Here is a 112815-nt window from a genome sequence, read left to right on the forward strand (position 1 = left end):
GGAACCATAAGCCGCCGTTACCTAAATAACGGATATGTACCCCAACCCCCTAACCCCCCCCCACACCCTCAAACAAACATTTTGGTTATTAATAAATAGCTTCTTATTCCTTAACGAATATATACCCGGTGCCTATACTGACCCACAACGTTAAACGCTGCAGGAGGGCACACCCATGCACAGCGAGTCGATTCGTTATCTGATCGTGCCGGGCTGGCAAGGATCGCCAGAAGATCATTGGCAAAGTCATTGGCAGAACAGCCTGCCCAACAGCGCACGCGTGGAGCAAGCCGACTGGCTCACCCCGCGCCGCGAAGACTGGGTGGCCGCACTGGCCGAAGCCATCGCCGCCGACAGCACCCCGGTGATTTTGATTGCCCACAGCCTGGGCTGCATCACCGTCGCCCATTGGGCCGCCACCGCACCCGTGCAGTTCCTGCGTCAGGTACGAGGCGCCTTGCTGGTGGCCCCGGCCGATGTCGAACGCCCTGCCTGCGCTCCCGCCCTGCGTAACTTCGCGCCAATCCCCAACCATCTGCTGCCGTTCCCAAGCCAGGTTGTCAGCTCCGATAACGACAGCGCCGTCAGCGCCACCCGAGCCCTGGAACTGGCGCGTAACTGGGGCGCCGAAGCGGGGATTCTCGCGGGGGCCGGGCATATCAATGTGAAGTCCGGCCATCAACGCTGGGAACAGGGTTTCGCCTACCTCTATCGCCTGCAAAATCGCCTGGAACATCATTCCCGGCGCCGTGCATAAAATTTTTTAAACGCCCCTTCCCCTTCGTGGATGGGGCGGGAGTCTGCCATGAGCCTGCATGAAACCTTCGGTCAGCCCCTGCTGACTTTCCCCGACGCCGAAAAAAGCCCCCTGAGCATTCGTGCCAAGGCGCTGGTGTTTGTCGACCCGCGTTCGCGGCAACTGCGCGAAGACCTCGAAAACCTCGCCCCCCGTGCCTTGCCTGTGTTGATTCGGGGGGAAACCGGCAGCGGCAAGGAATTGCTCGCCCGGCATATCCACCGGGGCAGTGACCGCACCGGCCTGTTTGTCTCGGTCAATTGCGGCGCCATCAGCCCGACTTATGCCGACGCCGAATTGTTCGGCTATGCCGCAGGCAGCCACAGCGGCGCGGTCAGCAGCCGCGCCGGCTGGTTTGGCTCGGCCAACGGCGGGACCTTGTACCTGGATGAGATCGGCGACCTGCCGTTGCCGATCCAGGTCAAGCTGCTGGCGGCGCTGGAAAACCACGAAGTGATCCGCGTCGGCGCTCATCAGCCAAGTCCGGTGGATGTGCGTCTGGTGGCGGCCACCAGCATTGACCTCGCCCAGGCCGTGGCGGCCGGCAAGTTTCACGAGCGCTTGTTCCATTACCTCAGCGAAGGCCAGTTGGAGTTGCCGGCACTGCGGGAGCGGGTGGGGGACATCCTGTCACTGGCCGAATATTTCCTCGGCATCTACAGCCAGCGCCTCGACCTGCCGGTGCCACTGATCAGCGACGAAGCCCAGCGCGTGCTTGAGCATCACAGCTGGCCGGGCAACACGCGGGAGTTGGAGAACGTGATTCACTTTGCCCTGCTGGTCAGCAGTGGCGACGAGATTTTGCCGGAGCATTTGAACCTGCCGCTGCCTTCGGTGGCGCAGATCGAGCACCAGGCGCGGCAGATTCTCAGCAGCGGTACCGACGCTGAACGTGATGCGTTGAAGCGTCTACTGAAAGGGTTGGCGTCTGTATGAGCAAAATGGAATATCAAAGTGAATAAAAAGTATTGTTCTGGAATAAAAAACCTCGGTATTGTCCGCTTCACGCCGCGATAGCACTTCGCTGGCACTCAACTAAAAGCGGCCGTCCCAGACGACCCGGATTTTCGATAAGGACACTGCATGAAAAAGGTTCTGTTGTTTACCGCACTGGCGGCTGCCCTGACTGCAAGCTTCGCCCAGGCCAACGAGAAACTGGTGGTAGCCGCTACCCCGATCCCGCACGCCGAGATCCTTGAGCTGGTCAAGCCGACCCTGGCCAAAGAAGGCGTGGACCTGGAAATCAAAGTCTTCACCGACTACGTACAGCCGAACGTACAGGTGGCCGAGAAGCGTCTGGACGCCAACTACTTCCAGACCCTGCCGTACCTGGAAAACTTCAACAAGGGTAAAGGCACCAACCTGGTGACCGTGGTCGGTGTGCACGTTGAACCCTTCGGTGGTTACTCGAAAAAGATCAAAAACATCTCTGAGCTGAAAGATGGCGCCACCGTGGCCATCCCGAACGAAGGCAGCAACTCCGGCCGTGCCCTGCTGCTGCTGCAAAAGGCTGGCGTGATCACCCTGAAAGATCCAACCAACGCCCTGGCCACGCCGAAAGACATCGCCAGCAACCCGAAACACCTGAAGTTCAAAGAGCTGGAATCGGCCCTGCTGCCACGGGTGCTGGACCAGGTTGACCTGGACCTGATCAACACCAACTACGCCCTGGAAGCCGGCCTGAACCCGGCCAAGGACGCACTGATCATTGAAGACGCCAAGTCGCCGTACGTGAACTTCCTGGTTGCCCGCCCGGACAACAAGGACAGCGACGCGATCCAGAAGCTGGCCAAAGCCCTGACCAGCCCGGAAGTGAAAGCTTTCATCGAGAAGAAATACAACGGCGCGGTCGTGCCGGCGTTCTGATCGAGCCCCAAAACCTCCTTCAAGGTTTAAACGCCGACGGCTTCTACAGCGTCGGCGTTTTTTATCGTTGGAATACAATCGAAATGTGGGAGCGGGCTTGCTCGCGAATGCGGTGGGTCAGCCAACACATCTGCTGACTGATACACCGCATTCGCGAGCAAGCCCGCTCCCACATTGGGTAATGCGTCAGCTCAGATATTTCGGCTGTTAATGGCCCTGCGCAGCGCCACCAGCCACTTCACCAGTTCCTGCGGATCAATCGGTTTTGCCTCCTTCATCGCTCATTCCCTCGTGTGTTGGTTGGCCGCCAGTCTGGCCACGCGCTGCCTATCCCTGAAGTGCAGCACCGATAAAAAGACCTTTCCTACTTCCCCCGGAACAGTAGCTGTCATCCGCCGGTACCGCGAATCCGCCGGTTATCTATTTGGGTGATATCAATATGCTATTTCGGTATTTAAATTTTGCTTTTTATACCTTTAAAGTCGGCGCTACTCAGCGTTACCCACGCTGAACCGGACCGCACCAACGCCGCATTACCCCTGTGGCGTCAGGGATTTCAGATGACCTTCGATTACGCATTTATCCTCAGCACACTGCCGGCGTTTCTCAAGGCTGTGGGCGTGACCTTGCAAGTCGGCCTGATCGCTATCGGCACCTCGTTAGTGGTGGCCCTGATCAACGCTGCGCTGCTGGTATTTCGCACGCCCTACGTGTGGCGCCTGGTGGCGCTGTACGTCGAACTGGCGCGCAACACACCGCTGCTGATCCAACTGTTTTTCGTCTACTTCGCGTTGCCGGCCCTGGGCTTGAACATCTCCGGATTCTGGGCGGCGATCATCACCATGACCTTTCTCGGCGGCGCCTACCTCACGGAAGTGCTGCGCGCCGGGGTCGAGGCGGTGCCGCTGGCACAGATCGAATCGGGCAAGTCCATCGGCCTGTCCCACTGGCAACTGCTGCGCCATGTGATCCTGCCCCAGGCCGGGATCCTCAGCCTGCCGGCGCTGTTTGCGAATTTTATTTTCCTGCTCAAGGAAACCACCATCGTGTCGGCGGTGGCGGTGCCGGAAATTCTCTACACCACCAAAAGCTACATCGCCCTCTATTACAAAACCTACGAAATGCTCGCCGTGCTGACGCTGATCTGCGTGCTGTTGTTCCTGCCGCTGTCGCTGCTGCTCAGCCGCCTTGAAAGGAGGCTCCAGCATGGCCAGTTCGGGTCTTGAATTACTTTGGGTGTCGTTGCCGCAACTGGGCAAGGGCGCTGCGCAAACCCTGTCGATCTCATTCCTGAGCATTGCCTTCAGTACCGTCGGCGGCGTGTTGTATGGCGTGCTGCGCACACTGAATTCAAAAGCGATCAACCTGGTGCTGCGGATTTACCTGGAGCTGTTCCGCGCGATCCCGGTGCTGGTGTGGCTGTATTTGCTGTTCTTCGGCCTGCCGATTTTCTTTGGCCTGAGCATTCCGAGCTTCTGGTGCGCGGTGTTGGTGTTGTCGCTGTGGGGCGCCAGTGAAGTCGGTGAAGTGGTGCGCGGTGCCTTGCATTCGTTGCCCCGTGGCCAGCGTGAAGCCGGCCTGTCGATTGGCCTGTCGGACCCGCAACTGTACGGCTACGTGTTGCTGCCCCAGGCCCTGAAACGCATGACCCCGCCGACCATCAACGTCTACACCCGCCTCATCAAGACCAGTTCCCTGGCGGTGCTGATCGGTGTGGTGGACGTGATCAAGGTCGGCCAGCAAATCATCGAGCGCACCTACGAGTCGGTGTTGATCTACGGCGCGCTGTTCCTGTTTTTCTTCTTTATCTGCTACCCGTTGTCGGCCGCCTCCAAGGTGCTGGAACGGCGCTGGGCCCAAGCATGAGCGCATTGATCGAGTTCCAGGGTTTCAATAAATACTTCGGCGACCAGCAGGTGCTCAAGGGCATCGACCTGAGTGTGCAAAGCGGCGAAGTGGTGGTGATCCTCGGCCCCAGCGGCTGCGGCAAAAGTACTTTGCTGCGGTGCCTCAATGGGCTGGAAGTGGCCCACAGTGGCAGCCTGCGTTTTGCCGGCAAGGAGCTGCTGGACAAGGCCACCGACTGGCGCCAGGTGCGCCAGGACGTGGGCATGGTGTTCCAGAGTTATCACCTGTTCCCGCACATGAGCGTGCTCGACAACATTTTGCTCGGCCCGCTGAAAGTGCAAAAACGCGAGCCCCGTGAAGCCCGGGCCCAGGCTGAAAAACTGCTGGAACGGGTGGGCCTGTCGGACAAGCGCGACGCTTACCCGCGCCAGCTTTCGGGCGGCCAGCAACAACGCATCGCCATCGTCCGCTCGTTGTGCATGAACCCGCAGGTCATGCTGTTTGACGAAGTCACCGCTGCCCTCGATCCGGAAATGGTCAAGGAAGTACTGGAAGTGATCCAGGGCCTGGCCCGGGACGGCATGACCCTGCTGATCGTCACCCATGAAATGGCCTTCGCCCGCGCCGTCGCCGACCGCGTGGTGTTCATGGAGGCCGGCCGCATCCTCGAACAAAACACCCCCGAGGCATTCTTTACGAACCCGCAAACCGCACGCGCGCAGCAGTTCCTGGAGAAGTTCTCCTTTGTTTCAACACTGCCCAAAAGAACCAAGGAACTGGAGCTGTCATGAAAACTGCCAAGTTGTTATTCCCCCTGTTCGGCCTCGCTTTGCTGGCCGGCTGCAACAAATCCGAAGAGCCCGCCAAGACGGCCGCTGCGGCCACCCCGGCCCCGGCTGCGGTGAGCTACATCGACAAGATCAAGGCACGGGACAAGCTGATCGTCGGCGTATTCACCGACAAGCCGCCGTTTGGTTTCGTGGATGAGTCCGGCCGTTATGTCGGCTTCGATACCGACATCGGCCGCCGTTTCGCCAAGGACCTGCTGGGCGACGAGAACAAGGTTGAATTCGTCGCCGTAGAGCCGGCGAGCCGCATTCCGTTCCTGCAAAGTGACAAGGTCGACCTGATCCTCGCCAACATGACGGTGACGCCGGAGCGCAAGGAAGCGGTGGACTTCACCAACCCAAACCTGAAAGTCGCGGTGCAGGCCCTGGTGCCGCAGGACAGCTCGGTGAAAAGCCTGGACGACCTGGCGACCCGCACCACCATCGTCACCACCGGCACAACCGCAGATATCTGGCTGACCAAGAACCACCCGGACTGGAAACTGCTGAAGTTCGAGAAAAACTCCGAGTCGCTGCAAGCGTTGTCGGCGGGCCGTGGTGATGCGTATGCCCAGGACAACCTGGTGTTGTTCAGCTGGGCCAAGCAGAACCCGGGCTACCGTGTGCTGGAGCAGAAACTGGGGGATGAAGCGCCGATTGCGCCGGCGGTGAAGAAGGGCAACATCGAACTGCGGGATTGGGTGAATGCCGAGCTGGCCAGGCTGGGCGAGGAGAAATATCTGCTCAAACTGTATGACCAGTATGTTCGCAAGGAACTGAGCGATGACACCAAGCCTGAGAGTGTGATTGTTGAAGGCGGGAAGTGGCAGGGTTGACCCGTCAGTGATCGTTCCCACGCTCCGCGTGGGAATGCCGCCTTGTACGCTGCGCGTCTGCTGTTGGGACGCGGAGCGTCCCGTTATGCATTCCCACGCAGAGCGTGGGAACGATCATCAGCTGGGCCAATGCCACGCCGGCTCATCCAGCACCCGCTGCCCCACCACCTGCGTCTGTCCCATCACCTTTTCCAGCACGATCGAATTACACCCTTCATCCTGCTGCAACGCCGCAATCAAGCGGCTGGCATGGGACACCACCCACACCTGGCACTGCTGCGACACCTGGATGATCAGCCGCGCCAATGCCGGCAACAGGTCCGGGTGCAAACTGGTTTCCGGCTCGTTCAACACCATCATCGTCGGTGGCCTTGGCGTCAACAGCGCCGCCACCAGCAGCAAATAGCGCAAGGTCCCGTCCGACAGCTCCGCTGCCGACAACGGCCGCAGCAACCCTTCCTGATAAAACTCAATGGCAAAACGGCCGCCCTGCAACGGCTCGATATTCAACCGCGCGCCGGGAAACGCGTCGCTGATTGCACGCTGCAAGGCGTCCGGATCGCCAATCTCGCGAATGGTCTGCAACGCCGCCGCCAGATCCCGACCATCGTGATGCAACACCGGCGTGCGTGTACCCAGTTGCGGCTGGCGCACTGGTGCATCGACATCGCTACGAAAGTGATCATAAAAGCGCCAGCCACGAATGCTTTCACGCAGCAGCAACACTTCCGGCGAACCCCGCAGGCTGCCGACCTGATCGAACAGGCTGTGGTAGTTCGGCGTGTGCTGGGCCAGTACATCCCAGGCCCGGCCTTCGCGAGCGCGCACCATCGGGCCGGAGCGCTGTACCAGCAGGCTCGCTGGGCGGTACACATGGCCGGCCCAGATGCATTCTTTCTTGATCTCCGGATCGAGGGAAAAATAGGACTCGCCCGGCTCCGGCAACCCCAGGGAAATCGCATAGCTGAAATCCTCCCCGGCGAACCCCAGGCGCAAACGCTTGGCGCCCTGGCGCACGATGGGTTCCACCGCGACTTCACCACTGAGCATGCGCCGGCTGATGTTTTCCGGCCCGGCCCAGAAGGTCGAATCCAGCCCACCCTCGCGGGCCAGTGCGTTGATCACACCGCCTTGGGCCGTCTCCGCCAGCAGCCGCAGGGCGCGGTACAGGTTGGACTTGCCGCTGCCATTGGGGCCGGTGATCAGGTTCAGCCGATCCAGCGGCACCACCAATTTGTTGATCGAGCGGTAATTGGCCACCGCGAGGGTTTTGAGCATGAGAAAAATTATCGGTTTGGGAACCATTGGAGTATGGGATTCTCCATGCAGATAAGGAACCCTGTTCTAAGCTCACAGTCGCATAGACACTGGCACGGCGGCATCACGCAAAAGGAGCCTGCATGGGCGGTCCCAACTCCACATTTATTATCCTCGGCCTTGGCCTTCTGGCGCTGTTGAGCGGTTGCGGCCAGGAAAAAGCCGAACCCAAGGAACATTCCCGAGTGTTTGTGCAGACCGTGAAGTCCACCGACTTTGCCGCCGCCGTGACCTTGACCGGCGATATCCAGGCCCGGGTGCAGACCGATCTGTCGTTCCGCGTCGGCGGCAAAATCATCCAGCGTATGGTGGATGTCGGTGACCGCGTCAGCGCCAAGCAAGTGCTGGCCAAGCTCGACCCGAAAGATTTGCAGACCAACCTCGACTCCGCCCAGGCCCAGGTGGTCGCCGAACAGGCGCGGGTCAAACAGACTGCCGCCGCGTTTGTGCGCCAGGAAAAACTCCTGCCCAAGGGCTACACCAGCCGCAGCGAATACGACTCCGCCCAGGCCGCGCTGCGCAGCAGTCAAAGCGCGCTGACTGCCGCCCAGGCGCAGTTGGCCAATGCCCGTGAGCAGTTGGGCTACACCTCGCTGATCGCCGACGCGCCGGGCATCATCACCGCGCGCCAGGCCGAGGTCGGCCAGGTAGTACAGGCCACCGTACCGATCTTCAGCCTGGCCCGGAATGGCGAGCGCGACGCGGTGTTCAACGTCTATGAGTCACTGCTGGTGGAGCCACCACCTGATAAACCGATCACCGTCAGCCTGCTGGACAATCCGCAGATCACCGCCGTGGGCAAGGTTCGCGAAGTAACCCCGGCCGTGGCCGCCAATACCGGCACGGTGCAAGTCAAAATCGCCCTCGACGCACTGCCCCAGGGCATGCAACTGGGCTCGGTGGTCAGCGCCACCGCCAACGGGCCGGCCAAGGCCAGCATTGAATTGCCGTGGGCCGCATTGACCAAAGACATCAGCGAACCAGCGGTATGGTTGGTGGACGCTGATGGCAAGGCGCAACTGCACAAGGTCACGGTCGCGCGCTATCTGACCGGCAAGGTCATCATCAGCGACGGCCTCAAGGGCGGCGAAAAAGTCGTGGTGGCCGGCGGGCAATTGCTGCACCCCGGCATGATCGTGGAAATCGCCCAGCCGCCGGATCAGGCCCAGGCCCAAGGAGTGCAGCCATGAAGCGGCTGACGTGTGTGCTCGCCGCCAGCCTGCTGTTGATGGCGTGTTCCAAGGAAGAGCCGACGCCGGAGCCGGTGCGCCCGGTGCTGTCGATTGAAGTGAAGTCCGAGGATCAGGAAAACCTCGGCCGCTTCGCCGGTACCATCCAGGCCCGTTATGAAAGCAACCTGGGGTTCCGTGTGCCGGGGCGCATTGCCCGGCGCGCTGTGGATGTGGGGGCTGAAGTGGAGCAGGGCGCTTTGCTGGCCGTGCTCGACCCCACTGATCAACAGAACCAGTTGCGCGCTGCCCAAGGCGATTTGGCCCGGGTCCAGGCGCAGTGGATCAACGCCCAGGCGAATGCCCGTCGCCAGCAGGAACTGTTCAACCGCGGCGTCGGCGCCCAGGCCCAACTGGATGTGGCCCAGACCGACCTGAAAACCACCCAGGCCTCCCTCGACCAAGCCAAGGCCTCGGTCAACCAGGCCAAGGATCAGCTCAACTACGCCGAACTGCGCACCGACCACGGGGGCATCGTCACCGCCTGGAATGCCGAGGCCGGCCAGGTGGTCAGCGCCGGGCAGCAAGTGGTGACCCTGGCGCGACCGGACATCAAGGAAGCCGTCATCGATTTGCCCGCCGGCCTCGCCGAACGCCTGCCGCCGGACGTGGTGTTCCTGGTCGCCGGGCAGATGGACCCCGCCGTCAGCACCACCGCCACCGTGCGCGAGATTGAACCCCAGGCCCAGAGCGCCACCCGCACCCGTCGCGCCCGCCTGACCCTGGCCGAAACGCCGCCCGCGTTTCGCCTCGGCACCGCTATCAGCGTTACCCTCAGTTCAGCCATCGCTCCACGCATCGAGCTGCCCCTCACTGCCTTGCAGGAAGCCGACGGCAAGACCCGCATCTGGGTGATCGACACCCAAAGCCAGACCGTACAACCCCGTGACGTCACCATCGTCAGCCGTGACGCCGACAGCGCCTTGCTCAACGCTGGCGTCAAACCCGGCGAGCGCGTGGTGACTGCCGGCGTGAACAGCCTGAAGCCCGGGCAAAAAGTCAAAATCGACGAGGACAGCCCGCGATGAAAGGGAGCTTCAACTTATCCGACTGGGCCCTCAAGCATCAGTCCTTCGTCTGGTACTTGATGTTCGTCGCGCTGCTGATGGGCGTGTTTTCGTACATGAACCTCGGCCGCGAAGAAGACCCTTCATTCACCATCAAGACCATGGTGATCCAGACCCGCTGGCCCGGTGCGACCCAGGAAGAAACCCTGAAGCAGGTCACCGACCGCATCGAGAAAAAACTCGAAGAGCTGGACTCCCTCGACTACGTGAAGAGCTACACCCGGCCCGGTGAGTCCACGGTGTTTGTGTTCCTCAAGGACACCACCAGCGCCAAGGCGATCCCGGAGATCTGGTATCAGGTCCGCAAGAAGATCGACGATATCCGTGGCAGCTTCCCCCAAGGCTTGCAGGGGCCGGCGTTCAACGACGAGTTCGGAGACGTGTTCGGCTCGGTGTATGCGTTCACCGCCGATGGCCTGTCGATGCGCCAGTTGCGCGACTACGTCGAGCAAGCACGCGCCGAGATTCGTTCGGTGCCGGGGCTGGGCAAGGTCGAGATGATCGGCCAGCAGGACGAAGTGATTTACCTGAATTTCTCCACCCGCAAACTCGCGGCCCTGGGGATTGATCAGCGCCAGGTGGTGCAGAGCCTGCAATCGCAGAACGCGGTGACCCCGGCCGGGGTGATCGAGGCGGGGCCGGAGCGGATTTCGGTGCGTACCTCCGGGCAGTTCGCCTCGGAGAAGGACCTGGCCAACGTCAATCTGCGGCTCAATGACCGTTTCTATCGGCTGGCTGACGTGGCGGAAATCACCCGTGGCTATGTCGACCCGTCGACGCCGATGTTCCGTTTCAACGGCAAGCCGGCGATTGGCTTGGCCATCGCCATGCAGAAGGGCGGCAACATCCAGGACTTCGGCAAGGCCCTGCACAAACGCATGGACGAGCTGACCGCCGACCTGCCGGTGGGTGTGGGCGTGCACAAGGTTTCCGATCAGGCAGAAGTGGTGGAAGAGGCCGTCGGCGGCTTTACCAGCGCACTGTTCGAGGCCGTGATCATCGTGCTGGTGGTGAGCTTTATCAGCCTCGGCGTGCGCGCGGGGTTGGTGGTGGCGTGCTCGATTCCATTGGTGCTGGCGCTGGTGTTCGTGTTCATGGAATACAGCGGCATCACCATGCAGCGGGTGTCACTGGGCGCGTTGATCATTGCCCTCGGCCTGTTGGTGGACGACGCGATGATCACCGTGGAGATGATGATCACGCGCCTGGAAAAAGGCGAAACCAAGGAGCAGGCGGCAACCTTCGCCTACACCTCCACGGCATTCCCGATGTTGACCGGCACACTGGTGACCGTCGCCGGTTTTGTGCCGATTGGGCTTAACGCGAGCTCGGCGGGCGAGTACACCTTCACCTTGTTCGCGGTGATTGCCGTGGCGATGCTGGTGTCGTGGGTGGTCGCGGTGTTGTTCGCGCCGGTGCTCGGGGTGCACATCCTCAGCAGCAAGGTAAAACCCCATAACGCCGAGCCTGGCCGTGTGGGGCGGGCGTTCAATGGCGGCATGCTGTGGGCCATGCGCAATCGCTGGTGGGCCATCGGCATCACCGTGCTGTTGTTTGTGGCGTCGGTGTTTTCCATGCAGTTTGTGCAGAACCAGTTTTTCCCGTCCTCGGACCGCCCGGAAATTCTCGTCGACCTCAACCTGCCGCAAAACGCCTCGATCAACGAGACCCGCAAGGCCGTCGACCGTCTTGAGGCGATCATCAAGGACGACCCGGACATTGCTCGCTGGAGCACCTATATCGGCCAGGGCGCGATCCGTTTCTACCTGCCGCTGGACCAGCAGTTGGAGAACCCGTACTACGCGCAACTGGTGATCGTCAGCAAGGGCCTGGAAGAGCGCGGCGCGTTGATCGCGCGCCTGCAAAAACACCTGCGGGAAGATTTTGTCGGCGTCGGCAGCTTCGTCCAGCCGCTGGAAATGGGGCCCCCGGTGGGGCGTCCGATCCAGTACCGGGTGTCTGGCAAGGACATCGATCAGGTGCGTAAACACGCCATCGAACTGGCGACCATGCTCGATAAAAACACCCACATGGGCGAGATCATCTACGACTGGAACGAGCCGGGCAAAGTCCTGCGGGTGGACATCGCCCAGGACAAGGCGCGGCAACTGGGGCTGTCGTCGGAAGACGTGGCGCAGTTGATGAACAGCGTGGTCAGCGGTGCGTCGGTGACCCAGGTGCATGACGACATCTACCTGATCAACGTGGTCGGCCGCGCCGAAGACGCCGAACGGGGTACGCCGGAAACCTTGCAGAACCTGCAGATTGTCACGCCCAACGGCACCTCGATTCCGCTGCTGGCGTTCGCCACTGTGCGTTATGAGCTGGAACAGCCGTTGGTGTGGCGTCGCGACCGCAAACCGACCATCACCATCAAGGCGGCGGTGCGCGACGACATACAGCCCACCGACCTGGTGAAACAGCTCAAGCCGGACATCGACAAGTTCAGTGCTGGGTTGCCGGTGGGCTACAAGGTCGCCACTGGCGGCACCGTGGAAGAAAGCGGCAAGGCCCAGGGCCCGATCGCCAAGGTGGTGCCGCTGATGCTGTTCTTGATGGCGACTTTCCTGATGATCCAGCTGCACAGCGTGCAGAAGATGTTCCTGGTGGCCAGCGTCGCACCGTTGGGGCTGATTGGCGTGGTGTTGGCGCTGATTCCCACGGGCACGCCCATGGGCTTTGTGGCGATCCTGGGGATCCTCGCGTTGATCGGCATCATCATCCGTAACTCGGTGATCCTGGTGACCCAGATCGACGCCTACGAGCGCGACGGGTACACGCCGTGGGATGCGGTGGTGGAAGCCACCGAACACCGGCGTCGGCCGATCCTGTTGACGGCGGCAGCGGCCAGCCTGGGCATGATCCCCATTGCCCGGGAAGTGTTCTGGGGGCCGATGGCCTACGCGATGATCGGTGGGATCATCATCGCCACCTTGCTGACGCTGCTGTTCCTGCCGGCGCTGTACGTGGCCTGGTACAAGATTCGCGAGCCGAAGAAAGAAAACGCCTGACAGCCACTGCGATGACATTCCTACACGGACGTGGGAATGTTCCCTGAAACATTTTTTGCCCTTGGCGCCCGGTCAATTGTTTTACCCTCCGGGCCTGATCCTTTTGCCAAGGCCTGCCCCATGCGTTGTTTCCTGCTGGTTTGTACCTTGTTGCTGTCGCCCGTGGCCCTTGCCGGCACGGTGTTGGAGAACGCCCTGTGGCGCGTTGAGCTCGACCCGGCGACCCTCGCGATCCACGTTATCCCCAGCGAAAAAACCGCCGTGCAGGCTTCAAGCGGCGTCCCTGCGCACCGGGTCAACCAGCTCTCCCAAAGCGCCAGCCAGGCCAGTTGGCAATGGGATGAGGGCGCTTATCGACTGAGCGCCACCCTCGATCAACGGGATCTTGCCCTGACGATCACCGCCCGTGATGCCGGTGAGTTGGCGATCCTGCGCCAACCCGCCAGCGCCATGGGCAAGGGCCTGATCTGGCCCCTGGCCGAAGGGCATTATGTGCCGGCGGGCAATGCGGTATGGAAGGACTTCCTGCTGGAGCAGGGCGACGTCAACACCACCCAGGACCTCAGTTTGCCGCTGTGGGGCGTGGACCACGGCGCGTTCACCCTCAACTGGCTGATGACCAATCCTTACAACAACCGTTTGCACTGGCAGGCCGACGGTAAAGGGCTGGCGATGTCCGCCTTCCATGAATTCACCACGCTGGACCCCGCCGCGCCGATGACCGTGCTGTTGCACCTGGGCGAAAGCGACCCGCTGGCCGGCGCCAAGCGTTATCACCAATGGCTGGTGGAGCAGGGGCTTTTTGAACCGTTGGCAGACAAGTTGCGGCAAACCCCGGAAGCGGAAAAGCTGCTGGGCGCCAGCCATATCTACCTGTGGGGCAATGACCTGCTGAGCCTGGGTGATGTGCGTGATTGGCCGCAGTTGCTCAAACTGCTGCGCAGCGGCAAAGGCTTGGCGGCGGAGTTGAATGGTTTGCTGGACAAAGAGGCTGCGCAGGTTCGACAGGTCAAGCAACCGTATGAGCAGGCTGTCCTGCTGCGCGGCCTGAACGCGGCGATCAACAAAAAAGCCCGGCAGGGCTGGCAGCCCTCCACCGAGCCGGACATGACCCAACTCGCTGGCGGCTATGGCGCGCTGCGCCGCGAATTGGCCGTGGCCTTTGCCGGTGCCTTGAGCACAACGCCCGAGACCTGGGGCAACACCTTGTCGGTCACCAATGCATTGAAAGGCGCGGGCTTCAAACGCCTCTTGGTGACCCAGGGCGAAGGCTGGGAAGGTGGGCTCTGGCATCCTGAAGCAGTGAAGGCCGGGGTCGACGCCGGTTACTTGATGGCGCCCTACGACTCTTATGAAACGGCACTGTCTGCCACTGAAAACCCCGACTGGATCACCGCGCACCTGGGCAGCAAGGCCTACGGCGAGTGCGCGATCGTGTTGAAGGGCGGCCAGTTGAAGACCGGCTTCCAAAAGTCCGGCCACTACACCGACCCGCGCTGCGTGCGCCCATTGCTGGAGGCGCGGATCAAGGCGGTGCAGGCCAAGTCCGGGTTCAACGCCTGGTTCCTCGACGCCTATGCCACCAGCATGCTGTTCGACAGCTACCGCACGGGCGCGAGCATGACCCAGGCACAAAACGCCGAAGGCAATATCGACGCAGCCCGCTGGATCAATACCGCGCTCAAGTTGCCGACAGGTTCCGAGGACGGCAACGCGATCACCGCCCAAGGCATCCTGTTTGCCCACGGCATGCAAACGCCGGTGCTGGGCTGGGGTGATAGGGAGATGACCCAGGACAAGCAGTCGCCCCATTACGTCGGGGCCTGGTACCCGCCGGAGCAGCCGGCAGTGTTCTTTAAATCCGTACCGTTGAAGGAGCCGTTTCGCACGGTCTACTTTGACCCGACGATGCGCCTGCCGCTGTATCAGGCGGTGTTCCACGGCTCGGTGATCACCACCCATCATTGGCTGTTCGACAGCCTGAAACTGAGCAACGTGCGAGCCGAGAACGAGCTGACGCAACTGCTCTACAACGTGCCGCCGCTGTATCACCTGAGTGCGGCGACGGTGAAGCAGCGCTTGCCGTTGATTCAGCGCCAGGACGCGTTCTTCCGTCCGTTGCATGAGCGGTTGGCGACTCAGGCGATGACCGATTTTCGCTGGCTGACGGCAGATAAACAGGTGCAGCAGACCACCTTTGCCGATGGGACGCGGTTGGTGGCGGATTTTGCTGAGGGGCGTATTACGGCTTTTGTGCCTGGCGCCCAGGCTGTGGTGTATCAGGTAGATTAGAGGTGGCTGTGAGTCCATCGCAGGCAAGCCAGCTCCCACATTTGACCGGGTTGTCAGGGCTTGCACCGATCAACGGTGGGAGCTGGCTTGCCTGCGATGAGGCTGGTTCAGGCAATGCAGCTCTAAACCTTCTTCCACACACTCGCCAGCCACGGCTGCTGTTCCCGAGGCAACCCAGCGGGCCGGTAGTAATGCTCCAACTCCACAAACCCCGCCGCCGTCAACAGCTCCTGCCAGGCTCGCAAGTCGTGATATGAGCCATACCGCGGCCCGTTCCAACCCTCCTGGTTTTCACCCCGAGGGTTTGAGCTGAACAACACACCACCGACCTTCAGCGCCCCATGCAACTGCCCGAGAATGCGCGGCAACTCCTGCTTGGGAATATGAAACAGCACCGCGTTGGCGAAGATCCCGTCGAAACGCGCGGCGGGCAAATCCAGCTTCAGGAAGTCCTGCTGCAGCACTTCACAACCGCTGTCTTCCCGGGCCATCTGTGCAAAGCGCTCCGAACCATCGAGCCCCACCGCGATATGGCCCATGCGGGTAAACGTCTGCAAATCCCGCCCCGGCCCGCAGCCAAAATCCAGTACGGTAAACGGCGCGTCGCCCTGGATATGCCGCAGCAGCGCATCAATGTTCTGGCTCACATCGTGATCGCGGGTGCCTTCACGGAAATCCTCGGCCACTTTGTTGTAGTGGCCGAGGGTGGTGGAGGTGATCTGGTCGAGGTCGTCGGGGGCGAGTTTCATGGCGGGCAATACCGGGCGCTGAGAGGGCCCGACTATACCTCACCTCTTGTTCAGAACCCTGGCCAACCGATCGCCGCCCAACTGAATCACCGCCACCAGAATCACCAGGAGCACAATCACCGTGAGCATGATCTGGGTATCAAAGCGCTGATAGCCATAGCGGTAGGCAATATCCCCCAGCCCGCCGGCACCAATTGCCCCGGCCATGGCCGAGGAGTTGATCATCGTCACCAGGGTAATCGTGAACCCGCCGACAATCCCCGGCAGCGCCTCCGGCAGCAGCACGTGCCAGACGATATGCCAGCGTCGGCAGCCCATGGCCTGTGCGGCCTCGATCAAGCCGTGATCGACCTCGCGCAGGCTGACCTCGGCGATCCGCGCAAAGAACGGCGTGGCGGCGATGGTCAACGGCACTATCGCGGCCCACACGCCATAGGTGGTGCCGACGATCAGCCGGGTGAACGGGATCAGCGCCACCATCAGAATCAGGAACGGAATCGAGCGGAACAGGTTAACGAACGCCCCCAGCACCCGGTTCAAGGCGGGCGCTTGATAGATGCCGCCTTTGTCGCTGGTCACCAGGAACACCGCCAGCGGAATCCCCACCAGCAGCGCAATCAACGACGACACACCCACCATCAACAGCGTGTCGATGGCGCCCTGCAATAAACGATCAAACCACATAGCCCAGCACCTCCACCTGTTGTGCCCAGCGCCCGGCGCGGGTGCGCAGTTCTTCGGCGGTCAGGGCCGAGCCGCTCACCGCCAGCAGCAATTGCCCCAAGGCATGCCCCTGGATGCGCTCCACGCCGCCTTGCAGCAAACGCACACGCCCGCCGAGGGCGCTGAACAGCGCGGCCAGGTCGGGCTCGTCTTCGGCACTCCCGGTCAGTTGCAAGCGCAGCACCACGGCAGCGTCCCTGGATGCCGGAGTGGCCTGCAAGCGGCTTTGCAACTCTTCCGGCAGGCCATGTTGCAGCGGGGCCAGCAGGGTTTTGCTGACGTCATGTTGCGGGTTGCCAAACACTTCCCACACCGGGCCTTGCTCCACCACGTGGCCGTGTTCCAGCACCACGACGCGGTCGCAGATTTCGCGAATCACGGCCATTTCGTGGGTGATCAACACGATGGTCAGGCCCAGGCGCTTGTTGATCTCCCGCAGCAGGCCGAGGATGGATTGGGTGGTCTCCGGGTCGAGCGCCGAAGTGGCTTCATCGCACAACAGAATCTGTGGGTCATGCACCAGCGAACGGGCAATGCCCACCCGCTGTTTCTGCCCGCCGGACAGCTGCGCCGGATAGGCCTTGTGCTTGTCCTGCAAACCCACCAATTCCAGCAGCTCGCGCACCTTCTTCTCGCGCTGCTCTTTGGGCACGCCCGCGACTTTCAGCGGCAATTCGACGTTCTGCCACACGGTCTTGGCCGACATCAGGTTGAAGTGCTGGAAGATCATGCCGATGCGTCGACGCAGGGCGACCAGGCGGTCTTCGTCGAAATCGCCGATGTCTACCTGATCAATCAGCACCCGGCCGCTGCTCGGTTGTTCCAGGCGGTTAATGGTGCGGATCAGCGACGACTTGCCGGCGCCGCTGCGGCCGATGATGCCGAAGACTTCACCGCGCTGGATTGCCAGGTCGATGCCTTGCAACGCAGGCACTGATTGACCGTCATAGGTCTTGCCGAGGTTGATGAATCGCACGTGGGCATGGTTCAGCGCCGGATGCAGCTCGGTCTGCTGCGCGTCCAGGTGCGGTGGTTGCGTCTCGCGTCGTTGTGCTGTAGCGGCGCTCATATTCAGCCTTCCCAGCCGACTTGGTAGAGCTTGCCAAGGGATTTATCCAGGGCGGCGCGTACCACCGGCGAGTGCTGGTAGATGTCGATGAACTTGATCAGGCGCGGGTCGGTTTTGCTTTTCGGCTGGATCACGAACTGGATTACGTATTCCTTGTGGTCGATGCCGTCGAACAGCAAGGCCGACTCAGGATCGAAGGTCTTGGACAGGCGGATATACGCCGGGTAGCCCTGCACCAGGTCGGCGTCGTCATAGGCGCGCACCAGTTGCACGGCTTCCACTTGCAGGATCTTGATCTTCTTCGGGTTGGTGACGATGTCTTCTTCGGTGGCCTTGTAGCCCACGCCTGGCTTGAGGGTGATCAAGCCCGCCTTGGCCAGCAATTGCAGGCCGCGACCGCTGTTGATCGGATCGTTGGCAATCGCGACCGTTGCGCCTTGAGGCAGGTCGTTGAAGTTCTTGTACTTCTTCGAATACAGGCCAACGTTGTTGATGATCCCCGGGGCGAACGGCACCAGGTCAAACCCGGCGGCGGCCTTGGCGTTTTCCAGGAACGGGATGTGCTGGAAGTAGTTCACGTCGATATCGCCCGCTGCCAGGCTGACGTTGGGTGCAATCCAGTCGGTGAACTCCACCAGTTCGACTTTCAAACCCTGTTTGCCGGCCTCTTCGACAGCGGCTTCCAGGGGAATGGCGAAGGCGGCGGTGGTGCCGACTTTCAAGGGAGCGTCAGCGGCGAATACCGCCGAGCTGAAGAGCCCGAGGGCGAGGGCCAGTGCTTTGACTGGGTGGCTGAGCAATGTTTTTTTCATCGTGGATTTCCAGTCATAAGGTGTGAGTGCAAACAACTCGGTCAACTGTGGGAGCTGGCTTGCCTGCGATAGCGGTGGGTCAGCGACATTTCTTCAACTGACACTCCGCAATCGCAGGCAAGCCAGCTCCCACCTTTTGGTTCAGTGTCGGTAGGTGGAACCGGTGTGTTGTTCGGGCAGGTGCGCGGAGCGGTGGAACACTTTTTCCCGCAACGTCCCGGTGTCATACGCGGTCTTGTACGAGCCCCGGCGCTGCAGTTCCGGCACCACCAGTTCGATAAAGTCGACGTAGCTTTCCGGGGTGACGATGCGCGTCAGGTTGAAGCCGTCCAGGCCGGTTTCGCTGATCCATGATTCAAGTTCATCCGCCACCTGTGCCGGCGAGCCCACCAGGGTGATGTAGCGGCCGCCGAGGGCGTGTTGTTCCAGTAATTTGCGCCGGGTCCAGTCGTTGTTTTGCAGGTTCTTGGTTGCGGACTGGATGGCGTTGCTCTTCACGTACTGGATCGGCTCATCGATTTCGTATTGGGAAAAATCAATCGCGGTAGACGCCGAGAAATGCGCCACGCCGGCTTCCGCGCTGGCGTAGCTCAGGTACTCGGCGTGCTTGGCCCACGCGGCTTCTTCGGTGGCGCCGACAATCACGTTCAGCCCCATGAACACCTTGATGTCCTCCGGGTTGCGCCCGGCTTCCACGGCGCTGGCGCGCACCTTGTCCACCTGGATTTTGGTCGAGGCCTTGTTCTGCCCGCTGATGAATACGCACTCGGCGTGGCGCCCGGCGAACAGCAAGCCCCGGTCGGAGCTGCCCGCCTGGAACAGCACCGGCGTGCGCTGCGGCGACGGCTCGCACAGGTGATAGCCCTCCACCTGATAGAACTCGCCTTTGTGTTCGACCTTGTGCACCTTCTCCGGCTGGGCATACACCCGCGCTTGCGGATCGTTGATCACCGCGTCGTTTTCCCAACTGCCTTCCCAGAGTTTGTAGAGCACTTCCAGGTATTCGTCGGCCTGGTCATAGCGCCGGTCATGCTCGACCTGCTCGGTCAGGCCCATGGCCTTGGCGGCGCTGTCGAGGTAGCCGGTGACGATGTTCCAGCCCACCCGGCCACGGCTCAGGTGGTCGAGGGTCGACATGCGCCGGGCGAACAGATACGGCGGTTCATAGGTGAGGTTGGCGGTCAGGCCGAAGCCGAGGTTTTTGGTCACCGCCGCCATGGCCGAGACCAGCAGCAACGGGTCGTTGACCGGCAGCTGGATCGACTCTTTGAGCGGCACATCCACCGAATTCTGGTAGACGTCGTACACGCCGACGATGTCGGCGATGAACAGTCCGTCGAACAGCCCGCGCTCCAGCAGCTGTGCCAGTTCGGTCCAGTATTCGAGGGTCTTGTACTGGGTCGAGTTGTCCCGTGGATGGGTCCACAGGCCATGGTTGATGTGCCCGATGCAGTTCATGTTGAAGGCATTGAGCAGGATCTTTTTCTTTGCCATCAGATAGTCCCCCGCAGTGGCGGGTTTTCATCGTTGAGGTAGTAATTGCCCACAGCAAAGTACTTCCAGCGCACCGGGTCGTGCAGGGTGTGCACCCGGGCGTTGCGCCAGTGGCGGTCCAGGCCGTGTTCGGCGAGGGTGGCCTGGCTGCCGGCGAGTTCGAACAGGGTGCTGCCAGCGGCCAGGGCAATCTCGGTGCTGAGGGCGCGCACTTCGGCGACCGCGATGGATGCGGCGGCGACGGTGTCGGCATTGCTGTCGGCCTGGGCGCGGTCGAGGAACTCACCGGAGCGCTCCAGCAGTGCTTCGGTGGCGTGCAGGCGGATGCTCAGGTGGCCGAAGCTTTTCAGGGTCAGCGGGTCTTCGGTGGCCTTGTCGCTGGTGGCGTCGATCCACGGCCGGGTCTTGGTGCGCACGAAGTGCAGCGCATCTTCATAGGCTGCGCGGGCGATGCCGGTGTCGATGGCGGCGTGAAGGATCTGCGCCAGCGGGCCGACAGTGGTCGGGCGTTCGAAGGCGCTCTGGAACGGGATCACGTCCTGGGCCGCGACCCACACGTTATCGAACACCACCGAACCGCTGCCGGTGGTGCGCTGGCCGAAGCCGCTCCAGTCATCGATCACGCTCAGGCCCTCGCTGTCACGGGTGACAAAGGCCAGTTGCTGCACGCCGTTTTCGTCCACCACAGAAGTAGGAATACGTTGGGCGTAGATCGCGCCGGTCGAGTAGAACTTGCGACCGGTGATACGGAAACCGTCACCGTCGCGGGTGATTTTCGTGAGGCGGTCGTGGGCGGTCTTGGTGCCCAATTCGGCCAGGGCATTGCCGAAGCGCTGGCCGGCGAGCACTTCGGCGTACAGGCGTTTTTGCTGCGCCGGGCTGCCATTTACCCGCAGTACTTCGAGGGCATAAAAGTGGTTCTGCGGGATCTGCCCCAAGGACGCATCCGCCTGGGCAATCAGTGCCGTGACCTTGGCCAGGGTCACGTTGGAAACGCCGGCACCGCCGAACGCCTTGGGCACGCTGATGCCCCACAGGCCGGAGCGGGAAAACACGTCCAGTTCAGGCAGGGGCAAGCGGCGTTCGCGGTCACGCAAGGCGCTGTCGCGGCGGAAGTCTTCGGCCAGGTCGCTGGCGACAATGAGGGCTTGTTCATCGCTGGTAATAACCGCGACGTGATGAGAAAGAGTCATAGGTTTCTCCAGAGGTCTGGTCGTTAAATCCAGGAATGCCGGGCCGGCAAAGTGCCGTTCAGGTGATAGGCGCCCACCGCGTGATACTTCCAGCGCACCGGGTCGTGCAGGGTGTGCACCCGGGCGTTGCGCCAGTGGCGGTCGAGGTTGAATTCGGCGAGGGTCGCGCGGCTGCCGGCCAGTTCGAACAGCTTTTCGCTGGCAAGCAAGGCAATCTCGGTGGTCAGCACCTTGGCTTCAGCCACGGCAATCGAGGCGCGTGCGGCGGACTGCGGGGTGATCGGCGCGGCACTGACTTGATCCAGTACCTGGCCGGCCTTGCGCAGCAGCGCTTCAGCGGCATGCAGTTCGATCTTCAGCTTGCCGATATCGGCGATCACATACAGGTCATCGCTGGCCCGCTCGACCTTGGCGTCGATCCACGGCCGGGAGCGTTCGCGTACAAAGCTGATGGTGTCTTCGAGAGCACCACGGGCGATGCCGGCGTCGATGGCCGCCTGGATCAATTGCGAAACGGCGCCCTGGATACCCGGGGTTTCGCCGAGGCGCCAGGTCTCCACCACCAGTTCGGCGTCCACCGCCACCTGATCCAGCAGTACCGTGCCGCTGGCCGTGGTGCGTTGGCCAAAGCCTGACCAGTCATCGACGATACGCAGGCCTTCGGTGCCACGGCGCACGAACGCCATGACGACTTTGCCTTCATCGTTCAACGCCTTGACCGCCACCCAATGGGCGAACAGCGCGCCGGTGGAATAAAACTTCTGGCCACTGATGACGTAGCCGTCACCCTCGGCGGTGAGGCGTGCCTTGAGGTCCAGGGTGTTTTTGGTGCCACGTTCCGGGCCGCCGTTGCCGATGCGCCAGCCGTCCAGCACGCTCTGGAACAGCTGCTTTTTCTGGCGCTCGCTGGCCGCACCTTGCAGCACGTGCAGGATGCCGAAATGGTTCTGCGGGATTTGCCCCAGCGCCGGGTCGGCCGCGCTGATGATCGCGAACACTTCGGCCAGGGTCACGAAGGACACTTGCGGGCCGCCGTACTCACGGGGAATGGAAATACTGCCCAGGCCGCTGCGGGTGAAGTGTTCGAGTTCAGCCCAAGGCAGTTTGCGTTGCTGATCGCGCTTGGCCGCTTGCAGGCGCGCAGCCTGTGCCAGCTCATGAGCCGCGCTGAGGGCCTCGGCGTCGTTGCGCAGCACCTTGGCGGGCAACAACAGCGGGGCGACGTCCAGATCACTCTGGGGGGGTGTTTGTGCCAAGTTAGACATCAGCGCCGCTCCTTGGCTGCACGCAATGCCCTGGCGTTACGCACCGGGGTAATTTTGACCATACCTACCTCACATCCGTTGAAAAGATAAAAAATCAGGAATGTCCGGTGGTCCGGTGCATATACCCTAAGCGTGTTAAATTTTTTAATAAACTAACTTTTAGGAATATGCATAGAAGGTCTGTCACCCGGGCTCACAGGGCGAACCGGGGCGGCGGGGTTGGTAGACCAGCGCAGGCCTGGCGGGGCTGGTCGGGGCCTTGGGCGCGTACGTGGCGATGCGCAGGGTGCGGGCGGGGGCCCAGCGTGAATTATTGCCGACCCGGTCGAGAATGCAGTAAGTGACTTCGAGGCGATGGTCGTCCCCGGCTTCGACGATGACCGCCGATGGCACCCACACCTGCACGGCCTTGCCGACATCGCTGGCCTGGATTTTTGGCAGGTCCAGGCGTACGTCACCCCAGCGCAGCGTGATTTCGTCGTCGGTCGCCATGTTCAGGTACGGCTCGATGGTGAGGGGCACGCCTCGGCGAATCTGGCTGCTGTTGACGCCATGGCGGCGGATGGTTGCGGGCAGGCTGACGGCGGCCAGGTTCTGGTTTTCGTCAATGCTCAGCGCGCAGGGCTGGCCGCCGGGGTAATCAGTCTTGATCTGCACCCGGGTGGTGGCCGAACGCGCCGGGCCGCGTCCGACTTGCATGACCCGGTAGTGAATTCGCGCCGGGCCGTTTTGCACAAAACTTTCCGGTACCCGCAGGCAGGTGGACATGCCGATTTTGCCGGCAGTGACACGCCGTGAGGCGGCAAAGCAGTTGTTCCAGAACAGCTCGATCAGGTCGCCCTCGTCCATGCCGCAGTAAGGCGCGATATCGACTTGCAGGTTTGTCGCGGCGAGGGCATTGATGCCTTCTCGATTGGCCTGGGGCAAGGTCGGGGCAGTGAGCAGCGCCTGGGTGGAAATACGCTTCATAAATAATCTCCTTGGTGCAGCCAGCAGCAATCGTTCCGGACATCAGGCGCTGGCAGGCGACGTAGTCCGAAAGAAACGATTTAATAAAAAACCAGAATGGATCCAATCCTCTGGGCGTTAGATAAGAGGCTTGGTTAGTTGGCGTCAAGAGGCTGGGCGGGGCAAACAGGGGGTTATGGAATATTCAGAAGGGTCTTACTGGAGGGGCACTTGAAGTGAGTGTTTCAAGGTGAGTTTTACCCAATGAATAAAGGGCGATTCCCAAAAAACTCAAAAAAAAGAGTTGCCTTTCGGCAACTCTATAAAGCGAAGTTTCTTACACTTGATAGGCGCAAGTTAGTTGTTGATGAACTTGCTGAGAAACTGCCGGGTACGTTCTTCTTTCGGGTTGGCAAACAGCGCCTTTGCATCGCCTTGCTCAACAATTACACCCTTGTCGAAGAAGATCACGCGATTGGCAACATCCCGGGCAAAACTCATCTCGTGGGTCACGATCACCATGGTGCGGTTTTCTTCCGCGAGGCTGCGAATGGTCGCCAGTACTTCGCCTACCAGTTCCGGGTCCAGGGCCGAGGTAGGCTCATCGAACAGGATCACCTCCGGCTCCATCGCCAAGGCCCGTGCAATCGCTACCCGTTGCTGCTGCCCACCGGACAGGCGCCGTGGGTAGGCGTCTTCCTTGCCCGCCAGGCCGACCCTGGCCAACAGCTTGCGACCGAGGGCGTCCGCGGCGCCCCGGGGCATCTTCTTGACCACGATCGGGCCTTCGATGACGTTCTCCAGGGCGGTGCGGTGGGGGAACAGGTTGAAGTTCTGGAACACAAAACCCACGTGCTGGCGCAGGCGCCGCACCAGGCCTTGCTGTTGATTGAGCGGGCGGCTGCTGTCGATCTCGATGTCACCGACCTTGATCCGGCCACTGGTAGGTTCTTCGAGGAAATTCAGGCAGCGCAGGAAGGTGGTCTTGCCGGAACCGCTGGGGCCGATGATGGCGACGACTTCGCCTTCCTTGACCTCAAGGTCGATCCCGTTAAGCACCACCTGACCCTTGAATTGTTTGGTCAGTTTTTCAACCACGATCATGCTTCAAGACTCCAGGTCATGCCGGTTGACTCGTGCTTCCAGGCGGTTTTGCACGTGCGCCAGAACGCTGGCAAGAATCCAGTAGATCAAGGCGGCGGACAGATACATGGTGAAAATTTCGAAGGTACGGGCCGAGACCAATTGCGCCTGGCGGAACAGTTCCGGCACCTGGATGGTGGCGGCCAGGGCGGTGTCCTTGACCAGGGAAATAAAGCTGTTGCCCAGCGGCGGCAAGGCCGTGCGCATGGCCTGCGGCAGGATGGCCCGGCGCAGGGTCTGCGCACGGGTCATGCCGATACTGGCCGCAGCTTCCCACTGGCCGCGCTCGATGGAACCGATGGCGGCACGCAGGATTTCACAGGCATAAGCGGCCATGTTCAGCGAGAAGCCGATCATGGCTGCCGGGATCGGATCCAGCTCGATGCCCACTTGCGGCAAGCCGTAGTAGATCAGGAACAGCTGTACCAGCAAGGGCGTGCCGCGAAAGAACGACACGTAGACGCGGGCGGTCCAGCTCAACAGCTTGAAGCGCGACAGGCGCATCAAGGCCAGGCCGAAGCCCAGCAGCAAGCCGAAAAACATCCCGCCAAGGCTAAGAATTACCGTGAAATACGCGCCCTTGAGCAGAAAGGGCGCGGAGTCCAGCGCGAGTTGGAAACCTGCTTCCATTATTGAGTAACGTCAGCGTTGAAGTACTTCTCGGACAGCTTCTTCAAGGTACCGTCGGCGCGCAGTTCGTCGAGGGCCTTGTTCACGGCGGCCAGCAGTTCAGGCTCGCCTTTGCGCAGGGCAATACCGGCTTCCTGACGGGAGAAAGCAGCACCGGCAGCGGCGGTGTCCTTGGCTTTCTTGGCGTATTCCAGCGCCGCCAGGCGGTCGATCAGAATCGCGTCGACACGGCCGATGCGCAGGTCCTGGAACTTGGTTGGGTCATCGTTATAGGTTTTGACGATGGCTTTCGGTTGGTTTTCCTTGAGCCATTGTTCGTAGTTGGTGCCCAGGCCCACACCGATCTTCTTGCCGGCCAGGTCGTCGGCGGTCTTGATGGTGTCGACGTTTTTCGCCAGGGTCAGCGCCTGGATACCGGAGACGGTATACGGCTTGGAGAAATCGTACTTTTCCTTGCGCGCGTCGGAGATCGTCACCTGGTTGACGACCGCGTCCAGGCGCTTGGATTCCAGGGCGGCGAGGATGCCGTCCCACGGCGTGGCTTGCAGCTTGACCTTGACGCCGAGTTTCTGGGCCAGCGCTTCAGACAACTCCACCTCGAAACCGCTGAGCTTGCCGCTTTCGTCGACGAAGCTGAACGGCGGGTAGGTGCCTTCCAGGCCAATCTTGATTTCGCCGGCTTTCTTGATGTTGTCCAACTGCTCGCCGGCCACTGCCTGACCGAGCCACCCGGCGCCAAGCGCCAGCCCCAACGTACCAACCAGTAACGTGCGACGGAATACGGAAATAGTCATGAAGAGCCCCTGTGTTTTTTATGTTGAGCGATGCAGGTGACGCGGTAGTCGTATCCTGCCTTAAAAGCGCGGTGTGTGGGAGCCGGGCTTGCCCGCGATTGCATCAACTCGGTGTTTTGGATCTGCCCAGTCATGCGTATCGCCATCAAGCTCGCCTACGGCGCGACTATAAAGCCGGTTTTTAAGACTTGAAAATAATATAAAATCAGATTGATATTTCTTTATGGAATATCAAAAGCTCGAATCATAAGCAAACAACGCCGGTGCGCCACCCGTGTGCAGGAAGATGATCGGCCCCTCTTCAAAGCGCTGCCGGCCAATGCCATCCAGCAGCCCGGCCATGGCTTTGCCCGTGTAGACCGGGTCCAGCAGCAGGCCTTCCTGGCTCGCCACCAGCTTGATCGCCGCCAGCGTGCCGGCACTCGGCTCGCCATAACGGGGCGCGAAGTACTCGTCCCACAGGATCACCTTGAACGCGTCCGGCACCGGCACGCCGAGCAATTCGGCGGTGCGTTCGGCCAGGCTTTGCACCTTGGGGCGCTGGGCTTCGTCGGTGCGTGAGACCGTGACGCCAATCACTTGCAGGTCCGGCAGTACTTCGGCCAGCGCCAGTGCCAGCCCGCTGTGGGTGCCGGCGCTGCCGGAGGCCAGGACCACGGTGGAGAACGGGATGCCGCTGGCTTCAATCTGCCCGGCCAGCTCCAGCCCGGCGCGCACATAACCCAGGGCGCCGAGGGCGTTGGAGCCGCCGATGGGCACCAGGTACGGCTTCTTGCCGTTACTGCGCAGGCGGTCGGCGAGGGCGTTGAGCTGGTCGTCGACGTTGTCCAGGTTCTCTACCAGCTCGACCTTGGCGTCGAACAGTTCCAGCAACAGGCGATTGCCGTTGGCCAGGTAGTTGGGGTCTTCGGTGCCTGTCGGGTTTTCCAGCAGGGCGACGCAGCCCAAGCCCAGCTTGGCGGCCAGTGCGGCGGTTTGACGTACATGGTTGGACTGGATCGCGCCAGCGGTCACCAGGGTGTCGGCACCTTGGGCCAGGGCATCGGCGGCGAGGTATTCGAGTTTGCGCAGCTTGTTGCCGCCCATCGCCAGTGGTGTGGTGTCGTCGCGTTTGACGTAGACGTCACGCCCCAGCCAGGCCGACAGCCGCTCGAGTTTTTCCAGGGCAGTGGCGCCGCCCAGCAGTTCCAGACGGTTAAAGCGGTCGAGCTGTTGTTTGATCATGGCTACGCACGGGTGGTCAGAGATGCTGGGACTATAGGCAGGCACTTTTGCGTCGGCAACCGCCAATCGCTTAAGTCGACGGGTTATTAGCATTGCACTATTGGTTCTTAAGGACGCTCAGGTGCCTTGCCGTAAAGTGGTGGGCATTTCGTCAGGAGTGAAGACCGTGAGTGAGCGTTCCAGTCATTGGCAATTACAGACCATCGTCAGCCAGCTGCGCAGCGCCCGGGACCAGTGGCGTACCCGCAATGGCCGGGTCAGCGGCGAGCAGGGCGGGCGCGAGCTGCCTTCACGGGAAGCCGTGGCGCAGATTCTCGAGGCGTTGTGCGGTGCGCTGTTCCCCATGCGTCTGGGGCCGGTGGACCTGCGTGAAGAAAGTGAAGACTTCTACGTCGGCCATACCCTGGATGTGGCGCTGAACGCGTTGCTCGCCCAGGCGCGGCTGGAGCTGCGGTATGCCGCACGCCAAGGCGGCCAGGATGACAGCGAGGTAGACGCCCACGCCATCCACCTGATCCAGGATTTCGCCCTGGCATTGCCAGCCTTGCGCAGCCTGCTGGACACCGACGTACTTGCCGCCTATCACGGCGACCCGGCGGCGCGCAGTGTGGATGAAGTGCTGTTGTGCTACCCGGGGATTCTGGCGGTGATTCACCATCGCCTGGCGCACCACCTGTATCGGGCGGGCTTGCCGTTGCTGGCGCGGATCAGTGCGGAAATCGCGCACTCGGCGACCGGGATTGATATCCACCCGGGCGCGCAGATCGGCCCGAGCTTCTTTATCGACCATGGGACAGGTGTGGTGATTGGCGAGACCGCGATCATCGGCGAACGGGTGCGCATTTATCAGGCCGTCACCCTGGGCGCCAAGCGCTTCCCGGCGGATGAAGATGGGCAGTTGCAGAAGGGCCATCCGCGGCATCCGATTGTCGAGGATGATGTGGTGATCTACGCCGGGGCGACGATTCTGGGGCGGATTACGATTGGCAAGGGTTCGACCATTGGCGGCAACGTGTGGCTGACGCGGAGCGTGCCGGCGGGGGCGAATCTGACCCAGGCGAATTTGCAGCATGATGATGGGACGCAGAAGTAGCACCCCTCTCTCAAGATCACACAGATCAAATGTGGGAGCGGGCTTGCTCGCGAATGCGGTGTATCAGTCTCCAGAAGTGTTGGCTGACACGCCGCATTCGCGAGCAAGCCCGCTCCCACATGTTGTCTGCATTTCAAATTCGAGCCGCATTACCCAAATTCGAGCCGTATTTCCCTCAGCCATCGCTGAACGTTTCGTCATCCCCATACGTCATACCTTTCCTTGAGCTAGTGTAGGAAAAACCTACCACTCGGCCCTGCGATTAGTCCTCAAACCCCTATCCATGTTTAACTTGACTGTTCGTTCAAGTTAAATCGGTGGTTCGCTGCCCGCTCACAACAGGAGGCTTACCTTTGCTGAGTCCGTTTTTCACAGCCACATCCCACACCCTTGAGGTGCGCCCTTCATGAGTGCATCGTCCACACCTTCCAGCGGTCTGGTCCGCATGAACCCGCCGGTGTTTTACTTCGCCGCGAGCTTCATCTTGCTGTTCGGCCTGACGGTCATCGCAATTCCCGAACAAGCCGGCGCCTGGCTGCTGGCCGCACAAAACTGGGCGGCCAACACGGTCGGCTGGTACTACATGCTGGCGATGACCCTGTATCTGGTCTTCGTGGTGGTCACCGCGTTATCGGGCTACGGCAAGATCAAACTCGGTGCCGACCACGACGAGCCCGAATTCAGTTACCTGTCCTGGGCGGGCATGCTGTTCGCCGCCGGGATCAGCATCACGCTGTTTTTCTTCTGCGTTTCAGAACCGCTGACGCACCTGGTGCAACCGCCCCAGGGCGAAGCCCTGAACGGTGACGCGGCGCGCCAGGCCATGCAGATTCTGTTTCTGCATTGGGGCCTGCATGGCTGGGGCGTGTTCGCCTTCGTCGGCATGGCCCTGGCGTATTTCGCCTATCGGCACAACCTGCCGCTGGCGTTGCGTTCGGCGCTGTACCCGCTGATCGGCAAGCGCATCAACGGCCCCATCGGTTATGCCGTGGACGGCTTTGGCATCATCGCCACGGTGTTCGGCCTCGGTGCCGACATGGGCTTTGGCGTGTTGCACCTCAACTCCGGGCTCGATTACCTGTTCGGCGTGGCCCACACCCAGTGGATCCAGGTCGGCCTCATCACCTTGATGATGGGCGCGGCGATCCTGGTGGCGGTCTCCGGCGTCGACAAGGGCGTGCGAGTGATGTCCGACATCAACATGCTGCTGGCCTGCGCGCTGCTGCTGTTCGTGTTGTTCGCCGGGCCCACCCAGCACTTGCTCAACACCCTGATCCAGAACATCGGCGACTACCTCGGCGCCTTGCCGACCAAGAGTTTCGACCTCTACGCCTACGACAAACCCAGCGACTGGCTGGGCGGCTGGACCGTGTTCTATTGGGCCTGGTGGATCGCATGGTCGCCGTTCGTGGGCCTGTTCATCGCGCGTATTTCCCGCGGCCGCACCATCCGTGAGTTCGTGTTCGGCGTGCTGTTGATCCCGCTGGGCTTCACCCTGGCGTGGATGTCGATCTTCGGCAACAGCGCCATCGACCAGGTGCTCAACCACGGCCTCACGGCACTGGGTCAGTCGGCCATCGATGATCCGTCGATGAGCCTCTACCTGCTGCTGGAAACCTACCCGTGGAGCAAGACGGTGATCGCGGTCACGGTGTTCATCAGCTTCGTGTTCTTCGTCACCTCGGCTGACTCCGGCACCGTGGTGCTCTCGACCTTGTCGGCCAAAGGCGGCAACGCCGATGAAGACGGGCCGAAGTGGCTGCGGGTGTTCTGGGGCGCGATGACCGCGTTGGTAACCAGCGCGCTGCTGTTTGCCGGCAGCATCGATTCGCTCAAGTCTGCCGTGGTCCTGACCTCGCTGCCGTTCTCGATGATCTTGCTGCTGATGATGTGGGGGCTGCACAAGGCGTTCTACCTTGAGTCGCAGAAGCAGATTGCGCAGATGCATTCCCTTGCCCCGGTATCGGGCTCACGCAAGGGCACGGGCGGTTGGCGCCAGCGCCTGAGCCAGGCGGTGCATTTCCCGTCACGGGATGAGGTGTACCGTTTCCTCGAGACCACGGTGCGCCCGGCCATCGAAGAAGTGACGGCGGTGTTTGTCGAAAAAGGCCTCAACGTCGTTACCCAGCCTGACCCGGCCAACGACAGCGTCAGCCTGGAAATCGGCCATGGCGAGCAGCACCCGTTCGTGTACCAGGTGCAGATGCGCGGCTATTTCACGCCGTCATTCGCCCGGGGCGGCATGGGTTCCAAGCAGCTCAACAACCGCCGCTATTACCGGGCGGAAGTGCACCTGAGTGAGGGCAGCCAGGACTACGACCTGGTGGGCTACACCAAGGAGCAGATCATCAACGACATCCTCGACCAGTACGAACGGCATATGCAGTTCCTGCACCTGGTTCGCTAAACGAAAAGGCCCTGTTCAATACCTAGAACAGGGCCTTTTTTTTGCTTCTCGTCTCTCTTCCATACCCCTCCACCATTGGCACGCTGAAGCGCTCGCCAACGCCCGTAAAGCCCCCTGCTTGAGGGGTTCCTTAAATTTAATTTCATCCGGGTAAAGGGTGTTTTGACTCCGAACTGTCACATGGCCATCGCCTAATTGTGTGAAGCGTTTGACGCTTTCATTTCAGAACAGTGACGGAGACCGGTACCAATGAAGACGTTATTGAGCCCCATGGTGGGTGCCGCCATGGCGAGCTTTATGCTGTCCGCCCACGCCGATTTTATCGATGACAGCCACGCCGACGTGACCTTGCTCAACCGCTACCTCAACCAGCAGGGGCGGGATGTGGTGAACAGCAATAACAAGGCCCACAGCATCCGTGATTGGGGCCAGGGTTTTGAGTTCAACTTCAAATCCGGCTACACCGAAGGCCCGGTGGGCTTTGGCCTGGACTTGCAGGCGTTCTACGGTTTGAAACTGGATTCCGGTGGCGACCTCAATGACAAGGATCACCAGGGTCGCTACCCCGGCAGCATGTTCCCGCTGGATAACGGCAAGTCCGCTGACCAGTTCGGCGTGCTCAGCCCGACCTTCAAGATGCGTTTCGCCCAGGATGAATTGCGCGTCGGTACGCTCTACGGCAACAACCCGGTACTGGCCAACACCGACGGCCGCTTGTACCAGCAGACCAACACGGGCGTGCAGTTGGTTTCCAAGGACTTGACCGACTTCACCTTCACCGCCGGTGACATCCTCAAGACCAAGATCCGCAACGAAACCGGCGACCAAGGCATGATCACCGCCGGCGGCACCAAAGAGAGTGATCGCTTCCTCTACGGCGGCGCGGACTACAAAGGTTTGCCGGACACCACCGTCAGCCTGTGGTACTCCAACCTCGAGGATTACTACCAGCAGTTCTTCCTCGGTGCCAAGCGCCATGACGCCTTGCCCGTGGGCGCGATCGACACCGACGTGCGCCTGTATCGCAGCCTGGGTGTGGGGGCAAACGCCGATGGCGACAAGGACTATTCCGCCGCCGGTCTTTATGGCGATGGCACCTCCAAGGGGCGCATCAACCAGTCCACCGTCAGCCTGCTGGAAAGCTACAGCCTGGACGGCCATACCGTCGGCCTGGGCATCCAGAAAAACAGCGGCGACAGCGACTTCCCGTACCTGGATTCCGGCCTGAACAGCGGTGCCAGCAACCAGGGCCCGGGCTCGGGCGCCGACACCCCGGCACTCACCAACATGCAACTGAACAAGTTCCAGCACGCCGGCGAGCGCACCTGGCTGGCGCAGTACAAATATGACTTCGGCAAACTCGGCCTCAACGGCCTGACGTTCGCCACGTCCTACGCACACGGTGATGACATCCGCACAACCCAAGGCACTACCAGTGAATGGGAGCGTAACGTCACGGTGGCTTACCAAGTGCCCACCGGCACTCTCAAAGGCCTGGGTGTGACCTGGCGAAATGCCCACGCCAGCCCGGATATTACTGGCGCCACCGTGCAAGATGAAAACCGCTTCTATGTGAGCTACGTCGTTCCACTCTGGTAGGAAATTGCTGTACAAAGAGCGAGCACCTTAAGCGATTCAGCTGCTTAAAAGGCTTGGGAATATCGTTATTCCCAGGCCTTATTTGCTCTAAGACCAGAGAGGATTCGATGACTTACATTGCTGCCGAAAACCGCTATGAATCTATTCCTTATCGCCGCGTAGGTCGCAGCGGATTGGTGCTGCCGGCACTGTCCCTGGGGCTGTGGCACAACTTTGGCGACAGCACCCCGATCGACACCCAACGCGCCTTGCTGCGCACCGCGTTCGACCTGGGTATCAACCACTTCGACCTGGCCAACAACTACGGCCCCCCGTACGGCAGCGCCGAGATCAACTTCGGCCGTTTGCTGCGGGAAGATTTCAAGCACTACCGCGATGAACTGATCATTTCCAGCAAGGCGGGCTGGGACATGTGGCCAGGCCCTTACGGCCAGGGCGGCGGTTCGCGCAAGTACGTGCTGGCCAGCCTCGACCAGAGCCTGCAACGCCTGGGCGTCGACTACGTGGATATTTTCTACTCCCACCGTTTCGATGCCGACACCCCGCTGGAAGAAACCGCCAGCGCACTGGCCACTGCCGTGCAACAGGGCAAGGCGTTGTACATCGGGATCTCGTCCTATTCCGGCGTGAAAACCCGGGAAATTGCCGCGCTGCTCCAAGAGTGGAAAGTGCCACTGCTGATCCATCAGCCGGCCTACAACCTGCTCAATCGCTGGGTGGAAAAAGACCTGCTGGACGTCACCGAAGAACTCGGTGCCGGGGTGATCGCCTTTACGCCGTTGGCCCAGGGCCTGCTGACCGACAAATACCTCAACGGCGTACCGGCCGATGCGCGAGTGAACCGCCCGGGTGGTGGTTCGTTGCAGGCCAAGCATTTGTCCGAGGCCAACATCGCCCACGCCCGCGCGCTGAATGAAATTGCCAAGCGCCGTGGCCAGAGCCTGGCGCAGATGGCGTTGGCGTGGACGTTGCGTGATCCACGGGTCACCAGCGCCCTGATCGGCGCGAGCCGGCCGGAGCAGATCATTGAAAACGTCGGGGCGTTGCAGAACCTGAGCTTCAGCGCGCAAGAGCTGGCGGAGATTGATCGGTTTGCCCAGGAAGGCGGGATTAACTTGTGGGAGAAACCATCTACGGCTGAATAAGCAGTTTCTGAATCAACACCGGTCATCTGTGGGAGCCGGGCTTGCCCGCGATGGCGGTGTGTCAGTCGATGAATATGTTGACTGAGCTACCGCTATCGCAGGCAAGCCCGCTCCCACATTTGATTTGTGGTGTGCCTGCTAGAACGGCACATCTCCAAGAATGGTCGCCCGGTGCATCACCCGCCGTTGCGGCCGGTAATCATCCACCGCGTAATGCTGGGTCACGCGGTTGTCCCAGAACGCCACGTCATTTTCCTGCCAACGCCAGCGAATGGTGAATTCCGGCCGTGTCGCGTGGGCAAACAACAGCTTCAACACCGCCTCGCTTTCCGTCGGCTCCAGTTCGTTGATCTTGCTGGTGAACCCCTCGCTGACGAACAGCGATTTACGCCCGCTCACCGGGTGCGTACGAATCACCGGATGAGACAGCGGCGGGTTCTTGCGCCGGGCTTCTTCCCAGCGCGCCAAATCTTCCGGCGTGTTGCCATAACGCTCCAGCGGGAAGGAGCGGGTGAAGTCATGGGTTGCCGTCAAACCGTCCAACAGCTTCTTGAACGGCTCGGACAACGCCTCATACGCGGCAATCCCGCTGGCCCACAACGTATCGCCACCGAACTCAGGCAGCAGCTTGGCGCTCAGTACTGCACCGAGGGCCGGCGTGGGCAGGAAGGTCACGTCGGTGTGCCAGATGGCGTTGTCGCGCACGTCGGTCACGGCGGTGTCGAGGATCAGCACTTCAGGCTGTTCCGGCACGTTGGGGTAGATCGGGTGAATGTGCAGGTCGCCGAAATTTGCCGCGAACCGCGCCTGTTGCTGCGGGTTGATCGGCTGGTTGCGGAAGAACAGCACCGAATGTTTGAGCAGCGCCTGTTCGATGGCGTCGCGGTGTTCGATGTTCAGCGGTTGGGTGATGTCGACGCCACTGATCTGGGCGCCAAGGGCGGTGCTGAGAGGTGTTACGGTCAGGCTGCTCATGGGATTCTCGTCGAAAATTGCTCAGTGTGCCTGGCCATGCCACGGCACCAGTTTGCGCTGCAGGGCACGCAAGCCCATTTCCATGGCGAAGGCGATCAGCGCGATCACCAGAATCCCCAGCACCACCACGTCGGTGACCAGGAATTGCGCGGCGGACTGCACCATGAAGCCCAGGCCGCTGGTGGCCGCGATCAATTCTGCGGCTACCAGGGTCGACCAACCCACGCCCAGGCCAATCCGCACGCCGGTGAGGATGTCGGGCAGGGCGCTCGGCAGGATCACATAGCGAATCAGCTGTGCCCGTGTCGCGCCCAACGACTGCGCAGCGCGCAGTTTGGCCGGGTCGACGGTGCGCACGCCGGTGGCGGTAGCGATGGCGATCGGCGCAAAAATCGCCAGGTAGATCAGCAGCACCTTGGACAGCTCACCGATGCCGCACCAGATCACGATCAGCGGCAGGTAAGCCAGTGGCGGAATCGGCCGGTAGAACTCGATGAGCGGGTCCAGAATGCCCCGGGCGATGCGATTGGAGCCGATGGCAATCCCTACCGGCACGGCGGTCAGTACGGCAAAACCGAGGCCGAGGCCGATGCGCTTGAGGCTCGCGCCCAGGTGCTGCCACAAGGTGGAATCCATGTAGCCGGTGGTCGCCAGCAACCAGCCTTTTTGCAGCACGGCCGAAGGCGGTGGCAGGAACAGTGGCTCGATCAGCCCGCTGGCGGTCACGGCCCACCAGATGGCAACCAGGGTCACCAGGGTGAGCACGCTGATCCAGCGGGTGCTCAGGCTGCGGCGTACGGGCACCACCGGGGTTTGCGCGGTTCGGGTTGCCGGTAATTCATAACTGCTCATGCGGACACCTGCCGTTGGGAGAACACCTTGCCCAGCACGTGTTCGCGGGTTTCGATAAAGCGCGGGTCGGACTTGATCGCCCGTGCCGACTCACCGGCGGCATAACGCTGGCCGAAGTCCAGGCTCAGGCGCTCGACGATCTGCCCGGGGTTGGGCGCCAGCAGAATCAGGTCCGTGGCGAGGAACACCGCTTCTTCGATGTCATGGGTGATCAGGAACACCGGCTTGGCTGTGCGCCGCCAGACTTGCAGCAACAGCTCCTGCATCTGTTCGCGGGTGAAGGCATCGAGGGCGCCGAAGGGTTCGTCCATCAGCAGTACGCGCGGGTCAGCGGCCAATGCGCGGGCCAGGCCCACACGTTGCTTCTGGCCACCGGAGAGTTGCCAGATGCGGCGGCTGTCGAAACCGGCGAGGTCTACCAGGGCGAGCATTTCCCGGGCGCGGACTTCCCGCTGGGCCTTGGGTACGCCTGCCAGTTCCAGGCCGAAGCCGACGTTGGCCAGCACGTCCTGCCAGGGCAGCAGGGCGTCGTCCTGGAACACCACGCCGCGTTCGGCGCTTGGTCCTTTTACCGGCACACCGTCAAGGGTGATGCGCCCGGCGCTGGGTTCGACAAAACCGGCAATCAGGTTCAACAGCGAAGTCTTGCCACTGCCGGAAGGACCGAGGGCCACCAGCAATTGCTGGGGGCCAAGGCTCAAGGAAATATCGGCCAGTACGGGCTCCGGGCTGCCTGGGTACTGTGCGCTGATGCGCTCCAGTTGTAGCAAGGCCATCGCGGTGAACTCCTGGTATCAGTTAGTGATGAACTTCGGGCTGACGTACGGGGCGTAGTCCGGCAGTACGGCGTCGACCTTGCCCTGTTCCTTGAGGAACGCGGCGGTGTCGGTAACGGCCTTGGTGGTGGGTGCGCCAAGCAGGGTCACCTGGTCAGCCGCCAGCGGGTAGACGTTGCCCTGCAGCAGCAATGGAATGTCGCTGGCCTTGGCCCCGGAGAGCTTCACCAGTTTGTCGACGTTGCCTTTGTCCGCCAGCCAGGCTTGTGGGTCTTTGCGGTAAGCGGCGTAGGCATCCAGGGTGACCTTGGCAAAGGCCGTGACGATTTCCGGGTGCTTCTCGGCGAAATCCTTACGCACGATCCAGGCATCGAAAGTCGGTGCGCCAAACTTGGCCAGTTCGCCGGAGGTGATCAGCACCTTGCCATTTTCCTTGGCCACGCCGAGGGCTGGGTCCCATACGTAAGTCGCGTCGATATCACCGCGCTTCCAGGCGGCGATGATGGCCGGCGGGGCGAGGTTGAGGATGGTCACTTTGGAAGGGTCGATGTTCCAGTGCTTCAGCGCGGCCAGCAGGCTGTAGTGGCCGGTGGAAACGAACGGCACGGCGACTTTCTTGCCGATCAGGTCCTGCGGGCTGTTGATCCCGGAACCGTTGCGGGCCACCAGGGCTTCGGCGCCGCCGATCTGGGTGGCGATCAGGAAGGTTTCCACCGGGACCTTGCGGGTCACGGCAGCGGTCAGCGGGCTGGAGCCCAGGTAGCCGATCTGCACGTCGCCGGAAGCGATGGCGGCGATGATGTCGGCACCGTTGTCGAATTTGCGCCAGTCGATCTTGGCGTTGGTGGCTTTTTCGTAAGCGCCGTCGGCCTGGGCGACTTTCGCCGGGTCAACGGTGGTCTGGTAAGCGATGGTCACGTCGGCGGCCTGGGCAAACAGGCTGGCACCGGCCAGGGACAACGCCGCCAGGAGGCGAAGGGAGAAGTGCAGTTTCAAGGGGAAAGTCCTCATCAGGCGGCCGGAGGTCGGCGTGTGTGAAGACTAAATGATCTAAGAATTCGAAAATAAATAACCTTTTCGAATTAGCTTATGAGGAGAAACTCGAGCACCAGGCTTGAAGGTGCATAGGTCAAATGTGGGAGCGGGCTTGCCTGCGATAGCATCGACTCGGTACTAATGAAATACCGCGGCGCCTGCATCGCGGGCAAGCCCGGCTCCCACAAGAGCCCGGCCCCCACAGGGTTTTGTGTCAGGCTTTTAGTTGCTGATGGCGAGGATGCTCGCCTGGTACGACCCGACAAACACGTCAAAATCGCCCACTTCGTTCTGCTCCAGCTCCGCCTGTTGCGCCAGCGAATTGCGCGCCAGCTCCTCAAAACGTGCCTGTTCCTCAGCCTTCAACGGCTCGCTGCGGAAGTGTTCGGCATGCACTTGGCTCTGATGCAGCGAGAACTGCGCAAAGCTCTCTTTACGCTCGCTCATCGCCGCCAACACCTGGGCCGACGGGGTCAGGGACGAATCCTTGACCTTCGCCAACTGGGCGTCCAGTGCCTGGCTGTGTTCAGTGATGCCCTGGCTCTGGTCCAGCAAGGCTGCCAGCGGAGCAATCTGCTCCAGCAACTCGGCGGCCCATTCCTTCATGTCCACCGATTCGCCACGGCGCTGCAATTGCAGGCCCGGACGGCGACCTTCCTTGACCACGCTGAGGAAGTTGGAGGTGGCGTTGCCGCACTCGTTGTCGGCGAACAGCGGGCTGTCGTTGAGTGCGCAATACAGCAGGAACGCGTCGAGGAAGCGCGACTCTTGCAAGTCGATGCCCATCGGCAGGAACGGGTTGATGTCCAGGCAGCGCACTTCGATGTACTGAATGCCACGGGCCATCAGCGCCTGGATCGGCCGTTCGCCGGTGTAGGTCACGCGCTTGGGGCGGATGTTGGAGTAGTACTCGTTTTCGATCTGCAGGATGTTGGTGTTGAGCTGCACCCACTCACCGTCCTTATGGGTGCCGACTTCGACATATGGCGCGTAGGGCGTTGCCACCGCTGTGCGCAGGCTGTCGGTGTAGCTCGCCAGGTCGTTGTAGCACGGCGTCAGGCCGGCCTGGGCGTTGCTCTGGTAACCCAGGTCGCTCATGCGCAGGCTGGTGGCGTACGGCAGATACAGGGTGTCGGCGTCCAGTACTTCCAGCTGGTGCGAGCGACCGCGCAGGAAACCCGCGTCCAGGGCTGGCGAGGCGCCGAACAGGTACATCAGCAGCCAGCTGTAGCGGCGGAAGTTGCGGATCAGCGCGATATAGGCCGTAGACTGGTAGTCGCGGTCGGTACCTACAAAACCTTCCGCTTCCTTGAGCAGCGGCCACAGCTCTTCCGGCAGGGAGAAGTTGTAGTGGATCCCGGCGATGCACTGCATGGTCTTGCCGTACCGCAGGGCCAGGCCCTTGCGATACACGTACTTGAGCTGTCCGATGTTGGAAGTGCCGTAGTAGGCAATCGGAATATCTTCCTCGGCCGGCAACGGGCACGGCATCGATGGACTCCACAGGTACTCGTTGCCGAGCTTGCTGTAGGCAAAACGGTGGATCTTGTCGAGGCTGCTCAGGGTATCGGCCGGGTTGGGCAACGCCGGCGTGATGAACTCCAGCAGCGACTCGGAATAGTCGGTGGTGATCTGTTCGTGGGTCAGTGCAGCGCCCAGGGCCTCGGGATGCGGCGTTTGTGCCAGTCGGCCTTCACCGGTGACGCGCAGGCATTCGCGCTCGATGCCGTGCAGGCATTGCTCGAGCAAAGAGAGGTGTTCGTGCTTGCCGAGCAGGGCCAGGCGGCGGTTGAGAAGTTCGCTCAAGTTGGATTCCTTCACGCGTCAGTCGCCCCAATATGGGGGTGGGCAGGACGGTCTACAAGGGTGAAGTGGAAACTGGCGTTATCGCCTGGTTTTTGAGCCGGATTGACCCACTCTGAAAGAGCCGCCTTCGTCCCTGAATCTGGCTATCGCGCACGAGGAAAAGTTCGGCGCAACTTTCGCAGCGCCGAAATTAACTCAAATCGATGACAGGGAGCTATAGGACAGCGAAGGTGCCTTGTGCTTTTGCGACCAGTTTTTCGTCCTGGTACACGTCAGCCTCGACCACCAGCGTACGCCGACCGGGGTGAATCACCCGGGCAGTGCACAGCACATCGCCGTCGGAAACGGCACGGATGTAGTTGATCTTGCATTCGATGGTCGCGCTTTGCTGGTCGAAACCATGGGAACTGGAACAGGCCAGTCCCATGGCAATGTCCACCAGGCTGAAGATCGCCCCGCCATGGAGCTTGCCAGCGCGGTTGCGCAACTGCGGCTCCAGGGTCATGGCCACCTCGGCAACGCCGGTTTCCAGGCGTTGCAGGCGGCAGCCAATGAGTTCGCTGAAAGCGCTGTGGGTCAAGCCGGCTGGCAGTTCCATTAACGTTTCTTCAGTTGTTTGGCGTTGGCGAACAGCGAAGCCATGGCGTTATTGGCCGGGGCTGGCGCGGCGGTTTCCTTGCGCGGTGCACTGCCTTGGGACTGGCGTGGCGCCGAGCCTGGGCGTGCGCCGCGGGCACCGTCGATTTTTTCGCCCGGGGTGTCGCTCATGCGCATCGACAGGCCGACGCGTTTGCGCGGGATGTCGACTTCCATGACCTTGACCTTGACCACGTCACCGGCTTTCACCGCTTCGCGCGGGTCCTTGATGAACTTCTCCGAAAGCGCAGAGATGTGCACCAAACCGTCCTGATGCACGCCGATATCCACAAACGCGCCAAAGTTGGTCACGTTGGTGACGACGCCCTCGAGGATCATCCCCGGTTGCAGGTCCTTGAGGTCTTCGACGCCGTCCTGGAATTCGGCAGTCTTGAACTCGGGACGCGGGTCGCGGCCCGGTTTTTCCAGCTCTTGCAGGATGTCGGTGATGGTCGGCACACCGAAGGTTTCGTCGGTGTACTTTTTCGGGTCCAGGCGCTTGAGGAACGCGGCATCGCCGATCAGCGAGCGGATGTCGCGGTCGGTTTCAGCAGCGATGCGTTGTACCAGCGGGTAGGCTTCCGGGTGGACGGCCGAGGAATCCAGCGGGTTGTCGCCGTTCATGACGCGCAGGAAGCCGGCGGCTTGCTCGAAGGTTTTTTCGCCAAGGCGTGCGACTTTTTTCAGCGCTGCACGGGTCTTGAACGCACCGTTCTCATCGCGGTGGGTCACGATGTTCTGTGCCAGGGTGGCGTTAAGGCCGGAAATTCGGGCCAACAGCGCTACCGAGGCGGTGTTCACATCCACGCCGACCTTGTTCACGCAGTCTTCCACTACTGCATCCAGGCCGCGTGCCAGTTTCAGCTGCGATACGTCGTGCTGGTACTGGCCGACGCCGATGGATTTCGGATCGATCTTCACCAGTTCGGCCAGTGGATCCTGCAGGCGGCGAGCGATGGACACGGCGCCACGGATCGACACGTCGAGGTCCGGGAATTCCTTGGACGCCAGTTCAGATGCGGAGTACACCGAAGCGCCGGCCTCGGAGACCATCACCTTGGTCATCTGCATGCCTGGGTATTTTTTGATCAGCTCGGCGGCCAGCTTGTCGGTCTCGCGGCTGGCGGTGCCATTGCCGATGGCGATCAGGTCCACCGAGTGCTTGGCACACAGGGCGGCCAGGATGGCGATGGTCTGGTCCCACTTGTTGTGCGGCACGTGGGGGTAAACCGTGGCATGGTCCAGCAGCTTGCCGGTGGCGTCGACCACGGCAACCTTGCAGCCGGTGCGCAGGCCCGGGTCGAGACCCAGGGTGGCGCGTGGGCCGGCAGGCGCGGCCAGCAGCAGGTCGTGCAGGTTGTGGGCGAACACGCTGATGGCTTCGGTCTCGGCGCCGTCGCGCAGCTCGCCCAGCAAGTCGGTTTCCAGGTGGGTGTAGAGCTTGACCTTCCAGGTCCAGCGCACGACTTCACTGAGCCACTTGTCCGCAGGACGATTCTGATTCTGGATGCCGAATTGTTGACCGATCATGCCTTCGCACGGGTGCATGGTGCCCGGCAACTCGTCGCCGACCTTCAGTGCGGAGCTCAGGATGCCTTCGTTGCGACCGCGGAAAATCGCGAGGGCACGGTGGGACGGCATGCTTTTCAGCGGCTCGTCGTGTTCGAAGTAATCGCGGAACTTGGCGCCTTCCTCTTCCTTGCCGGCGATCACGCGGGCACTGAGGGTGGCTTCCTGCTTCAGGTAGTTGCGCAGTTTTTCCAGCAGGTTGGCGTCTTCGGCAAAGCGCTCCATGAGGATGTACTTGGCGCCTTCGAGGGCGGCCTTGACATCGGCGACGCCTTTTTCGGCATCGACAAAGCGTGCCGCTTCGGTTTCCGGGGCCAGGGACGGGTCGTTGAACAGGCCGTCGGCCAGCTCGCCGAGGCCGGCTTCCAGGGCGATCTGGCCCTTGGTGCGGCGCTTCTGCTTGTACGGCAGGTACAAGTCTTCGAGGCGGGTCTTGGTGTCGGCGAGCTTGATGTCGCGTTCCAGTTGCGGGGTCAGCTTGCCTTGCTCTTCGATGCTGGCGAGGATGCTGATACGCCGTTCGTCGAGTTCTCGCAGGTAGCGCAGGCGCTCTTCCAGATGCCGCAACTGGATATCATCGAGGCTGCCGGTGACTTCTTTACGGTAACGGGCGATGAAGGGAACCGTGGAGCCTTCATCCAGTAGAGCGACGGCCGCTTCGACCTGTTGTGGGCGTACACCGAGTTCCTCGGCGATGCGGCTGTTGATGCTGTCCATAAAACCACCTGAAATTCTGAAAGCAGGCTCGCAGGCCCGGAAAACAAGGCTTGCGAGGCTGGTTGAGCGGCCCGACTGGCGCCGCTGCCTGGGTCAAGAGGCAGCCTATTGACCCTCGAAATCGAAAAAATCACTACAAGCGGGTGAAAAAAATCCCCTGGCAGTAAACGGTAACGAACTGACGTTGCCCTGCACAAAGGCGCCGCATTATAACCAGCGTTCTGCCCTTGGGGGGATTGCGGCCAAGGTTGTAGGGCGCGGGTTCGCTGGCGGTAGAGGAAAAATCTGCTAACAATGCACACGGTGCGTATAACGGCAGCTACGCCATAATGCGCGCCGAGATAAGAGGAGCATCTAATGAGCAGCACTGCACAAACTGCTGAAGGCGAAAAAATTCTCATCGTTGATGACGATCCGGGGCTGAGCAGCCTGCTGGAGCGTTTCTTCAACTCCAAAGGCTATCGCGCACGCGCGGTGCCAAACACCGAACAGATGGACCGCCTGTTGGGACGTGAAGTCTTCAACCTGGTGGTGCTGGACCTGATGCTGCCCGGCGAAGACGGCCTGACCGCCTGCAAACGCCTGCGCGGCGCCAACAATCAGATCCCGATCATCATGCTGACCGCCAAGGGCGATGAGCTGAGCCGCATCAAGGGCCTGGAACTGGGCGCCGACGATTACCTGGCCAAGCCGTTCAACCCGGACGAGCTGATGGCGCGGGTCAAGGCCGTACTGCGCCGCCAGGCTGCCCCGGTACCGGGCGCCCCAGGCAGCGAAGACGAAAGCGTGACCTTCGGTGACTACGAGCTGTCGCTGGCCACCCGTGAGCTCAAGCGTGGCGATGAAGTGCACATGCTGACCACCGGCGAATTCGCCGTGCTCAAAGCATTGGTGATGAACGCGCGCCAGCCGCTGACCCGCGACAAGCTGATGAACCTGGCCCGTGGCCGCGAGTGGGACGCCCTGGAGCGCTCCATCGACGTACAGATCTCCCGTCTGCGCCGGATGATCGAGCCCGATCCATCCAAGCCGCGTTATATCCAGACGGTGTGGGGCGTGGGTTACGTGTTTGTGCCGGATGGCACTGCAACCAAGTGACCGATGATTTGCAGAAGCGGGCTTGCCGGTGATGACTCGATAAGAGTCAGCCGGTTGCCCGGCGTTTGCAATTCTGCGAGCTTCGCTCGCTCCTGCAAGGTGTCTAGCTGTCTTTTATGAAAACCCCGTTGTGGTTCCCGCAGAGTTTCTTCTCACGCACCCTTTGGCTGGTGCTCATCGTCGTACTGTTTTCCAAGGCCCTGACACTGGTTTATCTGTTGATGAACGAAGACGTGCTGGTGGACCGGCAGTACAGCCACGGTGTCGCCCTGACCTTGCGCGCCTACTGGGCCGCAGACCCCGAGAACCGCGAGAAGATCGCCAAGGCCGCTACCCTGGTCCGGGTCGCGGGTGCGGGTGTGCCCGAGGGCGAGCAACATTGGCCCTACAGCGAAATCTACCAACGCCAGATGCAGGCCGAACTGGGTGAAGACACCGAGGTGCGGCTGCGCATGCATGTGTCGCCGGCGCTGTGGGTGCGGGCGCCGAGCCTGGGGGAAGACTGGCTTAAAGTGCCGCTGTACCCGCATCCACTGCGGGGGCAGAAGATCTGGAACGTGCTGGGCTGGTTCCTGGCGATTGGCTTGCTTTCCACCGCATCTGCCTGGATTTTTGTGCGCCAGCTCAACCAGCCACTCAAACGCCTGGTGTTTGCTGCACGCCAGCTCGGTCAGGGCCGCAGCGTGCGGCTGCCCATCAGCGATACGCCGAGTGAAATGACCGAGGTGTACAGCGCGTTCAACCAGATGGCCGAGGATGTCGAACAGGCGGGACGCGAGCGCGAGCTGATGCTGGCGGGGGTGTCCCATGACCTGCGTACGCCGCTGACGCGCTTGCGGCTTTCCCTGGAACTGATGGGCAGCCACACCGACCTGACCGACGACATGGTTCGAGACATCGAAGACATGGACGCGATTCTCGACCAGTTCCTCGCGTTTATCCGCGATGGCCGGGATGAGGTGGTGGAAGAGGTCGACCTGACGGACCTGGTGCGTGAGGTGGTGGCGCCCTACAACCAGAACGGTGAGCAGGTGCGCATGCGCCTGGAGCCGATCCAGCCGTTCGCGTTGCGTCGGGTTTCGATGAAACGCCTGCTGAACAACCTGATTGGCAACGCCCTGCATCACGCCGGTTCCGATGTTGAAGTGGCGGCGTATGTCTCCGGGGATACCAGTGCGCCTTACGTGGTGCTGAGTGTCCTGGACCGTGGCGCCGGTATCGATCCGGCAGAGCTGGAAGGCATCTTCAACCCGTTCACCCGTGGCGACCGTGCCCGGGGTGGCAAAGGCACGGGCCTGGGGCTGGCGATTGTGCGGCGGATTGCTTCGATGCATGGCGGCAATGTCGAATTGCGCAACCGGCCGGATGGCGGTTTGGAAGCGCGAGTGCGTTTGCCGTTGGGGCTGATGTTGCCCAGGGACGCGGTCTAAATGTGGGAGCGGGCTTGCTCGCGAAGGCGGTGGGTCAGTCCATAGAAATGTTGACTGATCCACCGCCTTCGCGAGCAAGCCCGCTCCCACACTGGTTTTGCGGTGCTTTACAGGTTGGGAGTCCTCAACCTTTGCCTTTGGTCCTGGTCATATTCGGCCCACCATTCTTCTCCAGATGCTGAATGATGATCCCCGCCACATCCTTGCCGGTGGTGGTCTCAATCCCTTCCAGGCCCGGTGACGAGTTCACCTCCATCACCAGCGGCCCGTGGTTGGAACGCAAGATATCCACACCCGCCACACTCAACCCCATGACCTTGGCTGCCCGCAGGGCCGTCATGCGTTCTTCCGGGGTGATCTTGATCAGGCTGGCACTGCCGCCACGGTGCAGGTTGGAGCGAAACTCCCCCGGCTTGGCCTGGCGCTTCATCGCGGCAATCACTTTGTCGCCCACCACGAAGCAGCGGATATCTGCACCGCCGGCCTCCTTGATGTACTCCTGCACCATGATGTTCTGCTTGAGGCCCATGAACGCCTCGATTACCGACTCGGCCGCTGTCGCGGTCTCGCACAGCACCACGCCGATGCCCTGGGTGCCCTCCAGCACTTTGATCACCAGAGGCGCGCCATTGACCATATCGATCAGGTCGGGAATGTCATCCGGGGAGTGCGCAAAGCCGGTCACCGGCAGACCAATGCCCCGACGCGACAGCAGCTGCAGCGAGCGCAGCTTGTCCCGCGAACGGGCGATGGCCACCGATTCATTCAGAGGGAACACCCCCATCATTTCAAACTGGCGCAACACCGCGCAGCCATAGAACGTCACTGACGCACCGATGCGCGGGATCACCGCATCGAAGCCCTCCAGCGGCTTGCCCCGGTAGTGGATCTGCGGCTTATGACTGGCAATGTTCATATAGGCGCGCAACGTATCGATCACCACCATCTCATGGCCACGTTCGGTGCCGGCCTCGACCAGGCGACGGGTGGAATACAGACGCGGGTTACGCGACAGCACAGCGATCTTCATGCAACACCTGTGGCAGAGGTAGTAGAGACCGGGAACACCGGCTTGTCTTGAACGTATTTGAGGCCGGGGTTGACCACCAGTTGGCCGTCAATCAGGGCTTTGGAACCCAGCAGCAGGCGGTAACGCATGGCCTTGCGGCAGGCGAGGGTGAATTCCACCCGCCATACCCGGTCGCCCAGGGCCAGGGTGGTGCTGATCACGTATCGCACCTGGGCCTGGCCGTTGGAGCTTTTAATGGTTTTCATCGCCACCAGCGGCGCTTCGCAACGCCGGTGACGCAATTGCACCACGCTGCCCAGGTGCGCGGTAAAGCGCACCCACTTTGCACCGTCGCGCTCAAATGGCTCGATCTCGGTGGCATGCAGGCTTGAGGTACTGGCGCCGGTGTCGATCTTGGCGCGCAGGCCAGCCACTCCCAAATCGGGAAGTGCCACCCACTCACGCAGACCCACAACGGTCAAATGGTCAAATGTCTTCAATATGAATAACCAGCAATTAATTCGCCCAGGCCTCGGGGGATACCTTGGCCAGGGCTTTGAATGCAGGCCTGGCGAACCAGTAGCCTTGCATCAGGAATATTCCACAGTCGGCGAGAAAGTCTCGTTCGCCAGCACTTTCGATGCCTTCGGCGATGACAGTAACGCCCAACTGCTCACAGATTGTGACAATCCCCCGGACGATCACCTGACGGACACGATCACGGTCAACATCGCGGATCAGCGCCATGTCGAGTTTGATCAGGTCGGGTTGGAAATCGGCCAGCAGATTCAGCCCCGAATAGCCCGCCCCGAAATCGTCGATGGCGGTCTTGAAGCCGAATTCGCGGTATTCACGCAGAATATTCGTCAAATGGCGATAGTTATCTACGTGCTCGCTTTCCAGTGTTTCGAAAATCAGCCGGTCCAGCGGAAAATTGTGCGCGCGAGCTGCCTCCAGGGTGCTGCGAATGCAAAGTTCCGGCCGGTACACCGCGTTGGGCATGAAGTTGATTGAAAGGTGCGTCTGCATGCCCAGTGTCGAGGCGGTGGCGATCGCCTTGGTGCGGCATTGCTGGTCGAAACGGTAGCGATTGCTGTCGTTGACTTGATCCAGCACCGACAGCGCCCCCTCGCCATTGACGCCCCGCACCAGGGCCTCATGGGCAAAGATCGACTGGTCCCGCAGGTCCACGATAGGCTGATACGCAAAATCAAACTCAAAACCCAGCGGTTCACTTTGCTGGCAACCCGCACAGCCTTGTTTGGGTGAGGTGAGTGAAACAGGAAAGTCGGTCACACGTTAACCTCGCGAAAACAGATACTGCCTGGCGTATCTTAGGTGAGGTGAAGGGTTTATGCGTTGAAGGGGTTCAACGGTAAAGTTGCGACATTTTTCAGAGCGAGGAATTCAAGTGGCTCAGAAGCAGGAAGAGGAAGAAAAAGTCCGGCTGGACAAGTGGTTGTGGGCGGCGCGCTTCTTCAAGACCCGCGCCCTGGCCAAAGCGGCCATCGAGAGTGGCAAGGTGCACTGGCGCGGTGAGCGTTGCAAGCCCGGCAAGGAGCCGCGCATTGGCGATGAATTCCAGATTCGCGCCGGTTTTGATGAACGAACCGTCGTGGTCCAGGCGCTTTCAATTGTGCGAAAGGGCGCTCCCGAGGCGCAGGCGTTGTATACCGAGACCGAAGCCAGTATCGCCAAGCGCGAAAACGCGGCGGCCATGCGCAAGGCGGGCTCCCTGGGCATGACCACCGACGGCAAGCCGAGCAAGAAACAGCGGCGCGACCTGTTCAAGTTTCGCGGCAGTGGCAATGATGATTAACCGGCAGACTGCAGGAGCCAGGCCGGCTCCTGCAACTTCAACTCAAACGCTGCGAATCACGCTCAAGCGATTAACCAGCGGCACCCGCTGAAACCACTCAAACACTGGTCCCGTCAGCCGCAACAGCCCTCCTGAAACCTTCGCCGCGAAGGGCGTGTAGTAACCCCAACCCAACGCCAACAGCGCCAGCAACACCCCGCCGATATAGTCGTCCTGCCCCCAATGCGCGCCGGCCACCAGCCGCGGCATCATGAACAGCAGTGCCAGCCCCCAGATCACCAAGACCTGCCCGAGGCGCTTGGCGAACACGGTCATGAACATCCCCCAGATCAACAACACCGAAGCATGATCCCCCGGAAAACTCTGGCTGGAGCGGTCCTTCAATTCCCACGCTTTCTCAAGACCGGGGAAATAGTCACTCATCTGAATCGCCCCGCTGATCACCATCGACGGGCTATGGTGTTGCCAGCCCATCTGCGCTGCGAGCTTGGAAAACAGCATGCGGATAAACAACAACAGCAGCAGAATGCCCAGGAAGCCGAAAAACGCCTGGCGCACTTCAATCGTCTTGAACACCCAGTCGCCGCGGATCAACAGCGCCAGCAGAATCACCCCCACCACGGCATCAAACGGGCGCAAACTGGCCACCGCCCACACATGCAACCACGCCTCGCTGCTCGCCAAGGGGTCGTTGAGCAGATGAAACAGCCACTCGTCGAAAACCACACAGACCGCCTGGCCCGCTGGCCAGAGCCAAAAACACAGCAGCCCCACAGCGAATAAATTGCACAGGGCCAATCCCCCGAGGTTCCACCTGGCTTGGAACAAACCCGGATTGTTCATAAACTGTTTCCTCTTTGCTTTAAAGCGCTTCGTTTTCCTGGAGAAGGCCGCACCAAAATGGTGCTAAAGCGTGTAATTCTATAAACGTTGTCATCTTTTTGTCATCAATTCAGATACCCAGACCTATGACTGATCTACCGGATACCGACTTCACCCAACGCTTCATCTTCGACGACAGCGACGCCCGTGGCGAACTGGTCGCCCTGGAGCGCAGCTATGCCGAAGTCCTCGCCAAGCACCCCTATCCGGAGCCGGTCGCGCAGTTGCTCGGCGAGCTGATGGCCGCCGCTTCGCTGCTGGTGGGCACCCTGAAGTTCGACGGCTTGCTGATCCTGCAGGCCCGCTCCGAAGGCCCGATCCCGCTGCTGATGATCGAATGCTCCAGCGAGCGTGAAATCCGTGGCCTGGCCCGATACGACGCGGACCGGATTGCCGCCGATGCGACCCTGGCTGACCTGATGCCTGACGGCGTGCTCGCACTGACCGTCGACCCGACTGAAGGCCAGCGTTACCAGGGCATCGTCGACCTCGACGGCGAAACCCTGTCCGACTGCTTCACCAACTATTTCGTGATGTCCCAGCAAGTGGGCACCCGCTTCTGGCTCAACGCCGACGGCAAGCGCGCCCGTGGCCTGCTGCTGCAACAACTGCCGGCCGACCGCATCAAGGACGAAGAAGACCGTGCCGACAGCTGGGCCCATATCACCGCCCTGGCCGGCACCTTGAAAGCCGAAGAACTGCTGGGCCTGGACAACGAAACCATCCTGCACCGCCTCTACCACGAAGAGGCCGTGCGCCTGTTCGACGTGCAATCCCTGCACTTCCACTGCAGTTGCTCCCGCGAGCGCTCGGCCACGGCCTTGGTCAGCCTGGGCCTGGAAGATGCGCAGGACCTGGTGGTGGAACACGGTGGCAACATCGAGATTGACTGCCAGTTCTGCAACCAGCGCTACCTGTTCGACGCCGCCGATATTGCTCAATTATTCGCCGGCGCGGGCGTAGACACCCCTTCAGGCACCCGCCACTAAAACGTTTAAGCACAGGTAAATCACCTGTCAAACGCCGGATTTCCGCCGTTCTGACCGGAGGGCCCTACTCTTTTTGGGCTTTTCTGGCATAATCCGGCCCACTTTTTTCGCGGTAGTAGTGCGCAACTTTCTACTACAAAACGTTTGGAGCACTCGGCCACTGGCCGACGGGGAACCTCATGACGCAAGCCAATAACGCCGTATACACCGATCTGAGTGTTGACGATCTGGTCAAAGAAGCCCTGCAGCGCGGTGAAGGCGTGCTTGCCGATACCGGCGCGCTGGTCGTAGAAACCGGTCATCGTACCGGCCGTTCGCCAGTTGACCGCTTCATCGTTGAAGAGCCTTCCACCCAGGCTGCCATTGCCTGGGGCCCGATCAACCGCAAGTTCCCGGCCGACAAGTTCGATGCCCTGTGGGCTCGCGTCGAGGCATTCAACAACGCCCAAGAGCATTTCGTTTCCCACGTTCACGTAGGGGCTGCAGAAGACCACTACCTGGCCGTGAAAATGACCACCCAGACTGCCTGGCAGAACCTGTTCGGTCGTTGCCTGTTCATCAACCCGGCCCAGTACAACCCGGCCGGTCGTGAAGAGTGGCAAGTGCTCAACGTGGCCAACTTCGAATGCGTGCCAGAGCGTGACGGCACCAACTCCGACGGTTGCGTGATCCTTAACTTCGCCCAGAAAAAAGTGCTGATCGCCGGCATGCGTTACGCCGGTGAGATGAAAAAAGCCATGTTCTCGGTGCAGAACTTCCTGCTGCCGGCCTCCGACGTACTGCCGATGCACTGCGCTGCCAACATCGGCGAAGCCGGCGACGTGACCCTGTTCTTCGGCCTGTCGGGCACGGGTAAAACCACCCTGTCCGCCGACGAAAGCCGCTACCTGATCGGCGACGACGAACACGGCTGGGGCGAAGGTGTTGTGTTCAACATCGAAGGCGGTTGCTATGCCAAGTGCATCGACCTGTCCGAGAAGAACGAGCCGGTTATCTGGAAAGCCATCAAGCACGGCGCCGTGCTGGAAAACGTCGTCATCGATGACGCCAAGCACGCCGACTACGCTGACGTCAGCCTGACCCAGAACAGCCGCGCCGCCTACCCGCTGGAACACGTTGCCAAGCGCTCCGAGAAAAACCTCGGTGGCGAGCCAAACGCCGTGATCTTCCTGACCTGCGACCTGACCGGCGTACTGCCGCCAGTCTCGATCCTCAGCGAAGAACAAGCGGCCTACCACTTCCTGTCCGGCTACACCGCACTGGTGGGCTCGACCGAAATGGGTTCGGGCGCCGGTATCAAGTCGACCTTCTCCACCTGCTTCGGCGCACCGTTCTTCCCGCGCCCGGCCGGCGAATACGCAGAGCTGCTGATCAAGCGCATCCGCGGCTTCGGCTCCAAGGTTTACCTGGTCAACACCGGCTGGACCGGCGGCGGCTACGGCGTTGGCAAGCGCTTCAACATCCCGACCACCCGTGGCGTGATTGCAGCGATCCAGAGCGGTGCGTTGATTGGTGCCGAGACCGAGCACCTCGATACCATCAACCTGGACGTGCCATTGGCTGTACCGGGCGTCGAGACTGGCCTGCTGAACCCACGTAACACCTGGGCTGACAAGGCTGCCTACGATGAAGCCGCCAAGGCGCTGGCGGGTCTGTTCGTTGAGAACTTCAAGAAGTTTGAAGTGAGCGACGCGATCAAGGCTGCGGGTCCGAAGTTGTAAGATTCGGCCGTTGTGAAAAAGCCGCCCCGTGTGGGCGGCTTTTTTGTGGGCGATGGATTAGTCGACGAGGTGCAAAACCACGGCCCCGACCAACACCAGCACGACGCCGGTTACTTGCACCGCTGACAGCCGTTCCTTGAAAAACACAAACCCCAGAATCGCCGCGATCCCACCTGATAGCGTGCTGATCACCGTTACCACGGAAACCGACCCCGCCATCGCGCCCCACGAGAATGCCGAGAATCCACCCAGGTTCATCACGCTCGCCCCGGTCAGCGTTGCGCAGTTTTTCAGCGGTGGGATTTTCAGGCCGTCTTTGATCTTAAGTACCATCAACACCAGCACGCACAGCCCTACCAGGTAACCCAGCCAAAGCATCGTCACCGGGCCAAGCGTCGGCAGGGTGTAACGGCCTTGCACCCAGAAGCTGGTGCCGTAGAGCAACGCTGCGAGCATCGCGTAGGCGATAGAGCGACTTGAGCTGTTGTGTGGGACGCCGTTGTCCTTGTGGATGCTGGAGAGGATCACACCCACCACGCACAGGGCGATGCAGCCGAGTTGGATCAGGCTGATGTGTTCGCCGCTGGCCCATGACAGCAACGTAGTCACCACGCCGTAGGACGTCACCAGAGGCGCGACGATGGCCGCTTTGCCCAGGGCGAAGGCCTTGGACAGTGCGAGGGCACCGGCGACGGTCAGCAGGGCTGCTGCGGCACCCAGGAGCCAGACACTCAAAGGCGCCGCGAGGGATTTGACGAGGAAGGCCGGGAATATGACCAGCAGCAGGGTCATGATCAGGAAGCCCAGGGCCTGGCCGAAGTACACCGCGCGTTTGACGCCGACGGCTCGGGCGTTGAGGCCCACGAGGAAGTCCGTGCCGCCCCAGAGCAGGGCGGCCAGCAGGCCCATTAGTACGTCCATGTAAGGTCCTTGTTATTTTTTTGAGGGCTGCGGTGTATCGGCTTATAGGTGTGTTGACTGTCCGGGCCTCATCGCGGGCAAGCCCGGCTCCCACATTAGATCTTTAGCGTGTTTGAGGTGTGTGTTCGCTCAGGCTTTCCAGGGTTTGCGTGTCCCAGCGTTGGGCCTTGATAGCCAGGTAAAGCATGCCGATGGTCAGCGGGATTTTGTCGACGCGGCCTTTGGCTCTGTGCTTCAGGAAGACATCGAAGACGGGAGGTTGGAAATAACGATAAGCGTCGTAGTCGTTCAAGTCGACAGCGAAGTCTTGCTCCAGCGCTTCCAGCAATTGATTGGCTTCGGTGCCGTCGCAACCCAGGTCCAGGTTGATGGCCGTTTCAAGGCGCAGCGTCTTGTATTCGGGCAGGCCAATTTCCTCATGCAGCAGTTGCAAGAGCTGTTGCATGGCAAGGTCTTCAGGAAAGTTGGGGGCCAGGTTCATGGTGGTTACGCGTGAGTGGGCAGGGCGACTGACTTTATCGATCGAACCATGATCCTTCAAACGAAACAGGTCAAGTGTGGGAGCCGGGCTTGCCCGCGATGGCAGTGTGTCAGTGGTAGAGGTGTTTTCTGACACTCCGCTATCGCAGGCAAGCCAGCTCCCACATTTTTAGCTGTGTGGCTGCTCAGATGGCGTTCGCTTTACGGCGTCGGCGGTGGTGAGTTGCATCATTCCGTATTGGGCGGCTTCCAGCAGGTCACAGCCATCCTGGACCAGCAAATACAGTGCGTTGGTGATGTGGGAAATGTCTTTGATGTCCGCCTGTTCATAGGTCAGGCAGGAGAGGGTCTCTAGGAGGTCGGCAGCTGCCTGGATGTCTTCGGCAGCGGCGTCGGTGTCGATGAGAAGCGGATATGTCTCGGTAAAGTTGGTTGTCAGAAAGCGGTAGCGATTAACTGTCGAGTTGGTCATTGGAATGGTCCGAACACAAATTCAAAGGAATACGCCAAACGAACTGGCGTGTTTATCTCTGCTGTTTTTCGGGTGACCAAGCCCGGCCGCTGAATTTGCAGCGACGGAGCGAACCTTGGCGGGAGTGTGGGGCGAGAGCAGTAAACAGATCGTTACCAGCTTTAACGGGCACTGATCGTTCCCACGCTCCGCGTGGGAATGCATCCCGTGACGCTCCGCGTCACCAGTGTTCATGGCTTGGGTCGTGCGCGGATTACGGGACGCGGAGCGTCCCTGGCGGCATTCCCACGCGGAGCGTAGGGAACGATCGGGGCTAGCGCGGGGTGCTGATACACCGCTCGAAAATCGCCTCCAACCCCCGGTAATCACACGCCACCGCATCGATGTTCGCCGGTATCCACGCTGCGTTCTTCACCAGCCACCAGTTCACTGAAAACCCGGCATTCACGATGATCTGCTCGAACAGAATCCGCTGCGCCCGGCCATTCCCTTCGCGAAACGGGTGGATCACGTTGAGGTCGCCATAGGCCTCGGCAATTTGCGTCACCAACTCTGTCTGCGTCACACCGACAAACCAGTTGGCCTGCGCCATGTGCTGGATGATCTTGGCTGCCTCAGGTGGAATTCGTTCCGGCGTGCAGAACAGCGTGTCGCCTTTCTGGATGTTGACCGTACGCAGTTCCCCGGCCCATTCGTAGATGTCCCCGAACAGGGTGCGGTGGATGTGTTGCAAGCGTTCAAGGTCGTAGGGCGGGGGATACAGCGGAAGGCTGCCTACGGCAATTTCAGACAGTTCCCGCTCGGCCTGGTGCAGGCGTTCTTCGTCGAACAAATCGAGGCGGTTGCGCAGGACGCTGCTACCGGGGTAGCAGTACGGGTCTTGGCCCACGCCATATTTGTCGAGCATCAGCGTGGGGTGTTGCGGTACTTGGCGAGGACGGCTTCGCGGGTCGGCAGGGGTTTGTCGACGTCGGCGGGCTGGGTGTCGAACCCTTCCAGGCGCAGGCTGGCCAGGTAGTTGGAACGGCGGATCTTGTGGTAGTGATCCTGCTTTTGCTCAAACGTCAGTTCGGCCATGACAGCGTCCTCTCGGTGCGAAGTTTGATTGTAGCGCAATGAGTTTCGAGATGCGTCCTGCGTAAGGTCGGAACGTTTCTCACGGGTGCCTACTCCACTTCCCAGGCTGTGTATCATCCAGACTCTTTTTTCCTTGCGACCTTTCTCGATTCGCTGAATGCGCTGGTCTATGTTTTGGGCTCGTTCAGCGGTCAATGGAGTGACAGCTTATGCACAACACCCTCCAACAGGTCTTTGGTTATCCACAGTTTCGTTTGGGCCAGGAAGCGGTGGTCAGTGCCGTGCTGGCCGGTCGTTCGGCGGCGGCGATTTTCCCCACGGGCTCTGGCAAGTCCTTGTGTTATCAACTTTCTGCCGTGCTGCTGCCGCATCTGACGCTGGTGGTGTCGCCGTTGCTGGCGCTGATGCAGGATCAGTTGGGTTTCTTGCAGCGCCACGGTATCTCGGCGGGCAGCATCGATTCGGCCCAGAGCCGCGATGATGCCAATGACGTCATGGCCCGGGCGCGCTCGGGCGAGCTGAAAATCCTGATGGTTTCCGTGGAGCGCTTGAAGAACGAGCGCTTTCGCAATTTCCTGCGAAGCGTGCCGATCTCGCTGCTGGTGGTGGACGAAGCTCACTGTATTTCCGAGTGGGGCCACAACTTTCGTCCGGACTACCTGAAGCTGCCGGACTACCAGCGTCAGTTCCGCATTCCCCAGGCGCTGTTGTTGACTGCCACGGCGACGCCCAAGGTGATCGCCGACATGCAGGCCAAGTTCGCCATTGCACCGGACGATGTGATCACCACCGGCTTCTACCGCTCCAACCTAAACCTGTTGGTGGAGCCGGTCAGCGGCCAGGACAAGCGCCGCCGTCTGGTGGAATGGATGAAGGAGCGGGCCGATCAGCCGAGCATCGTCTACGTCACCCTGCAGAAAACCGCCGAACACATTGCCGAGCATTTGAATCGCAACGGCATCCAGGCCGAGGCTTATCACGCGGGCTTGGCCCACGATAAACGCGAGGGCATTCAGAAGCGGTTCATGGGCGGCCAGTCCAATTGCATCGTCGCCACCATTGCTTTCGGCATGGGCATCGACAAGAGCGATATCCGCAATGTGGTGCACTTCGATCTGCCCAAATCCATCGAGAACTACAGTCAGGAAATCGGCCGGGCCGGGCGTGACGGGCAGCCATCTGACTGTCTGGTGTTGGCCAACCGCGACAGCCTGAATATCCTGGAAAACTTTGTGTACGGCGACACGCCGGAGCAGGAAGGGATTCGCCGCGTCCTGGAGGAAATACAGGCGGTCCGTGGTGATGGGCAATGGGAGTTTTTGCTTCGGTCACTGTCGGACCACAGCAATATCCGTGAACTGCCTCTGAAGACCTTGCTCGTGCAGCTTGAACTCAAGGGTGTGATCGCGCCGCGCTACGCGTTTTACGCCGAGTACCGCTTCAAGTATCTGATTGAGCCGGACGCATTGCTGGCGCGCTTTTCCGGCGAACGGCAGCAGTTTGTCGCGGCGATTATCCAGGTCTGTAAAAGGGCAAAGACCTGGGCGACGGTGGATTTCGACGCGCTGTATCAACAGCATCAGGCCGAGCGCAGTCGGGTGGTGAAGGCCCTGGATTACTTCCAGGAGCAGGGCCTGATCGAGATGGAAAGCAAGCAGATGACCGAGGTCTACGCCCTGCTGAATACCGACTTTGATCCACAGGCGCTTAGTACGGAGTTATACACAGGCTTCAAGCAGCATGAGGTGACGGAGGTGGCGCGGATTCACGCCATGCTGGATCTGTTCGCTACGCAGGAGTGCCTGGGTTACCGCCTGGCGCATTACTTTGGTGATGAAAACGCGCCCCGGCAGTGCGGGCATTGTTCGGTGTGCCACGGTAACGTCGCCCACTTGCCGGCGCCGCCGAGCTTGCCGCCGCTTGTGGATAAAAACTTCCAGGCGCTGTGCGGTGAATTTATCCACAGGCATCATGAATACAACGGCCACTTACCGGGCGCTGAGCGGTTGACGCGGTTCCTGGGCGGGATCAGCGTGCCGTTGTTTACCAAGCTGAAGGCGCGGACTATTCCTGGTTTCGCCGCACTTGAGGAATATCCCTACGCCGAGGTGCGTGAATGGGCCGAAGCTCATTTGAACGACCTGTAACTTCACTGACCGAGATCTTTCCATGTCCGACTCAATGCCACAGCGCGCCGATTATCGCCACTTCCAGCCAATCATCACGCGCTGGCACGACAACGATGTTTATGGCCACGTGAATAACGTCACCTACTACAGCTTCTTCGACACAGCGGTGAATACCTACCTGATCGAGCAGGGCGGGTTGGATATTCATGACGGCGAGGTGGTGGGATTCGTGGTGAGTTCGGCGTGCGACTACTTCGCCTCGATTGCCTTTCCGGACCGCATCGAGATCGGCCTGCGGGTGGGCAAGCTGGGCAACAGTTCGGTGCAGTATGAGTTGGCGGTGTTCAAGGCGGGCGAAGAGGACGCCTGTGCTGCGGGGAGGTTCGTGCATGTGTTTGTGGATCGGGCGTCGAACCAGCCGGTGACGATTCCAGAAGCGCTGCGAGGTGCCTTGCAGCGCTTGGTGGCTTAACGCCGCTTATGTGGGAGCTGGCGTGCCTGCGATAGCATCGCCGCGATTTGACTGATACACCGAGGCGACTGCATCGCAGGCTAGCCAGCTCCCACACTATTTTGCTGCGTTTTCCGGAAGGTATTTCCAGTCTTAGCGGTGGCGATTGTGATGCTTGTTGCGATGCCCATAAGCATGGCCGCGCCCGCGATGGTCGTCGCGGTCATAGCGGCGGTTATCGCGCCCACGGTAACGACGATCATCGTCATCGCTCTTGTTGCCCATGTAGTTGCCCAGTGCGCCACCGGCGCCACCGCCGGCTGCTGCGCCGATCAGGCTGCCGGTGCTGCCGCCGACACTGCGGCCTACAACGTTGCCGCCGGCTGCGCCCAATGCGCCGCCAATAGCAGCTTCGCCGCGGCTGCGCTTGTCTGCGCCCACCGCACTGCCGCCTGCGCCGCCGAGAGCCGCACCGATGGCTGAACCGGTGTTACCGCCCAATTGCTGACCTACGACTGAACCTAAAACCCCGCCCAATGCGCCGCCCACACCGGCTTCGGTGGTGCCACCGGCCATGGCTGCGCCACTGACCAGGCCAAGGGACAGCAAGAGAATCGAGGAGAACTTCATAGAGGAACCTCAAGAGGATGACGGCGCGATCCTGAGGTTGTATCGAGACGGTGACAATCGAAACCCGACCAGTGGTATGGGTTGTATACAATTCTCTAAGTTGCTGTTTTTTATAGGGAACTTAAGTTGTTTTTGCGAGTCTTTATTTACTTCGGAACGGCCGCTTTTATGCAAAAGCGGCCTTTTTTGTGCCTGTAAAAAGCGCGGGTGCTGTCTGTGGCGAGGTGTCGCTTAGGCCGACTTCGCCATGATCAAGCCGGTTGCACTCGCTGCTTCCAAGCGGATCGCCACAAACTTCGACGTTGGCGTATGGCTGCCATCCCCAGTGCTTTCCAGCGGCACCAGCGGATTCACTTCCGGGTAATAAGCTGCAGCCTGGCCCGCCGGAATATCAAACGCCAGCAAGGTAAAGCCCTTCACCCGGCGCTCACGGCCGTCATCCCAGATCGACACGATATCGGCCTTCTGCCCCGGCTTGAAGCCCAGGCGGATGATGTCGGCTTCGTTGACGAACAACACATCCCGCTGACCCTTGACCCCGCGATAGCGGTCGTCCAGGCCATAAATGGTGGTGTTGTACTGATCGTGGGAGCGCATCGACTGCATGATCAGGTCCGGCAATTGCCCGGTGTTGCGGGTGCGTTCGTGTACCAGATCCTTGGGCAGGATGTTCGGGCGGAAGTTGGCACGGCCCGACGGGGTGTTCCAGCGACGTGCACCGGCCGAGTTGCCCAGGTAGAAACCGCCCGGGTTTTTCAGGCGTTCGTTGAAGTCCTTGAAGCCTGGAATGGTGTCGGCGATCAGGTCGCGAATGCGGTCGTAATCGGCCACCAGCCAGTTCCAGTCCACCGGCTTGCTGCCCAATGTAGCGGCGGCAATGCCCGCCAGAATCGCAGGTTCGGATTTCATCTGTTTCGACAATGGCTGCAGCTGGCCATTGGAGGCATGGACCATGCTGAAGGAATCTTCCACGGTCACCGCTTGCGGGCCTTCGGCCTGGATGTCGATGTCGGTACGGCCCAGGCATGGCAGGATCAACGCGTCCTTGCCGTGCATCAGGTGGCTGCGGTTGAGCTTGGTGCTGATCTGCACGGTCAGGTCGCAATTGCGCAGGGCTTCAAAGGTGCGCGGGCTGTCCGGCGTGGCTTGGGCAAAGTTGCCACCCAGGCCGATAAAGACCTTGGAGCGGCCTTCGAGCATGGCGTGAATGGCTTCCACCACGTTGTGGCCATTGTCCCGCGGTACCTGGAACTGGAAGCGACGCTCCAGGGAGTCGAGGAACGCCACCGGTGGCCGTTCGTTGATGCCCATGGTGCGGTCGCCCTGCACGTTGCTGTGGCCACGCACCGGGCACAGGCCCGCGCCCGGGCGGCCGATGTTGCCGCGCAGCAGCATCAGGTTGGCGATTTCCTGGATGGTCGGCACCGAGTGGCGATGTTGGGTGATGCCCATCGCCCAGCACATGATCACGTTCTTGCCTTTGGCGTACATGCGCGCCGCTTGCTCGATCTCCACCAAGGTCAGGCCGGACTGCTCGACGATCTCATCCCATGAGGTGTCGTCGATCTTGCCCAGGTAATCCAGCACGTTGGCGGTGTGTTCGTTGAGGAAGTCGTGGTCGAACACGGCCTCCTTGCCTTCGGCCTGGGCCTGGCGTTCCCACAGCAGCAGGAATTTGGCCATGCCCCGCAGGATGGCCATGTCGCCACCCAGCGCCGGGCGGAAGTAGGCGGTGTTGGTCGGCTTGTCGCCGTTGGTGAGCATTTCCAGCGGGTGTTGCGGGTGCTGGAAACGTTCCAGACCACGCTCTTTCAGCGGGTTGATGCACACCACTTGGGCGCCGCGTTTTACCGCCTCGCGCAGTGGCTCGAGCATGCGAGGGTGGTTGGTGCCGGGGTTCTGGCCCCAGACGAAAATTGCGTCCGCATGTTCGAAGTCATCGAAGGTCACGGTGCCTTTGCCCACGCCCACGCTTTGCGCCAGGGCGACGCCGCTGGCTTCGTGGCACATGTTCGAGCAGTCCGGGAAGTTGTTGGTGCCGTAGGCACGCACGAACAGTTGATACAGGTAGGCCGCTTCGTTGCTGGCCCGGCCCGAGGTATAGAACTCGGCCATGTCCGGGTTTGGCAGCGCATTGAGGTGCTTGCCGATCAGGTCGAACGCCGACTCCCAACTGATGGGTTTGTAGCGGTCGGTTTCGGCGTCATAGCTCATTGGCTCGGTCAGGCGGCCCTGATACTCCAGCCAGTAGTCGCTCTGCTCCAGCAGCGCGCTGACGCTGTGCTTGGCGAAGAAGGCCGCATCGACCCGACGCTTGGTGGCTTCCCAGTTGACTGCCTTGGCGCCGTTTTCGCAGAACTTGACCATGCCGCTTTCCGGCGAATCACCCCAGGCGCAGCCCGGGCAGTCGAAGCCGCCGTTCTGGTTGGTCTTGAGCATCATGCGGATGTTTTTCAGCGCGTTGTCGCTGGTCAGCCAGGCTTGCGCCACGCTGATCAGGGCGCCCCAGCCACCCGCCGGGCCTTTGTAGGGCTTGTAGCGCGGGGTGGGTTTGTCGTCGGCTTGATGATGAGTGCTCACGCTTGATTCTCCATCGCAGGGCTATAGACCCGCGGCGCACTTTTCTGCGGCAGGTGGATGAGATTGAGGTTGTGTCGGCGGGCCCATTGCAAGGCCAGGCCGGTGGGCGACGACAGGCTGACCAAGGTCTGGATGCCTGCGCGCAATACTTTCTGGATCAGTTCGAGGCTGCAGCGACTGGTGACAATCGCCAGGCCACCGTCGGTCGGGATCTTTTGGCGGATCAGCGCGCCGATCAGCTTGTCGAGGGCGTTATGCCGGCCGATGTCTTCACGGCCCAGCAGCAATTCGCCCTGATTGTTCATGAAGACTGCCGCGTGCACTGCGCCGCTGTACTGGCCCAGCGGTTGAAACGCGCTGATGCGCTGGCGCAGGCCGTCCAGCCATTCGGCAGGCGGCAAGGGCGCGCCGGGCAGCACCTTGAGGTCGGGCAGCGCTTGCTCCACGGCTTCTACGCCGCACAGTCCACAGCCGCTGGTGCCAGCCAGTTGCCGGCGCTGCTGCTTCATATTCCAGAAGGCGCGGCTGGAAATCTGCACCTGGGCGTATTGGGTCGAACCCGAGCCGCTGATTTTCAGGTCATAAATATCGCTAACGTCTTCGATAATGCCGCTACCGATGCTGAAGCCGACAATGAAGTCTTCAAGGTCGGTCGGCGTTACCAGCATCACCGCTTGGCTGATGTCGTTATAGGCAATCGCCAACGCCACTTCCTCGGCGAGCGCGGTGCTGGCCGATTCGGTGTGTTCGAGATTACAAAACTGGTAGCTCTGGCTGGCGGCGGGCGCGGGCGTTTCGAGGGCGGGCGCCGCGCAGACTGGGCGCTGGGCGTTCATTGGGCATTACCACCGGAAGTATTCAGCTGTAAGACTAGGCGCGACAAAGGGTCGCGTCTAATCGTCAGTACTGATCTACCGATAGATGCTGTCGATCAAGGCTCCAGCAGCGATTTCTGGTACAGCGCAAAACAGGCTTCCGCCAATGCCGAGCGGGGCGCGCTGCGCCGCATGATCAGCCCCAGGCGGGCGAGAGTGTGAGCGTCTTCAATGGGTTGCAGGCGCAGATGCTCGGTGAGGGCGTCGAGGCCACCGTCCAGTGGCATCACCGCGCAACACAGGCCGCCGTGCACGGCTTGTAACAATTGGTGGACGGCGTCGGTCTGCAACAGCGGCTGCGGGTTGAGGCCGCGGCTGTGGAAGTTGTGGTCAATGGACTGGCGAAAGTGCATGCCGCTGGTGAGCATGCCCAACGGCAGTTCTATCAACGCTTCCCAGCTCAGGGGCTTGTCACCGAAGCTGAAGAACCGTTGGTCGTACAGCAGGCCCATGCGGGTTTCGCCCAAGGCCAGGGAGTCGAAACGCTCGGCGTCCAGGCGTTCGAGGTACGACACGCCGAGGTCCAGGCGGTTGCTCGCCAGTTGTTCAAGGATTTGCTCGGAGCTTAATGCGGACAACTCGAAGCGCAGGCTCGGGTGTTCCTTGTGCAGCTTCTGCATCAATGCCAGTGGATCGAAACTCGACAACGGCACCACCCCCAGGCGCAACGTGCCCACCAGATTGCCGCGACAAGCAGCGGCCTCGGCCTGCAAACCGTCGTAGGCTGCCAGCACCGTGCGCGCCCAGGCCAGCACGCGTTCGCCGGGGGCGGTAAAGCCTTCGAAGCGCTGGCCGCGATTGACCAGCGGTAGCTGCAGCTCTTCTTCCAGGCTGCGCAGGCGCATCGACAGGGTCGGCTGGGTAATGTGGCAGCGTGCAGCGGCCTGGCCGAAGTGACGGGTTTCGTCGAGGGCGATGAGGAATTTCAGTTGCTTGATGTCCATCTTCGCTCCAGGGCGTTGTCCAGGTGGGGATTCTAGCGCGTTTGGGTCTGTGGTCAGGAGCGGTAGGAGTTATCCGGTCTTTGGTCAGGCTGGAACCCAATTCTGTAGGACTGGTCTAGTCTTTGGCATCTGGAAATTAAATCCCAAGGAGAGCGCACCATGAGTATTTTCAGTTTTGTTAAGGAAGCGGGCGAGAAGTTGATTGATCTGTTAACGCCGGGTAATGCCAACGCGAGTGATGAGCTGAAGAAGCACATAAAGGAAGTCGGGCTGGGTAATCCCAACATCACCGCGACGGTTGATGGCGATAAGGTCACCGTCAAGGGTGAAGTGGGCAGCCAGGAAGAGAAAGAAAAAATCATTTTGGCCGCTGGCAATATTGCCGGTGTTGGCAGCGTGGATGACCAAATTACCGTGGCTGCCGGCGCACCTGTTGTCGCGGCTGCACGCTTTGTTGTGGTTAAAAAAGGCGACACGCTGAGCGCGATCTCCCTGGCGGTCTATGGCAACGCCAACCAGTACAACAAAATCTTCGAGGCCAACAAGCCGCTGCTGTCCCATCCGGACAAAATCTACCCAGGGCAGACGCTGCGTATTCCTGAGTAATACGCGGACCCAATGTAGGAGCGGGCTTGCTCGCGAAAGCGGTGGACCAGTCAATATATTCAGTGGCTGACACACCGCATTCGCGAGCAAGCCCGCTCCCACATTGGATCTTCAGCGTTGTTACAAACCTACGATCAATTCCCGGTAATCCCCAACCGCTGCAAACTCCGCCGTGTCCTTAGGCCCCTTCCGGCTGTCCGGTTCCTTCACCGCCAGCAAGTGCCCCACGCCAAAGTCCCGGGCACTGCGCAGGATCGGCAAGGTGTCATCGATAAACAGGCTGCGGGCCGGGTCGAAGGCGATGTCGGCGTGCAGGGCGTCCCAGAACTGTGGGTTTTCCTTGGCAAAACCATAGTCATGGGAACTGATCAGTCGTTCGAAATAAGGCGCCAACTCGATGCGTTCCAGTTTCAGCGACAGCGAATCCCGATGGGCGTTGGTGATCAGGATCACTCGCTTGCCTGCCTGTTTGATCGCCGCCAGGAACGTATCGGCATCCGGGCGCAGGGCGATCAGGTGCGCGGTTTCCAGCTTGAGCTCGCGCACCGGGATCTTGAGTTCGGTGCTCCAGAAATCCAGGCAATACCATTGCAACTGTCCGGCGTTACGCTCGAACAATGGTTGCAACTCCATCTCGGCCATGGCCCGGCTCACACCATGCAGCTCGGCATAGCGCTGGGGCAGGTGCTCCATCCAGAAATGGTTGTCGAAGTGCAGGTCGAGCAAGGTGCCGTCCATGTCCAGCAGGACGGTGTCGATGGCGTGCCAGGGCAATGGAGGCATAAAGAACACTCATGTAAGAAAAGATATCCGACACAGACAATCGGAAAAGCCACGGTATAGTAACCCGATCACGCCAAGGAGCCGCTCATGCGCCAGAAACCCACCGTCCTCGCCCGCGAAATAGTCGCCAGTAGCCGTTTGTTCCGCGTGGAGGAAGTGCAATTGCGCTTTTCCAATGGCGTGGAGCGGACCTACGAGCGCCTGGTGGGCAGGGGGGCCGGTTATGGTGCGGTGATGATCGTGGCGATGATCGACTCGGACCATGCGTTGCTGATCGAAGAATATTGCGGCGGTACCGACGAGTATGAGCTGTCACTGCCCAAGGGCTTGATCGAACCGGGCGAAGACGTGTTGGCGGCAGCCGACCGTGAGCTCAAGGAAGAAGCCGGTTTTGGCGCCCGCCAGCTGGAACACATCACCGAGCTGTCGCTGTCCCCCGGCTACATGAGCCAGAAAATCCAGGTGGTGCTGGCCACCGAACTGTACGAAGAGCGCCTGGAAGGCGACGAGCCGGAGCCGATGCGCGTCGACCGGGTCAACCTGCGGGAGCTCTCGCAGTTGGCGCAGAACGAGCAGTTCAGCGAGGGCCGCGCCTTGGCGGCGCTGTATCTGGTGCGCGACCTGTTGACTCAACGCGGGGCGTTCCAGCCATGAGCGAACTGTTCCTGGGCCACCCGTTTATTGCCCCCGTGATCGAATTGGCCCGCCAGGCCGGTGAAGTCATCCTGCCGTATTGGCGCGCCGATGTTGCCGTGACCACCAAGACCGATGATTCACCGGTCACCGCCGCCGATCTGGCGGCCCATCACCTGATCCTTGCCGGGCTTACTGCCCTGGACCCGAGCATCCCGGTGCTCTCGGAGGAAGACGCCGACATTGACCAGAGCGTGCGCGCCGGTTGGCAGCGCTGGTGGCTGGTGGACCCGCTGGATGGCACCAAGGAGTTCATCTCCGGCAGCGAGGAGTTCACCGTCAACATTGCCTTGATCGAAAAAGGCCGCGTGGTGTTTGGCGTAGTGTCGATGCCCACCAGTGGTCGGTGCTACTTCGGTGGTGCCGGTCTGGGGGCCTGGCGTTCCGATGTGGGCGCTGCGCCCAAGCAAATCCAGGTGCGACAGACACCGGCAACGGGTGAAGCCTTTACCGTGGTTGCCAGTCGTCGCCATACCAGCCCCGAGCAGGACCGCTTGCTCGCCGGCTTGAGTGCCGGATTGGGTGAGTTGAAGCTGGCGAATATCGGCAGCTCGTTGAAATTTTGCCTGTTGGCCGAAGGCAGCGCCGATTGCTACCCACGCCTGGCGCCCACCTCGCAGTGGGACACCGCCGCGGCACAGGGCGTACTGGAAGGGGCGGGTGGGGAAGTGCTGGAGTTGAATGGGCAGCCGTTCAGCTATCCGGCGCGGGAGTCGCTACTGAATCCGTTCTTTTTGGCATTGCCGGCTAAAGCGGAGTGGCGTGAGCGGTTACTGACTCTTGCCCGTTCTTAAACCAAACACCGATCAATTGTGGGAGCTGGCTTGCCTGCGATAGCGGTGGGCCAGCCAACAAAAATATCGACTGACAGTACGCTATCGCAGGCAAGCCAGCTCCCACAGTGGTTATGGGTAATGGCTTCTAGCGGTGCAGGACGTACTGCCCGATAAAGGTCACGGCGCGCTCTTCACTGCCCTCATTGACGATCCACGTCTCCAACGCCAAGCGCGCCCGGCCATAACGCTTATAGGTCGCCAAAAACCGCTTCCACACCTTCTCATCAGGTGCCGGGCAAATCGCCGTCGCATCGGTGGTCACCGGCAGCGGATAACTGATCTGCCCTTCCTGAATCACGATGTGCCCGTCTTCGATCCCTTCCTCGCGCAATTGCAAATGCAGCCAACCCCAACCCGCCAGCACGGCACCGCAATACAGGCTGCCACCAAACATGGTGCTCTTGTGGTTGATGTTGGCGCCCAGCGGCAAGTGCAGTTGCAGTTGCCGGTCCTGCCAGTCGAGTACCTTGAGGCCCATTTCCCGGGTCAGGGGAATGTCGTGGTGAAGGATCGATTCCAGGTAACGGCTATCGCGACTCATGGTGGCCTCGTGGCAGGTGGAAAAGGGTCATTCGTCGTCAGCGTGACTGTGGCTGCTGTCAGCGAAATTCAGCCCGTGCTTGCGCAGTTTGTCGTGCAGGGTTTTACGCGGCACGCCCAGGGCCTCGGCGAGGCTGCGCATGGAGTTGTGGGTGCGCGCCAGTTCCGCGGCGATCAGGCTTTTTTCAAACTGCTCGACCTGTTCGCTCAAGCCACCGGGCGTACTGGTCAGGACGCTGGTTGAAGGGTTGTCCGGGGTGCTGTCCAGCGCCAGTTCAAGGCCCAGGGCGAAACGCTCGGCGGCGTTTTGCAGCTCGCGCACATTGCCCGGCCAGCTGTGACGTAACAGCAGCGCGCGTTGCCCCGGTTGCAGCTCTTTCATCGGTAGCCCGTGGCGGGTACTGGCTTCGTCGGCAAAGTGCTGGAACAGCATCAACGCATCCTCACCCCGCTCACGCAGCGGCGGAATGCGCAGCGGCGCGACGTTGAGGCGGTAATACAAGTCGGCCCGGAATCGCCCCTGGTCGGCAGCTTGGCGCAGGTCTTCCTTGGTGGCGGCGATGATGCGGATATCCAGCGGGATCAGCTGATTGCCGCCAAGACGCTCCACCACGCGCTCCTGCAACAGTCGCAGCAGCTTGACCTGCACATCCAGGCTCATGCTTTCGATTTCGTCGAGAAACAGCGTGCCGCCATTGGCGAATTCGAACTTGCCGATGCGCCGCTTCTGGGCGCCGGTAAAGGCCCCCGGCTCGTGGCCAAACAACTCGCTTTCCACCACCGACTCGGCCAGTGCGCCGGCGTTGATCGCCACAAACGGGCCGGTGCGCCGGTTCGACAGGTCGTGCAGCGCACGGGCCACCACCTCTTTGCCGGCGCCGGTCTCGCCGAGGATCAGCACGTCGGCCTTGGTCGCCGCCAGCGCACCAATCTGCTCGCGCAGGCGCAGCATCTGCGGTGAGTGTCCCACCAGGCGGGTGCTCAATTGTTGGCGGTCGCTCAAGGCCAGGCGCAGGCTGCGGTTGTCCAGCACCAAACGACGCAAGGCCAGGGCGCGGCGCACGCTGTCGAGCAGGGCGTCGCTGGCGAAGGGTTTTTCCAGGAAGTCATAGGCGCCGGTACGCATGGCCTGCACCGCCAGTGGCACGTCGCCGTGGCCGGTGATCAGCAGCACCGGCAGCTCCGGGTCCTGGGCGTGGAGTTCCCTCAACAATTCCAGGCCGTCCATGCCCGGCATGCGGATGTCGCTCACCACGACCCCTGGCCAATCCCGGGACAGGCGCGCGGTCAGGCCCTGGGCTTCGCCGAGGGGCAGGACCTTCAGCCCGGCCAGGTCCAGGGTCTGGCACAGGGCCTGACGCAGGTGTGGATCATCGTCGATCAACACCACCTGAATCTGGTTATCGATACTCATACACTGCGGTCCTCGGACGGTTGCAGACTGACACCCGGAGCCCCGGCGCGCAGTTTCAAGGTTAACAGCGCGCCGCCTTCCTTGTGGTTGGCGAACAACAGTTCACCGCCAAAGGCGCGCATCAGGGTGTCGCAGATCGCCAGCCCCAACCCCAGGCCCTGGGTGCGGGTCTTGGTGGTGTAGAAGGGCTCGCTGGCGCGGCCCAGGGCTTCCATGCAGAACCCCGGGCCGTTGTCGCGAATGTACAGGTTGACGCCCTGTTCGGTGGTTTGGGCACTCAACCAGAGTTTGCGCGGCGGGCCCTTTTCGGTCAGGGCGTCCAAAGCGTTGGCCAGCAGGTTGCCCAGCACCTGGCGCAGGCGGGTTTCGCCGGCTGCGACCCACAAGGTGGCTTCGGGCAAATCGCGGATCAACTCGACTTCCATGGACCGCCTGCGCTTGGCCAGCAGCGCCAGCGCATCATCCAGGGCCGGTTGCAGGGCCACGCTTTCCGGTGCGTGGCGGTCGCGTCGGGCGAAGGCGCGCAAGTGGGCGATGATCGAGGCCATGCGCCCGGTCAACTCGCTGATCAGCTTGAGGTTGCCACGGGCGTCGTCGGTGCGTTGGTGGTCCAGCAGGATCTCGGCGTTTTCCGCGTAGCTGCGAATCGCCGCCAGGGGCTGGTTGAGTTCGTGGCTGATACTCGCCGACATGGTGCCCAGCGCCGATAACTTGCCGGCCTGCACCAGGTCATCCTGGGCACGTACCAGTTCCTGCTGGGCGTGCTCGCGCTCCAGCACTTCCTGTTTCAGCCGGCGGTTGAGGCCTTCCAGGTCGCTGGTCCGCTCGATCACGCGCATCTCCAGCTCGCGGCGGGCCTTGGCTTCGAAGGCGATGCGTTCCAGGTAGTGACGACGACGCTGCATCATCAGGCCGAGCAACAGCATCAGCACCAGCAAGGCGGCGCCACCCACGGCGACCACGGTACGCACTGGGCGGCTGATCAAGGTACGCGGCGCGAGAATCTCGACTTTCCAGCCGGTTTCGGCGATGTCCGTGGATTGGCGCACCCACGCCGTCGGGCTGAGGCTCAGCGGCTGCGGGTCGCGGGTCGGGTAGGGCTGGATGGCGATGATGGCGCGGCGTTCTTCGTCCGTCAGCGGGCGGGTGGCGCGGAATCGCCATTGCGGACGCGAGGTCAGAATCACCACGCCGTTGTGGTCGGTGACCAGCAATTGTTCGGGGGTGTTGCCCCACAGGCTTTCGGTGTGGTCCAGGTCGACCTTGACCACCAGCACACCGATGATCTTATCGCCATCGCGCACGGCGGCGGCGAAGAAATAGCCGCGTTTGGCCGAGGTGGTGCCCAGTCCGAAGAAGCGCCCCAGGCGCCCGGCCATGGCTTCGCTGAAGTACGGGCGAAAGGAGAAATTACGCCCGACGAAGCTGTCCTGCTTGTCCCAGTTGGACGCGGCGAGGGTCTTGCCGGTGGTGTCCATCAGGTACATCACTTCCACCCCGGCCTGGGCGGCGACGTCCTTGAGCAGGTGGTTGGCGTTGACCAGGTTGGTGCTGACCTGGGGCGCATCGATGGCGGTACGCAGGGCCGGCAGGTCGCCGAGAATTTGTGGCAACACTTCGTAGCGGTGCAGGGTGCCCAGCAGGTTGGCGACGTACAGGTCCAGCGTCTGACGGTTCTGCCCGGCCAGTTCACTGCGGTAATAGCGCTCGGCCAGGTGCTCCAGCGGCCACAACAGCGGTGCCAGGCACAGCGCCAGCAACGCCAGGCTGCGCCAGCGGGGTCTTCGCGGAAGGGGTGGAGTCATGGGAGTCGTGCGCCTGTGGGTACAGGCGCATTATGCCTAGTGCTGCTCGGCAAGACACTCGCGCAATGCGTCGTGCCACTGCGGTTGTGAGACGTGCCACTGTTGTTGCAGACGGCTGCAATCGAGGCGCGAGTTCAACGGGCGCTTGGCGGGCGTTGGATAGGCGCTGGAGGGAATCGCTTCAAGTTCGGCGCAGGCACGGCCGTTGGCCTTTAGATGCTCGCCGATGGCCTGGGCAAAACCGAACCACGAGGTCTCGCCTTGGGCGCTCAGGTGGTAGACGCCCCAGTCTCCGGCCTGGCCGGCTTGCCAGCGTTCGATCAAGGCGCGGGTGCTGTGGGCGATGGTCCCGGCCCAGGTTGGCGCGCCAATCTGGTCGGCGACGATGCGCATCTGCGGCTTTTCCTGCAGCAGGCGCTGCATGGTCAGCAGGAAGTTCTTGCCGTGGGTCGAGTAAACCCAACTGGTGCGCAGAATCAGGTGTTCACCGCCGACTGCGGCGATTGCCTGTTCACCGGCCAGCTTGCTCGCGCCGTAGACGCCCAGCGGGTGGGTGGCGTCGTCTTCGTTGTAGGGCGCGGCCTTGCTGCCGTCGAACACGTAGTCGGTGGAGTAATGGATCAGCGGGATGCCGAGCGCCTTGGCTTCCTCGGCGAAAATACCGGGCGCGGTGGCGTTGATGGCGAAGGCCACGTCCGGTTCGCTTTCGGCTTGATCGACGGCGGTGTGGGCGGCGGCGTTGATGATCAGGCCCGGGCGATGAGCGTGCACTTGCTGGCGAATCTGCTCGGGATGGCTCAGGTCCAACTGGTCGCGGCCCAGCACGATCAACTCGCCCAGGCCCTGGAGGCGCTGTTGCAGCTCCCGGGAGACCTGGCCGTGTTGGCCGCTGATGAGGATTTTCAACGGTGCGTTCATGGAAAGAGGTCGGCCTCTTGCAAGCTTTTACCGGCCTGGTCCTTGGCGGACAGTTGCGGCGTCTCGGCCAGTTCCCAGTCGATGGCCAGCGTCGGGTCGTTCCAGAGGATGCAGCGCTCGGCACTCGGCTGGTAGTAATCAGTGGTCTTGTAGAGGAACTCGGCGTAGTCGCTCAGCACCACAAAGCCATGGGCAAAACCTTCCGGTACCCACAGCTGGCGATGGTTGTCGGCTGAAAGCCGCACGCCCACCCACTGCCCGAAATTGGGCGAGCTGCGTCGAATGTCAACGGCCACATCCAGCACTTCGCCGGCGGTGACGCGCACCAGTTTGCCCTGGGTATGTTCGAGCTGGTAATGCAGGCCGCGCAGCACGCCTTTTTGCGAGCGCGAGTGGTTGTCCTGCACGAAGTCACGCTTGAGCCCGGTGGCCTCTTCGAAGGCACGGGCGTTGAAGCTTTCGTAGAAAAATCCGCGCTCGTCACCGAATACTTTCGGTTCGATGATCAGTACGCCCGGCAACGTCGTGTCGGTGACCTTCATTTGCGCTCCCCGGCCAGTGAATACAGGTATTGGCCGTAGCCGGTCTTGCCAAAGTACTTGGCCCGTTCCAGCAAGTGATCACGGTCGATCCAGCCGTTCTCGTAAGCGATTTCTTCCAGGCACGCCACTTTCAAACCCTGGCGGTGCTCGATGGTCTGCACATACGTGGAGGCTTCCAGCAGGCTGTCGTGGGTGCCGGTGTCGAGCCAGGCGAAACCACGGCCGAAGCGTTCTACATGCAGGTCGCCGCGCTGGAGGTAGGCGTTGTTGACGTCGGTGATCTCCAATTCGCCACGTGGCGATGGCTTGACCGCCTTGGCGATCTTGATCACGTCGTTGTCGTAGAAATACAGGCCGGTTACCGCGTAGCTCGACTTCGGCTTGGCGGGTTTTTCCTCGATGGAAAGCGCGCGCCCCTCGCTGTCGAAATCGATCACGCCGAAACGCTCTGGATCCTTGACCCAGTAACCGAACACCGTGGCACCGGACGGGCGCTCAGCAGCCGTGCGCAGTTGGTCGCCGAAGTGTTGGCCGTGGAAGATGTTGTCGCCCAGGATCAAGCACACTGGATCATCACCGATAAACTCTTCGCCAATCAAGAACGCCTGAGCCAGACCGTCCGGGGACGGCTGCTCTGCATAGGTGAAGCGCACGCCAAACTGGCTGCCGTCGCCCAACAGGTTGCGGTATTGCGGCAAGTCCACCGGGGTGGAAATCAGCAGAATGTCCTTGATCCCGGCCAGCATCAGCACCGAGATCGGGTAGTAGATCATCGGCTTGTCGTACACCGGCAGCAGCTGCTTGGAAACGCCCAGGGTAATGGGGTGCAAACGGGTGCCGGAGCCACCGGCCAATACGATTCCCTTCATCATGCGATCAAATCCTTAACGTCAGTGTTGCCCAATCGTTCGCCCTGATAACTGCCGTCCTGGACCCTGCGGCACCATTCCAGGTTATCGAGGTACCACTGCACGGTTTTGCGCAGGCCGGTTTCAAAGGTTTCTTCGGGCACCCAGCCCAGCTCGCGTTCGATCTTGCTGGCGTCGATCGCGTAGCGCTGGTCGTGGCCCGGACGATCCTTGACGAAGGTGATCAGGTCGGTAAATTTTTCAACGCCGGCCGGACGCTGAGGCGCCAGCTCTTCCAGCAGGCCGCAGATGCTGCGTACCACGTCGATATTCTTCTGCTCGTTATGGCCGCCGATGTTGTAGGTCTCGCCCACCACACCTTCAGTTACCACTTTGAACAGCGCGCGGGCGTGGTCTTCGACAAACAGCCAGTCGCGCACTTGCAGGCCATCGCCATACACCGGCAACGGTTTACCCGCCAGGGCGTTGAGGATCACCAGCGGGATCAGCTTCTCGGGGAAGTGAAACGGCCCGTAGTTGTTCGAGCAGTTGGTCAGCAGCACCGGCAGGCCATAGGTGCGCTGCCAGGCGCGTACCAGGTGATCGGACGCAGCCTTGCTCGCGGAGTACGGCGAGCTGGGCGCGTAAGGCGTGGTTTCGGTGAACAGGTCATCGACGCCATGCAGGTCGCCATACACTTCATCGGTGGAAATGTGGTGGAAGCGGAAGGCACTTTTCGCCGGCTCTTCCAGCTTCTGCCAATAGCCGCGCGCAGCCTCCAGCAAGCTGTAGGTGCCAACGATGTTGGTCTGGATAAAATCCGATGGGCCGTCGATTGAACGGTCCACATGGGACTCGGCCGCCAGGTGCATGATCGCATCAGGCTCGAAGCGCGCCAGCACGGCGCTGACGGTGGCCTGGTCGATGATGTCGGCCTGGACGAACTCATAGCGGCTGTTGTTCGCGATGCTGGTCAGCGACTCAAGGTTGCCTGCGTAGGTCAGTTTGTCCAGGTTGAGCACTTCGTGCTCGGTGTGTTGAATCAGGTGCCGGATCAGAGCAGAACCGATGAATCCGGCGCCGCCGGTGATAAGAATGCGCATGTCGGAAGCCCTTTTCCTTAGACGGACATTAAGCGAATGGAGCATAGCTTGAGTTGTGGCGCGAGACGGTGCAAGGGGCGATGGCAATTTGCGTGCCGAAACACCGCATTTGCGGGCTGCATAACCTCCGTCAACAACGGCGATATAAGCGAATGGCGATATAAGCGCCTGGTAAAGACACCGGGGGGCGTCACATGTTGCTCGCCACGTTGATTCATCGTGCCAGTCTGCCATGCCCGCACGTCGGGCCGGGGGAGGCTGTAACAATAAACTCGATTGTTATCGGTAAAATTTGAACATTTTTCGATAAGCGGATATTTATTAGCTTCAAAAGCCGATTTTTATCCGCTATAAAGGCGTCCACTTGCCCGCCGCCGAGGAGATGATTCATGAGCCGTATCGTTACCGTTGCCGCGACCCAGATGGCCTGCTCCTGGGACCTTGAAGCCAATCTCCAGACCGCTGAAAGGCTGGTGCGTGAGGCCGCAGCCAAGGGCGCGCAGATCATCCTGATCCAGGAGCTGTTCGAGGCGCCGTACTTCTGCCAGAAGCCGAACCCGGACTACCTGCAACTGGCGACCACGGTTGAAGACAACATCGCGATCAAGCACTTCCGGAAAGTCGCCCGGGAACTGCAGGTGGTGCTGCCCATCAGCTTCTATGAACTGGCTGGCCGCGCGCGTTTCAACAGCATTGCGATCATCGATGCCGACGGCTCCAACCTCGGGATTTATCGGAAAAGCCACATCCCGGACGGCCCGGGCTACCATGAAAAGTATTACTTCAACCCTGGCGACACCGGTTTCAAGGTGTGGAATACCTGCTACGCGAAGATCGGCGTGGGCATCTGCTGGGACCAGTGGTTCCCGGAGGCCGCCCGCAGCATGGCGCTGCAAGGCGCGGAAATCCTGTTCTACCCGACCGCCATCGGCAGCGAGCCCCATGACAAGACAATTTCGTCCCGCGACCACTGGCAGCGGGTACAGCAAGGCCATGCCGGCGCCAACCTGATGCCGCTGGTCGCCAGCAACCGCATCGGCAATGAAGAGCAGGACGGCTACGACATCACCTTCTATGGCTCGTCATTTATCGCCAACCCGTTCGGCGAAAAAGTAGCAGAACTCAACGAAACCGAAGAGGGCATCCTGGTGCACCGCTTCGACCTCGATGAGCTTGAACACATCCGCAGCGCCTGGGGTTCGTTCCGCGACCGCCGTCCGAACCTGTATGGTGCGCTTAAAACCCTCGACGGTTCCCTGGAGTCCTGAATCGCCATGACCACTTTGCACAGCACCCCCCGCGCCGACGGCTTCTACATGCCTGCCGAATGGGCGCCACAGACCCAAACCTGGATGATCTGGCCCGAGCGCCCGGACAACTGGCGCCTGGGCGGCAAGCCGGCGCAAGCCGCCCACGTGGCGGTGGCCAAGGCCATTGCACGTTTTGAACCGGTGACCGTGGCGGTCTCGGCCGGCCAGTACGAAAACGCCCGGGCGCGCCTGGACGTGCCGAATATTCGCCTGGTGGAAATGTCCAGCGACGACGCCTGGGTACGTGATACCGGGCCGACCTTCGTGATCAACAACAGCGGTGAAGTGCGCGGTGTGAACTGGGACTTCAACGCCTGGGGCGGTTTTGACGGCGGCTTGTACTCGCCGTGGAACCGCGACTCCCAGGTGGGCGGCAAGATCCTCGAGATCGAGCGCAGCCCGCGTTATCGCACCGAAGGGTTTGTGCTGGAAGGCGGTTCGATCCACGTCGACGGCGAAGGCACCCTGATCACCACCGAAGAATGCCTGCTTAACCGCAATCGCAACCCGCACCTGCAGCGTGAGGAAATCGAAGCGGTGCTCAGCGCCAACCTGGCGGTGGATAAGATCATCTGGTTGCCGGATGGCCTGTTCAACGACGAAACCGACGGGCATGTGGATAACTTCTGCTGCTACGTGCGCCCGGGCGAAGTGTTGCTGGCGTGGACCGACGACCCGCAAGACCCGAACTTCGCACGCTGCCATGCCGCCATGGACGTGCTGCAAAGCAGCACCGACGCCCAGGGCCGCTCGTTCACAGTGCATAAAATGCCGATCCCGGGGCCGCTGTACGCCACCGAGGAAGAATGCGCCGGCGTGGACCCGGTAGACGGCACCCAGGAGCGCAATCCCACGGTGCGGTTGGCCGGTTCCTACGTCAACTTCCTGATCGTCAACGGTGGCATCATCGCGCCGAGCTTCGATGACCCGCTGGACAGCCGCGCCAGGGAGATCCTGCAGAGCCTGTTCCCGCAGCACGAAGTGGTGATGGTGCCGGGCCGCGAACTGTTACTGGGGGGCGGCAATATCCACTGCCTGACCCAGCAACAGCCGGCCCCGCACAAAAACTGAGTGCACTTGTAACAGCCTGATGCCGGGTTGAACGGCAATCGAGCGCGCTACGGTATGCGCGCTCACACCAAGCCCACGGCCCGTCAGGTTCGTGGGCTTTTTTTGTGTCCAGGTCCCCACAAACCGGGCACATTGGCATAGCTCTTGTATCGCTGTTGGGACATAGAGCACGGTGTATGACTAAGCGGTTCTGTCATAAACCTTGAGTAAGTTAGCCGCTCAAGCAGTCGGAGAGAGCGCTGAAATGAATGCCGATATCAACCTGATGTACACGCGCACGTTCCACCCTTTGCGGGTGAACGGTGACGCGATTCATGCGCTGGCGCTCTGGTTGAAGGAAAACGGTTCGAGGCAGATCAGGACGCCCGACCCGCGCCGGGTGATGAGCGAACGGTACCCGGTGGGGTTGTTCAGCGAGGATGAAGTGCAGGCGTTGTGTGAGTTGATGCAAGACTGAAGAGGACAGGGATATTCGACCGATTCTCGAAACAGTCTGAAAGCCAATCCAGGGTTTTTCCTAACTGTGCGTGAGACTAATCTGGCGGGCATCAACGTCCATCGGAGCCCGTCATGTCGGCAGCCACGCTTCACTACATTTACGACCCGCTGTGCGGTTGGTGTTACGGCGCCGAGCCGCTGCTGAACGCTGCCCGTAGCGTGTTACCGATCCAGTTGCACGGCGGCGGCATGATGACCGGCGCCAATCGCCAATCCGTATCGCCACAGTTGCGTGACTACGTCATGCCCCATGACCGGCGCATCGCCGAGTACACCGGGCAACCGTTTGGCGAGGCGTATTTCGAAGGCCTGCTGCGGGACCACGACGCGGTGTTCGACTCCGCCCCGCCGATCAGCGCCGTGCTGGCCGCAGAAAAAATCGCCGGTCGAGGCCTTGAACTGCTGGCACGTTTGCAAACGGCCCACTACGTCGAAGGTCGCCGAATCGCCGATCACGACGTGCTGCTGACCCTGGCCGAATCCATCGGTTTGGATCCTCGGGCCTTCAACGCCGCCTTCAATGAAATCCTGGGTGCTGAAACTCAAGCGCACATCAATGACAGCCGCCAATGGCTGGCAAAAATCGGCGGCCAGGGCTTTCCCACGTTGGCCTTGGAGCAGAATGGCCAGTTGCAATTGCTCGACATCAGCCCTTGGCTGGGCAAGCCTGAAGCCTTTTCTGAATGGCTGAGACAAAGAGTCGCAATTTCGACTCAACCCACCCAATCGAGTGCACCAATGTGTGGCGTGCAGGGGTGTGAAGATCCAAGAAGCGCTTGATAGAGCCTTGCGCGATGATGGCTATTTAATGTTTCTTAGACTTTTTTAGCCTAAATACAGAAGATTCACGAAATTGACACACGGTAAAGGGCGCGGATAGGATTCGCCCCAACGCCTGTGGCTAACCGCCATGACTTCTCCAATAAAAAAAGGCCCGCGGCATTTTGAGTCGTCCGCGGGCCTTTTTTTATCTGGGAAAAGTCGACACCAGAAAAGCGACACGGAGCCTGGTGTCACAGCGCGTACTCAACCAGTAATAAGGAATATAAGAAAATGTTGAAGCAACGGATGGGGCTGATCGCTCTGGGGATTTTGAGCGCTACGCAAGCAATGGCTGACGACCAATCCCAATCGAAGGGTTTTGTTGAAGACAGCCACCTGAACATCGCGGCACGCAACGCGTACATCAGCCGCGACTACAAAAACGGCAAGCAAGACAAAGCTGAATGGGGCCAGGGCTTCATCGGCAAGTTCGAGTCCGGCTTCACCCAAGGCACCGTCGGTGTGGGTGTGGACGTGATCGGCCAATACGCCATTCGCCTGGATGGTGGTAAAGGTCGCAGCGGCGCTGGCGGTATCGACTTCTTCAAGCAAGGCGACAGCGGCGAAGCAGCCAACGACCTGGCCAAGGGCGGCGCTGCCGTCAAGGCACGCATCTCCAACACCGTGATCAAGTACGGTGATCAGATGCCAGCCGTGCCGGTCCTGGAATACGACAACTCCCGCCTGTTGTCCGAAACCTATACCGGTACCTCGATCGTCTCCAAAGAAATCGCCGGCCTGCAACTGGACGCTGGTCACTTCACCAAGGAAGCTCGCAAGAGCGCCGAGGGTTCCGACAGTGGCGCGCTGAAAAGCATCGACTACATCGGTGGTAGCTACAAATTCACCGAAAGCCTGTCGGCAGCGCTCTACGCTTCCAACATGCAGGACGTGCTGAAGAAGCAATACGTCAACGTCAACTACGTGCTGGCACTGCCAGAGAAGCAATCGTTGACCTTCGACTTCAACGGCTACAAAACCAAGCTGGACCGTAGCTTCGCCCTGGAAAACCAAGGTGACGCCGACGCTCGCGACAACAAAATCTGGAGCCTGGGCGCCACCTGGGCCGTTGGCCCGCACAGCTTCACCGTGGCTCACCAGCGCAGCACCGGTGACACCGGTTACCTGTACGGCGGCTACCGCAACGCAGGCGGCATCGGCGACGGTGGCAACACCATCCTGCTGGCCAACTCCTACTGGTCTGACTTCAACGGCAAGGACGAGCGCTCCTGGCAAGCAGGCTACGGCCTGGACTTCAGCGCCTTCGGCGTGCCTGGCCTGACCTACAACATCGCTTACGTGCGCGGCACCAACATTGACGACGGTTCCAACCGCGGCAGTGGCACCGAGCGTGAGATCTTCAACCAGTTCAAATACGTGGTACAGAGCGGCCCGGCGAAAGACCTGAGCCTGCGTGCCCGTGCGTCGTGGTTGCGCGTTTCCAACAACGCCAGCAACTACAACGTGGGTGGTAATGAAGTGCGTCTGTACGCCGACTACCCGATCAACGTTTTCTAATTGATTCGGCGTCGCGCCTGATTCAAGGCGATAAAAAACCCCGACTGGTTCGGGGTTTTTTTATGCCTGCGATCCGGGCTATTGATTACACCGCATCACTAATGAAGTACTCCGCCCCACCTTTATCCACTTCAAGCAACCTCATAAATTGGCCTCACTGCCTGCCCACCACACCGATGGGCACGTCACTGGAGCCTTGCCATGCCATTTGTCAGCGTACGTATCACCCGCGACGGCGTCACCTCGGAGCAGAAAGCCCAGGTCATTGCCGAAATCACCGAAACCCTCGAACGCGTCCTTAACAAACGCCCCGACCTGACCCACATCGTCATCGAAGAAGTCGACACCGATAACTGGGGCTACGCCGGCATCACCACCACCCAGTACCGCAAGCAGCTCGCGGAAAATCCGTCATGAGCACGCCCGTCACCATCGACTTCATCTCCGACGTGGTCTGCCCGTGGTGCGCCCTGGGCGCCACTGCCCTGGAACAAGCCATCGACAACCTGGCGGGCGAAGTGAAGGTTGAACTCACCTTCAAACCCTTCGAACTCAACCCCGACATGCCGGCCGAAGGCGAAAACGCCGTCGTCCACATGATGCGTAAGTACGGGCGCAGCGCTGAAGAAGTTGCCAGCGGCAAAAGGATGTTGATGGAGCGGGGCGCGGCCATCGGTTTCAGCTTCGACCTGGAAAAACGCAGCCACTTCTACAACACCTTCGACGCGCATCGGCTGTTGCTGTGGGCGTTGCAGCAAGGGCGGCAGATCGAGCTGAAAAAGGCGCTGCTGCGCGGGTTTTTCAGCGATGGCCAGAACGTCAGCGACCACGAAACCCTGGCTCGTTTAGCCGCCGAAGCCGGGCTGGAGATCGAAGGCGCACGAACGGTGTTGGGCTCTGCCGCTTATGCCAATGAAGTGCGCGAGCTTGAAGCGTTCTACCGCGAGCGCGGCATCAACTCCGTGCCGGCCATGGTCCTCAACGGCCGCCAGTTGGTCTCCGGGTCGCAATCCGTCAGTGATTACGAACAGATGCTGCGGGAAATGTCCGCCGCGGCTGCTTGAATCATCCCCTTTTCTATATAGAGGTTTCATCATGAGCAATTCGAAAAAAGTCGTTGTGATCACCGGCGCATCCCAAGGCCTCGGCGCGGCGGCGGTCAAGGCTTACCGCGAGCTGGATTACCGCGTGGTTGCCACCTCCCGGTCGATCAAACCGTCGACAGATCCGGACATCCTCACCGTGGCGGGCGACATCGCCGACCCGGCCACCGCCGAGCGCGTCATCCGCGAAGGCGTGGCGCGTTTTGGCCGCATCGACAGCCTGATCAACAACGCCGGGATCTTCGTCGCCAAACCCTTCACCAGCTACACCCACGAAGACTACGTGAGCGTCCTGGCCGTGAACCTCAACGGGTTCTTCTACATCACCCAACTGGCGATTACCGAGATGCTGAAACAGGGCGCCGGGCACATCGTCAACATCACCACCAGTTTGGTGGACCACGCGATTGATGGCGTGCCATCGGTGCTGGCTTCGCTGACCAAAGGCGGACTCAACTCGGCGACCAAATCCCTGGCGATTGAATACGCCAAGCGCGGGATTCGAGTGAATGCGGTGAGCCCCGGGATTATCAAGACGCCGATGCATGGCGAAGAGACGCATGCGGCGTTGGGTAGCCTGCATCCGGTTGGGCATATGGGAGAGGCGCGGGATATTGCGCAGGCGATTGTGTACCTGGAATCGGCTGGGTTTGTGACCGGGGAAATTCTGCATGTGGACGGTGGGCAGAGTGCTGGGCACTAAGCGATACGGCTGAATAAAAAACGCCCCGAACCGGGATGGTTCGGGGCGTTTTTGTGGGTGACGGCTTCAAGCCAGACACTCTAGAACAAACAACAACGATCAAATGTGGGAGCCGGGCTTGCCCGCGATGGCGATGGCCCAGCCAACACACTCACAACCTGACACACCTACAGATTATTGCCCGGCGACTCTAACACCTTCACCACATCATCAATCACCGCCTTGCTCATCTCCTGCAGATAGTGCGAAGCCCAGGCGTATCGGTCCGTATCCCGAATCATCGCCGCATCCTCTGCCAGCAGCTTGGCCACATGCAGCAAATCGGAAACGTGAGACAGCGCTTCCCGCAGGGAAACCCCGCTGTTAACGCGGAACAAAGGCTGATCAGAGTGAAACGAGAAAGGGGTAACGCCGAGGGTAGTGAAGCCAGACGGATTTGGAGCGCTCATCGGTAAAACTCCCATATCAAGTGAGAGCTACCACGTTCGTTATCAGGCGAATGGGTGGCAGCTGTGCGCAGGCTGATAAACCGGAGATACAGGAACCCGGCAGACCCGAAGGTCTCCCACGCACAGCCGCCATTGCACGAAATGGTGGGCGTAAAAAAAACGCCTGCACATCGTGGTTGTGGGGCGCTGTTGCGCCTGCATCTTGCCGGGTTATCAGGCCCGGTCGCTGAATTGGCAGCGACCGGAGGAGGGTAGCGTGGTGGTGGATTGGGTGCAACTGGGCAGAGTGATGGGAGTTCAGGGGAGCAACTGACTTGTAATCAGTAGGTCCCGGGTTCGACTCCTGGTGCCGGCACCATATAAAACGAAGCCCTCGCAGAAATGTGAGGGCTTTGTTGTTTCTGGGGTGTCCCTACCGCAGATCCTGATCCGGCAGCCTCACTACTTTCCTGCTGATCACCTACCTGCTCCCACGCCCCTCTGCAATCCTTTCGAAACCTCACCTTCTGTAACCACGATCGCATCGATCTTTGCATGCGAAATTTTGGGTTGAGACGGAACAGCGCAGGGATGGGGCTGGTAATAATTAGGAGTCTCAGATATGAGGAAAAACTGCTTAGAGTAGTTCTTAGGGAGAATATTTTTCTATGAAGAATCAACCTTATGATTATAATAAGTTGGCTGCGGCCAAACTGGCCGCAGTCAACTTTTGCTTGAGGAGGCTATGTGTGTGTGCAAAATTAATTGCTCAAGACTCTGTGTAAACGCAATTTCTTGCCTCATTATCCCGTATTGAGTGGCACTCTTCTCAGGCCCTTGGATTCTACTTGAATCAGTAAGTGAATTTCAATCCTTTTTTGTCGATAGCTCTCTGCAGATCGATTTTATTATCCCAGTTAGTAAACCAGATTTTGGAGAGTGATTTTAGAAAATCATTTATTTTATTCTTGTTGGGGATGTCGTACTGCTCTAAGACGACTAAAAGTAATTTTTTCTTAAAGTTGTCCAAAATGTACGGGCATGACATGCAGTCCAGTAGCAAATGAATCGTATTCGATTCGATGGCTCGGCGGTCACGCATTATTGTAGCTTCAATTTTTTCTAAGATTTCTTCTTTGAGGACTTTGTATTGAGGGTTGTTCTTGATGTAATGCAAAAATGTGACGGTTTCGAAATAACAAAAATTATGTGTAGAACTTATTTTGTCATATAAGGATTTTAACTTCTGAGGCGCTAATAAATATTCATACCCTAACGTGGATAGAAGCGTAATTATGTTTAAAGACTCAACTTTGCAATCATCTTTTTCGTCATAAATCATCAAATCCAAAAACAAAATGCTTTCGTCTAGTATTTTTTTCTTTATGTTGTTTTCGTGGTCGTACGAAAGATTTTTAGATAGGTCAAGGCAGATTGCTGATATTTGAATTACAAGATAAGTTACCCTGACCCTTGGCGTCATAGAAAGAATAAAAAAGCAGAGTTCAAGAAGGATGTATATCAGATTGAATATGCTTTCCCGATCAGTATCGCCAGCGGAAGCTATGCTTTTTATCTTATTCACTTTTTTGCAGATTCGACTTAGAGCAATGCCTGCTACACCGGAGTAATCAGTTGCATTGGAAAATAATATTTGCTTGAACTCTTGGATTAAGCGGTTGGCTTTTTTTGATGGCGAGCCTTTACAGATAACGGTGTGTTTTTCTTCTTCTGATTTTATTATATGCTGATCAATGAAATTGTTTATGAACGATCTTGTTTCGCTTTTTGCGATAGTCAGAGATGTCATGAATGGTGTGGTGTATGTATTAGTTTTGCTTTCATTGATGTGCAGCTTGTAGGACTCTAGGTTCTCTTTGAATTTTTTGAAGATTTTCTTGCAGGTCTCTTCCTTCTTCGAAAAAACAAAATAATCGTCAACGTATCTCTTGACAGTGTAGTCACGTCCCAAATCCAAACCATCTTGTTTTAGGTTGGATATAGTATCTATGTCAATGCGCTGTAGTATTATTTCGGAGAATATTCTTGAGGTTTCGGGGCCGATAATTATTCCATTTGTTTCTCCGTGATTGGAATTCCTGATAATTTCGTCAAATTTGTTTTCAAAAGACACTCCGTTATGGTTATCTTTGGCGAAGCTCTTGTTTTTAACCGCCCAGGCTATTGAGTGAGTGTAGATTGAGTCAAAACACTTTGAGATATCAAACCTCATTAAGAAGTTAAATTTTTTCTCGATTCTATGATATTCGTAAGATTCGTAAAATTTATACAAGAAGTTGTATTTGTTGTATGCGAAATAGGAACTCGCATGAGGTATGTTTAAACTATCATAGCCATCATTTATTTCCTTCGCTTCCGGATTGATGTCTACATCTTTTTGTGCGGTTTCGATGTCGTAGAAAAAACCAGCGATCTTCACTGGAGCTCTAAGGGAAATCTTGCTCCTAGAACAAAGGGAAGTAATCAAGACGTCGTAGTCTTTGTAAAAGTCTATGTAGTCCAGTTGCGATGTCGGGTGAGGAAGGCTGAGACTGCGAGCTCCAAGTGTATCCTTTTTTATTTTGTAGGGGAGGGGGATCTTCCAGTTATTACCTCTTATCGAAGTAAGTAGGTTTGTTGTATGCAAATCTTCAGTCTTTATATGTTCATAAAACCCCTCGTTGTTAAATATTACGGGAACTTCATAGGGAGTGGTTTCAGTTAGCAAGACTCTACTAAAGTCTCCCTTGTTGATCCTGGATTTAGGCATTTTTCCAGCACTCCTTTATGGCATTAAGCTTTTCTTCGCCAACTTTATAGGTGATTTTGTTTTTGAATCCAGACCGAAATGAAAGTCGCCCTAGCTGAGAGCGCTCAGCACTAGATATGGATTTGGATAATGCTCTCCCTAATGAGCCACTTTTGCTGTGGATTGCTTTCCTGAAGAAGTTTGTAAGTTCCAACAACGCTGGGTCATCTATGCTTAAAAGTGGATAGTTGTAATATATCCCACTTCGAATTTTGAAGTCGCCCTTAATGCTAAATTCACAGTTTCCAGTTAAAAAATGAATTCTGTCTTTCAATAGTTGAAAGTTAGGTGTCTTGCAATGATCGAGTAGCGCTAAAATTGTTCTTGTCTTAATTCGATTTATTTTTCTTTCTGCTAAAGAGATAGTGATTTTTTTTGGTTTTTTCTTATCTTCTTTCTTTGGATTTTTTGGAATGTCGGAAAAAGTGAAGTTATACCCTAGATAATCCAAGGTTATATTTTTTTGTGCTTCCGGCTCGCATGCGCAAAACGCCCTGCACTTGCAATTATTATTGCATGCGCAGTTTAGAATGCACCTGCAAATAATAGGGTGATATTTGCTTTTTTTATTGTGAGTTTTAAGCCCGACAGGAAGAGTTTTTTGAATCTGTTGCTCGCCTCCGGTTACTATGTCTTTATACGAGAATATAATGATGTCATCTACATATCTAGCGTAGTAATAAACACCACTGAGACTTCTGACTGCACTATCAAATTCGCGCATATGTATTTCTGTTAAGGTAGAGCTTATGTTTAGTCCTCTGGGGATGTGGGAAGGGACTGAGGGGTGATTTTGAATCGCTCTTAATATTTTCTTCGATGTTGGTGATAAAAGTGTTTCTTCGAAAATTGGCTCAAGCACGGTTTCTAAATTTATGCTTTCATAAAAACTTTTGATGTCTAGTCGTATAATGTATAAGGGGTTTATTTCTTGGAGTAATATGTAAACTTGCTTAGTGATCTCTCTGCGGTTCGATTGTTTTGCACCATAAATACGCTTCAGATTGTCGTTGAGTTTTCTTAGAATTAGCGTTTCTTTTAAGTTTTTGATACGTACTATCGATTTATTTTTTATTTCGGACTCGGTGATACTTTCAAATTTAAAGTCTCGACTATCCACCGCATAGCTCAGATCGGTCAAGATTTTCTGTTCGTCTTCGAAAGAATTTTGCTTTTTTAATTTCCGCTGATCACGTTTGCTGTGGAGGAATTTTTTGAGGTTGTCAGGTGAGAAATTCTGATTCAGCATAGCTTTCTCTTTTGTCAGTTAAGTTTGCGATGGCTGGATTATAATTATTATAACTACATTAGTTTTTTGCTCAAAAGTACTGTCTGACCTGTTGGAGTGCTTAGTTGAAATCGGTTTTTCGGTACAGAGCGCTTTACTACCGAGCTTAATCAGTTTTTAGGGTGCCTGACGTTTCATAATTGTATTACACGTACCTTTCTTTTTTCTTTTTTTGAGTCGCGCCAAACCTCTACGCGAAATTGTTGGCCAATAGGTGGTTCTGGCTTAGGGCGCGGTGAGCGCGGCAGACGTTTTTTATTGCTGATTTGTAGAAACACGTCTTGCTCAAAAGTGTTTAGAGGTAACTTTAATTGCTTTGCTAGTAGAGGTGTTTTTTCAAATGATTTTTTCATTTCATTCATGAAATCTGGCTCGGATTTCGCTTCGTCGCCGAAGATGACTTCAGCCTCAAGCATTGCTTGCTCAGCCGTAATTTTTCCTTGCTGAACTTTAAAAAATAATCGTTGTAACTCGCCTAAAGAACCACTATTTTTTTTGATTCTTGGTTTGACTTCATTGTACGAGAAAGGCGTAGTCGCGTGAGTAGCCAGAAAATCGCCTATTGAGCTTATTTGGCCTTGTATTGTTTGAACTCCCGATATGAACGAGCCATATTGGCCTATGCCCATATAAAGTGCGTAAAGAGCTGCTGCAATTTTAGCCCCACCTTTTATTGAGCCCTCTTCAACTTCAAGCGCAAGTGCATAATCTGGGATTTTTAATACTTGTTCTACATATGCCTCCCACTCATCGAACAACTTAGTCGAATATTTTTCGAACTCATGCCGTGGCAGGCTCGGTACGTCAATATAAAAATCTGTGGCTCCGAGATCGATCATGTTTCATCCATGTACTGTATTGACGTACCCTAACTTATATTAGGCGACATGCTATGTCGCATCCTAATGCGCCATAGGCGACTCGATCCTTTTCGAGCATTTCTAGCTGTAGGCTATCGTTTTGCCAGTATGGTGTCCACTGACGGCTTCTGGCCGCTTTCTGACCTTCGTCTAGCGGCAGAACTGCCAGGGTTTTCCTAAGCGATGAGTGAGTAATTGCATGGTCAGCAAATAGTAATAGCGCGTCGATTCAGGGAGCGTAAAGGGGACTAGCGTAAAGGGGACGGATTTATTTATCGCTCTGCGCTGTTCCGTCTCAACCCAAAATTTTGCATGCAAAGATCGATGCGAGCGTGGTTACAGAAGGTGGGGTTTCGAAAGGATTGCAGAGGGGAGCAGGTAGGTGATCAGCAGGAAAGTAGTGAGGCTGCCAGATCAGGATCTGTGGTAGGGACACCCCAGAAACAACAAAGCCCTCACATTTCTGCGAGGGCTTCGTTTTGTATGGTGCCGGCACCAGGAGTCGAACCCGGGACCTACTGATTACAAGTCAGTTGCTCTACCAACTGAGCTATACCGGCGTGTTAGGGCGACGATTATAGCGATTGGCAAGCTTCTGTAAACCCCTGAATTCTGACTATTTTTGCAGGCACAGAGGTTTTCTTGCATCCAGCTCATTTTGACCACTGAGGATGGCTTCCTCAGCCCGAAGGCCATCAAGGGTCAGCCCGTAAAAGAATGTGTATCGATCAGCTGCCTTGGTTACACGAATCCGCAAACTTCATGTACTCAAACACCTGCTTCTGCCCATGGGAATCCAGGTACGTCATCCGCGCATTCACCACGCCGCACGCCGCGCCGCCATTGTCCACGGTCGACAGCACTTGCTGAATATCCAGTTTGGGGCTGGCTTCGGCCTGGGCCGAAAAGGCGGCGATGTTGAGCAAGGCAAACAGGCAGCTGGCAATGAAGGTGTTCCGGTTCATGGTGGTGTCCTCTGAGGTTCAATAAGGTGTGTTGCGTTGGAGCCTATTGAGCGCCTGGGAGGTATCCGGCCTGTGTCACGCACCTCTGGGTTTTGCCTCGGTATGTATAGGAGGTGGGTTTCATACAGCTTGTTACACGAGCGCAGCCATTAGAGGCATTTCAGACGTTTCGCGATCCGGCAACGGTTAGTCATTTAATTGACTTTTTACCGTTCGTCTTAAAGATTTGTTCAGAAACACCAAAATAATGACACTTTCATTCCTTTGTCACAGAATGCGTACACAAAGGCGCCCACAAAAAGACCTGCGGTAAGCATCAGTACAGCTGACCTTTCACGTCTTTACGATGCGTCGTGATGGAGTGTTGGCGATGAGCCGTACTGATGAACTTTTTGAGTTGTTTAATAAGACAACTGCCAATGATGTCCAGGGAATGGATTCGATGCTGCAATTCTTCGAAGACATGCCCATCGACGACAGCGCCAGTCTTAACATGGGCAGCGGCGCGTCGTTCTCCCGGCATTCCCCCTGTGCCAACGAGCAGTCCCGCGAAGCCGCGACCGTTCGTGCGAATGTGGTGGCGCTGGTGTCGGTCAATGGCGGCGTCGGCCGCAGCACCCTGGCCACGGCGCTGAGCAGCGGTTTACAGCGCCTGGGGCGGCCGGTGGTGGCGCTGGACCTGGACCCGCAAAATGCCCTCTATCACCACTTTGGCCTGAGCCACAGCTTGCCCGGCATCGGGCGCACCAGCCTGCAGAACGAGCGCTGGAGCCAGATCCTTCATTCGGGCTTCGCCGGTTGCCAGGTGATCACTTTTGGCGAAACCGATATTCGCCAACAGGAAGACCTGCAGCGGTGGCTCAAGCAGGAACCGCAGTGGTTGGCGCAGCACCTCTCGGCCCTCGGTCTGAGCGAGCAGGATACAGTCATCATCGACACCCCGGCGGGCAACAATGTCTACCTGCATCAGGCACTGAATGTGGCCGATGTGGTGCTGGTCATCGCCCAGGCGGATGCGGCCTCCCTCGGCACTCTGGAGCAGATGGAGCAGTTGCTGGCGCCACACGTTGATCGTCAGCCGGCGATGCGGTGCCACTTCGTGATCAACCAACTCGACGAGTCTTCCGGCTTCAGCCTCGACATGGTCGAGGTGTTCAAGAAGCGCCTGGGTGAAAACCTGCTGGAAGTGGTGCACCGGGATTCGGCGATCAGCGAGGCTCTGGCTTTCGGCAGCGACCCGCTGGATGGCGACGCCGCAAGCATGGCCTGTGACGATATCAACGAGCTTTGCCGCCTGTTGATTACCCGCTGAAAAGACCGGGTTATGCCGCTGACGCCAGATGCTTATGCACAATCGGTTGGTTTGACATGTCATGAAACCGCAATTTTGCGGAGCGGTTCTCAACACGCCGCAACTGCCTGTTTTGCGTGCGTTTTATTTTTTGAACAAAAAATGACCAGTCAGCATTTTGCCCTGTAAAGCTTGCGGGCAAAGCCTCTGCCAGAATTCCATCAACAGACTTATCCACAGGGCATGCTGCGACAAAATGCCCTTTAATTGAGCTCGGCGAGCAGCATCAGGTTGCGCGGGGTGAGCGGTGCTTCGCAGAAGCTGCCGACTTGAACCCTGTAATCGTTTTCTTCGAGAAACAATGCCCGGTCCAGCACCAGCCACATTTCCAGCGGGCGCCGAAACAGACCACGCACTAATTCCAGGTTTCGCACGTGGGCCAGGCGCTGCCAGCCTTGGGCCTCCAGTGCCGACCAATCCTGTTCACCTGTGGATAATCCCTTGAGTGCAGCCAGTTCGCGGCAATAGTCGGCGAACGACTTGGCCAGCCAGCTCGCCGGCAGGGACGGAGTGGGCAGGTATTCGTCACTACCGCGCAGGTGCCGTTGCAGCACATCAAAACCCAAACGCCTGGCCATCGATGTATCTCGCTGCTGGCGTACGCGCGCGCCTGCGGTGACGGTTTCGCTCAGCGGCAGGCCGAGGTCTTCCACTGATAACCGCAGTGATGAAGCCTGGGCCGCAATCGACAGCGGCTGATATGCCTCGGCGCGGATGCGGTTGTAGCAGCAGGGCGCCACGGCCAGTTGCTGGCAGCCGGCGGCGCTGGCCAGCTGGAGCAGGCGCACATGCAGGTCGCCGCACGCGTGCAGGGCCACTGGGGTTTGGTCACGGTTGATCTGCACGTCGGCCATCACGTCTTGCAGGCGATGGGTGACGGGCAAATGATGGTGTTCGCTGAGGGCTCGCCCTGAAGCAATCAGGGCCGGGTCGTATTCCAGGCACGTCAGTTGCTGCCCGGGTTGCAGCAGGCGACGGCCGAGGTGGCCTTTGCCTGCGCACCAGTCGAGCCAGTGCTGGGGTGTTTTAGAGAATTGCAGGGCGGCGCCGAAGGCTTCTATCTGCTGCCATTTACGACCGGGTACATCGACGTTCAGGCGGTGGTGAGCGGCCGGTAGTGCGGTGGACGGTAAGTTATCCACAGCGCTGAGGTTCAGCGACTGGGCCGCCAGCGCGGGAAACGGTACAGGCGCCTGTAGGTCGTGAGGTTGGTTATGGCTGCTTTCCGCCTCGGCCAGCGAGCGCTGGCGCAGCCAGTGGGCCAGCTCGGGATGCTGGGTTTCCCAGGGCAATTGCAGGTGGGTAAAGGGCCGTGGTCGCCATAGCCCTTGATGTTCGGTGAGGAACGCATCCAGCGCCTGGAAGCGGGCGAGCAGTTGCTCACCCGTCAGCACGGCGTCAGCGGCCCTGGCAGGCATCGACCCGCAACCAGCGCTCCAGCAGCTTGAAGAAGCGCACCAGGACGTAGGACATCAGCAGGTAGAACAATCCCGCAGCGAAGAAGATCTCCACCGGCAGGTAGGTGCGGGCAATGATCGTGCGGGCCATGCCGGTCAGTTCCAGCAAGGTCACCGTACTGGCCAAGGCGCTGGCCTTGAGCATCAGGATCACTTCGTTGCTGTAGGCCGGCAGGCCGATGCGCGCTGCACGGGGCAGGATGATGTAGAACAGCGCCTTGGGCTTGGACATGCCCAGCGCCCGCGCCGCTTCGATTTCACCCGGCGGGATGGCCTGGATAGCGCCGCGCAGGATCTCGGCGATGTAGGCGGCCGTGTGCAGGGTCATGGTGGCGGTGGCGCACCAGAACGGATCCCGCAGGTACGGCCACATGAAGCTTTCACGCACGGCATCGAACTGCGCCAGGCCGTAATACACCAGGAACAGCTGCACCAGCAGCGGCGTGCCTCGGAAGAAAAAGATGTAGCAGTAGGGCAGGGTGCGCACGTACCACAGGCGTGACGAGCGCGCGATGCCCAACGGGATTGCCAGCAGCAGGCCGGCGATCACGGCGATGGCCACCAGTTCCAGGGTCAGGGTCGCGCCCTGGGCCAACCGGGGCAGCCACTTGATGATGACGGCCCAGTTCAGGCCCAGGTCGAAATGCGACAGCCAGCTGTAGTCGCCACTCATTGCGTGCTCCTCGCAAAGCCGCGCGCGGCACGTTTTTCCAGGAAGTGCATGCCGGTCATCGCCAGGACGGTGAGGCCCAGGTACATGAAGGCCGCGACCATAAAGAAGGTGAAGGGCTGCTTGGTGACGGTCACGCCGATCTGCGCGTGGCGCATGATTTCTTCCAGGCCGATCACTGACACCAGCGCGGTGTCCTTCATCAAAATCATGAACAGGTTGCCCAGGCCGGGCAGGGCGATGCGCCACATCTGCGGCATGATCAACCGGGTGAAGATCCGGAACTTCGACAGGCCCAGCGCGACACCGGCTTCACGGTGGCCCTTGGGAATGGCCAGGATCGCGCCGCGGAACACTTCCGTGGCATAGGCGCCAAAGCACAGGCCGAGGGCGATAACACCGGCGGCAAACGCACTGAGGGACAGGTCGGGGTTGCCGAAATACTCCCCGAGGGAGCGCATCAGGTTGACCGTACCGAAGTAAATCAGCAGTACCCACAGCAGTTCCGGGATGCCGCGAACCAGGGTGGAGTAGGCGCCGCCAAGCCATTGCAGCGGCTTGTACGGGGAAGTCTTGGCCAGGGCACCGGCCAGGCCGAGCACCAGCCCGAGGCACAGGGCGGTGAGCGCCAGCTTGACGGTCATCAGCGCACCAGCGGCAAGCGCCGGGCCGAATCCGTAGAGGTCGAAATTCATGGTTTAGTCGTTTCGCAAGGCAAAGCTCAGGACCGGCGTACTCAAGCGAGCGCGCCGGGCAGGCCATTCAGGATCACTCGATACTGAAAGGGAAGTACTTGTCGTTGATCTTTTTGTAGGTGCCGTCGGCTTTGATTTCAGCCAGGGCTTTGTTCAAGCGCTCACGCAGTGGGTCGCCTTTACGTACGGCGATACCGATCTTGTCGCTCTCAACCACAGGGTCGCCCTTGAATTCGAAGGCGGAGCCGTCTTTGCTTTTCAGCCACTCGTACTGCACGTACTTGTCGGCGAGCATCCCGTCCAGGCGGCCGGAAGTCAGGTCGAGGTAGGCGTTTTCCTGAGTGTCGTAGAGCTTGGCGGTAGTGTCCGGCAGCTTGTCTTCCAGGTAGGTACCGGCCAGCGTCGCGCGCTGTGCACCGATGATCTTGCCCTTCAGGTAGTCCGCGTCGGTCTTGAAGTCCTTGTTGGCTTTGGGCGCGATGAACTGCAGCTTGTTGGAGTAGTACGGGTCGGTAAAGTCGACGGCCTGCTTGCGTTCATCGGTGATGGACAGCGAGGAGACCAGGAAGTCGAACTTCTTGGCGTTCAGGGCCGGGATGATGCCGTCCCAGTCCGAGACATACACTTCGCATTTCTCGACTTTCATCTTGGCGCACAGGGCGTCGCCGATGTCTTTGTCGAAGCCGACGACGTTGCCGCTGGCATCTTTATTGTTGAACGGCGGGTAGGCCGCTTCGATCCCCATTTTCAAGGTCTCGGCCATCGCCGTGGCGCTGAACGCCATCGAAACGGCGGCAGCCAGGAGGAATTTTTTATAGTTCTGCATGCATGTTGCTCCGTTAGCGGTTGCTGGACATGAATTGTTTGCAGCGCGCCGAAAGTGGGTTTTCAAATACCTGCTGTGGCGATCCTTGCTCTTCGACCAGGCCCTGGTGCAGGAACACCACTTCACTGGACACCTGACGGGCGAAGCCCATTTCATGGGTGACCAGCAGCATGGTGCGGCCTTCTTCGGCCAGGGCGCGGATCACATTAAGTACTTCCTGAACCATTTCCGGGTCAAGGGCCGATGTCGGCTCGTCGAACAGGATGACTTTGGGCTGCATGGCCAGGGTGCGGGCGATCGCGGCGCGTTGCTGCTGGCCGCCGGACAGTTGCGCGGGGTAGGCATGGCGCTTGTCACTGATGCCGACCTTGGCCAGCAAGGCTTCGGCGGTTTCGATGGCTTCGGCCTTGCTCTGGCCGAGCACGCGGCGCGGGGCCTCGATGATGTTGTCGAGGACGCTCATGTGCGGCCACAGGTTAAAGTTTTGAAACACAAAACCGATTTCGCTGCGCAGGCGGTTGATCTGTTTGCCGTCGGCGGCTACCAGCTCACCGTTTTTTGCGGCCTTGAGCTTGAGCTCTTCGCCAGCCACCAGGATTTGCCCCTGATGTGGGTTTTCCAGGAGGTTGATGCAGCGCAGGAACGTGGACTTGCCGGAACCGGAGGAACCCAGGATCGAGATCACATCGCCGTCGCGGGCGGTCAGCGAGATACCTTTAAGCACCTCAAGCTCACCATAGCGTTTATGCAAGTTGCGGATTTCAAGCGCGGGCGTGGCCTCAGCCATGTGCGGTCCTCATTGTGTTCATTGCGCTCCTGCTGTTGGCCCGCCTTCCTGGCGAGGCGCCAAGCTAGCATAGCGTTTGGATGACAGCCAACAGCCCTGCAGGCGGTAAACAGACGGTCTGCGGCAGGGTGTCGCATCGGCACAGCAGTGTGTCGCGCCATCAACAACCGAACAGCCGTTTGAACCCGGATGCCTACAGGCTTCGCGTAAAAAAGGGCGCGATGGTGCCAGCTTTGGCCGGGTGTTGGAAGGGTTAAACCGGCGAACGGTCCCTATCAGCCCTTTAATGGAGCGTCACGCACAATTTGTGTGTGTTTTTGGTGCGTCCGTTCGTACTTCAAGTGAGTCGCACAGTAACGCTATAGCGGAATGCCATTAGTGTCAGTGACTTACGAGAGCTGTTGAGTTTCCCTACAGGCCGCGTCAATCGCGGATCTGTAACATTTTGGCGCAAATCTTGCGTAAAAAATAAAGAACGCCCCGTTGGTTTCTTTTCACGAGAAAGACGTCAGGCCGGGTGGACCGTATTCGCAATTCCTCGTAAAGGTGTGTCAATGAGTAGTACGCAAAGCTCCAATGACCTCGAACAGGGGCTCAAACCGCGTCACGTCACCATGCTGTCGATTGCCGGCGTTATCGGTGCCGGGTTGTTTGTCGGCTCCGGCCACGCGATTGCGGCAGCAGGCCCGGCCGTGCTGCTGGCTTATGCCGCCGCCGGTACGCTGGTGGTGTTGGTCATGCGCATGCTGGCCGAGATGGCCGTGGCATCGCCGGACACGGGTTCGTTCTCGACTTATGCCGACCGTGCGATTGGTCACTGGGCCGGTTTCACCATCGGCTGGCTGTACTGGTGGTTCTGGGTGCTGGTGATTCCGCTGGAAGCCAACGCCGCCGCGACCATCCTCCACGCCTGGTTCCCCAGCGTGGCGATCTGGGCCTTCACCCTGATCATCACCTTGCTGCTGACCGCGACCAACCTGTTCAGCGTGAAGAACTACGGCGAGTTCGAGTTCTGGTTTGCGTTGATCAAAGTGGTGGCGATCATTGGCTTTGTGATCCTCGGCATCCTGGCAATCTTCGGCTTCCTGCCGGGCAGCCAGGTCAGCGGCGTTTCGCACCTGTTCGACACCCAAGGCTTCCTGCCTAACGGCATGGGCGCAGTGTTGGCAGCGATCCTGACCACCATGTTCTCGTTCATGGGTACCGAGATCGTGACCATCGCCGCCGCTGAATCGAAGAACCCTGGCCAGCAGATTTCCAAGGCCACCAACTCGGTGATCTGGCGGATTGGCTTGTTCTACCTGGTGTCGATCTTCATCGTCGTGGCCCTGGTGCCATGGAATGATCCTGCGCTGGCAGCGGTCGGTTCCTACCAGACGGTGCTGGAACGCATGGGCATCCCGAATGCCAAGCTGATCGTTGACCTGGTGGTGTTGGTGGCCGTGACCAGCTGCCTGAACTCGGCGCTGTACACCGCTTCACGCATGATGTTCTCCCTGGGCCGTCGCGGTGATGCACCGGCGGTGTCCAAGGTCACCAACAAGAGCGGCACGCCTTACTGGGCAGTGTTGCTGTCTACCGGCGCGGCTTTCCTGGCGGTGTTCGCCAACTACGTGGCCCCGGCGGCGGTGTTTGAATTCCTGCTGGCCAGCTCCGGCGCCATCGCGCTGCTGGTGTACCTGGTGATCGCGGTGTCGCAACTGCGCATGCGCCAGAAGCGCACGGAAGCGGGCGAGAAGATTGCCTTCAAGATGTGGTTGTTCCCGGGCCTGACGTATGCGGTGATCGTGTTCATCGTGGGCGTGCTGACGATCATGCTGTTCCAGGAAGCGCATCGGGTGGAGATCATGGCCACCGGGATCCTGAGCTTGCTGGTGATTGCGGCGGGGCTGATTGTGTCGCGTCGGCGCAAGGGCCGGACGGTTGGGGCTGCGGTGCTGAATTGATGGATTGAAATACGATTCACCAAACACTGCAAAAAACGGTGGGAGCCGGGCTTGCCCGCGATGGCGGTGTGTCAGTCGACACATGTGGTGACTGACACACCGCCATCGCGGGCAAGCCCGGCTCCCACATTTCGTTCTGTGTCAGTCTTGGGCCGCGGTCAGCGCCTGTGACGCCGCGACGTAATCGGCCTGGAACGCCGGCGATTCAATCCACGCCAGCGCTGCCGCTTCATCCTCGGTATCCGTGGCCCACTGGCGATACTCGATCAGTGCCGCGAGGATAAAGTCGGTCGCTTCCTCTTCACCTTCCTGCTCCAGCACCACCGCCAACAGCGGGTGCGCCAGGAACACCGCACACAGTGCCTGTTGGCTGGTTTCGCCAGCGGTGCGCATCTCCAGGAACAGCTCGGTCAAGTCCACCGACTCAAGATCAATACGGCTGTCATCGCCGGCAAAGGCATCCGGCTTGGTAGCGACGGCGCGCTGGGTGCGGTTCTGCTTGGCCTTGGCTTTTGCCCGGTGGGCGCGTTTTTGCTGTTTGTTCGGCGAAGCCATGGGCTCACGTCCTTGGTGTCAGGATCTGGGAATGGGGTATTGAAGCGCAGGTCTGGGGAAATCCCAAGGCTTTCTAGGTGCGATCCGTCACTTGGCGCCCCGGAGTGCCTTGGGCCAGCTCTCCCCGCTGTAGCCATGCCAACGCAATCGGCCACAACCGATCCTGATATTGGCTGCGAAAGAACGCGAAATGTCCGACCTCTTTTTCGCCGATATCTTCAGGTGCGATCCGCAGATGCGTGCGCTCGCTGCCTTTGAAATAACCCAGCAGGCGCTCGATTGCCGCCACCGTGCCAAACGGATCATCGGTAATGCTGATGGCCAATACCTGTGCCTTCACCCGGGAAAACGGCAACTCACCCAAGGCTCGCCCGCTCGGGCGCTGTTCATAACCCGGCGTCGGCGTGCTCCAGTCGCGTACCACACCCGCCGGCGTATCCTCGAGCCAGCCCATGCGCTTGCCCGGGAAGTAGCCAAAAACCGCAGTCACCAATGGCATCACCACATGCCATTTGGCAAACATCCGCCAGCGCCCGCTCGCCTCGTAGTCGCGCCAGTAGGCAAACTGCGCGCCTACCGTTACCAGGCGCCGAATCACTGCGCCGGACGCCCCGAGCCCCGCCGCACATCCGCCAAAACTGTGCCCGACCACATCAATCGGCTGCCCGGAAAACTCCCGCTGTGCCCGCTGCAGGATCGCTTCAAAGTCCAGCACGCCCCAATCCGACCACGAGGCCTTGAACCCCTTCAGCGAGCCGCTGCGGGATTCGCCGATGCCGCGGTAGTCGTAGGTGATGACATCGAAGCCATTGGCAAACAGGTAATCGGCAAACCGTGCGTAGTGACGGCAGCGTACAGAGGTGGCGGCGTTGATGATGACGACCGGGCGTTCAAAGTCTGTGCGCGGATGGCGCCACGTGAAGCCGCCGATGGAATGCCCATCGGCTGCGGGCTCGCGGAATGCTTCGGCTTGAGGTCGGATTGGCAGGTTCATGAGCAGGCTCGATCATTGCGCTTTCGATGGGGTGTCAACGGCCCGTGCGCAGTTTTATAAGCAGTCGAAATTAACAAATTTCCGCTACGAACACCCCGGGGATTTTTCTGAGGCTCGACCTGAGCGGCACAGGTGCCTAGGCTTAGACCCTTTCGCCCACCAGAGCCGGCCCATGACCCGCGACACCCTCGAACAAAACCAGATCCCGATCTACTTCGCCAGCGTGCTGCTGGCTGCCGTTGTCGGCCTGTTGGCGCCATCCATGGCCCAAGGCCTGGGCACCCTGGTGACACCCGCCATCGCCGTGTTGATGTATGCGATGTTCCTGCAGATCCCGTTTCTGGACCTGCGCCAGGGCCTGGGCAACAAACGCTTCATGGTTGCGTTGCTGTTGGCCAACTTCATCCTGATCCCGCTGCTGGTGTGGACGTTGACCCGTGGCCTGGTGGAACACCCGGCGATTCTGATCGGCGCGTTGCTGGTGCTGCTGACGCCATGCATCGACTACGTGGTGGTGTTCACTCATATCGGCAAGGGTGACTCGCGGTTGATGCTGGCCGCGACCCCGGTCCTGTTGCTGCTCCAACTGCTGCTGTTGCCGGTGTACCTTGGGTTGATCCTGGGCGCGCAGTCGCAGGTGGTGGTGGCGGTGGGGCCGTTTGTCGAGGCCTTCCTGCTGCTGATCGTTGCACCCATGATTCTGGCGGTGCTGACGACTTCCCTGTCCCGGCGGTCCACAGTCATCAGTGCGTGGAACGATGCCTGGGCCTGGTTACCCGTACCCGCCATGGCGCTGGTGCTGATGGTGGTGATCGGTTCGCAGATCACCGCAGTGGTCCGCGATATCGGCCTGCTGGCGCCGGTGATCCCGGTGTATATCGGCTTCCTGTTACTGGCTCCGGTAATGGGCGCGCTGGCTGCGCGCCTGTTCAAGCTGCCGTCGATTACTGCGCGGGCGGTGACCTTCAGCGCATCCACACGCAATTCCCTGGTGGTACTGCCGTTGGCGCTGGCATTGCCGGAAGACATCCGCGGGCTTGCCGCCGCCGCAGTGATCACGCAAACCCTGGTGGAGCTGGTGGGAGAGCTACTCTATATCCGGCTGATTCCGCTGCTGATCTGGCCCGCTCGTCGTTAGGCGGATGAATGTTTGATTCCGTTCAGGGGGCATTCAGGGTGGGGTTCGGCAACATGGGCCGGTTTACCCCACCTGACAGGCTGAATAATGGATCAACACAATCGCTTTCGAATGGAATCGCTGGGCATTTTCGTTATCGCCTTGCTGCTGTTTACCCTGGGCATCTGGGACCAGCAGCCACAAGGCTTCGACGGCCGCTGGGCCGTGTTCATGCAAGAGATGTTTCGCCACGGCGCGAGCCTGTTTCCTACCACCTACGGTGAGCCTTACCCGGACTACCCGGGCACCGCGACCTACCTCAGTTACCTCTTTGCCCGCTTGTTCGGCGCGCCCAATGACCTGGCTAACGTGATGCCCACCGCCTTGGCGTCTGCCGGGGTCATGGCGCTGATCTACCGCTTGCTGGTGCCGTCCGGCCGGGCGTGGGCGCTGCTGACGGTGCTGCTCACCGCACTGACCGCCCAGTTGCTGGAGAAGTCGCGCTCGGTATGCCTGGACCAGATGGTCTCGTTGCTGTGCCTCGGTGCTTTCTACCTGTTGCATACCGGCGAGCGCATGGGTTCGAGGCTGCGCCAATATGCGGTCTTTCCGTTGTTCGTGGTGGCGTTTGCCATTCGTGGGCCGCTGGGGCTGATCGAGGTGTGCGGGGTGGTGTGTGTCTACTGGGCGCTGAGCCCCGCTCGTACGCGGCAAGAGCGAATTGGCGTGCTGAAAAAGGTCATTGCCCATGGCGTGATCGGCCTGATCCTGCTGGCCGGCTGTTGGTGGTTGCTATTGAAGCTGGCGCGGATCAGTGGTGGCGATGCTTTTGTCGATGATGTGCTCAGGATGCAGTTTGCCGGGCGCCTCGACGAAACCGGCGAGGCGTTTTACTTCTATCTGAAGTTGAGCCTGTACCGCTATTTCCCGGTGGTGCCGCTGGCACTGGCAACGATGATTGCCCTGCGCCACAAATGGTCGATGCGTAACGAAGATGCCGACGTGCAACTGATGGTGCGCCTGGCCGCCTGCGGCCTGATGATTTTGGTGGGCTTGTCCATCCCGCACTTCAAGCGTGCCTATTACATCGTGCCGATGGTCCCGATGTTTGCTGCGGTAGCCGCCTATGGCCTGCTCCAGGCCCAAGGCTGGCTGCTTGGGGTGCGTCGTGGCTATGAGTGGCTGGTGGCTGCGTTGCCGGTGCTGGGCATCGTGGTGGTGTTCGTCTGTCGGCACCTGTGGCACAAGCACGGTTACTGGCCGGACGTTTCAGTGCCGGCGTTGGTGGGTGTGCTGATGGTGTTGCAACTGGCAGCGGTGATTGCCTGGCACCGTTTGCAGGGCCGTCTCGGCCAGCGTCTGGTGGTGCTCAGCCTTATTGCGCTGGTCACCCAATGGCTGGTGCTCGTCGTGGTGGTGGAACCGGCCAAGGACCTGCAATACGACACCAAGAACTTCGTTGGTGCGGTAGAGAAGCTGCGTGCCGATACGCCGGGGACCCTGGTGTTTGTGGATCTGGCCAAGGACACCTGGGCGATTCGCTACATCATGAACCTGGATCACGACGAGCAGCCGTTGTTCATTGGGCGCAACGAACCGTTGCTGGTGGACACGCTGCCGCGCCCCGCCTGGGTGATTGTGGAGCGCAAGCAAACCGCATTGCTGAGCGGCACGCCGCTGGAGCATATGGCGCCTGTGTTCAATGGGAGGTTGAATGACAACCCATTATTGGTGTTCCTGGTGAAGTAACCCGTGGCCCTGATCGCCGCCTGGATGACCGGCTGGCCTGATTAACGCGCTTTGCAGCCTGCCGGCCAGGCTTTGGTGCTTTCATGGTGATCGACATCACGTCGCAGCCACACGGCATAAAAAAACCTGCACGGGGCAGGTTTTTTGCAGGCGATGTTTTTGGCTGCGGTGACAGGCAGCCATCGATCACGCCGCTTCCAGCATCGGGATCTGCATGCCGATTTTTGCCGAGGCAAAGTTGATGTCGCCACTGGTAATCGACTGTGCCTTGAAGCCTTGGCCGATCAAGTCCTTTATGTAGAACTTGTTGTAGATGAACGCAAACACGATGTTGCTGAAGCCCATCGTGATTATCGCGATCACGAATTGAAGCAGGCCGTATTTGAGGTCGCCGCGGAACAGTGCCGGGAAGCAACCGAAAAAGAACGTCGTCCACGAAAATCCGACAGGTGCTTCCTTCATCGAGCCCGTGTTCGGGTTTTTGAAAATGATCGATGTGTATGCCATTTACTTCTCCATATGCCCTGAGGGGTAGCAGTGCGCCGGGCTGTCGCAATACCGGGTAGTGCAACCGGGGGCGTGTTTATCGGTGTTAATCGACGACTTCCCAGATGATGTTGTCGTCATCGACCATCACTTTGAGGATCAGGCTTTCCTCGCCATCGGGGCCGTCGACCTCAAGAAGCCCGCGGTATTTGTTTTCTCCGCGTTTGATCAGCGTCAGCTCCTTGATCTTGTTCTCGCCAGGCGAAGTGGATTTATCCCACTCTTCCTGAATGCTCTCCCTGACCTCTTGGGCAAGTTCTTCATTGGCGGCATGAGCGGTGCCGAGGCAGAGCAGGGACGCAGAGAGTGCCAATGCGGCTTTGAGATTTCCTGTTGTGCGGATCATCCGGGTGTCCTTGATTGGGCGTGCCGGGCGCTGTCCTGCGCCCGTTCAGGGGTCAAGCCTGCTGGGTGTGGCCGCGCAGAATGTTTTGCTTTCTTTGCTCTTCAGGCAGGTCGTTGATGCAGTAGTTGATGTAGTAGACGCTCAGGAAGAAGGTGTAGAAGCTGTTCATTCTCAGGTCGATCTGGAATTCGTTCAGCGCATATTCCGACAATGCTTTCCTGGCTTTGAATGCCCAGACGACGTACAACGCGCCGCCTGCCAGGGAAAGAATGAGGCCCACCAGATCGAGGGACGAGCCGGTCTTGGTAAAGGCGCCGCTCAAGCCAATGCATACCGCCAGCCAGATGATGTAGGTGTTGTCGACCAGGCGAATTTTTGTGGTTTCGCTGATGATCAGGTTGCTTCTGTACACCCACAGCAGAAGGTACAGCCCGGCCGTTGCGATGGTGAGCAACACCATGTTCACGGTTTTAGTGTCGATTTTGTCTTTTAGATCGTTGATGGTGGGCATAACGCTTCCGTGTCGATTGACGTCGAGGGCTTTGGGAACTGGCAGGGGGGGGCGCAAACGCGTAGACCTGTTTGGGTTTGCAAATACCAAAGGTCGGCGGGGAGTACGGGAGGGGTGCATCCTTCGGGTATCGCTCGCCTGCCATGGCATTCGCCTGAATCATATCATAGTGCCATTATTTTGCGGCACTGCAGGTCGGCTTGATCTTGTGTGTGCTGGGTGCACGGGGAAGCACTAAATCGCAGGCAATAAAAAACCCCAAGGAATCATCTTCGCTTGGGGTTTTTCGGTATTAGTGGTGCCCAGAGACGGAATCGAACCGCCGACACGGGGATTTTCAATCCCCTGCTCTACCGACTGAGCTATCTGGGCAACGGGGCGCATTAAACGGGTTTTTCAGGGGGTCGTCAAGCAAGTTTTCAAAAAATATTTAATTATTACCGTCGCTTACGGGCCAACCCCCACATTTGATCAATTATTCAGCAGGTGGCACGTAGCCGTCGGCCTTGGCGTAATCTTCGCCGGAAAAGAACTTGTCCATCTCGCCCTGCAGGTATTTGCGGTCTTCGGCGTTCATCATGTTCAGGCGTTTTTCGTTGATCAGCAGGGTCTGGTGCTTTTGCCAGTCAGCCCAGGCCTTGGCGGAGACGTGATCGAAGATGTCCTGGCCCTTGGCGCCTGGGAACGGGGCGCGTTCCAGGGCGGGCAATTCTTCGTGGTACTTGCGGCAGATGATGGTGCGGGTCATGACGGAACTCCTGCGTTCAATACGTCAGCCGCGCGCTTCAGCAGTTTCTTTACCGGAGCGGCAAGGCCCAGGCGCGGCGGGGTGGCGAGGTTATACCAGAGCCAGTCAGCCTCGGCCACGTGATGGGCAGACTCCTGGACCTGGACCAGCCAGGGTTCGATAGCCAGTTGGAAGTGGCTGAAGGTGTGAATCAGGCTCGGCAGCTCTTGTTGCTCCCCCAGCGCCAGCGAGTGCTGGTTGGCCAGGTGTTCCAGGTCTGCCAGGTCATCCAGCTCCGGCAAGCTCCACAAGCCGCCCCACAGGCCCGTGGAAGGGCGGCGGTAAAGCAGAATCGCGCCCTCGCCATTGGCCAGCAGCGGCATCAGCGTGCGCTTCTGGGGCACGGTCTTGCGTGGCTTGGGGATTGGGTAGCGGGTTTCCAGCCCGAGCATGTGGGCTTCGCAGCCCTTTTCCAGCGGGCACAGCAGGCAACTGGGTTTGCTGCGGGTGCACAGGGTGGCGCCCATGTCCATCATCGCCTGGGTGTAGGCGTTGACGCGGTCGTGGGGCGTAAAGCGCTCTGCGGTGGCCCACAGCTGCTTGGCGACCTTCGGCTCGCCCGGGTAACCCTCTTGCGCGGTAAAGCGCGCCAGCACCCGTTTGACGTTGCCATCGAGGATCGGCGCCCGCAGGCCCATGCTCAGGCTGGCAATTGCGCCAGCGGTGGACAGGCCAATGCCCGGCAACTCGGTGAGTTTTTCGACGTCACGGGGAAACTCGCCGCCGTATTCGGCCACGACGATCTTTGCGGTCTTTTGCAGGTTGCGCGCCCGGGTGTAGTAACCCAGCCCGGTCCACAGGTGCAGCACCTCGTCTTCCGGCGCGGCAGCCAGGGCTTCGACCGTCGGCAATGACGCCATGAACCGATCGAAGTAGTTCAGCACCGTGCTGACCTGAGTCTGCTGCAACATGATCTCCGAGACCCACACCCGGTAAGGCGTGATGCCCTGTTGCCAGGGCAGGTCGTGGCGACCGTGGCGGTCGTACCAGTCCAGCACCGCCGTTGAAAATTCCTCGTTTCTCATCGATTGAACAGGCCTTTCAAAGCGTCTTTCAACTGTGGATTGACCTTGTCGAGCTTCTGCTCAAGCTTCTCGCTGAGCTTGTTGCCCGCCGCCTTGATCGCGACCTGGCTCAAGCCGTCCTTGTCCAGGCGGCAAGCCTTGGCGCCCAGTTCCAGCGGGCCTCGGCAGCGCAGCGGGACTTCGATGTTCTGGAAGTTGGAACCCACTTGGCAAGCCGGGTCCGGCACCTCGCGCTGGTCACCTTCGACGATGATGCCGACGCGGTAGTCCATGCCCAGCACACGCAGGTCGATGTCACCGTTACCGTTGACGGTCAGGCCCGGGATGCGCACTTTCAGGTCGGGGTTGCTGGCCACGCCGTTGCGGAAGGTCAGGTTGCCCTTGAGCTCCTGGAACGGGGTGTCCTTGCCGCGCTGGTCACCGCTGAGGGTCTTGCGGTTGAGCAGGGCGATGCCGGTGCACAGCTGTTGCTCGATGTTGGCGTTGAGCAGCACGCCATTGTTGATCGCGAAGCTGGCGGTACCGTTGAGGCTGTCGATCAGGGCTTTCTGGCTATTGCCGCGACCGTTGAGGTTGCTGTCGAGGGTGAGCTGGCCCTTCACCGGCGGGTTTTGCCCCTGGGCTTGCAGGATGCGTTCGATCGGTACTTGCTTGATGCGGGTTTGCAGCGCCAGCAGCGGGATGTCCTGGCGCACGTCAAGGTTGCCGTTGGCCTGGAAGGTGCCGTTGTAGAGGCCGCCGCTCAAGGTGTCGAGCTTGAGCTGACCATCGAGGCCGGAGGCTTTCAGGGCGGCGTTCTGGATCGGCAGCTTGCTCAGGGTCAGTTGGCCGAAGGACAGGTCGGCGTTCACGTCCAGGGTACGCAGGCGGGTCAGTGGCAGCAGTTTGTCGCTGCTCCAGGCGGCTTTGGTCGGCGCATCCGGCAGTGGTGTGGTGCCACCGGCCGCCATGGCGCCGGCTTCGCTGTTCTGCACTTCAGCCTGGCGTGCGGCCGCAGCGCCTTTGGCGGCTTCGGACTTGGCCGGCAGGTAGTTGTCGGCGTTGAACGTGTCGGCCTTGAGCTGCACTCGCAGGGATTGCTTGGCGAAATCATCCACGGCCACGCGCCCGGTAAAGGTGCTGTCGTCGAGTTTCAGGTTGAGGTCTTCAAGCGCCAGGCTGGTCGGCGTGCCCTTGAGGCGGCTGACCAGTTCGACCCTGCTCAGGCTGCCTGCGGCCATCGGTGGCAGCGGGTTGCCGACGCTGTCGAGGAACTTGGCCAGGTCAAACTGGGCAATCGACAGGGCACCATTGAGCTGCGGAGTCTTGTCCAGGTCGTTGACCTTCAGCTCGCCCAGGGCGCGCAGTTGGTTCAGCGACAGCTTCATGTTGGTCCATTCGGCGACGTTGGCGGCAAGGTCCACCAGCAATTGGCCCTGGGTCGAAAAGGTCACGGTCTTGCCTTGCAGCGGCTCGCCCGTGGCTTCGCCACTGAGTCTCATGTCTTCGAACTGGTAACGCTGGAGGGCGCGTTGAATGCGCAGGTTGCCGTTCAACTCGGTCTTGACGCGCATCAGTGGCTGGTTGGTGCCGAGGAATGCGGTGAGTTTCAGTGGAATGCTTGCACCTTCGTGCACGGCGCCGGCGCTCAACTGGATGCTTTCGGCGCTGAACTGCTTGCCGGTCTGCTCATCGTTGTATTCGACGCGGGCGTTGTTGATGGTCAGGCTGTCGATGTCCAGGCGGATCGGCTGCGGCGGCTTTTCAGGCTTGGGCGGCGTGGCCGCTTCGGTGACGGTGGGCGCACTGGCGGCGGTGGCCGGGTCCGGCACATTCTTGCCGATGTCTTCCCAGTTGCCGTGGCCATGCACGTCTTTGTTCAGGCGCAGGTTCAGGCCTTCGACACGCACGTCGCTCATCTGCACTTCGCGGCGCAGCAGCGGCAGTACGCGCACCGACAGGCCGAGCATCTGCAGATCGGCAAACGGTTGGGTCGGGTTGGTCAGGGTCGCAACGCTGGCCTCGTGCAGTTCCAGGCCGAGCCAGGGGAACAGGCTCCAACCGATGTCGCCATTGAGCGTCAGCTCGATGTGGGCCTTGTCGCGGGCAATCTGGCGAATCTCGTCTTTGTAGTCGTTGGGATCGAAGAGATGGGTCAGGGCAAAGCCTAGAGCCACAATGATCAGCAACAGCCCGAGAAGTACCAGACCCAGGATTTTGCCGAACGCTTTCATGGGCGAGTCCTTGTATGTCGATTTAAAATTTAGCCGAAGAGTATAACGCCCGAAGGCTTACGTCAGTTCGCGGATAGTTACATTGTATCTATGGTCGGAAAAACGGGATTTTGGCGTCAAAAAAGACAGATAACCTGGAAAAGGTGATGGCAGTTTGGTTTTTCTGTCATCCACAGATGCTAATCTCTGCGTGTTCGTCCGCCTTCTGCGGCTAAACGTCGCGCCAAAATGGAGCTTTACTCAAAAAAACGGCCACGCTTTGCGTGCAAGGCCGAAGGAGAGAGCGCCCGACGGACACATACTAATAACTGGGGGAAACACCAATGAGCACTAGCACTGCGGCAGGTCATACTGCTGCACAGCCTGCGTTCCTGTCCAAGGAACGCATTATCGCCAAGCCCGGGTTCAACCGTTGGCTGGTACCACCGGCCGCCCTGGCCATCCACCTGTGTATCGGCATGGCCTACGGCTTCTCGGTGTTCTGGCTGCCGTTGTCCAAGGCGCTGGGTATCACCGCACCGGTCGCCTGCGCGCCGGACATGAGCTTTATCAGCCAGGTCTTCTCGTCGCAATGCGACTGGCCCATCTCCATGCTGGGCTGGATCTACACCCTGTTCTTCATCTTCCTGGGCTGCTCGGCAGCCATCTGGGGCGGCTGGCTGGAACATGCCGGGCCACGTAAAGCCGGTGTCGTGTCGGCCTTGTGCTGGTGCGGCGGCCTGCTGATCTCCGCATTGGGGATCTATACCCACCAGATCTGGCTGATGTGGATCGGCTCCGGGGTCATTGGTGGTATCGGCCTGGGCCTGGGCTATATCTCTCCGGTGTCGACCCTGATCAAGTGGTTCCCGGACAAACGCGGCATGGCCACCGGCATGGCGATCATGGGCTTCGGCGGCGGCGCGATGGTGGGCGCCCCATTGGCAGCCGCGCTGATGGGCCACTTTGCCTCGCCGACCAGCGTTGGCGTGTGGCAGAGCTTCGTGGTCATGGCCGCGATCTACTTCGTGTTCATGATCGGCGGTGCCTTGTCCTACCGCGTTCCGCCGACCGGCTGGAAGCCTGAGGGCTGGACTGCCCCGGCGAAAAAAGCCAGCAACGCGATGATCACCCACCGTCACGTGCACGTGAACGTGGCCTGGAAAACCCCGCAATTCCGCCTGGTGTGGCTGGTGCTGTGCCTGAACGTGTCTGCCGGTATCGGCATCCTCGGCATGGCTTCGCCGCTGCTGCAGGAAGTGTTCGGCGGCAAATTGCTGGGTAACGGCCTGACGTTTGGCCAACTGGATGCCGGTCAACTGGCTTCCATCGCGGCCATTGCGGCAGGCTTTACCGGCCTGTTGAGCCTGTTCAACATCGGTGGCCGGTTCTTCTGGGCGTCGTTCTCCGACTACCTGGGCCGTAAAAACACCTACTTCGTGTTCTTCGCATTGGGCTTTGCCCTGTACGCGTTGATCCCGAACCTGGGTCACCTGGGCAACGTCGCGCTGTTCGTGGCGGCGTTCTGCATCATCCTGTCGATGTATGGCGGTGGTTTTGCGACCGTCCCGGCTTATCTGGCAGACCTGTTCGGTACGCAAATGGTGGGTGCGATCCACGGTCGTCTGCTGACGGCGTGGGCAGCGGCGGGCGTATTGGGCCCGGTGCTGGTGAACTACCTGCGTGAGTACCAGTTGAGCATCGGCGTTGAACGCGCTGCGGCCTACGACATCACCTTGTACATCCTCGCCGGCCTGCTGGTGCTGGGCTTTATCTGCAACCTGCTGGTACGGCCGGTGGCAGACAAGTACTTCATGACCGACGCGGAACTGGCGGCCGAACAGGCGCTGGGCCACGACAAGGGCGCCGATTCCAGCACCGTGCTGGAATGGAAAGCCTCCTCCGGCAGCGTGCCATTGGCGGTTGCCGCCTGGCTGGTGGTGGGTATTCCGTTGGCGTGGGGCGTGTGGGTCACCCTGCAGAAAACCGCAGTCCTGTTCCACTAACACCGCGTAACCCTTGTGGGAGCGGGCTTGTGTGGGAGCGGGCTTGCTCGCGAATGCGATGGATCAGTCAGCCCATGTTTGACTGACACACCGCTTTCGCGAGCAAGCCCGCTCCCACACAAAGCTGCTCCCACGCTTGTACTGACATGTCTATCCTCGACACTCCATCAGTCTTATCCCCTGCGATGTTTCTGTTTAGCGCCCGCGCCCCTATAATGGCTGCCTTTTTCGCCCAATGATTTTGCGGAGCTGGTGATGGCCGAACGTAAGGCGTCCGTCGAGCGCGACACTCTGGAAACCCAGATCAAAGCCTCGATTAACCTGGATGGCACCGGAAAGGCCCGATTTGATATCGGTGTACCTTTTCTTGAGCACATGCTGGACCAGATCGCCCGTCACGGGCTGATCGACCTGGATATCGTCAGCAAGGGCGACCTGCATATCGACGACCACCACACGGTGGAAGACGTCGGTATCACGTTGGGCCAGGCTTTTGCCAAAGCCATCGGCGACAAGAAAGGCATCCGTCGCTACGGCCACGCCTATGTCCCGCTGGATGAAGCGCTGTCGCGTGTGGTCATCGACTTCTCCGGCCGCCCGGGCCTGCAGATGCACGTGCCCTATACCCGCGCCACCGTGGGCGGCTTCGACGTCGACCTGTTCCAGGAGTTCTTCCAGGGCTTCGTCAACCACGCGCTGGTCAGCCTGCACATCGACAACCTGCGTGGCACCAACACTCACCACCAGATCGAGACCGTGTTCAAGGCCTTCGGTCGTGCCCTGCGCATGGCCGTGGAGCTGGATGACCGCATGGCCGGGCAAATGCCGTCGACCAAGGGCGTCCTGTAATGCAGACGGTCGCGGTTATCGATTACGGCATGGGTAACCTGCACTCGGTGGCCAAGGCCCTCGAGCACGTGGGTGCCGGCAAGGTGCTGATCACCAGCGATGCCGACGTGATTCGCGAAGCCGACCGGGTGGTGTTCCCGGGTGTTGGCGCGATTCGCGACTGCATGGCCGAGATCCGCCGCCTGGGCTTCGACAGCCTGGTGCGTGAAGTCAGCCAGGACCGGCCGTTCCTCGGCATCTGCGTGGGCATGCAAGCCTTGCTCGACAGCAGCGAAGAAAACGCCGGCGTCGACTGCATCGGCCTGTTCCCCGGCCAGGTGAAGTTTTTCGGCAAGGACCTGCACGAAGACGGCGAACACCTGAAGGTCCCGCACATGGGCTGGAACGAAGTACGCCAGACCGTGGACCACCCGCTGTGGCACAACGTGCCGGACCTGGCGCGTTTCTACTTCGTGCACAGCTACTACATCGCCGCCGGTAACCCGCGCCAGGTGGTGGGTGGCGGGCACTATGGCGTCGACTTCGCCGCGGCCCTGGCCGACGGCTCGCGCTTTGCCGTGCAGTTCCACCCGGAGAAGAGCCATACCCATGGCCTGCAATTGCTGCAGAACTTCGCCGCCTGGGACGGGCGCTGGTAATGGCCAAGAAGGTCAAGCCGCCGATCTTGAACCTCACTCCCCAGCAGGAGAGTGAGGCCACCGACAAGATCAAGCGTTTCATGGAAGACCGCTTCGAGCTCAAGCTCGGCTCGTTCGAGGTCGCAGAAATCCTCGAACTGTTCACCACTGAAATTGCTCCGCACTATTACAACAGGGCGATTTTCGATGTGCAGACGCACCTTAAAGAAAGGTTCGAAAGCATCGAAAGCGACTTGTGGGCGCTCGAGAAACCCTGATTTCCCGAGCAACGCTGAATATCGAATAAGGTTTGCCAGATGCTGATTATTCCCGCTATCGATCTCAAGGACGGCGCCTGCGTACGTCTGCGCCAGGGCCGCATGGAAGATTCCACGGTGTTCTCCGATGACCCGGTGAGCATGGCTGCCAAGTGGGTGGAAGGCGGTTGCCGTCGTCTGCATCTGGTGGACTTGAACGGTGCGTTCGAAGGCCAGCCGGTCAACGGTGAGGTGGTTACTGCGATCGCCAAGCGTTACCCGAACCTGCCGATCCAGATCGGCGGCGGCATCCGCTCCCTGGAAACCATCGAGCACTACGTGAAAGCGGGCGTGAGCTACGTGATTATCGGCACCAAGGCTGTGAAAGACCCGGCCTTCGTCGCAGAAGCCTGCCGCGCGTTCCCGGGCAAGGTGATCGTCGGCCTCGACGCCAAAGACGGTTTTGTCGCCACCGACGGCTGGGCGGAAATCAGCACCGTCCAGGTGATCGACCTGGCCAAGCAGTTTGAAGCCGACGGCGTCTCCGCCATCGTTTATACCGACATCGCCAAAGACGGCATGATGCAGGGCTGCAACGTTCCGTTCACCGCTGCGCTGGCCGCGGCTACCAAGATCCCGGTGATCGCTTCCGGTGGCATCCACAACCTGGGCGACATCAAGTCGCTGCTGGACGCGAAGGCGCCAGGGATCATCGGCGCCATTACCGGCCGGGCGATCTACGAAGGCACTCTGGACGTCGCTGAAGCCCAGGCTTACTGCGACGCCTACAACGGCTGAGGACTGACCATGGCGCTGGCCAAACGCATCATCCCTTGCCTGGACGTCGACAACGGTCGAGTGGTCAAGGGCGTCAAGTTCGAGAACATCCGTGACGCGGGCGACCCGGTGGAAATTGCCCGTCGCTACGACGAACAGGGCGCTGACGAGATTACCTTTCTCGACATCACCGCCAGTGTCGATGGTCGCGACACCACGCTGCATACCGTCGAGCGCATGGCCAGCCAGGTGTTTATCCCGCTGACCGTGGGCGGTGGCGTGCGCACCGTGCAGGACATCCGCAACCTGCTGAATGCCGGCGCGGACAAGGTCTCGATCAACACCGCCGCCGTGTTCAACCCGGAATTTGTCGGCGAAGCCGCGCAGCACTTCGGCTCCCAGTGCATCGTCGTCGCCATTGACGCCAAGAAAGTCTCCGGCCCGGGCGAAACCCCGCGCTGGGAGATCTTCACCCACGGCGGGCGCAAGCCGACCGGGTTGGATGCGGTGCAGTGGGCGATGAAGATGGAAGCCCTGGGGGCCGGTGAAATCCTGCTGACCAGCATGGATCAGGACGGCATGAAAAACGGCTTCGACCTGGGCGTGACCCGTGCCATCAGCGACGCGCTGGGCATCCCGGTAATCGCTTCCGGCGGCGTCGGCAACCTGCAGCACCTGGCCGACGGCGTGATCGAAGGCCACGCCAGCGCGGTACTGGCAGCGAGTATTTTCCACTTTGGCGAATACACCGTTCCCGAGGCCAAGGCCTACATGGCGGCGCGCGGTATCGTTGTTCGTTAAACGTCACTGGACACCATGGCAGGCTCGCGGCACTCTCTGGGCTTGCCATGGATTCCGGTAACTTTCATGTTCAAAGACCTGCTGCTCGCCCTCGCCAGTACCACCGTTCTATTGACGGGTTCGGCCCACGCTGATGAACCGTCCGACGGCGCTTCCCTGGTGCTGCTGACGGAAAACTTCCCGCCGTACAACATGGCGAAAAACGGCAAGAACTTCGCCAAGGAAGAGAACATCGAAGGCATCGCCGTGGACATCGTCCGTGAGACCTTCAAGCGTGCCGGCATTTCCTACAACCTCACTCTGCGTTTCCCCTGGGAACGAATCTACAAACTCGCCCTGGAAAAACCCGGCTACGGCGTGTTCGTGATGGCACGCCTGCCGGACCGTGAAGCATTGTTCAAATGGGTCGGTCCCATCGGCCCGGACGATTGGGTGCTGCTGGCCAAGGCTGACAGCAAGATCCAACTGAGCGACCTTGAGCAGGCTCGGCGCTACAGGATTGGCGCCTACAAGGGCGACGCCATCGCCGAGAGCCTGGAGAAACAAGGCCTGAAGCCGGTCATCGTGCTGCGGGATCAAGACAATGCGCAAAAACTGGTGGATGGCCAGATCGACCTGTGGGCCACCGGCGACCCGGCGGGCCGTTACCTGGCACGCCAGGTCGGGGTGACCGGGCTCAAGACGGTGTTGCGTTTCAACAGCGCGGAGCTGTACCTGGCGCTGAACAAAAACGTGCCGGATGACGTAGTGGCGAAACTCCAGGCGGCCCTCGATCAGTTACGGCAGGAGGGTGTCGTCGATGCCATCATGGGGCGTTATCTCTAGGCCGGGCTCGGCCTGATCGGGCTCCGCTGGTGGTTCTACTGGTTGTTCCACAGGTGTCTCTACCGGCGGTTCATCACGGTGCACCGGCTCGGAGGCGGGATACTCGCTCACGTACACGTTATCGCCGTTGGTGTAGGTGACGGTGCCGGTCACCTGGCTGCCATCTCCACGCAGCAGGCGATATTCACTCTGGATGACGTAGGCCGCGAGGGCTTTGTTGGCCGGGATGTAGGTGATGATTTCCAGAGCCGATAAATCTGCCCAGCCCTTCGCCGAACGCTGGCAATGGGTGAATTCCTGGCCCAGGTGCGCGGAAAAGCTCAATTCAAAGGCGCGGCTATCCGACGGCCATTCACTGCATAGCTCAATGCTGGTGGTGGCGGTGAGGGCTCTTGACTGCTTCCCTGTTTCGCCTTTGGTGGCTGTCCACATGAACGGTTGGCTGGTGGCCGTCTGGTTGTGCCCAAAGCCGACGAACAAGTAGTGATCAATCCTTTCCAGTCGATACATCGGGCAGGTTTGCAATTGTTCGACAGGGTTCAGGTCCGGGTCCTTCACGGTAAACCAGGGGAGTTGGCAAAGCTGAGGCTGTTCCAGTGTGTGCAGTGTCGCAGGTGGTGTGTAGCCGGAAAGCGACGGCGGCTTGGGCAACGCCTTCAGGTCGGCGGTCAGCGGCAGGCGCAACGAATAGCTGGCGGTGATCGGCTTGGCATAACTGGCGGTACCGATAAAGGTGCCGGGGGCCAGGTTGATTTCACCGGGGGCTGCGTCGGCGGGCGTGATGCCCCAGGCACTGAAGTCCATTGGCGCACCACTGCCCTTGTCGGTCCAGATCAATTGCCCGGTCCGCGCGGCCATGACCAGATCCTCCCGAACACAGCGCACCGCATTGCGCGAAGGTTTGTCGTAGCCCACGCCGCACACCAGTCCCATGGATACATAGCCTTCAGGCGGCAATGGACGCCACAGGGAAAAGTCGGTGCGCGCGCCCGAGCCGGCATCCTTCCACACCAACTCGAACTCATCGGGTGAACGAAGTGCGGTGCCGTCGACCTTATTCGCGTCGCTGACGACGGCGACGACTTTCTGCTGGTTGATATTGCGATAGCCTTCGACCGCGATGTCACCCAGCGGGAAGAATTGGCTCAGCGGGTCGGCTGAAGTGGCCGGCCGCCAAAAGCTTATGGACTTGTAAACTCCCGATCCCCGGTCATTCCACAGAGGGATGAATTCGGAAGTGAAATTGATGAGCAGGTCTTTGTATTGCAGTGCGTTCATGAGGAGACTCTCCAGTTGATCCAGGGATCCACTATCGGAGAGTCTGCAGGGGCAGGAGCGGTAGCTATTTAGAGTTAACGGTAGGTACCGTTTTTACCGTGGCCGGCCATGGCCTGATTACTGCGCAGGCTGATCATCAACTTGATGTCGATCCAGTCGATGCCCTGGGCCTTGAGCTTGGGCAGCTCCCGTTCCAGTACCGCCAGCGTCTGTGGATAAGGGTGGCCGATCATCACCGCCGAACCCTCTTTGTGGGCCAGCTTGATCGCGGTCTGCAATTGAGTGGTGATGGCCGCTTCGGTGCGTTCGTCATCGAGGAACACATCCCGCGAGACGCTGGCCAGACCAATCTTCTGCGCCTCGGCGGCAGCGACGGTTTTAGCGCTGGTGCGGCTATCGACGAAGAACTTGTGGCGCCGTTGCAGCTCACCCATCAACCAGGCCATGGCCTCGGGCTGGGCGGTCATGCGGCTGCCCATGTGGTTGTTGATGCCGGCGGTGTAAGGCACGGCCTTGAAGGCCGCGTCCAGGCGTTTGCCGAGTTCTTCGATGGGCAGGTCGGGGTGCCAGGCGAACGGGCCGGTGGCCGGGTCCATGGGCATGTGCAGGATGACGATCTTGCCCGCCTTGTGGGCTTCGCGGGCGAATTCGGCGGCGTGGGGTGTGTCGGGCATGATCGCCGTGGTCACCGGGCCGGGCAGGGCGAGCACGCGACGATCCCGGGGCAGGTTTTGCCCGAGGTCGTCGATGATCAGGGTCAGGTAGGCTTTGTGTTCAGCGGGGGCTGCACTGGCGGGGTTGCCGTGGGCAACTCCCGCCAGACAGCACAGCAACGCGATGATCAGTCCACAACGCATATCAACGGCTGCGCGTAATGCTCAAGCCCTTGAGCAGGCTCAGCGCCTGGGCCAGTTGATAATCGTCGTCCTGCGGCATCGGCTTGGCTTTCGAGCCGCTGCCGGTTGGCTGGTCGGCGCCGCCGTTGCCATTGCCCAGGTGGCCCTGCAGGTCAGCTTCCTTGTAGAACTCGCTGTCCGCTTCGTTGGTGATCTTGGCCTTGCGCACTTCGATGTCCGGCACGATGCCCTGGGCCTGGATCGAGCGACCATTCGGCGTGTAGTACAGCGCCGTGGTGATCTTCAATGCGCGGTCGTTGTTCAGCGGCAGCACGGTTTGCACCGAGCCTTTGCCGAAGCTGGTGGTGCCCATCAGCACACCGCGCTTCTGGTCTTGCAGGGCGCCGGCGACGATTTCCGAGGCCGAGGCGCTGCCGCCGTTGATCAGCACAACCATCGGCACGCCTTCGCTGAGGTCGTTGCCGGTGGCCGAGAAGCGCAGTTCGGAGTTGGCGATACGGCCCTTGGTGTAGACGATCAGGCCCTTGGTGATGAAGTGGTCGACCACTTCCACTGCCGCCTGCAACACGCCGCCCGGGTTGTTGCGCAGGTCGAGCACGATGCCGCTGAGTTTCTTGCCATTGTCTTTACGCAGCTTGGCCAGGGCCTTGGCCACTTCGTCGCCGGTCTTGACCTGGAACTGGGTGATACGGATGTAGCCGTAGCCCGACTCCAGCAACTGGCTCTTCACGCTCTTGACCGTAATGGTGGCGCGAGTGAGCGTCACGTCGAACGGCGTGCCGCCGTCGCGCACCAGGGTCAGGGTGATTTTCTGGCCGATCTTGCCGCGCATCTTGTCGACCGCTTCGGTCATGGTCTGGCCACGGGTCGGCTGGCCGTTGATCTTGACGATAAAGTCGCCGGCCTGGATGCCGGCCTTGGACGCCGGGGTGTCATCGATCGGCGAGACCACCTTGATGTTGCCGTCGTCGGCGCCGACTTCAATGCCCAGGCCACCGAATTCACCGCTGGTGCTTTCCTGCAGCTCGGCGAAATCTTCCGGGCCCAGGTAGGCGGAGTGCGGGTCAAGGTTGCTGAGCATGCCCTTGATGGCATTTTCCAGCAGGGTCTTGTCGTCCACAGGTTCGACATAAGCGGCCTTGATCCGGTCCATGACCTCGGCAAAGGTGCGCAACTCGTCCAGCGGCAGCGGGGCCTTGGTGGTCGCGGCCGTGGCTGACTGGGCGGTCTGGTCGGCGAATGCCAAAGGCGCGCCGATCACCAGGGCGATCGTCAGGGCCAGCGATGTGAGGCGGGACAAATGCAGCATGTCGAACGAACTCCTAATGTAGATGCGCCCCTTATCCTTGGGTGCGGCACCATTGTGCCGGGTCGCTTGGGCGGCCCTGCTGACGAATAGCGAAGTACAGCGCCGGAGTGTCCTGGCCACCACTGTTACCGACAGTGGAGATGGATTCACCGGCTTTTACAACATCACCTGCGGCTTTAAGCAAAGTTTGATTGTGGCCGTAAAGGCTCAAATAGCCATTACCGTGGTCAAGAATCACCAACAAACCTGCACCGCGCAGCCAATCGGCGAATACCACACGGCCGCCGTGAATGGCGTGGACCTGGGTGCCGGCACCGGCACTGATCATCACACCGTCCCACTTGGCGCGGGTGTCATCGCCACGGGTTTCACCAAAGCGTGCCAGTAATCGACCATCAACTGGCCATGGAAGTTTGCCCCGGGCTGAAGCAAAAGGTCCGCCAAACGATTCGCCGGCGCTGGAAACCAGCGGGCCAGGCGCTGCACGCGCCGGTTTACGCGGGGCCGGGGCATCGGTGGCGCTGGCAACGGCCTCGGCCGCCTCACGCTCGCGTTTTTTTTCGGCTTCCTGCTGGGCGATCAGCGCTTTTTGTCGCGCTTCTTCGGCCTCGCGGGCCTGGCGAGCCAGGGTTTCCTCGATGGTTTTCAAGACTTTGGCGAGGTCGGCCTGGTCTTGCTCGCGATTCTTGAGCTTGGCATCCCGGGCCTTTACGTCGTCATTCAGCTTGGCCAGCGCCTGCTGGCGCTCCTTGCGAACCTTGTCCAGCTCGTCGCGCTGGCTGTCGAGGGCGCTTTTCTGGTCGAGCAACTGCGACTGCTGGTTGGCGATCTCGGTTTCGACATTGGCCAACTGGCGCAGGGTCTCGTTGAAGCTTTTCAGTTGCTCCAGGCGGGCCTTGCTCAGGTAGTCGTAATAGGTGAGGGTGCGGGCGAATTTTTCCGGGTTCTGCTGGTTGAGCAGCAGCTTGAGGT

At 59.9% G+C, this 112815-nt stretch carries 107 protein-coding genes and 2 tRNA genes (1 of these 109 only partly in view); 44 read left to right on the forward strand and 65 right to left on the reverse strand.

The annotated features are described in order from the left end of the window. Positions 1-175: 175 nt before the first annotated feature. The 7 genes from LIY45_RS13920 to LIY45_RS13950 all read left to right on the forward strand — a co-directional run bounded on the left by LIY45_RS13920 (position 176) and on the right by LIY45_RS13950 (position 6173). A complete protein-coding gene (locus LIY45_RS13920) occupies positions 176-757 on the forward strand; it encodes an alpha/beta hydrolase (RefSeq protein WP_063033614.1) in 582 nt (193 codons plus the stop codon). Positions 758-805: 48 nt separating this feature from the next. Next, positions 806-1732, forward strand: a complete 927-nt coding sequence (locus LIY45_RS13925; RefSeq protein ID WP_226476672.1) for a sigma 54-interacting transcriptional regulator — start codon at positions 806-808, stop codon at positions 1730-1732. 147 nt (positions 1733-1879) lie between these two features. Then, positions 1880-2662 carry a MetQ/NlpA family ABC transporter substrate-binding protein gene (locus LIY45_RS13930; protein WP_003211822.1) on the forward strand — a complete coding sequence of 261 codons (783 nt, stop codon included), beginning with the start codon at positions 1880-1882 and terminating at the stop codon, positions 2660-2662. A 560-nt stretch (positions 2663-3222) separates the two neighbouring features. Beyond that, entirely contained in the window at positions 3223-3888 is a 666-nt protein-coding gene (locus LIY45_RS13935; protein WP_063033611.1) for an amino acid ABC transporter permease, read from the forward strand. Next, the gene (locus tag LIY45_RS13940; RefSeq protein ID WP_226476673.1) at positions 3869-4528 is read left to right on the forward strand and encodes an amino acid ABC transporter permease; all 660 of its coding nucleotides are present in this window, start codon (positions 3869-3871) and stop codon (positions 4526-4528) included. The genes LIY45_RS13935 and LIY45_RS13940 overlap by 20 nt, the downstream gene beginning before the upstream one ends. Then, positions 4525-5301 (forward strand): amino acid ABC transporter ATP-binding protein, encoded by a 777-nt coding sequence (locus tag LIY45_RS13945; RefSeq protein WP_017478085.1) that lies wholly within the window; start codon positions 4525-4527, stop codon positions 5299-5301. The genes LIY45_RS13940 and LIY45_RS13945 overlap by 4 nt, the downstream gene beginning before the upstream one ends. Next, on the forward strand, positions 5298-6173 hold the full coding sequence (locus tag LIY45_RS13950; protein WP_226476674.1) for a transporter substrate-binding domain-containing protein: 876 nt from the start codon (positions 5298-5300) through the stop codon (positions 6171-6173). The genes LIY45_RS13945 and LIY45_RS13950 overlap by 4 nt, the downstream gene beginning before the upstream one ends. 117 nt (positions 6174-6290) lie before the next feature. Here LIY45_RS13950 and LIY45_RS13955 read toward each other — a convergent pair whose 3' ends face one another. Next, positions 6291-7451 carry an AAA family ATPase gene (locus tag LIY45_RS13955; protein ID WP_093202955.1) on the reverse strand — a complete coding sequence of 387 codons (1161 nt, stop codon included), beginning with the start codon at positions 7449-7451 and terminating at the stop codon, positions 6291-6293. A gap of 122 nt (positions 7452-7573) precedes the next feature. Here LIY45_RS13955 and LIY45_RS13960 point away from each other — a divergent pair, with 122 nt between their 5' ends. The 4 genes from LIY45_RS13960 (at position 7574) to LIY45_RS13975 (ending at position 15089) form a co-directional block, all read left to right on the forward strand. Then, entirely contained in the window at positions 7574-8680 is a 1107-nt protein-coding gene (locus LIY45_RS13960) for an efflux RND transporter periplasmic adaptor subunit (RefSeq protein WP_226476675.1), read from the forward strand. Beyond that, the gene (locus tag LIY45_RS13965; protein ID WP_226476676.1) at positions 8677-9747 is read left to right on the forward strand and encodes an efflux RND transporter periplasmic adaptor subunit; all 1071 of its coding nucleotides are present in this window, start codon (positions 8677-8679) and stop codon (positions 9745-9747) included. The genes LIY45_RS13960 and LIY45_RS13965 overlap by 4 nt, the downstream gene beginning before the upstream one ends. Then, a complete protein-coding gene (locus LIY45_RS13970) occupies positions 9744-12797 on the forward strand; it encodes an efflux RND transporter permease subunit (RefSeq protein WP_017478090.1) in 3054 nt (1017 codons plus the stop codon). Before LIY45_RS13965 ends, LIY45_RS13970 begins: the two co-directional genes overlap by 4 nt. A gap of 120 nt (positions 12798-12917) precedes the next feature. Next, complete coding sequence (locus LIY45_RS13975) at positions 12918-15089, forward strand: glycoside hydrolase (RefSeq protein WP_226476677.1); 2172 nt, start codon at positions 12918-12920, stop codon at positions 15087-15089. 122 nt (positions 15090-15211) lie between these two features. Here the strand turns inward: LIY45_RS13975 and LIY45_RS13980 are convergent, their stop codons facing one another. The 12 genes from LIY45_RS13980 to LIY45_RS14035 all read right to left on the reverse strand — a co-directional run bounded on the left by LIY45_RS13980 (position 15212) and on the right by LIY45_RS14035 (position 27133). Continuing rightward, positions 15212-15838: a class I SAM-dependent methyltransferase gene (locus tag LIY45_RS13980; protein WP_226476678.1), complete on the reverse strand. Its 627-nt coding sequence runs from the start codon at positions 15836-15838 to the stop codon at positions 15212-15214. Between the two features lie 39 nt (positions 15839-15877). Beyond that, entirely contained in the window at positions 15878-16522 is a 645-nt protein-coding gene (locus tag LIY45_RS13985) for a methionine ABC transporter permease (protein ID WP_226476679.1), read from the reverse strand. Continuing rightward, entirely contained in the window at positions 16512-17630 is a 1119-nt protein-coding gene (locus LIY45_RS13990; protein ID WP_017478093.1) for an ATP-binding cassette domain-containing protein, read from the reverse strand. The genes LIY45_RS13985 and LIY45_RS13990 overlap by 11 nt, the downstream gene beginning before the upstream one ends. Before the next feature lie 2 nt (positions 17631-17632). Next, complete coding sequence (locus tag LIY45_RS13995) at positions 17633-18442, reverse strand: MetQ/NlpA family ABC transporter substrate-binding protein (protein ID WP_167663040.1); 810 nt, start codon at positions 18440-18442, stop codon at positions 17633-17635. Between the two features lie 141 nt (positions 18443-18583). Next, the gene (locus LIY45_RS14000) at positions 18584-19936 is read right to left on the reverse strand and encodes an LLM class flavin-dependent oxidoreductase (RefSeq protein WP_226476680.1); all 1353 of its coding nucleotides are present in this window, start codon (positions 19934-19936) and stop codon (positions 18584-18586) included. Continuing rightward, a complete protein-coding gene (locus LIY45_RS14005) occupies positions 19936-21129 on the reverse strand; it encodes an SfnB family sulfur acquisition oxidoreductase (protein ID WP_226476681.1) in 1194 nt (397 codons plus the stop codon). Before LIY45_RS14005 ends, LIY45_RS14000 begins: the two co-directional genes overlap by 1 nt. A 23-nt stretch (positions 21130-21152) precedes the next feature. Next, positions 21153-22394, reverse strand: coding sequence for an SfnB family sulfur acquisition oxidoreductase (locus tag LIY45_RS14010; protein ID WP_226476682.1), 1242 nt, complete (start codon positions 22392-22394; stop codon positions 21153-21155). Positions 22395-22577: 183 nt separating this feature from the next. Then, complete coding sequence (locus LIY45_RS14015; RefSeq protein WP_226476683.1) at positions 22578-23363, reverse strand: hypothetical protein; 786 nt, start codon at positions 23361-23363, stop codon at positions 22578-22580. Between the two features lie 336 nt (positions 23364-23699). Next, positions 23700-24446 (reverse strand): L-cystine ABC transporter ATP-binding protein TcyN, encoded by a 747-nt coding sequence (tcyN, locus tag LIY45_RS14020; RefSeq protein WP_093202912.1) that lies wholly within the window; start codon positions 24444-24446, stop codon positions 23700-23702. Positions 24447-24449: 3 nt separating this feature from the next. Further along, complete coding sequence (gene tcyL / locus LIY45_RS14025; protein ID WP_003211857.1) at positions 24450-25115, reverse strand: cystine ABC transporter permease; 666 nt, start codon at positions 25113-25115, stop codon at positions 24450-24452. After that, positions 25115-25909 (reverse strand): cystine ABC transporter substrate-binding protein, encoded by a 795-nt coding sequence (gene tcyJ / locus LIY45_RS14030; RefSeq protein ID WP_017478100.1) that lies wholly within the window; start codon positions 25907-25909, stop codon positions 25115-25117. The genes tcyL and tcyJ overlap by 1 nt, the downstream gene beginning before the upstream one ends. Positions 25910-26140: 231 nt before the next feature. Then, positions 26141-27133, reverse strand: a complete 993-nt coding sequence (locus LIY45_RS14035; protein ID WP_226476684.1) for a D-cysteine desulfhydrase — start codon at positions 27131-27133, stop codon at positions 26141-26143. Between the two features lie 166 nt (positions 27134-27299). On the opposite strand from LIY45_RS14035, the gene epsC reads away from it, so the two are divergent. The 4 genes from epsC (at position 27300) to mgrA (ending at position 33377) form a co-directional block, all read left to right on the forward strand. Continuing rightward, positions 27300-28226 carry a serine O-acetyltransferase EpsC gene (epsC, locus tag LIY45_RS14040; RefSeq protein WP_010168915.1) on the forward strand — a complete coding sequence of 309 codons (927 nt, stop codon included), beginning with the start codon at positions 27300-27302 and terminating at the stop codon, positions 28224-28226. A gap of 445 nt (positions 28227-28671) precedes the next feature. Next, positions 28672-30633 (forward strand): choline transporter BetT, encoded by a 1962-nt coding sequence (gene betT, locus LIY45_RS14045; RefSeq protein ID WP_003211865.1) that lies wholly within the window; start codon positions 28672-28674, stop codon positions 30631-30633. Between the two features lie 270 nt (positions 30634-30903). Then, positions 30904-32232 (forward strand): OprD family outer membrane porin, encoded by a 1329-nt coding sequence (locus LIY45_RS14050; RefSeq protein ID WP_226476767.1) that lies wholly within the window; start codon positions 30904-30906, stop codon positions 32230-32232. A 107-nt stretch (positions 32233-32339) separates the two neighbouring features. Continuing rightward, positions 32340-33377: an L-glyceraldehyde 3-phosphate reductase gene (mgrA, locus tag LIY45_RS14055; RefSeq protein WP_003211877.1), complete on the forward strand. Its 1038-nt coding sequence runs from the start codon at positions 32340-32342 to the stop codon at positions 33375-33377. Positions 33378-33515: 138 nt separating this feature from the next. Here the strand turns inward: mgrA and tauD are convergent, their stop codons facing one another. The 7 genes from tauD to LIY45_RS14090 all read right to left on the reverse strand — a co-directional run bounded on the left by tauD (position 33516) and on the right by LIY45_RS14090 (position 41743). Then, complete coding sequence (gene tauD / locus LIY45_RS14060) at positions 33516-34352, reverse strand: taurine dioxygenase (RefSeq protein ID WP_226476685.1); 837 nt, start codon at positions 34350-34352, stop codon at positions 33516-33518. Between the two features lie 21 nt (positions 34353-34373). Beyond that, positions 34374-35204: a taurine ABC transporter permease TauC gene (gene tauC, locus LIY45_RS14065; RefSeq protein ID WP_226476686.1), complete on the reverse strand. Its 831-nt coding sequence runs from the start codon at positions 35202-35204 to the stop codon at positions 34374-34376. Next, a complete protein-coding gene (gene tauB, locus LIY45_RS14070) occupies positions 35201-35980 on the reverse strand; it encodes a taurine ABC transporter ATP-binding subunit (RefSeq protein WP_017478105.1) in 780 nt (259 codons plus the stop codon). The genes tauC and tauB overlap by 4 nt, the downstream gene beginning before the upstream one ends. 18 nt (positions 35981-35998) lie before the next feature. Further along, positions 35999-36976 carry a taurine ABC transporter substrate-binding protein gene (gene tauA / locus LIY45_RS14075; protein WP_226476687.1) on the reverse strand — a complete coding sequence of 326 codons (978 nt, stop codon included), beginning with the start codon at positions 36974-36976 and terminating at the stop codon, positions 35999-36001. 261 nt (positions 36977-37237) lie between these two features. Beyond that, the gene (gshA, locus tag LIY45_RS14080; RefSeq protein ID WP_226476688.1) at positions 37238-38821 is read right to left on the reverse strand and encodes a glutamate--cysteine ligase; all 1584 of its coding nucleotides are present in this window, start codon (positions 38819-38821) and stop codon (positions 37238-37240) included. A 214-nt stretch (positions 38822-39035) separates the two neighbouring features. Next, complete coding sequence (locus LIY45_RS14085; RefSeq protein WP_008435797.1) at positions 39036-39419, reverse strand: PaaI family thioesterase; 384 nt, start codon at positions 39417-39419, stop codon at positions 39036-39038. Then, positions 39419-41743, reverse strand: coding sequence for a Tex family protein (locus LIY45_RS14090; protein WP_226476689.1), 2325 nt, complete (start codon positions 41741-41743; stop codon positions 39419-39421). The genes LIY45_RS14085 and LIY45_RS14090 overlap by 1 nt, the downstream gene beginning before the upstream one ends. 357 nt (positions 41744-42100) lie before the next feature. On the opposite strand from LIY45_RS14090, the gene ompR reads away from it, so the two are divergent. Both ompR and LIY45_RS14100 read left to right on the forward strand, forming a co-directional pair. Next, positions 42101-42841, forward strand: a complete 741-nt coding sequence (gene ompR, locus LIY45_RS14095) for a two-component system response regulator OmpR (RefSeq protein WP_003213175.1) — start codon at positions 42101-42103, stop codon at positions 42839-42841. Between the two features lie 116 nt (positions 42842-42957). Continuing rightward, the gene (locus LIY45_RS14100; RefSeq protein WP_226476690.1) at positions 42958-44271 is read left to right on the forward strand and encodes an ATP-binding protein; all 1314 of its coding nucleotides are present in this window, start codon (positions 42958-42960) and stop codon (positions 44269-44271) included. Positions 44272-44395: 124 nt separating this feature from the next. On the opposite strand, the gene rimK is transcribed toward LIY45_RS14100, so the two are convergent. From rimK to LIY45_RS14115, 3 genes are read right to left on the reverse strand one after another with little or no spacing between them, the layout of a single operon-like run. Further along, positions 44396-45301, reverse strand: coding sequence for a 30S ribosomal protein S6--L-glutamate ligase (gene rimK / locus LIY45_RS14105; RefSeq protein ID WP_010214091.1), 906 nt, complete (start codon positions 45299-45301; stop codon positions 44396-44398). Next, positions 45298-45747 (reverse strand): ATP-dependent zinc protease, encoded by a 450-nt coding sequence (locus LIY45_RS14110; protein WP_173860425.1) that lies wholly within the window; start codon positions 45745-45747, stop codon positions 45298-45300. Before LIY45_RS14110 ends, rimK begins: the two co-directional genes overlap by 4 nt. 49 nt (positions 45748-45796) lie before the next feature. Continuing rightward, positions 45797-46576 carry an EAL domain-containing protein gene (locus LIY45_RS14115; protein WP_226476691.1) on the reverse strand — a complete coding sequence of 260 codons (780 nt, stop codon included), beginning with the start codon at positions 46574-46576 and terminating at the stop codon, positions 45797-45799. A 115-nt stretch (positions 46577-46691) separates the two neighbouring features. Between LIY45_RS14115 and LIY45_RS14120 the strand changes: the two genes are divergently transcribed. After that, entirely contained in the window at positions 46692-47099 is a 408-nt protein-coding gene (locus tag LIY45_RS14120) for a S4 domain-containing protein (protein ID WP_017478112.1), read from the forward strand. Between the two features lie 42 nt (positions 47100-47141). On the opposite strand, the gene LIY45_RS14125 is transcribed toward LIY45_RS14120, so the two are convergent. Then, positions 47142-47942: a phosphatase PAP2 family protein gene (locus LIY45_RS14125; RefSeq protein WP_226476692.1), complete on the reverse strand. Its 801-nt coding sequence runs from the start codon at positions 47940-47942 to the stop codon at positions 47142-47144. 125 nt (positions 47943-48067) lie between these two features. Here LIY45_RS14125 and hslO point away from each other — a divergent pair, with 125 nt between their 5' ends. Together hslO and LIY45_RS14135 are read left to right on the forward strand one after the other, a co-directional pair. Further along, the gene (gene hslO, locus LIY45_RS14130) at positions 48068-48970 is read left to right on the forward strand and encodes an Hsp33 family molecular chaperone HslO (protein ID WP_017478114.1); all 903 of its coding nucleotides are present in this window, start codon (positions 48068-48070) and stop codon (positions 48968-48970) included. Positions 48971-49149: 179 nt separating this feature from the next. Further along, positions 49150-50691, forward strand: coding sequence for a phosphoenolpyruvate carboxykinase (locus tag LIY45_RS14135; RefSeq protein WP_017478115.1), 1542 nt, complete (start codon positions 49150-49152; stop codon positions 50689-50691). Positions 50692-50748: 57 nt separating this feature from the next. Here the strand turns inward: LIY45_RS14135 and LIY45_RS14140 are convergent, their stop codons facing one another. The 5 genes from LIY45_RS14140 to LIY45_RS14160 all read right to left on the reverse strand — a co-directional run bounded on the left by LIY45_RS14140 (position 50749) and on the right by LIY45_RS14160 (position 53641). Then, positions 50749-51600, reverse strand: coding sequence for a DMT family transporter (locus LIY45_RS14140; protein WP_226476768.1), 852 nt, complete (start codon positions 51598-51600; stop codon positions 50749-50751). Between the two features lie 115 nt (positions 51601-51715). After that, positions 51716-52093, reverse strand: coding sequence for a DUF1493 family protein (locus LIY45_RS14145; RefSeq protein ID WP_226476693.1), 378 nt, complete (start codon positions 52091-52093; stop codon positions 51716-51718). Positions 52094-52261: 168 nt separating this feature from the next. Next, the gene (locus LIY45_RS14150) at positions 52262-52564 is read right to left on the reverse strand and encodes a hypothetical protein (protein ID WP_226476694.1); all 303 of its coding nucleotides are present in this window, start codon (positions 52562-52564) and stop codon (positions 52262-52264) included. Positions 52565-52877: 313 nt separating this feature from the next. Continuing rightward, positions 52878-53471 carry a putative adenosine monophosphate-protein transferase Fic gene (locus tag LIY45_RS14155; protein WP_226476695.1) on the reverse strand — a complete coding sequence of 198 codons (594 nt, stop codon included), beginning with the start codon at positions 53469-53471 and terminating at the stop codon, positions 52878-52880. Beyond that, complete coding sequence (locus LIY45_RS14160; protein WP_017478120.1) at positions 53471-53641, reverse strand: YhfG family protein; 171 nt, start codon at positions 53639-53641, stop codon at positions 53471-53473. Before LIY45_RS14160 ends, LIY45_RS14155 begins: the two co-directional genes overlap by 1 nt. A 209-nt stretch (positions 53642-53850) precedes the next feature. Here LIY45_RS14160 and LIY45_RS14165 point away from each other — a divergent pair, with 209 nt between their 5' ends. After that, positions 53851-55788 (forward strand): RecQ family ATP-dependent DNA helicase, encoded by a 1938-nt coding sequence (locus tag LIY45_RS14165; protein ID WP_226476696.1) that lies wholly within the window; start codon positions 53851-53853, stop codon positions 55786-55788. Between the two features lie 22 nt (positions 55789-55810). Further along, complete coding sequence (locus LIY45_RS14170; RefSeq protein WP_017478122.1) at positions 55811-56242, forward strand: thioesterase family protein; 432 nt, start codon at positions 55811-55813, stop codon at positions 56240-56242. 132 nt (positions 56243-56374) lie between these two features. Here the strand turns inward: LIY45_RS14170 and LIY45_RS14175 are convergent, their stop codons facing one another. From LIY45_RS14175 to LIY45_RS14190, 4 genes are all read right to left on the reverse strand, one after another. After that, positions 56375-56851 (reverse strand): YMGG-like glycine zipper-containing protein, encoded by a 477-nt coding sequence (locus tag LIY45_RS14175; protein ID WP_017478123.1) that lies wholly within the window; start codon positions 56849-56851, stop codon positions 56375-56377. A 231-nt stretch (positions 56852-57082) separates the two neighbouring features. Then, complete coding sequence (locus LIY45_RS14180; RefSeq protein ID WP_063033578.1) at positions 57083-59431, reverse strand: FdhF/YdeP family oxidoreductase; 2349 nt, start codon at positions 59429-59431, stop codon at positions 57083-57085. After that, positions 59428-60267 (reverse strand): formate dehydrogenase accessory sulfurtransferase FdhD, encoded by an 840-nt coding sequence (gene fdhD / locus LIY45_RS14185; RefSeq protein WP_017478125.1) that lies wholly within the window; start codon positions 60265-60267, stop codon positions 59428-59430. Before fdhD ends, LIY45_RS14180 begins: the two co-directional genes overlap by 4 nt. A gap of 95 nt (positions 60268-60362) precedes the next feature. After that, a complete protein-coding gene (locus tag LIY45_RS14190) occupies positions 60363-61250 on the reverse strand; it encodes a LysR family transcriptional regulator (protein ID WP_017478126.1) in 888 nt (295 codons plus the stop codon). A gap of 159 nt (positions 61251-61409) precedes the next feature. On the opposite strand from LIY45_RS14190, the gene lysM reads away from it, so the two are divergent. Continuing rightward, positions 61410-61856, forward strand: coding sequence for a peptidoglycan-binding protein LysM (gene lysM, locus LIY45_RS14195; RefSeq protein ID WP_226476697.1), 447 nt, complete (start codon positions 61410-61412; stop codon positions 61854-61856). Positions 61857-61976: 120 nt separating this feature from the next. Here the strand turns inward: lysM and yrfG are convergent, their stop codons facing one another. Then, entirely contained in the window at positions 61977-62639 is a 663-nt protein-coding gene (yrfG, locus tag LIY45_RS14200) for a GMP/IMP nucleotidase (protein WP_169386628.1), read from the reverse strand. An 87-nt stretch (positions 62640-62726) separates the two neighbouring features. Between yrfG and nudE the strand changes: the two genes are divergently transcribed. Together nudE and cysQ are read left to right on the forward strand one after the other, a co-directional pair. Beyond that, complete coding sequence (gene nudE / locus LIY45_RS14205) at positions 62727-63293, forward strand: ADP compounds hydrolase NudE (protein ID WP_003213218.1); 567 nt, start codon at positions 62727-62729, stop codon at positions 63291-63293. Beyond that, positions 63290-64126, forward strand: a complete 837-nt coding sequence (cysQ, locus tag LIY45_RS14210) for a 3'(2'),5'-bisphosphate nucleotidase CysQ (protein ID WP_017478129.1) — start codon at positions 63290-63292, stop codon at positions 64124-64126. Before nudE ends, cysQ begins: the two co-directional genes overlap by 4 nt. Positions 64127-64253: 127 nt before the next feature. Here the strand turns inward: cysQ and LIY45_RS14215 are convergent, their stop codons facing one another. The 7 genes from LIY45_RS14215 to rfbB are packed head-to-tail and all read right to left on the reverse strand — an operon-like array spanning position 64254 to position 71338. Further along, complete coding sequence (locus tag LIY45_RS14215) at positions 64254-64709, reverse strand: YiiD C-terminal domain-containing protein (RefSeq protein ID WP_226476698.1); 456 nt, start codon at positions 64707-64709, stop codon at positions 64254-64256. Positions 64710-64736: 27 nt separating this feature from the next. Further along, complete coding sequence (locus LIY45_RS14220; RefSeq protein WP_226476699.1) at positions 64737-66122, reverse strand: sigma-54 dependent transcriptional regulator; 1386 nt, start codon at positions 66120-66122, stop codon at positions 64737-64739. Next, entirely contained in the window at positions 66119-67927 is a 1809-nt protein-coding gene (locus LIY45_RS14225; protein ID WP_026078049.1) for an ATP-binding protein, read from the reverse strand. Before LIY45_RS14225 ends, LIY45_RS14220 begins: the two co-directional genes overlap by 4 nt. A 36-nt stretch (positions 67928-67963) precedes the next feature. After that, positions 67964-68845 carry a dTDP-4-dehydrorhamnose reductase gene (rfbD, locus tag LIY45_RS14230; RefSeq protein ID WP_226476700.1) on the reverse strand — a complete coding sequence of 294 codons (882 nt, stop codon included), beginning with the start codon at positions 68843-68845 and terminating at the stop codon, positions 67964-67966. Beyond that, positions 68842-69387: a dTDP-4-dehydrorhamnose 3,5-epimerase gene (gene rfbC / locus LIY45_RS14235; RefSeq protein ID WP_226476701.1), complete on the reverse strand. Its 546-nt coding sequence runs from the start codon at positions 69385-69387 to the stop codon at positions 68842-68844. The genes rfbD and rfbC overlap by 4 nt, the downstream gene beginning before the upstream one ends. Next, positions 69384-70259 carry a glucose-1-phosphate thymidylyltransferase RfbA gene (gene rfbA, locus LIY45_RS14240; protein WP_226476702.1) on the reverse strand — a complete coding sequence of 292 codons (876 nt, stop codon included), beginning with the start codon at positions 70257-70259 and terminating at the stop codon, positions 69384-69386. Before rfbA ends, rfbC begins: the two co-directional genes overlap by 4 nt. Then, complete coding sequence (rfbB, locus tag LIY45_RS14245) at positions 70256-71338, reverse strand: dTDP-glucose 4,6-dehydratase (RefSeq protein ID WP_226476703.1); 1083 nt, start codon at positions 71336-71338, stop codon at positions 70256-70258. Before rfbB ends, rfbA begins: the two co-directional genes overlap by 4 nt. 389 nt (positions 71339-71727) lie before the next feature. On the opposite strand from rfbB, the gene aguB reads away from it, so the two are divergent. From aguB to LIY45_RS14285, 8 genes are all read left to right on the forward strand, one after another. Further along, the gene (aguB, locus tag LIY45_RS14250; protein ID WP_226476704.1) at positions 71728-72606 is read left to right on the forward strand and encodes an N-carbamoylputrescine amidase; all 879 of its coding nucleotides are present in this window, start codon (positions 71728-71730) and stop codon (positions 72604-72606) included. A gap of 6 nt (positions 72607-72612) precedes the next feature. Beyond that, the gene (gene aguA, locus LIY45_RS14255) at positions 72613-73719 is read left to right on the forward strand and encodes an agmatine deiminase (protein ID WP_226476705.1); all 1107 of its coding nucleotides are present in this window, start codon (positions 72613-72615) and stop codon (positions 73717-73719) included. 244 nt (positions 73720-73963) lie between these two features. Next, entirely contained in the window at positions 73964-74176 is a 213-nt protein-coding gene (locus LIY45_RS14260; protein WP_017478139.1) for a hypothetical protein, read from the forward strand. 113 nt (positions 74177-74289) lie between these two features. Beyond that, a complete protein-coding gene (locus LIY45_RS14265) occupies positions 74290-74997 on the forward strand; it encodes a DsbA family protein (RefSeq protein ID WP_226476706.1) in 708 nt (235 codons plus the stop codon). 273 nt (positions 74998-75270) lie between these two features. Then, on the forward strand, positions 75271-76557 hold the full coding sequence (locus LIY45_RS14270; RefSeq protein ID WP_226476707.1) for an OprD family porin: 1287 nt from the start codon (positions 75271-75273) through the stop codon (positions 76555-76557). Between the two features lie 201 nt (positions 76558-76758). Continuing rightward, complete coding sequence (locus tag LIY45_RS14275) at positions 76759-76974, forward strand: 4-oxalocrotonate tautomerase family protein (protein WP_003218111.1); 216 nt, start codon at positions 76759-76761, stop codon at positions 76972-76974. Further along, entirely contained in the window at positions 76971-77621 is a 651-nt protein-coding gene (locus LIY45_RS14280) for a DsbA family oxidoreductase (RefSeq protein WP_226476708.1), read from the forward strand. The genes LIY45_RS14275 and LIY45_RS14280 overlap by 4 nt, the downstream gene beginning before the upstream one ends. A 31-nt stretch (positions 77622-77652) precedes the next feature. Beyond that, positions 77653-78363 carry an SDR family oxidoreductase gene (locus LIY45_RS14285; RefSeq protein ID WP_226476709.1) on the forward strand — a complete coding sequence of 237 codons (711 nt, stop codon included), beginning with the start codon at positions 77653-77655 and terminating at the stop codon, positions 78361-78363. A gap of 167 nt (positions 78364-78530) precedes the next feature. On the opposite strand, the gene LIY45_RS14290 is transcribed toward LIY45_RS14285, so the two are convergent. From LIY45_RS14290 to LIY45_RS14315, 6 genes are all read right to left on the reverse strand, one after another. Then, positions 78531-78812, reverse strand: coding sequence for a DUF3077 domain-containing protein (locus LIY45_RS14290; RefSeq protein ID WP_178912698.1), 282 nt, complete (start codon positions 78810-78812; stop codon positions 78531-78533). A gap of 832 nt (positions 78813-79644) precedes the next feature. After that, positions 79645-81561, reverse strand: coding sequence for an antiviral reverse transcriptase Drt3b (drt3b, locus tag LIY45_RS14295; RefSeq protein ID WP_226476710.1), 1917 nt, complete (start codon positions 81559-81561; stop codon positions 79645-79647). Further along, the gene (gene drt3a, locus LIY45_RS14300) at positions 81554-82849 is read right to left on the reverse strand and encodes an antiviral reverse transcriptase Drt3a (RefSeq protein ID WP_226476711.1); all 1296 of its coding nucleotides are present in this window, start codon (positions 82847-82849) and stop codon (positions 81554-81556) included. The genes drt3b and drt3a overlap by 8 nt, the downstream gene beginning before the upstream one ends. A gap of 173 nt (positions 82850-83022) precedes the next feature. Next, on the reverse strand, positions 83023-83727 hold the full coding sequence (locus LIY45_RS14305) for a hypothetical protein (protein ID WP_226476712.1): 705 nt from the start codon (positions 83725-83727) through the stop codon (positions 83023-83025). 505 nt (positions 83728-84232) lie between these two features. Continuing rightward, positions 84233-84308 (reverse strand) — tRNA-Thr (locus tag LIY45_RS14310). Positions 84309-84476: 168 nt separating this feature from the next. After that, entirely contained in the window at positions 84477-84713 is a 237-nt protein-coding gene (locus tag LIY45_RS14315; RefSeq protein ID WP_226476713.1) for a DUF2790 domain-containing protein, read from the reverse strand. Positions 84714-85083: 370 nt separating this feature from the next. Between LIY45_RS14315 and bcsQ the strand changes: the two genes are divergently transcribed. Further along, positions 85084-86025: a cellulose biosynthesis protein BcsQ gene (gene bcsQ / locus LIY45_RS14320; RefSeq protein WP_226476714.1), complete on the forward strand. Its 942-nt coding sequence runs from the start codon at positions 85084-85086 to the stop codon at positions 86023-86025. Between the two features lie 242 nt (positions 86026-86267). On the opposite strand, the gene LIY45_RS14325 is transcribed toward bcsQ, so the two are convergent. From LIY45_RS14325 to LIY45_RS14345, 5 genes are all read right to left on the reverse strand, one after another. Continuing rightward, positions 86268-87482: a methyltransferase gene (locus tag LIY45_RS14325; RefSeq protein WP_226476715.1), complete on the reverse strand. Its 1215-nt coding sequence runs from the start codon at positions 87480-87482 to the stop codon at positions 86268-86270. Continuing rightward, positions 87463-88152, reverse strand: a complete 690-nt coding sequence (locus LIY45_RS14330; RefSeq protein WP_026078053.1) for an ABC transporter permease — start codon at positions 88150-88152, stop codon at positions 87463-87465. Before LIY45_RS14330 ends, LIY45_RS14325 begins: the two co-directional genes overlap by 20 nt. Before the next feature lie 38 nt (positions 88153-88190). Beyond that, positions 88191-88886: an ABC transporter permease gene (locus LIY45_RS14335; protein WP_093202781.1), complete on the reverse strand. Its 696-nt coding sequence runs from the start codon at positions 88884-88886 to the stop codon at positions 88191-88193. Between the two features lie 73 nt (positions 88887-88959). Next, complete coding sequence (locus LIY45_RS14340; RefSeq protein ID WP_226476716.1) at positions 88960-89712, reverse strand: ABC transporter substrate-binding protein; 753 nt, start codon at positions 89710-89712, stop codon at positions 88960-88962. A 13-nt stretch (positions 89713-89725) separates the two neighbouring features. Then, a complete protein-coding gene (locus LIY45_RS14345) occupies positions 89726-90499 on the reverse strand; it encodes an ABC transporter ATP-binding protein (protein WP_226476717.1) in 774 nt (257 codons plus the stop codon). 554 nt (positions 90500-91053) lie between these two features. On the opposite strand from LIY45_RS14345, the gene gabP reads away from it, so the two are divergent. Further along, entirely contained in the window at positions 91054-92445 is a 1392-nt protein-coding gene (gabP, locus tag LIY45_RS14350) for a GABA permease (RefSeq protein WP_226476718.1), read from the forward strand. 141 nt (positions 92446-92586) lie between these two features. Here the strand turns inward: gabP and LIY45_RS14355 are convergent, their stop codons facing one another. Both LIY45_RS14355 and LIY45_RS14360 read right to left on the reverse strand, forming a co-directional pair. Continuing rightward, positions 92587-93000, reverse strand: coding sequence for a hypothetical protein (locus tag LIY45_RS14355; RefSeq protein ID WP_226476719.1), 414 nt, complete (start codon positions 92998-93000; stop codon positions 92587-92589). A gap of 73 nt (positions 93001-93073) precedes the next feature. After that, on the reverse strand, positions 93074-93994 hold the full coding sequence (locus LIY45_RS14360; protein ID WP_226476720.1) for an alpha/beta fold hydrolase: 921 nt from the start codon (positions 93992-93994) through the stop codon (positions 93074-93076). A 172-nt stretch (positions 93995-94166) separates the two neighbouring features. Between LIY45_RS14360 and LIY45_RS14365 the strand changes: the two genes are divergently transcribed. Beyond that, positions 94167-95132 (forward strand): arsenic resistance protein, encoded by a 966-nt coding sequence (locus LIY45_RS14365; protein WP_226476721.1) that lies wholly within the window; start codon positions 94167-94169, stop codon positions 95130-95132. An 87-nt stretch (positions 95133-95219) separates the two neighbouring features. Then, a complete protein-coding gene (locus LIY45_RS14370; protein WP_226476722.1) occupies positions 95220-96860 on the forward strand; it encodes a hypothetical protein in 1641 nt (546 codons plus the stop codon). A gap of 186 nt (positions 96861-97046) precedes the next feature. Here LIY45_RS14370 and LIY45_RS14375 read toward each other — a convergent pair whose 3' ends face one another. From LIY45_RS14375 to LIY45_RS14405, 7 genes are all read right to left on the reverse strand, one after another. Then, complete coding sequence (locus tag LIY45_RS14375; RefSeq protein ID WP_226476723.1) at positions 97047-97367, reverse strand: hypothetical protein; 321 nt, start codon at positions 97365-97367, stop codon at positions 97047-97049. An 85-nt stretch (positions 97368-97452) separates the two neighbouring features. Then, positions 97453-97752 carry a hypothetical protein gene (locus LIY45_RS14380; RefSeq protein ID WP_226476724.1) on the reverse strand — a complete coding sequence of 100 codons (300 nt, stop codon included), beginning with the start codon at positions 97750-97752 and terminating at the stop codon, positions 97453-97455. Positions 97753-97804: 52 nt separating this feature from the next. Then, positions 97805-98263 (reverse strand): hypothetical protein, encoded by a 459-nt coding sequence (locus tag LIY45_RS14385; RefSeq protein ID WP_226476725.1) that lies wholly within the window; start codon positions 98261-98263, stop codon positions 97805-97807. Between the two features lie 296 nt (positions 98264-98559). Then, positions 98560-98635, reverse strand: a tRNA-Phe gene (locus tag LIY45_RS14390). 103 nt (positions 98636-98738) lie between these two features. After that, complete coding sequence (locus tag LIY45_RS14395) at positions 98739-99011, reverse strand: oxidative damage protection protein (RefSeq protein WP_017478164.1); 273 nt, start codon at positions 99009-99011, stop codon at positions 98739-98741. Beyond that, a complete protein-coding gene (gene mutY / locus LIY45_RS14400) occupies positions 99008-100075 on the reverse strand; it encodes an A/G-specific adenine glycosylase (RefSeq protein WP_226476726.1) in 1068 nt (355 codons plus the stop codon). The genes LIY45_RS14395 and mutY overlap by 4 nt, the downstream gene beginning before the upstream one ends. Next, positions 100072-102288: an AsmA family protein gene (locus tag LIY45_RS14405; RefSeq protein ID WP_226476727.1), complete on the reverse strand. Its 2217-nt coding sequence runs from the start codon at positions 102286-102288 to the stop codon at positions 100072-100074. Before LIY45_RS14405 ends, mutY begins: the two co-directional genes overlap by 4 nt. Before the next feature lie 323 nt (positions 102289-102611). Between LIY45_RS14405 and LIY45_RS14410 the strand changes: the two genes are divergently transcribed. The 7 genes from LIY45_RS14410 to LIY45_RS14440 all read left to right on the forward strand — a co-directional run bounded on the left by LIY45_RS14410 (position 102612) and on the right by LIY45_RS14440 (position 108399). Continuing rightward, complete coding sequence (locus LIY45_RS14410) at positions 102612-104273, forward strand: OFA family MFS transporter (protein WP_017478167.1); 1662 nt, start codon at positions 102612-102614, stop codon at positions 104271-104273. 255 nt (positions 104274-104528) lie between these two features. Continuing rightward, the gene (hisB, locus tag LIY45_RS14415) at positions 104529-105122 is read left to right on the forward strand and encodes an imidazoleglycerol-phosphate dehydratase HisB (protein ID WP_003218037.1); all 594 of its coding nucleotides are present in this window, start codon (positions 104529-104531) and stop codon (positions 105120-105122) included. After that, positions 105122-105760, forward strand: a complete 639-nt coding sequence (gene hisH, locus LIY45_RS14420; RefSeq protein ID WP_017478168.1) for an imidazole glycerol phosphate synthase subunit HisH — start codon at positions 105122-105124, stop codon at positions 105758-105760. The genes hisB and hisH overlap by 1 nt, the downstream gene beginning before the upstream one ends. Next, a complete protein-coding gene (locus LIY45_RS14425; RefSeq protein ID WP_003218033.1) occupies positions 105760-106017 on the forward strand; it encodes a DUF2164 domain-containing protein in 258 nt (85 codons plus the stop codon). Before hisH ends, LIY45_RS14425 begins: the two co-directional genes overlap by 1 nt. A gap of 39 nt (positions 106018-106056) precedes the next feature. Continuing rightward, positions 106057-106794: a 1-(5-phosphoribosyl)-5-[(5-phosphoribosylamino)methylideneamino]imidazole-4-carboxamide isomerase gene (gene hisA / locus LIY45_RS14430; RefSeq protein ID WP_003187784.1), complete on the forward strand. Its 738-nt coding sequence runs from the start codon at positions 106057-106059 to the stop codon at positions 106792-106794. Positions 106795-106803: 9 nt separating this feature from the next. Then, complete coding sequence (gene hisF / locus LIY45_RS14435; RefSeq protein WP_003218030.1) at positions 106804-107574, forward strand: imidazole glycerol phosphate synthase subunit HisF; 771 nt, start codon at positions 106804-106806, stop codon at positions 107572-107574. A gap of 66 nt (positions 107575-107640) precedes the next feature. Then, positions 107641-108399: an ABC transporter substrate-binding protein gene (locus LIY45_RS14440; protein WP_226476728.1), complete on the forward strand. Its 759-nt coding sequence runs from the start codon at positions 107641-107643 to the stop codon at positions 108397-108399. Here LIY45_RS14440 and LIY45_RS14445 read toward each other — a convergent pair. The 4 genes from LIY45_RS14445 to LIY45_RS14460 all read right to left on the reverse strand — a co-directional run. Then, positions 108352-109677 carry a Vps62-related protein gene (locus tag LIY45_RS14445; protein ID WP_226476729.1) on the reverse strand — a complete coding sequence of 442 codons (1326 nt, stop codon included), beginning with the start codon at positions 109675-109677 and terminating at the stop codon, positions 108352-108354. The genes LIY45_RS14440 and LIY45_RS14445 overlap by 48 nt on opposite strands. A gap of 74 nt (positions 109678-109751) precedes the next feature. Further along, positions 109752-110534 (reverse strand): divergent polysaccharide deacetylase family protein, encoded by a 783-nt coding sequence (locus tag LIY45_RS14450; RefSeq protein WP_017478171.1) that lies wholly within the window; start codon positions 110532-110534, stop codon positions 109752-109754. 1 nt (position 110535) lies between these two features. Beyond that, the gene (locus tag LIY45_RS14455) at positions 110536-111843 is read right to left on the reverse strand and encodes a S41 family peptidase (protein ID WP_017478172.1); all 1308 of its coding nucleotides are present in this window, start codon (positions 111841-111843) and stop codon (positions 110536-110538) included. A gap of 31 nt (positions 111844-111874) precedes the next feature. Beyond that, positions 111875-112815 carry the 3' portion of a murein hydrolase activator EnvC gene (locus LIY45_RS14460; RefSeq protein WP_017478173.1) on the reverse strand. It continues 361 nt past the right edge of the window, so the window shows 941 of its 1302 coding nt (coding positions 362-1302); its start codon lies beyond the right edge, outside the window; its stop codon occupies positions 111875-111877.

This window comes from Pseudomonas sp. MWU16-30323, from assembly GCF_020515595.1.
In the GTDB taxonomy this organism is placed as follows: Bacteria; Pseudomonadota; Gammaproteobacteria; order Pseudomonadales; family Pseudomonadaceae; genus Aquipseudomonas; species Aquipseudomonas yamanorum.

What these genes read in the sequence shown, in the direction of transcription:
- LIY45_RS14305 (WP_226476712.1), bottom strand. Translation starts at nt 83,727, where the DNA reads ATGATCGATCTCGGAGCCACAGATTTTTATATTGACGTACCGAGCCTG.
- LIY45_RS13975 (WP_226476677.1), top strand. Translation starts at nt 12,918, where the DNA reads ATGCGTTGTTTCCTGCTGGTTTGTACCTTGTTGCTGTCGCCCGTGGCC.
- LIY45_RS13970 (WP_017478090.1), top strand. Translation starts at nt 9,744, where the DNA reads ATGAAAGGGAGCTTCAACTTATCCGACTGGGCCCTCAAGCATCAGTCC.
- LIY45_RS13960 (WP_226476675.1), top strand. Translation starts at nt 7,574, where the DNA reads ATGGGCGGTCCCAACTCCACATTTATTATCCTCGGCCTTGGCCTTCTG.
- LIY45_RS13935 (WP_063033611.1), top strand. Translation starts at nt 3,223, where the DNA reads ATGACCTTCGATTACGCATTTATCCTCAGCACACTGCCGGCGTTTCTC.
- LIY45_RS14225 (WP_026078049.1), bottom strand. Translation starts at nt 67,927, where the DNA reads ATGACTCCACCCCTTCCGCGAAGACCCCGCTGGCGCAGCCTGGCGTTG.
- LIY45_RS14355 (WP_226476719.1), bottom strand. Translation starts at nt 93,000, where the DNA reads ATGGCTTCGCCGAACAAACAGCAAAAACGCGCCCACCGGGCAAAAGCC.
- tcyL (WP_003211857.1), bottom strand. Translation starts at nt 25,115, where the DNA reads ATGGAAGCAGGTTTCCAACTCGCGCTGGACTCCGCGCCCTTTCTGCTC.
- LIY45_RS14125 (WP_226476692.1), bottom strand. Translation starts at nt 47,942, where the DNA reads ATGAACAATCCGGGTTTGTTCCAAGCCAGGTGGAACCTCGGGGGATTG.
- LIY45_RS14405 (WP_226476727.1), bottom strand. Translation starts at nt 102,288, where the DNA reads ATGAAAGCGTTCGGCAAAATCCTGGGTCTGGTACTTCTCGGGCTGTTG.
- gabP (WP_226476718.1), top strand. Translation starts at nt 91,054, where the DNA reads ATGAGTAGTACGCAAAGCTCCAATGACCTCGAACAGGGGCTCAAACCG.
- hisF (WP_003218030.1), top strand. Translation starts at nt 106,804, where the DNA reads ATGGCGCTGGCCAAACGCATCATCCCTTGCCTGGACGTCGACAACGGT.
- LIY45_RS14100 (WP_226476690.1), top strand. Translation starts at nt 42,958, where the DNA reads ATGAAAACCCCGTTGTGGTTCCCGCAGAGTTTCTTCTCACGCACCCTT.
- LIY45_RS14265 (WP_226476706.1), top strand. Translation starts at nt 74,290, where the DNA reads ATGTCGGCAGCCACGCTTCACTACATTTACGACCCGCTGTGCGGTTGG.
- tauB (WP_017478105.1), bottom strand. Translation starts at nt 35,980, where the DNA reads ATGGCCTTGCTACAACTGGAGCGCATCAGCGCACAGTACCCAGGCAGC.
- ompR (WP_003213175.1), top strand. Translation starts at nt 42,101, where the DNA reads ATGAGCAGCACTGCACAAACTGCTGAAGGCGAAAAAATTCTCATCGTT.
- LIY45_RS14015 (WP_226476683.1), bottom strand. Translation starts at nt 23,363, where the DNA reads ATGAAGCGTATTTCCACCCAGGCGCTGCTCACTGCCCCGACCTTGCCC.
- cysQ (WP_017478129.1), top strand. Translation starts at nt 63,290, where the DNA reads ATGAGCGAACTGTTCCTGGGCCACCCGTTTATTGCCCCCGTGATCGAA.
- LIY45_RS14270 (WP_226476707.1), top strand. Translation starts at nt 75,271, where the DNA reads ATGTTGAAGCAACGGATGGGGCTGATCGCTCTGGGGATTTTGAGCGCT.
- rfbC (WP_226476701.1), bottom strand. Translation starts at nt 69,387, where the DNA reads ATGAAGGTCACCGACACGACGTTGCCGGGCGTACTGATCATCGAACCG.
- LIY45_RS14290 (WP_178912698.1), bottom strand. Translation starts at nt 78,812, where the DNA reads ATGAGCGCTCCAAATCCGTCTGGCTTCACTACCCTCGGCGTTACCCCT.
- LIY45_RS14380 (WP_226476724.1), bottom strand. Translation starts at nt 97,752, where the DNA reads ATGATCCGCACAACAGGAAATCTCAAAGCCGCATTGGCACTCTCTGCG.
- LIY45_RS14215 (WP_226476698.1), bottom strand. Translation starts at nt 64,709, where the DNA reads ATGAGTCGCGATAGCCGTTACCTGGAATCGATCCTTCACCACGACATT.
- tauC (WP_226476686.1), bottom strand. Translation starts at nt 35,204, where the DNA reads ATGAGCAGTTATGAATTACCGGCAACCCGAACCGCGCAAACCCCGGTG.
- drt3b (WP_226476710.1), bottom strand. Translation starts at nt 81,561, where the DNA reads ATGCCTAAATCCAGGATCAACAAGGGAGACTTTAGTAGAGTCTTGCTA.
- LIY45_RS14085 (WP_008435797.1), bottom strand. Translation starts at nt 39,419, where the DNA reads ATGGAACTGCCAGCCGGCTTGACCCACAGCGCTTTCAGCGAACTCATT.
- LIY45_RS13950 (WP_226476674.1), top strand. Translation starts at nt 5,298, where the DNA reads ATGAAAACTGCCAAGTTGTTATTCCCCCTGTTCGGCCTCGCTTTGCTG.
- LIY45_RS13990 (WP_017478093.1), bottom strand. Translation starts at nt 17,630, where the DNA reads ATGAGCGCCGCTACAGCACAACGACGCGAGACGCAACCACCGCACCTG.
- LIY45_RS14395 (WP_017478164.1), bottom strand. Translation starts at nt 99,011, where the DNA reads ATGACCCGCACCATCATCTGCCGCAAGTACCACGAAGAATTGCCCGCC.
- LIY45_RS14090 (WP_226476689.1), bottom strand. Translation starts at nt 41,743, where the DNA reads ATGGACAGCATCAACAGCCGCATCGCCGAGGAACTCGGTGTACGCCCA.
- LIY45_RS14155 (WP_226476695.1), bottom strand. Translation starts at nt 53,471, where the DNA reads ATGCTCGACAAATATGGCGTGGGCCAAGACCCGTACTGCTACCCCGGT.
- rfbD (WP_226476700.1), bottom strand. Translation starts at nt 68,845, where the DNA reads ATGAACGCACCGTTGAAAATCCTCATCAGCGGCCAACACGGCCAGGTC.
- hisH (WP_017478168.1), top strand. Translation starts at nt 105,122, where the DNA reads ATGCAGACGGTCGCGGTTATCGATTACGGCATGGGTAACCTGCACTCG.
- LIY45_RS14445 (WP_226476729.1), bottom strand. Translation starts at nt 109,677, where the DNA reads ATGAACGCACTGCAATACAAAGACCTGCTCATCAATTTCACTTCCGAA.
- mgrA (WP_003211877.1), top strand. Translation starts at nt 32,340, where the DNA reads ATGACTTACATTGCTGCCGAAAACCGCTATGAATCTATTCCTTATCGC.
- aguB (WP_226476704.1), top strand. Translation starts at nt 71,728, where the DNA reads ATGAGCCGTATCGTTACCGTTGCCGCGACCCAGATGGCCTGCTCCTGG.
- LIY45_RS14440 (WP_226476728.1), top strand. Translation starts at nt 107,641, where the DNA reads ATGTTCAAAGACCTGCTGCTCGCCCTCGCCAGTACCACCGTTCTATTG.
- LIY45_RS13945 (WP_017478085.1), top strand. Translation starts at nt 4,525, where the DNA reads ATGAGCGCATTGATCGAGTTCCAGGGTTTCAATAAATACTTCGGCGAC.
- drt3a (WP_226476711.1), bottom strand. Translation starts at nt 82,849, where the DNA reads ATGCTGAATCAGAATTTCTCACCTGACAACCTCAAAAAATTCCTCCAC.
- LIY45_RS14345 (WP_226476717.1), bottom strand. Translation starts at nt 90,499, where the DNA reads ATGGCTGAGGCCACGCCCGCGCTTGAAATCCGCAACTTGCATAAACGC.
- LIY45_RS14170 (WP_017478122.1), top strand. Translation starts at nt 55,811, where the DNA reads ATGTCCGACTCAATGCCACAGCGCGCCGATTATCGCCACTTCCAGCCA.
- tcyJ (WP_017478100.1), bottom strand. Translation starts at nt 25,909, where the DNA reads ATGACTATTTCCGTATTCCGTCGCACGTTACTGGTTGGTACGTTGGGG.
- LIY45_RS14360 (WP_226476720.1), bottom strand. Translation starts at nt 93,994, where the DNA reads ATGAACCTGCCAATCCGACCTCAAGCCGAAGCATTCCGCGAGCCCGCA.
- LIY45_RS14315 (WP_226476713.1), bottom strand. Translation starts at nt 84,713, where the DNA reads ATGAACCGGAACACCTTCATTGCCAGCTGCCTGTTTGCCTTGCTCAAC.
- rfbB (WP_226476703.1), bottom strand. Translation starts at nt 71,338, where the DNA reads ATGCGCATTCTTATCACCGGCGGCGCCGGATTCATCGGTTCTGCTCTG.
- LIY45_RS14260 (WP_017478139.1), top strand. Translation starts at nt 73,964, where the DNA reads ATGAATGCCGATATCAACCTGATGTACACGCGCACGTTCCACCCTTTG.
- LIY45_RS14280 (WP_226476708.1), top strand. Translation starts at nt 76,971, where the DNA reads ATGAGCACGCCCGTCACCATCGACTTCATCTCCGACGTGGTCTGCCCG.
- hisB (WP_003218037.1), top strand. Translation starts at nt 104,529, where the DNA reads ATGGCCGAACGTAAGGCGTCCGTCGAGCGCGACACTCTGGAAACCCAG.
- fdhD (WP_017478125.1), bottom strand. Translation starts at nt 60,267, where the DNA reads ATGAACGCCCAGCGCCCAGTCTGCGCGGCGCCCGCCCTCGAAACGCCC.
- LIY45_RS14220 (WP_226476699.1), bottom strand. Translation starts at nt 66,122, where the DNA reads ATGAGTATCGATAACCAGATTCAGGTGGTGTTGATCGACGATGATCCA.
- LIY45_RS13925 (WP_226476672.1), top strand. Translation starts at nt 806, where the DNA reads ATGAGCCTGCATGAAACCTTCGGTCAGCCCCTGCTGACTTTCCCCGAC.
- LIY45_RS14455 (WP_017478172.1), bottom strand. Translation starts at nt 111,843, where the DNA reads ATGCTGCATTTGTCCCGCCTCACATCGCTGGCCCTGACGATCGCCCTG.
- LIY45_RS14325 (WP_226476715.1), bottom strand. Translation starts at nt 87,482, where the DNA reads ATGCCTGCCAGGGCCGCTGACGCCGTGCTGACGGGTGAGCAACTGCTC.
- LIY45_RS14035 (WP_226476684.1), bottom strand. Translation starts at nt 27,133, where the DNA reads ATGATCAAACAACAGCTCGACCGCTTTAACCGTCTGGAACTGCTGGGC.
- LIY45_RS13985 (WP_226476679.1), bottom strand. Translation starts at nt 16,522, where the DNA reads ATGTGGTTTGATCGTTTATTGCAGGGCGCCATCGACACGCTGTTGATG.
- LIY45_RS14190 (WP_017478126.1), bottom strand. Translation starts at nt 61,250, where the DNA reads ATGGACATCAAGCAACTGAAATTCCTCATCGCCCTCGACGAAACCCGT.
- LIY45_RS14145 (WP_226476693.1), bottom strand. Translation starts at nt 52,093, where the DNA reads ATGAACCTGGCCCCCAACTTTCCTGAAGACCTTGCCATGCAACAGCTC.
- LIY45_RS14150 (WP_226476694.1), bottom strand. Translation starts at nt 52,564, where the DNA reads ATGACCAACTCGACAGTTAATCGCTACCGCTTTCTGACAACCAACTTT.
- LIY45_RS13940 (WP_226476673.1), top strand. Translation starts at nt 3,869, where the DNA reads ATGGCCAGTTCGGGTCTTGAATTACTTTGGGTGTCGTTGCCGCAACTG.
- LIY45_RS14175 (WP_017478123.1), bottom strand. Translation starts at nt 56,851, where the DNA reads ATGAAGTTCTCCTCGATTCTCTTGCTGTCCCTTGGCCTGGTCAGTGGC.
- LIY45_RS14335 (WP_093202781.1), bottom strand. Translation starts at nt 88,886, where the DNA reads ATGAATTTCGACCTCTACGGATTCGGCCCGGCGCTTGCCGCTGGTGCG.
- yrfG (WP_169386628.1), bottom strand. Translation starts at nt 62,639, where the DNA reads ATGCCTCCATTGCCCTGGCACGCCATCGACACCGTCCTGCTGGACATG.
- LIY45_RS14135 (WP_017478115.1), top strand. Translation starts at nt 49,150, where the DNA reads ATGACGCAAGCCAATAACGCCGTATACACCGATCTGAGTGTTGACGAT.
- LIY45_RS14160 (WP_017478120.1), bottom strand. Translation starts at nt 53,641, where the DNA reads ATGGCCGAACTGACGTTTGAGCAAAAGCAGGATCACTACCACAAGATC.
- LIY45_RS13955 (WP_093202955.1), bottom strand. Translation starts at nt 7,451, where the DNA reads ATGCTCAAAACCCTCGCGGTGGCCAATTACCGCTCGATCAACAAATTG.
- hisA (WP_003187784.1), top strand. Translation starts at nt 106,057, where the DNA reads ATGCTGATTATTCCCGCTATCGATCTCAAGGACGGCGCCTGCGTACGT.
- rimK (WP_010214091.1), bottom strand. Translation starts at nt 45,301, where the DNA reads ATGAAGATCGCTGTGCTGTCGCGTAACCCGCGTCTGTATTCCACCCGT.
- LIY45_RS14275 (WP_003218111.1), top strand. Translation starts at nt 76,759, where the DNA reads ATGCCATTTGTCAGCGTACGTATCACCCGCGACGGCGTCACCTCGGAG.
- mutY (WP_226476726.1), bottom strand. Translation starts at nt 100,075, where the DNA reads ATGAGAAACGAGGAATTTTCAACGGCGGTGCTGGACTGGTACGACCGC.
- LIY45_RS13980 (WP_226476678.1), bottom strand. Translation starts at nt 15,838, where the DNA reads ATGAAACTCGCCCCCGACGACCTCGACCAGATCACCTCCACCACCCTC.
- LIY45_RS14010 (WP_226476682.1), bottom strand. Translation starts at nt 22,394, where the DNA reads ATGTCTAACTTGGCACAAACACCCCCCCAGAGTGATCTGGACGTCGCC.
- betT (WP_003211865.1), top strand. Translation starts at nt 28,672, where the DNA reads ATGAACCCGCCGGTGTTTTACTTCGCCGCGAGCTTCATCTTGCTGTTC.
- LIY45_RS14410 (WP_017478167.1), top strand. Translation starts at nt 102,612, where the DNA reads ATGAGCACTAGCACTGCGGCAGGTCATACTGCTGCACAGCCTGCGTTC.
- LIY45_RS14005 (WP_226476681.1), bottom strand. Translation starts at nt 21,129, where the DNA reads ATGACTCTTTCTCATCACGTCGCGGTTATTACCAGCGATGAACAAGCC.
- LIY45_RS14050 (WP_226476767.1), top strand. Translation starts at nt 30,904, where the DNA reads ATGGTGGGTGCCGCCATGGCGAGCTTTATGCTGTCCGCCCACGCCGAT.
- LIY45_RS13930 (WP_003211822.1), top strand. Translation starts at nt 1,880, where the DNA reads ATGAAAAAGGTTCTGTTGTTTACCGCACTGGCGGCTGCCCTGACTGCA.
- LIY45_RS14370 (WP_226476722.1), top strand. Translation starts at nt 95,220, where the DNA reads ATGGATCAACACAATCGCTTTCGAATGGAATCGCTGGGCATTTTCGTT.
- LIY45_RS14375 (WP_226476723.1), bottom strand. Translation starts at nt 97,367, where the DNA reads ATGGCATACACATCGATCATTTTCAAAAACCCGAACACGGGCTCGATG.
- aguA (WP_226476705.1), top strand. Translation starts at nt 72,613, where the DNA reads ATGACCACTTTGCACAGCACCCCCCGCGCCGACGGCTTCTACATGCCT.
- nudE (WP_003213218.1), top strand. Translation starts at nt 62,727, where the DNA reads ATGCGCCAGAAACCCACCGTCCTCGCCCGCGAAATAGTCGCCAGTAGC.
- bcsQ (WP_226476714.1), top strand. Translation starts at nt 85,084, where the DNA reads ATGAGCCGTACTGATGAACTTTTTGAGTTGTTTAATAAGACAACTGCC.
- LIY45_RS13995 (WP_167663040.1), bottom strand. Translation starts at nt 18,442, where the DNA reads ATGAAAAAAACATTGCTCAGCCACCCAGTCAAAGCACTGGCCCTCGCC.
- LIY45_RS14165 (WP_226476696.1), top strand. Translation starts at nt 53,851, where the DNA reads ATGCACAACACCCTCCAACAGGTCTTTGGTTATCCACAGTTTCGTTTG.
- LIY45_RS14140 (WP_226476768.1), bottom strand. Translation starts at nt 51,600, where the DNA reads ATGGGCCTGCTGGCCGCCCTGCTCTGGGGCGGCACGGACTTCCTCGTG.
- rfbA (WP_226476702.1), bottom strand. Translation starts at nt 70,259, where the DNA reads ATGATGAAGGGAATCGTATTGGCCGGTGGCTCCGGCACCCGTTTGCAC.
- LIY45_RS14285 (WP_226476709.1), top strand. Translation starts at nt 77,653, where the DNA reads ATGAGCAATTCGAAAAAAGTCGTTGTGATCACCGGCGCATCCCAAGGC.
- LIY45_RS14365 (WP_226476721.1), top strand. Translation starts at nt 94,167, where the DNA reads ATGACCCGCGACACCCTCGAACAAAACCAGATCCCGATCTACTTCGCC.
- tcyN (WP_093202912.1), bottom strand. Translation starts at nt 24,446, where the DNA reads ATGATCGTGGTTGAAAAACTGACCAAACAATTCAAGGGTCAGGTGGTG.
- LIY45_RS14000 (WP_226476680.1), bottom strand. Translation starts at nt 19,936, where the DNA reads ATGGCAAAGAAAAAGATCCTGCTCAATGCCTTCAACATGAACTGCATC.
- lysM (WP_226476697.1), top strand. Translation starts at nt 61,410, where the DNA reads ATGAGTATTTTCAGTTTTGTTAAGGAAGCGGGCGAGAAGTTGATTGAT.
- LIY45_RS13965 (WP_226476676.1), top strand. Translation starts at nt 8,677, where the DNA reads ATGAAGCGGCTGACGTGTGTGCTCGCCGCCAGCCTGCTGTTGATGGCG.
- LIY45_RS14340 (WP_226476716.1), bottom strand. Translation starts at nt 89,712, where the DNA reads ATGCAGAACTATAAAAAATTCCTCCTGGCTGCCGCCGTTTCGATGGCG.
- LIY45_RS13920 (WP_063033614.1), top strand. Translation starts at nt 176, where the DNA reads ATGCACAGCGAGTCGATTCGTTATCTGATCGTGCCGGGCTGGCAAGGA.
- LIY45_RS14385 (WP_226476725.1), bottom strand. Translation starts at nt 98,263, where the DNA reads ATGCCCACCATCAACGATCTAAAAGACAAAATCGACACTAAAACCGTG.
- tauD (WP_226476685.1), bottom strand. Translation starts at nt 34,352, where the DNA reads ATGAGCAGCCTGACCGTAACACCTCTCAGCACCGCCCTTGGCGCCCAG.
- hslO (WP_017478114.1), top strand. Translation starts at nt 48,068, where the DNA reads ATGACTGATCTACCGGATACCGACTTCACCCAACGCTTCATCTTCGAC.
- LIY45_RS14450 (WP_017478171.1), bottom strand. Translation starts at nt 110,534, where the DNA reads ATGCGTTGTGGACTGATCATCGCGTTGCTGTGCTGTCTGGCGGGAGTT.
- LIY45_RS14425 (WP_003218033.1), top strand. Translation starts at nt 105,760, where the DNA reads ATGGCCAAGAAGGTCAAGCCGCCGATCTTGAACCTCACTCCCCAGCAG.